The sequence below is a fragment of the Frigoribacterium sp. RIT-PI-h genome (assembly GCF_001297205.1).
Taxonomy (GTDB): domain Bacteria; phylum Actinomycetota; class Actinomycetes; order Actinomycetales; family Microbacteriaceae; genus Frigoribacterium.
In genome coordinates this window covers 1-103,639 of sequence record NZ_LHOZ01000080.1, presented here as the reverse complement: position 1 = coordinate 103,639, position 103,639 = coordinate 1, and the positions used below count along the sequence as shown (strand labels likewise).

The window sequence follows — 103,639 nt, the reverse complement described above, 5'->3', positions numbered from 1 at the left end:
ACGTGGTGCGGCCCCCTCCCCGTGGTGCTGGGTCGGGGAAGTGCCCTCATCCCGCCACGAACCAAACATGCCGCCATGCAATCGTGTGGCGGGGGGTTTCCCTCGTGGGGGGGACCGCCGCCGCCGGCCCCCCACGCCAGTAGATGGGCACAGCGCCAGGTTTTCCCCTGGTGCTGTGCCCATCCCGTGGTGCGGTGCCCGTCTCGTGGTGCTGGGTCGGGGAAGTGCCCTCATCCCGCCACGAACCAAACATGCCGCCATGCAATCGTGTGGCGGGGTGTTTACCTCGTGGCGGGGAACGCCGCCGCTGGCCCACCACGCCAGAAGATGGGCACAGCGCCAGGTTTTCCCCTGGTGCTGTGCCCATCCCGTGGTGCGGTGCCCGTCTCGTGGTGCCGTGCCCGTCTCGCGCGAAGCGCGGCGTCAGGCGTCGCGGCGGGCGCCCTCGGCGGCGTGCACCGTGAACACGGTCGGAGCCGTGTAGCCGGCCTCGGCGAAGGCGGCGACGATCGCGGACTGGACATCGGCGCGAGCCTCGGAGGGGACGAGCGCGATGGCCGACCCGCCGAAGCCGCCACCCGTCATGCGGGCCCCGACGGCCCCGGTGGCCTGGGCGGTAGCGACGGCGAGGTCGAGCTCGGGCACCGAGATCTCGAAGTCGTCGCGCATCGACACGTGCGAGGTGTCGAGCAGGTGGCCGATCGCGCGCGGGCCGTCGGTGCGCAGCGTGCGGACGGTGTCGAGCACGCGCTGGTTCTCGGTGACGACGTGGCGGACACGACGGAAGGTCTCGTCGTCGAGCAGTTCTTCGGCCCGACCGAGGTCGTCGGCGTCGAGGTCGCGCAGGGAGTCGACGCCGAGGGCGGCGGCGCCCTTCTCGCACGACGCGCGGCGCTCGACGTAACCGCCGGTGGCGTGGGCGTGCTCGACGTGGGTGTCGACGACGAGCACCTCGAGGCCGGCGGCGGCGAAGCCGAGGTCGACGACGTCGGCGTCGAGACTGCGGCAGTCGAGGAACACTCCCGAGTCGGCCTTGCCGAGCAAGGAGGCGGACTGGTCCATGATGCCCGTCGGTGCGCCGACGGCCTCGTTCTCGGCGAGTTGCCCGACCGCGGCCAGGGCCGAGCGGTTGACGTCGAGCGACCAGAGGTCGGCGAAGGCCACCGCCACCGAGCACTCGAGTGCGGCGGACGACGAGAGCCCGGCGCCGACCGGCACCTCGGACTCGACGAAGAGGTCGAAACCGGAGACGCCCGACAGGTCGATGGTCGAGAGGTCGCTGCCCGCGGCGCTGAACGCGGGCGAGTCGGCCCGGTCGGGCGCGACGGACAGAGCCCAGGCGACGCCGAAGGCGTACGCAGACCAACCCGACATCGAACTCGGGTCGAGGTCGTCGAGCGACACCTCGTGGACGCCCCCTTCGAACGACGAGGCCACGCGCAGCAGGCGGTCGTCGCGGCGACCGACCGTGACGGTGGTGCGACGGTCGATGGCGAAGGGCAGCACGAAGCCGTCGTTGTAGTCGGTGTGCTCGCCGATGAGGTTCACGCGGCCCGGGGCGGACCAGCGGCCGGCGACCTCGGTGTCGAAGACCTCGCGGAAGCCCTGGGGAGTGGTGGTGTCGGTCATGATCGCTCGATCGCCTCTCGGATTCGGTCGGCCTGCACCTCGGGAACGAGGTCGCCCACCCAGGCTCCCATCGCCGCCTCGGAGCCTGCCAGGAACTTCAACTTGCTCTCGGCCCGACGAGGCGAGGTGATCTGCAGCATCAGGCGGACGGTGTCGCGGCCGACGCCGACGGGGGCCTGGTGCCAGGCGGCGATGTAGGGCGTCGGGTCGTCGTACAGGCCGTCGACACCGCGCAGGAGGCGCCGGTACATGACCGCGAGCTCGTCGCGTTCGTCGTCGGTCAGGGCCGCGAAGTCGGGGGCGTGGCGGTGCGGCAGCAGGTGGATCTCGATCGGCCAGCGCGCGGCGAACGGCACGAAGGCCGTGAAGTGCTCGCCCGCGAGGACGACGCGCGGGCCGGAGCGTTCGCGGTCGAGCAGGTCGGCGAACAGGGTCGGGCCGTAGGTCTCGATGCTGTCGAGCAGTCGCGTGGTGCGGGGCGTGACGTAGGGGTAGGCGTAGATCTGGCCGTGCGGGTGGTGCAGGGTGACGCCGATGGCCTGGCCGCGGTTCTCGAACGGGAACACCTGCTGGATGCCGGGCAGGGCCGACAGGGCGGCCGTGCGGTCGGCCCAGGCCTCGACCACCGTGCGGGCGCGGGACTCGCTCAGGTCGGCGAACGACCCGTGGGTCTCGGGGCTGAAGCAGACGACCTCGCACCGGCCGACGCTGCGCAGGGTGCGTTCGAGGCCGATCCGGGTCAGGTCGTCGAGGCCCTCGGGAGCGTCGTCGCTCTCGAGCAGCGGCCCGAACGACGGCGAGCGGTTCTCGAAGACGGCGACGTCGTAGACGTCGGGGATCTCGGACGGGTTCGTCTCGCTGGCCGGCGCCAGCGGGTCGAGCTCGGCCGGGGGCAGGAACACGCGGTTCTGCCGTGAGGCGGCGATCGACACCCACTCGCCGGTGAGGACGTCCTGTCGCATGGTCGCCGTGTCGGGACGGGGGTCGAGCGTTCGGGCGTCGACGCGTCGCTCGGCCGTGAGCGTGGTGTCGGCGTCGTCGAAGTAGATGAGTTCGCGACCGTCGGACAGGACCGTCGCGCGTTTCGTGATGGACGACATCGCGCCTCCTTCTGCTCGGGGCACTCGCGACCACGACTTGCAGTTGCGAAAGTACGTGAAAGCATACGAAACTAGCCGGGTGAACGGCAACTCGACCCCGCCCCCGGTGCCGCAGTCCGCGCCGCTGCCGGGCGAGCGGCGTCGCGACCGCATCGCCGACCTCGTCGGGCGTCGCGGGTTCGTCCGCACGGCCGAGCTGGCGCGAGAGTTCCGGCTGTCCGAGGTGACGATCCGCACCGATCTCGAGAGCCTGGCGGCCGACGGCCTGTTGTCGCGCGTCCACGGCGGGGCGCTGTCGGTCGACCGGCCGGCCGAGCGACCGTTCGAAGAAGAGAGCTCGGTCTCGACCGAGGCCAAACGGGCCATCGGGGTCGAGGCCGCGTCGCTCGTGCGCTCGGGCGACTGCGTCGTGCTCGACGTCGGCACGACGACCACGCAGATCGCGCTGGCCCTGCTCGAACGGCACGACCTCGAGGGGGTCGTCGTCGTGACGAACGGCCTCACCATCGCGTTGGCGCTCGAGCAGGCGGTGCCGCGGTTCACCGTGATCGTGTCGGGCGGCACGTTGCGACCGCTGCAGCACTCGCTGGTCAACCCGCTGGCGACCAGCGTGTTCGCCAGCGTCACGGCCGACCTGGCGTTCATCGGCTGCACCGGCGTCCACGCGACCCACGGCGTCACGAACGTCAACCTGCCCGAGACCGACCTCAAGCGCCTCATGACCCAGACGGCCCGCCGGTCGTACATCGTGGCCGACGGCAGCAAGCTCGGCGAGGCCCACCTGGGCGTCATCGGTCCGCTCGACACCTTCGAGGGGCTCGTCACGGCGGGTGCCGACGACGACGCCGTCGCCGAGCTGCGCCGAGCCGGCCTCGCCGTCGTGACCGCAGGAGGCGCGGGCGAGGTCGACGCGCCTCCTCGCGACCCGGCCCCCTCGCGTCCCTGAGCCCGTGGTCCCTCGTCACCGAGGGGAGCACGAGATCCCGGACGCCACCGACACCCGAGAGCGAGACTGGAGCGATGACGACGAGCAACCCGACCGGAGAGCAGTACGACCTCACCCTCGAGCACGACGGGCACCACGTCACGGGTGTCGTCACGCAGGTGGCGGCGGGCATCCGCGCGTTGGCCGTCGACGGCGTCGCCCTGACCGAGACGTTCGGCGCCGACGAGGCCCCGCCCTCGGCCTGCGGCATCACGCTCGTGCCCTGGCCGAACCGCGTCGCCGGCGGCCGGTGGTCGCTCGACGGGCGCGAGCAGCAGCTCGACCTCACCGAGCCGGCCAAGGGCAACGCCAGCCACGGGCTGCTTCGCTACACGGCCTACCGGGTGGTCGAGCGCGAGTCCCATGCCGTGACGCTCGGGGCGACGGTGTTCCCGCAGCACGGGTACCCGTTCCAGCTCGACACGACCGTGCGGCACGAACTCGTCGTGGACGGCATGGTGGTCACGCACACGATCACGAACGTCGGCCCCGATCGCGCGCCGTTCGCCGTGGGGTCGCACCCGTTCTTCCGGGTGGGTGACCACGACCCGGCGACGCTGACCGTCACGCTCGCGGCGGCGACCCGGTACGAGACGGACGAGGCCAGCATCCCGGTCGGCACGTCACCCGTGGCCGGCACCGAGTTCGACCTGTCGCAGGGCCCACGCCTGGGCGACCTCGACCTCGACACGGGTTACCGCGATGTCGAGCCCGACGCCGACGGCATCCGCCCGACGCCCTTCACGGCGCCCGACGGTTCGGCGACCGAACTCTGGCAGGACCCGTCGTTCGAGTACGTGCAGGTGTTCACGCCCCGCAACTTCCCTCGTGGCGGGGTGAAGGGGCTGGCCGTCGCCGCCGAGCCGATGACGGCACCGGCCAACGCGCTGGCCTCGGGTGAGGGTCTGCGCTGGCTCGACCCGGGCGAGACCTGGACGGGCAGCTGGGGTGTGCGGTACCGGGCGGCCGGCGTCTAGCGGCCTTCGTCGAGGAGGGCAGACGAGCGCGATGTCCGGATTGCGCGAACCTGGGACCGGTCTGTTCTGGTGAGCGTAACGTCCACTGCTGTCTCCCCAGGGTCCCGTAACCCTGGCGTACCCCGTAGCGATGCCGTCGGCTTGTCCGACATCCGTCGCGAGGAGGCCGAGCGCCCCTCCCGGCCCGAACCGGAGGGGCGCTTTCTCTCGTCCTCGACAGAAAAGCCGACACGTGACGCCTTGATGGCGTAGGTTCTGCGCGTACCAGGTGGGTGGGACCCCCCTGAAATCGGGGGACAGGATTCGGGTTCAGTCTCTCGTGGCGGGGCCGCCGCATTCGGGGGCGGTGTCGGCCCCGCCCTCCCGGGGGGCGGGAAGCGGCTCTGGTGGCGCGGGGACGCGGGCTCGGGGGCCGGACGATGTCGAACATCGCAGGGACTGCGACGGATACAGGTGGGCCCCGTGGGGCTCGAACCCACGACCCGCGGATTAAAAGTCCGATGCTCTACCAACTGAGCTAGAGGCCCGTGCGTATCCAGTTTACGGGATGCCGCGGCTCTCGGTCGCCAGGCCGACTCGCGCCTCCTCGGTGGAGCCGGAGCCGGAACCGGCGTCGCGGGGTGCCGGCGGTGGTGCCGTGGGCGAACGTCCGGCCCGGTGTCGGGGGTCGCGCCTTTCGTGGGGCCGGTGCCGAGACCATTCCCCCGCCCGACCCCGTTCTCGGGGTCCGCGGTCGAAGCCTTCCAGGGCGGAGACGGCCCCGCGACGATGAACCGCGCCGCCCACGAGTCGGCCTCGGCCCTCGTCGCCCGCGTCAAGCACGACCCGAGCCCCGAGATCCTCGACCGGCTCGTCACCTTCACCGACCAGCACGGCATCGACGCGGTCGCCGAGCTGTGGGCGCGGGCCAGCCCGCACAGCCTGCCCGGTGCCCTCTGGCGCATCTACCTCGTACGGGCCGTCATCCGCCAGAATCCGGTCGAGGTCACCCAGCTCTTCGAGCGCGGGGTCCAGGTCGCCACGACGATCGACCCGGTCGTCGCCGGAGCCCCGGCGCCGGCCAGCCCGGAAGAGATCCTCGAACTCGCCGACTTGATCCTCCGTGGCGTCTTCGTCGGGGACTTCGCCATCGCGCTCGAGCGGGGTGCCGCGTTCTGCCGCCTCGCCGCTGCCGGCGCCACCTCGGTCGCCGACGACCAGGACGCCGTCGGCTCCGACCGCGCCGGTGAGCTCACCCGCCGCGCCCTGCGCTTCAGTGAGCTCGGCGTCGACCTCGTCGCCTGCGCCCACCTGTGGCGCGACGACAGCCTCGACTGACCGGCGGCTTCGTGCGGTCGAGGCCCGCGCCGGGTCGCATGCGATCGGGCGGGCTCGACACGCGCGGACCCGTGCGGCGTTCGCACGACGCGAACTCGTCGGACCGCTCGGCCCGAGGCGGGTAAAGTCTCTGTGGTCGGGCCGCAGTAACCCCGGGCTCCAAATTTAGCCGCTTCGAGCGGCCTCGCGCCGAGAGGCGTTTCTGCGGTCCGGCACCTCTTCCTCCCGAGACGAGCTCTCGGTCGAGACCCGGCGTGACGACCGACCGCCGCCCTCCTCGCGCCGCGACCTGCGCCTCCTCGTCCCGTCCGAGCCCCGCACAGCGCCCTCGCCCACGTGTGCAAATCGCGACACTTGGGCAGCGTCCGACGGCTACAGAGGAAAGTGAGCGGCGAGTCAGGGCCCGGATGTCGGGTTCGGCACGCATCCCGGCCCGCCGCCGGTCGGGTTCGGCCCGGAGCACCGACCGAGCAGCACGGCCACACACGAATGTTCGCCCAATCCGCCCGGCCCCCGGTGCCGAACCATTCACGTGAGGGCTCCAAGACCCCCCGCCGACACCCGTCCTCCCTACGTTTCGGGCGTCGGCGGGCTGGTCTCCCTGCGATGCACCGGGCCTGAACGCCACCCCAGACGGCCGCATCGCAGGGGGTCCCGCCCGCACCACGAACACCGCACCGCCAAGCACCACGAACACCGCACCACGAACACCGCACCGCCAAGCACCACGAACACCGCACGACGAACACCGCACCGCCAAGCACCACCCGCCCCACATCACGATCCGCCCCGGATCGTGACCCACGAACCGACGAACAGTGCGACCGGAGGTGAACCCTGACATGCTCGAACTCGTGACCCGAGAGACAGAGACACCCGAGAGCGGGCTCGCTCCGACGACTCCCGACGAACTGTTGCCGCGAGTAGCACAGGGTGACCAGACCGCCTTCGCCGAGCTGTACGACCAGACGGCACCCCGCGTGCTCGGCCTGGTGAAGCGGCTCCTCAAAGACCACGCCCAGTCCGAAGAGGTGACCCAAGAGGTCTTCCTCGAGATCTGGCAGAACGCCACGCGCTTCGACTCCCCCGGGGCAGCGCCGCCAGCTGGATGCTCACGATGGCGCACCGCCGGGCCGTCGACCGCATCCGCGCCTCCCAGGCCGGTCGTGACCGCGACCTGAAGATAGGCGTGCGCGACCTCGAGACCGACTTCGACTCGGTCACCGAGTCCGTCGAGAGCCGCATCGAGCACGAGCGGGTCGAGCGGGCCCTCGGACGCCTCACCGAACTGCAACGGCAGGCGGTGAAGCTCGCCTACTACGGCGGCCTCAGCCACAGCGAGGTCGCGAAACTCCTCGACGTGCCGATCGGCACCGTCAAGACCAGACTGCGCGACGGCATGATCCGTCTGCGCGACGAGATGGGGGTCGCATCGTGACCGACCACGACGAGCCCACGCGCGGCCGGCACACGGACGACGCGGGCACCACGAACGTCGACACCGACCACCTGTCCGGTGCCTACGTGCTCGACGCACTGAGCGACGACGAACGACACGCGTTCGAGGCCTTCCTCGACGACACATCAGACCAGCACGACGACACCAGGACGGAGGTGGCCGAATTGAGAGAGACCGCATTGCTGCTCGCCCACGCGGCCCGGCCCGTCACCCCGTCGGCCGGGCTCCGCGCCAGCGTGCTCGACCTCATCGCGTCGACGCCGCAGCTCGCGCCGCTCACGGCGACGGGCCCGACGGCAGACCACGACACCGCGACGACCGCAGGAGGCGCGGGTGACGGCGACCACGAACGTCGCGTCGAGCGCACCCCCGCTCCCGAGATGGAGCCGAGCGAGTCCGAGGGTGCCCGCGTCCTCACGCCGACCGGGGCCGCGCACCGTCGCTGGTTCACGCGTCCGGTCGCCGTCCTCGGTGCGGCCGCCGCGGCTGCCGCGCTCTTCTTCGGCGGTGGAGCCCTCGTCGAGGGGCTCGGACAGTCCGGCCAGCAGCAAGAGCAGCAGGCCTCCGGCATCGACGAGATCTACGCCGCGAGCGACTTCCAGCGCTCGGTGGCCGACGTCAGCACCGGGGGCAAGGCGACGCTCATCTGGTCGAACGAACTCGGTCGCTCGGCCGTCGTCGTCGACGGGATGACCTCGCTGCCCGGCGACCAGACCTACGAGCTCTGGTACATCAACGACGACGGAGCCGTGCCCGCGGGCACCTTCGACGCCTCGTCGAACGCCCCGGCCACGCACGTGCTCAAGGGCGAGATGAATGCTGGCGACACGGTCGGCATCACGGTCGAGCCCGCGGGTGGATCGTCGTCGCCGACCAGCGACCCGGTCGTCGCCATCCCCAGCGCCTGACCGGGCACGCCTGACCCGGCAGCCTGACCCGCCACCCCACGCAAGAGGCGGTCCACCACCCGGTGGACCGCCTCTTCTCGTGTGCACCTCGCGGACACGCGACGTGCAGGTGCGCCTCACCCCGAGGAGGCGCGGTGTCGGATCAGCCGAAGCGTCCCGACACGTAGTCTTCCGTGGCCTGCACGCTCGGGTTCGAGAACATCTTCGCGGTGTCGTCGTACTCGATCAGCTTGCCGGGCTTGCCGGTGCCGGCGATGTTGAAGAACGCCGTCTTGTCGCTGACGCGGCTGGCCTGCTGCATGTTGTGGGTCACGATGACGATCGTGTACTGCTGCTTGAGCTCCTCGATGAGGTCCTCGATGGCGAGCGTCGAGATCGGGTCGAGGGCCGAGCAGGGCTCGTCCATCAGCACGACGTCGGGGGAGACCGCGATGGCCCGCGCGATGCAGAGACGCTGCTGCTGACCGCCCGAGAGGCCCGAACCGGGCTTGTCGAGGCGGTCCTTGACCTCGTTCCAGAGGTTCGCGCCCTGCAGCGACGACTCGACGAGGCCGTCCTGGTCGCTCTTCGACATGCGGCGGTTGTTGAGCTTGACGCCCGCGAGCACGTTGTCGCGGATGCTCATCGTCGGGAACGGGTTGGGGCGCTGGAACACCATGCCGACCTGACGGCGGACGAGCACGGGGTCGACGCCGGGGCTGTACAGGTCGTTGCCGTCGATCAGCACCTCGCCCTCGACGTAGGCACCGGGGATGACCTCGTGCATGCGGTTGAGCGTGCGGAGGAAGGTCGACTTGCCGCAACCGGACGGGCCGATGAACGCGGTGACCGTGCGGGGCTCGATGGTGATGTTGACGTCTTCGACGGCCTTGAACTTGCCGTAGTAGACGTTGAGGTCGTTGACCTCGATGCGCTTGGACACGGTGATTCCTTCGGGGTGGGAGCCGGGCGGGAGCCGGGACGGGGTGTGGGTCGGAGCGGCCGGGTCAGCGGCCGAGCTTGGGGGCGAAGACGCGGGCGATCAGGCGGGCCAAGAGGTTGAGCGCCATCACCATGAGGATCAGGGTGAGGGCGGAGGTCCAGGCCCGGTCGATGAAGGCCGCCGCGTCGGTGCCCTGGCTGACGTACGAGCTGTAGGCGAACACCGGCAGCGACTGCATGCGGCCGTCGAAGAGGTTGTAGTTCATGCTGGCGGTGAAGCCCGCCGTGATCAGCAGCGGAGCGGTCTCACCGATGATGCGCGCGATGGCCAGCATGACGCCGGTCGTGATGCCGGCGACCGAGGTGGGGATGACCACCTTCACGATGGTCAGCCACTTCGGCACGCCGAGGGCGTAGGCGGCCTCGCGCAACTCGTTCGGCACGAGCTTCAGCATCTCCTCGGTGCTGCGCACGACGACGGGGATCATCAGCACGGCCAGTGCCACGGAGCCTGCGGCGCCCATGCGCACGCCTTCGCCGAAGAAGATGACGAAGAGGGCGTAGGCGAAGAGGCCGGCGACGATCGACGGGATGCCCGTCATGACGTCGACGAAGAACGTGATCGCGCGGGCCAGACGGCCCTGGCCGTACTCGACGAGGTAGATGGCGGTCAGCAGGCCGATCGGCACCGAGATGACCGCGGCCAGGGCCGTGATCAGCAGGGTGCCGGTGATGGCGTGCAGACCACCGCCGCCAGCTCCGACGACGTTGCGCATCGACATCGCGAAGAAGTCGGCGTCGAACCGGTTGGAGCCCGACGTCACGACCGTGAAGAGCAGGGAGACCAGCGGGACCAGCGCGATGATGAAGGCGGCACTGACGGCGGTCGTGACGACGCGGTCCTTCGCGCGGCGGATGCCCTCGATCTGCATCGCGACGACGAAGACGAGCACGGCGTAGAGCACGGTGCCGAGGATGATCGCCCCGACCCAGTTGAACGACTCGGTGACGCCGGCCGCGTTCAGCAGCGCGAAGACGACTCCCATGACGACCCAGCTGCCGAGCAGGATGACCAGCGGAGCGGCCTTGGGCAGACGGCCCGTCGTGAGGGCGTTGACGGAGGGGCTGGACCGGCGCACGCCGGCGGTGGTGGTGGCCATCAGTTCGCTCCCGAGAAGGCCTTGCGGCGGTTGATGACGTAACGGGCGATCGAGTTCACGATCAGGGTGATGACGAACAGCACGAGGCCGGTCGCGATGAGGGTGTTGATGCCGATGTCGTGCGCCTCGGGGAACCGCAGGGCGATGTTGGCCGCGATGGTCGAGGAGTTCGTCGAGGTCAGGATCGCGGGGTTGATGACGAGTGCCGGCGAGAGCACGAGGGCCACCGCCATGGTCTCGCCGAGAGCGCGACCCAGGCCCAGCATCGCGGACGAGATGACACCGGGGCGGCCGAAGGGCAGCACGGCGATCTGGATCATCTCCCAGCGGGTGGCGCCGAGGGCCAGGGCGGCCTCTTCGTGCAGCACCGGCGTCTGGAGGAAGACCTCGCGGCTCAGGGCGGTGATGATCGGCAGGATCATCACGGCGAGCACGATCGAGGCGGTCAGCAGGGTGCGACCCGTGCCCGAGACGGGGCCGGCGAAGAGCGGGAACCAGCCGAACGTGCTGACCAGCCAGTCGTAGAAGGGCTGGATCGCGGGGGCGAGCACGATGCTGCCCCAGAGGCCGAAGACGACCGACGGCACGGCGGCCAGGAGGTCGATCACGTAGCCGAGTCCCTGGGCGAGCTTGCGGGGCGCGTAGTGCGAGATGAAGAGGGCGATGCCGATCGCGACGGGGAGGGCCATCAGGAGGGCGAGGGCGGCGGCGTAGACCGTGCCGAACGCCAGCGGTCCGACGTACTCCCAGAACGATCCGGGGTAACCCGAGAGCGAGACGTCCTCGGGAGCCGCGGTGAGGGCCGGGATGCTCTGCACGATGAGGAAGAGCGCGACGGCCGCGAGGATCGCGAGGATGAGACCACCGGCGACGACCGTGCTGCCCGAGAAGATCCGGTCGGCAGGACGTCGCTTGGGCTTCGGGACGACGGCGGGGGCCGAGGTCGTGGCGGGGGCGGTCATCGGACGGGGTCCTCCGGAGGCTCGGGTGGGGTTCGGGGGTGGTGCGTGGTGCGTGGTGCGTGGTGCCTGTCAGGCCGATGGCCCGGGAACGCACGCGGTGCGTTCCCGGGCCCCCGGGGTGGTGCCGTGTTACTTGATCAGTGCGATGGCGTCGGCGACCTGACCCGAGAGGGTGCTCGAGATCGGGGCCGAGCCGGCGGCGTCGGCCGCGACCTTCTGGCCGTCTTCGCTGGTGACGTACGAGAGGTACGCCTTGACGAGCTCGCCCTTGGCGGCGTCCTCGTAGGACTCGCACGCGCTCAGGTAGCTGACCAGGACGATCGGGTAGACGCCCGCGGCGGTCGAGGTGCGGTCGAGCTCGATGGCGATGTCACCCTCGGTGCGACCCTCTTCTTCGGGCGACTCGTCGACGATGGCGGCAGCGGCCTCGGCCGAGTAGCCGACGAAGTCGTCGCCGACCTTGACCTTGGCGACACCGAGGTCACCGGCGCGCGAGGCGTCGGCGTAGCCGATGGTGCCGGTGCCGTTGGTGACGGCGTCGATCACGCCGGTGGTGCCCGAGGCACCCTCGCCGCCGAACGCGGTCGGCCAGGTGCCGTCGGCCTCTTCGGTCCAGGTGTCGGCCGCCGTGGCGTGGAGGTAGTCGGTGAAGTTCTCGGTGGTGCCCGAGTCGTCCGAGCGGTGGACGGCGGTGATTCCCGTGCTGGGCAGGTCGGCGTCGGGGTTGTCGGCCTTGATCTCGGCGGCGTCCCAGGTGGTGATCTTGCCGCTGAAGATGCCGGCGAGGGTGGCGGGCGTGAGGTTCAGCTCTTTCACGCCGTCGAGGTTGAAGACGACCGCGATGGGCGAGACGTACGCGGGCAGCTCGACGATGCCGGTGTCGGGCGTGCAGCCGGCGAAGGTGCTCGACGAGATCTCGTCGGTCTTGAACGCGCGGTCGGAACCGGCGAAGTCCGCGGCCCCCGAGATGAAGCTCTCGCGTCCACCGCCCGAGCCCTGCGGGTCGTAGTTGATGGTGACGTCGGGGTTGGCGGTCTGGAAGCCCGCGACCCAGGCTTCTTGCGCAGCCTGCTGCGACGAGGCGCCGATGCCCGAGATGGAGCCGGAGAGGTCGCTGGCCGATGCGTCGCCCGAGGGCGAGGCGCCGCCTTCGTTGCTGGCGCAGGACGCGAGGAGCATGGTTCCGACCGCGGCGATCGCGACGATGCTGCCGGTGCGCTTGAAGTTCACAGGGGGGTCCTTTTCGGGATGTGATGGCTGGGTGCTGTGGGCCAGGTGCCGACCCGTGCGAGACGCTACGGCGACGGGTTAACCACGGTCGCCTGCCCCGGTGAACGGAAGGTGAACGAGGGGGGAACATCGGCCGGGACGAGCGCGTCCCGACAGAGGTCGGCCCCCGCCCGTCGCAGGCGGGGGCCGACCCTCTCGATGCCGTGGGGAGCCGAGGAGGCGCGGGTCAGGCGGCCGGGCCGTGCGTCTCGATCGCGACGAGCGCCGTGTCGTCGACCGAGACGTGCAGCACCGTGAACTCGGCCGTGCCGAGCGACGAGGCACGGCGCAGGTCGATGCGGTCGCCCCCCTTGGTGCCCAGCGAGATCTGCCGGATGACCTCGGGCAGCACGGGGCCGTGGCTGCAGATGACGGCCGCGACCTTCTTCTTCAGTCGCTTCTTGACCACCCCGGCGACGTCGTCCGTGCCTTGCTCGAAGGCGTCCTGGCTGATCGCGTCGGTCTGTCGGACGCCGACCCGGGTCAGCTCGGACAAGGGCTCGAGCGTGGCCAGGCAGCGCGCCGCCGTGCTGCTGACGATGCGCGTCGGGGCCCAGGCCGCGATGACCGGTGCGACCGACTTCGCCTGGCGGCGGCCCTGGGGCAGAAGCGGGCGCGTGGCGTCCGAGCCGTGCCAGTCGGACGGCGACGTCGTCTTGGCGTGACGGAGGGCCACGATCGGGAAGGTGCGAGCCCTGCCCGTCGTCACCCGGTCGGCGAAGCGCTGGAGCACGTCGGCGTCGCGGGCGTAGGTCAGCATCGCCTTCGCCTTGTCGATGCCGACCCATTCGATGGCCGCGACCTCGTGGTTGGGCGTGAACGCCCCGGCCTGGGCGACGGACTCGTCGGTCACCTCGGCGGACCAGTAGTGCACGACCTTGTCGCGACCGCCGGGCAGCAGGTACTCGGCCGTGCCGAGCGGGGCGCCCAGCGTGACGCGGTAGCCGGTCTCTTCGTGGATCTCTCGAACGGCCGTCTGGGGCGTCGACTCACCCGGGTCGACCTTGCCCTTGGGCAGCGAGACGTCGCCGTGGTGGTCGCGATGGATCAGCAGCACCCGGACCTTGCCGTCGACCAGACGCCAGCAGACGGCGCCCGCGGCGACGACGGTCGTCGAGGTGACGGTCATCGCTTGGAGCGCTTCCGCTGCGTGATGGCCTTCATCTGGGCGTTCTGCAGATCGGTCAGCGGCCGGCCCTCGGCGTCACGGGCGTGGCGGGTCCAGGTGCCGTCGGCCTCGAGCCACCAGGAGGCGGTCTCGTCCGACATGGCCTGCTCGAACAGGTCGGCCACCTCGGCGAGGTGGTCGGCCTGCGTCAGGCGCACCAGGGCCTCGATGCGACGGTCGAGGTTGCGGTGCATCATGTCGGCGCTCCCGATGAAGACCTGCGGGTCACCGTCGTTGGCGAACCAGAACAGACGGCTGTGCTCGAGGTACCGCCCGAGGATCGACCGCACGCGGATGTTGTCGCTGAGCCCCGGCTCACCCGGCTTGATCGTGCAGATGCCGCGCACCCAGACGTCGACGGGCACCCCGGCCTGGCTCGCCTTGTAGAGGGCGTCGATGATCTGCTCGTCGACGATCGAGTTGATCTTGATGCGGATGCCCGCGGGGCGCCCGGCCTGGGCGTTCTCGATCTCGTTCTGGATCTGCTTGAGCAGACCGCGACGGAGGTAGCGGGGAGCCACGAGCAGTCGTTTGAACTTCTTCTCGATCGCATAGCCCGAGAGTTCGTTGAACAGGCGCGTCAGGTCTTTGCCGACCTGGTCGTCGGCGGTGAAGAGACCCATGTCTTCGTAGATGCGGCTGGTCTTCGGGTTGTAGTTGCCGGTGCCGATGTGCGTGTAGTGCTTCAGCGTGCCCTTCTCCTGGCGGATGACCAGGGCGAGCTTGCAGTGGGTCTTGAGCCCGACGAGGCCGTAGACGACGTGCACGCCGGCCTTCTCGAGCTTGCGGGCCCAGGTGATGTTGTTCTGTTCGTCGAAACGCGCCTTGACCTCGACGAGCGCGAGGACCTGCTTGCCCGCCTCGGCGGCGTCGATGAGGGCCTCGATGATCGGGCTGTCGCCGCTCGTGCGGTAGAGCGTCTGCTTGATGGCCAGCACGTTGGGGTCGGCCGCGGCCTGTTCGAGGAACGCCTGCACGCTGGTCGCGAACGACTCGTACGGGTGGTGCACGAGGATGTCCTGCCGCGCGATGCTGGCGAACATGTCGGGCTTCATGTTCGGCTCGGTCTGCTGCAGCTGGACGGCCGTGGTCGGCAGGTGCTTGGGGTACTTGAGGTCGGCCCGCGCCATCTTGGTGATCTCGAACAGGCCGGCCAGGTCGAGCGGGGCCGGCAGCTTGTAGACCTCCTGGTCGGTCACGTCGAGTTCGCGCACGAGCAGCTCGAGGGTGACCGGGTCCATGTCGTCGGTGATCTCGAGGCGGATCGGCGGACCGAACCGACGGCGCAGCAGCTCGCGCTCGAGGGCCTGGATGAGGTTCTCGGACTCGTCCTCGTCGACCTCGACGTCCTCGTTGCGGGTGACGCGGAACACGTGGTGCTCGACGACCTCCATGCCGGGGAAGAGGTCTTGCAGGTGGTTCGCGATGAGGTCCTCGAGGGGGATGAACCGCACGCGCCCGCTGTCGTTGTCGGGCAGCTGCACGAAGCGCGGCAGCATCTGCGGCACCTTGAGGCGCGCGAACTCCTGACGCATCGTCTTGGGGTTGCGGACGCGGACGGACAGGTTCAGCGACAGCCCCGAGATGTAGGGGAAGGGGTGGGCCGGGTCGACCGCGAGCGGCATGAGCACCGGGAAGATCTGCTCGGCGAAGATCTCGCGCATGCGCACCCGGTCGGCCTCTTCGAGGTCGGACCAGTTCTCGATGTGGATGCCCGCGTCGTCGAGGTCGGGCTTGACCAGGTCGAGGAACGCCCGGGCGTGACGTTCTTGCAGCTCGTGGGCCTTCTTGTTGATGTCGGCCAACACCTCGTTCGGCCCGCGCCCCACGTTGGTCGGCACGGCGAGGCCCGTCGCGATGCGGCGCTTCAGGCCGGCGACGCGCACCATGAAGAACTCGTCGAGGTTGCTCGCGAAGATCGCCAGGAAGTTCGCTCGTTCGAGCAGCGGCGTGGTCGGGTCCTCCGCGAGTTCGAGCACGCGCTGGTTGAACGCCAGCCAGCTCAGCTCGCGGTCGAGGTAGCGCTCGGCGGGCAGGGTGCCGTCCTCGAAGCTGACGATCTCGTCGAAGTCGTCGAGGAAGTCGGGGGTGACGCCGGCACCGTCGACGCGGGGTTCGCTGCTGTCCATCGCACCATCGTGCCACCCCCGACCGCCTCGGAGCGTCGTCCCGGGTAAACGCGAGATGACGTGTGGGCACCCGACGGCCGGGGGAGGAGGCGCGGGCTGGCCCGGTCGCGCCGGTTCAGTGCACGATCAGCCACGTGGCGACCGCGTCGACCCCGCTGCCGTTGCTCAACCGGTGCGGCAGGTCGCACGGGAAGGTGATCGAGTCGCCGGCCCGCATCGTGACGGTCTCGTCGGGGAAGTCGATGGTCAGCTCTCCCGAGGTGACCGTGCCGACCTCGTAGCCCTCGTGGGTGATGAGGGCGGCGACCTCGGTGGCGAGGGCTCCCGGCGGGTAGGTCGACTCGAAGAAGTCCACGCCGGAGAGATGGGCGGGCGAGAGGCGACGGAAGACCACTCCGCCGCCCAGCAGGACCGGCTGCGCCGCGCCTCCTCGGGCCAGGACGTAGCCGCCCGTGGCGGCGTCCCCGCGGTCGGACGGGGCCGTGCGGCGGGTGGCGGGCTCGGCGCGGTCGTCGAAGACGTCGGCGAGCGGCACCCCGAGCACCTGGACGATGGCGATCAGCCGGCTGACCGAGGGGCGCCGGACACCGCGCTCGATCTGCGAGACCGCGCTGGGCGAGATGTCGAGGGCCCGGGCGAGGGCGCTGAGCGAGAGACCCGCCGCGGCGCGGAGGTGGCGCAGGCGGGCACCGAGGGCGGCGGCGTCGAGATCGCCGATCGCCGGCGTGGGCGCGTCGGGGTCGTCGGGCATGACCCTCCTGGGGCGGGGACGGGTGGTCGGTCGGGCGGGCGCGGTTCCGTGAAGCAACCGCTGTCACGAACCCGTAACACGGCCGACATCAGGCCGAATCCGTGAAGCCATAGATTCACGATCGACCCGTCCCGCCGATCGTCAGACTACAACGCCGCCTGGAGGCACGCCGTGACCACAGACATCGCCCGACCCCCGGCCGACCCGGCCCCGCCCGCCGTCGGAGCCGCCGGCTCACCCGCCCCGCTGACGTCCGTCGCGGCCGCTCGGGTCGAGGGCGCCCGGGACCCCCGGCTGACGAACGACGACCTCGCTCCGCTGGGGAGACAGACCTGGTCGAGCTACAACATCTTCGCCTTCTGGATGTCGGACGTGCACTCGGTCGGCGGTTACGTGACCGCAGGCAGCCTCTTCGCCCTCGGCATCGCGAGCTGGCAGGTGCTCGTGTCGCTCGTGGTCGGCATCGTGATCGTCAACGTCTTCGCGAACCTCGTCGCCAAGCCCAGCCAGCGCACGGGCGTTCCCTACCCGGTCATCAACCGCGCCGTCTTCGGCGTGCTGGGGGCGAACGTCCCGGCGATCATCCGGGGCCTCATCGCGACGGCCTGGTACGGCGTGCAGACCTACCTGGCCGCGGAGTCGCTCAACATCGTCTTCCTCAAGTTCGTCCCGTCGACGGCCTCGTTGCTCGAGCCGTCCTTCCTGGGCCTCAGCGCCCTGGGCTGGATCTCGTACGGCATCCTCTGGTTCGCCCAGGCGGCCCTGTTCTGGCGCGGCATGGAGACCATCCGTCGGTTCATCGACTTCGCCGGTCCCGCCGTCTACGTGCTGATGATCGCCCTCGCGGTCTACCTCGTCTCGCAGGCGGGCTGGAGCGCGATCGACCTCGACCTCTCGGTGGGCGAGCCGCTGTCGTTCGCCGCGTCGCTGCCGGTCATGGCGTCGGCCGTCGCCATCGTCGTCAGCTACTTCTCGGGGCCCGTCCTGAACTTCGGCGACTTCTCGCGGTACGGCAAGAGCTTCGCGGCGGTGAAGCGGGGCAACGTCCTCGGGTTGCCGGTGAACTTCCTCTTCTTCTCGATCCTCACCGTGCTGTGCGCCTCGGCGACGGTGCCGGTGTTCGGGCGGCTCATCACCGACCCGATCGAGACCGTGGACGCCATCGGCACGCCCTTCGTGGTCCTGCTCGGCGGTCTCACCTTCGTCACCGCGACCGTCGGCATCAACATCGTCGCCAACTTCATCGCCCCGGCCTTCGACTTCTCGAACGTCGCGCCGAGGAAGATCAGCTGGCGACTCGGCGGCATGATCGCCGCCGTCGGTTCCGTGCTGCTCACCCCCTGGAACTGGTACGGCAACGCCGAGGCGATCCAGTACACGCTCGGCGTGCTGGGGGCGCTGATCGGGCCGCTGTTCGGCATGTTGATCGCCGGCTACTACCTCGTCGCCCGTCAGCGCGTCGCCGTCGAGGACATGTTCACGATGTCGCCCTCGGGTCGCTACTGGTACCGGGGCGGGTTCAACCCCAACGCCGTCTGGACCCTCGTGCTCGCGGGCACCGTCTCGGTCGCGTCGGCACTCGTGCCCGGCTGGGTCGTGGACGCCGGTGGCCCCTCGCTCACCTGGATCGGCAACTACAGCTGGTTCGTCGGCTGCGGCCTCGGTCTCGTGCTGTTCTGGGCCCTCGAGAAGCGTCGGCCCCGCATGCCCCGACTCGACGCCGACGACCCCACGGTCGACGACGGGACCGTCGCGAGTCCGGCCGAGGGGCGGGTCGCATGAGGCTCCGTCTGATCAACCCCAACACCACACAGGCCATGACCGCCGCGATCGGCCGCACCGCGGCCGCCGTCGTCGGGCCGGGCACCCGCGTCGAGGCGCTCGGTCCGTCGATGGGTCCCGTGTCGATCGAGAGCCATTACGAGGAGGCGCTGGCGGTACCCGGTGTCCTCGAGCTTGTCCGCGACGGAGAACGCGACGGCGTCGACGCCCACGTGGTCGCCTGCTTCGGCGACCCGGGGTTGGACGCCGCCCGCGAGCTGGCGACCGGTCCGGTGCTGGGCATCGCCGAGGCCGGCATGCACGCGGCCTCGATGGTCGGGCGCGGCTTCGGCATCGTGACCACGCTCGGGCGCACCGTCGGGCGGTCCCGCGAACTGGTGCAGCGGTACGGCTTCGCCGACCGGTGCGTCGAGGTCCGGGCGTGCGAGGTGTCGGTGCTGGGACTCGACGACCCCTCGTCGGGCGCGCGCGCCCTGATCGTCGACGAGTGTCACGAGGTGCTGGCGTCGGGGGCCGACGCGGTCCTGCTCGGCTGTGCCGGGATGACCGACCTCTGTCGGTCGATCTCGGACGAGATCGGCGCTCCCGTCGTCGACGGGGTCGCCGCCGCGACGGTCTTCGCCGAGTCGCTCGTGCGTCTGGGGCTCGTCACCGGCAAGCGCGGCGAGTACGCGCGGCCGCCGCTCAAGGAGATCACCGGCCTGCTGTCACCGTTCGCGCTGGGCGGTGCGCCCGCCCTGCTCTGAGGTGCACTCGGCCGACCGCCGCCGCATCCCGCGCACGACGAAGCCCCCGCCGGTTCGGCGGGGGCTTCGTCGTGCTCGTGCTGTCGTGCCTACTTCTCTTCGTTCTTCAAGGCGAGGCCCAGGGCGAAGAAAGTCGGCGCCCAGTGGCCGATGAAGATGCCCCAGCGGTCGGACTGCGCCTTGTCGGACGAGTCCTTCCCCTGCGAGGCGATCCAGGCCACGAGGGCGATGACGATGGAGGCGAAACCTCCCCAGTAGGCGTGCTTGCTCTGGAGGCCGAGGTCGGAAAGGAACTTGACGGGGTTCATGGTGTTCTCCTGACGATGGGATGCGTGCCGTACGCGGTGCCTCAATCCACTCCACGGTGCTGTGAGCGCGATGGCAGATCCGCTCGGCCCCCTGGAGTGGGCCCCGCCGAGCCGTTCGTGTACCCCGGTTGTACCCCTCGGGTCAGGTGAGCGGCGTGGCGACGCTCGAGGTGAACGTGGCGCCGTCGGCGGTCACGTCGCTGATCAGGCCGCCCACCCGCACCGGCACCGGTGCGAGCGAGCCGTAGACGCCGCTGTTGCCCGCGGCGTCGACCCCCTGGGCGGTGAAGGAGGCCGAGCCCGGTGTCGTCGTGCTGACCGTCCAGCCGCCGTCCTGCCAGTCGCCGACGGTGAACTGCGGCGCGGACTCGAGGGTCCACTTCTGGCCGGACAGCGTGTACCGGCCCGACTCCGTGTCGTACAGGCCGAAGCTGCAGCCCTCCGGACGCAGGTCGGTCGAGGCGATGCAGCCCGCGACCCAGGCGTCGACGGCCGCGGTCGCCGCCGTGGTGCCCGCCGGGGTGAGGGGGGTGGTGAGCGGGGTCGGCGGGGCGGCGACGTCGGGACCCTCGACCGCGGCCGTGGCGGCGGTGGCGGAGTACGACTCGTTCTCGGCGGCGAGGGCGACCTCGTAGCTGCCGGGGAAGGCCTTGAGGCTCACCGAGCCGTCGGCCCCCCGTGTGACGGGCGTGCCGTCGACGGCGATCTCGGCCGACGCCGGGCCGGCGACCTGCACCGAGACCGTGCCGAGGTCGACCGGCTGGAGCGCCCAGCGGTCGAAGAACAGCAGATCGCGCCCGTCGCGCACGAGCGTGAAGTCCTGCGCGTGGGTCGACCCGTCGGCGCGGTGCACGACGGCCTCGACCTGCGCGTCGTCTCCGTCGGTCGAGACGGCGCCCAGCTGGAATCCGTCGACCTGGTCGTCGGCTGCGGCGTAGGCGTCGTCGGTCAGCAGGACGTCGCCCTCGGCGACCTCAGTGCCGTCGAGGGCCAGGGCACGTTCGACCTCTCCGGCCTGGACCGCGCCCAGGTAGTCGCGGACGGTCGCCTCGGGCCGGTGGGAGGCGCTCATCGTCGCGAACGTCACGGCACCCGCCACGACCAGCACGAGCAGCAGGGCTGCTCCACCGATGAGGCCGATCAGCAGTCGCCGACGCCGCGCGGCCTGCTCGGGCGTCCTCGGTGCCGGGGGCGTCGGAGCCTGCGCGTACGCGAACTGCTGGGTCGGCTGGCCGTAGGCATCCTGCCCGGGCGCCTCCTGCGGGTGCCCGGAGGCACCGTAGGGTTGCTCGTACGCACCCTGCGGCTGCCCGTACGCACCGTGAGATGGGTCGTACGCACCCTGCGGCTGCCCGTTCGCACCGTACGGTTGCTCGTTCGCACCCTGCGGCTGTCCGTGGTCGCCCGGTTGCGGTGCCGAACCGTAGAGCTGGTGCCCGTAGCCGGACGGCTGCTGCGCCTGCCCCTCGGGCTGTTGCCCGTACGGCAGGCCCTGGTACGGGAACGCGGCCGGCGGTTCGTGCCCCTGGGTCTGCTGCCCCTCGTGCTGCTGCCCCCCGTGCTGCTGCCCCTCGGGCGGCGGCCCGTCGTGCCCCCGGTCGTCGCCGCTCGGTCTGGTCTGATCGGTCATGATGCCCCCTCGATCGCTGTCATCCGACCCGCAGCATATCGGTGGCCCGGATCGGCGCGCACCCCCCGATCGAGAACGGGGCGTCCAGGGGCAGCGGTCAGCGCGTGAGCGTGTACTGGACGTCGACCGCGTGGTCCGTGAACCCGCGAGCCGCGTAGAGCCGGAGGGCAGCGGTGTTGTCCCCTTCGACGTACAGTGCCGCGGTGCCGGCCCCGCGCTCGGTGAGGCGGGCGAACCCGGCGTCGACCACCGCGCCGCCGCGCCCTTCGCCCTGGTGGTCGGGCGCGACGCCGACCGCGTAGAACTCTCCGGGCTGACCTTCGTCGAGCTTCAGCCAGCAGAAGGCGAGCAGCTCGTCGCCGCGCCAGAGCAGGACGAAGTCGCCGGCGTCGAACCACGGCTCGGCCTTCCGGGCGTCGAGGTCGGCCGGGACGAGCGAGCCCTGCGCGGGGTGGTCGGCGAACGCCCGGGCGGTGAGGTCGAGCCAGGCCCGGTCGTCGACGCCCGGGCGGAACGGGGCGACCCGGTCGCCGTCACGCAGGCGGGGGGCGCGGGGCTCGTCGGGGACGTCGGCCCGCTGTTGCAGCCGGCGACGCGTCTCGGCGCGGCCGAAGCGCGCCGCGAGCACGCGCGAGCCCGGGTGGTCGCCGTGGGCCCAGAGCAGCAGCGGACCCTCGGTCTCGTCGACGAGTCGCTGCAGCAGCTCGGCACCGCGCCCTTGTCGGCGGTCGTCGGGGTGCACGACAAGTTCGGCCTCACCGTCGCGCAGCCCCGCCGCGGCGTGCTGATCACCGATCACGGTCGCCGCGCCCGACCGGACGTCGACCAGCGTCTGGTCGGAGAACGGCGGGCTGCCGTCGGCCTCGGTGGCCGCGCGGGCGAGCGTGGGCACGAAGGAGGCGCGGGTCGCGTCGTCCGCGCCCGTCACCACGCCACCGTGCTCACGTGACGACCGCCTGGGCGTCGTCGTCGTAGACGTTGAACCGGTAGCCCACGTTGCGCACGGTGCCGATCAGCGACTCGAGGTCGCCGAGCTTGGCCCGGAGGCGCCGCACGTGCACGTCGACCGTGCGCGTGCCGCCGAAGTAGTCGTAGCCCCAGACTTCGCTGAGCAGCTGCTCGCGCGTGAAGACGCGGGACGGATGCGTGGCGAAGAAGCGCAGCAGCTCGAACTCCTTGAAGGTGAGGTCGAGGGGGCGGCCGTGCCCCTTGGCCGAGGAGCTGGCCTCGTCGATGACGACACCCGAGGCGTGGATCTTCGAGCCGTTCTGCGACTGCGCGAGACGACCCGTGACCAGGCGGATGCGGGCGTCGATCTCGGCGGGACCGGCGGTCTCGAGGATGACGTCGTCGACGCCCCACTCGCTGTTGACGGCCGTCAGCCCGCCCTCGGTGAGCACCAGGACGAGCGGCACCGTGACGCCGGTGGTGCGCAGGATCTTGCACAGCGACTTGGCGCTCGCGAGGTCGGCGCGGGCGTCGACGAAGATCAGGTCGCTCGAGGGCGCGTTCACCAGTTGCGCGGGTTCGGCCGGGATCTGCCGGGTACGGTGGCTGAGAAGAGCGAGCGACGGCAGGACGTCGGGGCCGCCCGCGGAGGTCAGTACCAAGAGCTGCGCCACACGACCTCCAGTGAATGTACTGTCGAGCAGTCTAAAACATGAGACCCCGCCACTCCGACCATCCGATGCTAGGGCAGGTCGGCAGAACGGCGGACACGAACGAGGGACGAACGGTGCAGGCAGGCGAACGAGACGTCGACGCGACGACGGCACGGCTCAAGCCGATCACGGTCGTCCCGGTCTGGGCCGCGACGCTCGTCGTGGCCGTGCTGATCGGCCTGCGGTCGCCCGCCTCCGAGTACTGGGACCACGTCGTCCTCGCCCTCGGCGGGGCCATCGTGCTCACCTTCGTGCTGCAGCTCGCCACGAGCCAGAAGGACGGCCTGGTCTCGCGCACGATGCTCAGCACCTGCGGCAGCCTGGTGATCCTGGCCGTCGTGACGGGCGTCTTCGCCCTCGTGTGACCACCGGCCCCTCGGCTCGTCTGAACGGTCGCCCCGAAGGACTGGGCACGTCGGTGGTCGCCGGGTAGGCTCGACGACATGGATTCCCTGCTCGCACTCGAGGTGTTCTACATCGGGCTCCTCGGCCTCGCCACCCTCGCCATCGGCTTCGTCTCGGTCGTCGTCCTGCTGAAGTTGTTCAAGGGTCAGCGCTGACCGCTCCATGATCGACATCCCCACCGACCTGCCGTCCGAGCTCGTCCCCCTCTCGTGGTTGATCGGCGTCTGGCAGGGCACCGGCGTCGTCGACTACAAGATCGGCGAGGGCGACCCCGACTCCGAGCCGGGCACCGAACGTCGCACCCACGAGTTCGGCCAGCGCATCAGCTTCAGCCACGACGGCCTGCCGTTCCTCAACTACAGCTCGTTCACCTGGCTGCTCGACGACGAGCACACGCCTCTGACGAGCGAGACCGGTTACTGGCGCCTCGAACGTCCGGCCGAGCCGGGTGACCGCGGCCCGGGCATGCTGCCCGGTGTCGGCGTCCAACCGTTCACCTCGGCCCGCGCGGTCGAGATCCTGCGCACGCCCGACGACGGCTTCGGCCTCGAGGTGCAGGTCGCCCACCCGACCGGCGTCAACGAGCTCTACCTCGGCCGGGTCAAGGGCCCGCGCATCGACCTCGCCACCGATGCCGTCGTCCGGTCGAGCAACGCGAAAGAGTACTCGGCGGCCACCCGCATGTACGGCCTCGTCGAGGGCAAGCTCTTCTGGGCGTGGGACATCGCGGCCCTCGGCCAAGAGCTGCGTTCGCACGCATCCGGGCAGCTGGCGCGCGTTGACTGACGCCGGCGACCCGACCCTCGAGACCACGGGCTCCGTGGTCTCGCCGTTCTCGTCGCGCGACGGTTTCGTCGACGACGGTTCGGGCGTCGCGGCGCACTACGGCAACCCGCTCGGCGAACAGCGCCTGCTCGCCCGGGGGGCGGCGGTCGTCGACCTGTCCGACCGCGGCGTGCTGACCGTGACGGGGCCCGACCGGCTGAGCTGGCTCAACTCGCTGACGAGCCAGGCCCTCGTCGGTCTCGCGCCGGGAGTCTCGACCGAGACCCTGTTGCTCGACGCCAACGGTCGCCTCGAGCACGCCGCCCGCGTCCTCGACGACGGTGAGACCACCTGGCTGCTCGTCGACCGCTCCGAGGTCGAGCCCCTCGGCACATGGCTCGACCGGATGCGCTTCATGCTGCGCGTCGAGGTCGCCGACCGCACGGGTGACGTCGCGACCATCGGCTCGATGCACGATCTGCTCGGTGGTGGCGACGGCGCCGACCCCCTCGTCCCGGTCATGACGTCGCACGACACGGCGCTCGTCTGGGTCGACCCCTGGCACGAGGTGACCGCCGGCGGCCACAGCTACGCCGACTCCGACCGTCACCCGGGCCACGACTGGACCTACCGCGAGAGCCTCGTCCGACCCCCCGCCCTCGGCGCCCGCGCGGCCCCCCCGGCCGGGGGGCGCGCGGTGGCGGGCACCCCCGCCCGGGGGGCCCTGCGCATCGAGGCCGGGCGCCCCCGCCTCTCGACCGAGGTCGACGAGCGCACCATCCCGCACGAGCTCGACTGGATGCGCAGCGCCGTGCACCTCACCAAGGGCTGCTACCGCGGTCAAGAGACCGTCGCCAAGGTGCACAACATCGGCCACCCGCCGCGGCGGCTCGTCATGCTCCACCTGGACGGCAGCGACGGCGTGCTGCCCGAGCGCGGTGCCGAGGTCGTGCTGGCCCCGGTCGCGGGCAGCGCCCCCGACGAGGCCGACACCGCAGGAGGCGCGGTGCCCGTCCCCGAGGCGACCGCACCCAGGTCGGTCGGTCACGTCACGAGCGTCGCCCTGCACCACGAGCTCGGCCCGGTCGCCCTCGCGCTCGTGAAGCGCGGCACCGACGAGTCCGCCCCGCTGGCCGTCGTCGTCGACGGCCTGGTGATCGCGGCCGCGCAAGAGATCGTCGTGCCCGCCTCGGCCGGTGCCGCCGCGGGTGTTCCCCGGTTGCCGCGCCTCGGCGCCGTCCGCCGCTGACGGCCCGGTGAGGCAGTGCACCCGGGCCCGGTCGTGACCGGGCCGACGCGCGGCGGCGGGCTGCGACGCGGCTGGCACCGCGCCTCCTCGTCCTTCGACGTGCGCGACGCGACGGCGCGCACGATCGCGTCCGGTCCGGCGATCGTACAGATCGTGCTCGCCGTGGCCGGGGCCTACGCCATCACGCACTACGGGCTCGGGCACGCGATCCCCCTGCTGGCCGTCACGATCACGATCTCGTCCCTCGGCCTGGCCCGCGACGCCCGCCCGCGACGGGTGCTCGAGAACGCCGTCGGCGTGCTGATCGGCATCGCGCTCAGCGAGGTGCTGCTCATGGTGGTGGGCAAGGGGCTGTGGCAGATCGCCCTCGTGCTGTTCGTGACGCTGCTGGTCGCGCGGTTCTTCTCGTCGAGCAGCGCCTTCGCCGCGGCTGCCGCGACCCAGTCCATGCTCGTCATGCTGCTGCCCGACCCCGACGGCGGGGCGTTCGTGCGCAGCATCGACGGCGCCGTCGGGGGAGCGGTGGCGTTGCTCGTCACGGCGATCGTGCCCCGTGACCCGGTCGGCCTGGCCCGTCACGACGCCCGGCGCCTGTTCGACGAGGTCGACCGGGCCTTCGCGGCGCTGGTCGGCGCCCTCCGCACCGACGACGCCCCACGGGCCGACGACGCCCTCGAGCGCCTGCGGTCCACGCAGCCGGTGCTCGACGACTGGTCGTCCACCCTCGAGTCCGCCGAGTCGATCGCCCGGCTGTCGCCGTTCCTGCGGTCTCGGCTGCCCGACCTGCGGCAGCAGGCGACGGTGCGGCGCTACGTCGACCTCGCCGTGCGCAACCTGCGGGTGGTCGCCCGGCGGCTCGACACGCAGCTCGGCGACGGTGTCGACCGGTCGGCTCTGGCCGACCTGCTCGAGTCGACCTCGCGTGCGGTCGCCGTGCTCGGCCGGTCGGTGCACGACGTCGAGCAGCGGCCCGTCGCCCGTGAGGCCCTGTCGGCCGTCGCCCGTCGACTCGACCCGACGGTCGTGCTGCCCGGCGCGCCCGTGACCGAGGCGATGATCGTGCTGATGCTGCGCCCGCTGCTCGTCGACCTCCTGATGGCCACCGGACTGGACCACGACGAGGCCCGCGCCCGACTGGCCCGCGTCTGAGCAGACCCGTCCAGGGTCAGTCGCGGGGGGCGACCGCGGCCCAGGGCAGCGAGAGCTCGCCGAGCCGCCACCGTGACCGCCCGCCCTGCACCGGCCAGCCCGCGCCTCGCAGCCCCTGCACCGTCGCGAGCCACCGCTGGACCGGCCCGTAGACCGAGAGCGGGGCCGCCACCGCCCACTGCCGGTCGAGGTCGACGAGCAGGTCGTGCACCCGCTCGCCCGGGACGTTGCGGTGGATCAACGCCTTGGGCAGCCGTTCGGCCACGATCGAGGGGAGCTCGAGCCCGGCGAGCCGCAGCGAGATCGTGAAGGTCGTGGGCCCCGCGGGCGTCACGTCGACCCAGCTCGCCACGCGCCCCACCTCGTTGCAGGTGCCCTCGACGAGGACGCCACCCGGCTGCAGCCGTGCCGTCATGAGCGCCCAGGAGTCGGCGACCTGCGACTCGTCGTACTGTCGCAGCACGTTGAACGCCCGGATCACCGCCGGTCGTCGGTCGCCGTCGAGCGGCACCTCGAAGCCGCCTCGTCGGAAGCTCACACCGGGCCGCGCCGACAGGCTGGCCAGTCGGACGCGCTCGGGCTCGATCTCGATGCCCACGACCTCGACGTCGTCGCGCACCTCCAGGAGGCGCTGGTGCAGTTCGAGGGGAGTCGTCGCGCTCGCCCCGTACCCCAGGTCGACGACCAGCGGGTCGTCCGCCCGTCGGAACGACGGGTGCGCGGCGATCCAGCGATCGACGCGCCGGAGGCGGTTGGTGCCGGTCGTGCCGCGGGTGACGGAACCGATGGGCATGCGCCAAGTCTGCCATCGGGCCGTCGCGATACGCTGGCGGCATGACTTCGACCCTCATCCTCCTGCGTCACGGCAACAGCGAATGGAACGCGAAGAACCTCTTCACCGGATGGGTCGACGTGCGGCTCACCGAGCAGGGCCGCCGAGAGGCCAAGCGTGCCGGCGAGCTGCTGCGCGAGGCCGACCTGCTGCCCGACATCCTCTACACGTCGCGCCTGACCCGGGCGATCCAGACCGCCGACATCGCCCTCGAAGAGGCCGACCGCCTCTGGATCGACGTCAAGCGCTCGTGGCGCCTCAACGAGCGTCACTACGGTGCGCTCCAGGGCAAGGACAAAGCGCAGACGCTCGAGCAGTACGGCCCCGAGCAGTTCCAGACCTGGCGTCGCTCGTTCGACGTGCCGCCGCCCCCGCTCGACGACGACAGCGAGTTCTCGCAGGCGCACGACAAGCGTTACGCCGAACTCGGCATCGACGCCCCGCGCACCGAGTCGCTCGCGCTCGTCATCGAGCGCATGCTGCCCTACTGGCACAGCGACATCACCGAGAGCCTGGCCGCCGGTGACGTCACCCTCGTCGTCGCACACGGCAACTCGCTGCGTGCGCTGGTCAAGCACCTCGACGGCATCAGCGACGACGAGATCGCCGAGCTGAACATCCCCACGGGCATCCCGCTCGTCTACGAGCTCGACGACGACTTCGTGCCGACCGGCCCGGCCCGCTACCTCGACCCCGAGGCCGCCGCCGCCGGTGCCGCCGCGGTCGCGAACCAGGGCAAGAAATAGCGCCTCCTGAAGTCCCCGCGCCCCGCGCCCCGTCCTCGGGGGCGTGGGGCGCTTCGGCGTCCGGCACCCCCGGCACGACAGGGTTCGGGGCGGCGGTCAGACGAACCGGGCGCTGATCTGCATGACCAGGTCGTCCATGTCGACGGGCGCGCTCGTGTCGACGCGGACGACCGGCCACAGCCCGAGGGGCTCGGCACCGGCCACCCGGGCCGGCCAGGCGGCGCGGGCCGATTCGACCGTGCCGTGCGCCGGGTGCCGGCCGCCCGCGGCGAGCCGGTCGACCACGCGCTGCAGGGCCACCTCGGGGTCGACGTCGCACCACACCTCGACGGTGCGCGGCGAGCCGGCACGCTCGACACCGGCCCGGGCGAACTCGAGGTCGCGCTCCCGGTGCCAGAACGCGTCGACCACCACGCCCGCCTCGACCTCGCCCGCCATCGCCCAGACGGTGTCCATCGCGATGCCGCCGAGGGCCTCGGGGGCGATCATCGGCCCGGCCAGGTCGACCAGCGCCTCCTTGACGGGGTCCTTCGCGAGCAACGGGCACCCGAGCACCCCCGCGAGCGTGGCCGAGAGGGTGGTCTTGCCCGATCCGGGCAGACCGTTGACGAGGATCGCGACTGAAGCCATGCTCCCATCCTCGCGGACGGCGGAGGCCCCGACCGAACGCAGGAGGCGCGGTGCCCGTCGAACGGACACCGCGCCTCCTGCAGGTCGCCGTCGATCAGACCTCGGGTGCGACCCAGTCGCCGGTGGCGAGGTACTGGACCTTCTTGGCGATCGACACCGCGTGGTCGGCGAAGCGCTCGTGGTAGCGCGACGCGAGGGTGGAGTCGACCGTGTCGACGGCCGCGCCCTTCCAGGTCTCGCCGAGCACCTTGTCGAAGACGCTGAGGTGCAGCTCGTCGATGCGGTCGTCGTCGTTGCGGATCTCTTCGGCCAGGCGGACGTCCTCGGTCGTGAGCAGCTCGGTGAGCTTGTTCGCGATGGCGACGTCGAGCTCGCCCAGCTCTTTGAAGGTCGGGCGCAGCGACTTCGGCACGACCTTCTCGGGGAACCGGTAGCGGGCGAGCTGGGCGATGTGCTCGGCCATGTCGCCCATGCGCTCGAGCGAGGCGCTGATGCGGAGCGCACTGACCACGATGCGCAGGTCGCGGGCGACCGGGTTCTGACGGGCCAGGATGTCGATGGCCAACTCGGCGAGGGCGATGGCGCGCTCGTCGATCTTGTCGTCGTCGGCGATGACCTGCTCGGCCAACGAGACGTTCGACTCGTTGAAGGCCGTGGTCGCGTTCGCGATCGAGACGGCGACGAGGCCGGCGATCTCGACGAGACGCTCCTGCACCTCCAGGAGTTCCTGCTGGAATACCTCGCGCATGTCGTGTTCGACCCTCTCGTCGTGGGGGCTCGGTGGCCCTGGGAGCACGGTGGCTGTGAGCGACGTGCGGGACGCACGCTCGGCTCGTGACGTGGGGGCAGAGTCGCCCGCACAGTCCCGACGATGCTCTCCGGTGAAGGTTAACGACCGGTGATCACCGCCTGAACTCTGACCAAAGTACAGCGGATGGGACGACCTCCCGTTCATCCACCCACCGGGGGGTCACTACTGTGAACGACATGGAATCCGCCTGGCTGGTGCCGTTGTCGCTGGCCTTCGGGGTCGTCGTCGGCGCCGCGATCGTGGTGGTCGTCGTCTCGGCCCACCGACGGGCCGTGCGTGCCGCGGCGCTCGTCGACGTCGCCCTGCCCGACGGCATCGACGCCGTGCTCGACGCGCTCGAGTCGGCCGGCCTCGTGGTCGATCCCTCGGGGAACGTGCTCAAGGCCTCGGCCGCGGCGCGCCAGCTCGGCCTGGTCTCGGCCCAGCAGCACCTCGTGCACCCCGAACTCGAGACGATCGTCGACGCGGTGCGTCGGCACGGCGACCCCGTGGTCGAAGAACTCACCCTGCCGCGCCTGCCCGGCAGCGAGGCCACCATCGCCGTGCACGTGCGGGCCGCGGCGCTCGGCGGACGATTCGTGCTGGTGCTCGCCGAGGACCGCACCGAGGGGCGTCGGCTCGACGACATGCGTCGTGACTTCGTCGCCAACATCAGCCACGAACTCAAGACGCCCATCGGCGCCGTCGGCCTGCTCGCCGAGGCGCTCGAGTCCGCGTCGGCCGACCCCGAGCAGGTGCGCCACTTCGCCGCCCGTCTGACCCGTGAGGCCGGTCGGCTCGGTCGCCTTACCCAGGACATCATCGAGTTGTCGCGTCTGCAGGCGACCGACGCGCTCGAGACCAGCGACTCGGTCGACGTCCGCACCGTGGTCGACACCGCCGTCGACCGCAACCGCGTGGGTGCCGAGGCGCGGGGCATCGACCTCGTCGTCCGGGGCGGCAAGCACGCGCACGTGATCGGCGACCAGGCCATGCTCGTCACGGCCGTCGACAACCTCGTCGCGAACGCCATCAACTACTCGCCCGACGGGTCGCGGGTCGGCATCGGGGCCACCCTCGACACGGGCGGGGTGGTCGAGATCTCCGTGACCGACCAGGGCTACGGCATCCCCGACGACGAGCTCGACCGGGTCTTCGAGCGGTTCTACCGGGTCGACCCGGCCCGGTCTCGACGGACCGGCGGCACGGGCCTCGGGCTCGCCATCGTCAAGCACGTGGTGCAGAACCACGGTGGCGACGTGCGCGTCTGGTCGCAGGTCGGCAAGGGGTCGACCTTCACCCTGCGCCTGCCGGCCGCGGACGTCGACCCCGACACCCGATCGATCCCGACCACGGCCGCCTCGGCACCAGAGCCCCAGGAGACACGATGACCATGGAGACCCGATGACCCACATCTTGATCGTCGAGGACGAAGAGTCCCTCAGCGAGCCGCTCGCCTACATCCTGCAGCGCGAGGGCTACCAGGTGAGCGTGGCCGAGGACGGCCCGGCCGCCGTCACCGCCTTCGACAAGACCGGTGCCGACCTCGTGCTGCTCGACCTCATGCTCCCGGGCATCCCGGGCACCGAGGTCTGCCGCGTGATCCGCACCAAGTCCCAGGTGCCGATCGTCATGCTCACCGCGAAGGACAGCGAGGTCGACATCGTGGTCGGTCTCGAGCTCGGTGCCGACGACTACGTCACCAAGCCGTATTCGACCCGAGAGCTGCTCGCCCGCATCCGAGCCGTGCTGCGCCGCCGCGTCGACCCCGACGACCTGTCCGACTCGATGCTCGAGGCGGGAGACATCCGCATGGACGTCGAGCGGCACGTGGTGACGGTCCGCGGCGACGACGTCGCCATGCCCCTCAAGGAGTTCGAGCTGCTCGAGCTGCTCATGCGCAACGCCGGCCGCGTGCTCACGCGCGGTCAGCTGATCGACCGGGTCTGGGGGTCGGACTACTTCGGCGACACGAAGACCCTCGACGTGCACATCAAGCGCATCCGCTCGAAGATCGAGGCCGTGCCGTCCGAGCCGAAGGCGCTCGTCACGGTGCGCGGCCTCGGTTACCGCATCGAGGCCTGACCCGAGGGCACGGGCCGAGGGCCCACCCGACCGCGTCGAGAGCCCAGGAGGCGCGGTGTGCGTCAGACGCGAGAGGCCCGGCACCGCACACGGCGGGCCGGGCCTCTCGGCTGACGGGGGAGGGACGCTACGGCGTCGGCGACGAGGACGGTGCCTGCTCGGTCGCCTCGGGCAGCGGCGTCGACGACGGCGTGGCCTCGGTGGACGGCGTGGGCGAGGGCAGCAGGGTGGCGTACTCGCCCAGCGCGCCGGTGAGCACGGGGACGACGAACGACTTGCCGGTCTCGGTGCCGTACTGGACGAAGATCGTCACGAGGGCGCCCGGGTCGGAGTCGAGGGACTCCATGAGGAACTGGTCTTGGCCGGGCTCGGTGCCGAGCGAGACCTGCGACGAGCCGTCGACCTCGACGGTCTGCGTCTTCTTGCCCGAGGTCGTGGGGTACTCGAACGAGACCTCGGCGGCCTCGTCGCTCGTGTTGAGCACGACCATGCTGAGGCTGGCGGTGCCGCCGTCACCCTCGCTCGCGGTGAGGGCGATCGCGTTGCGCACCTGGATGTCGCCGACGTTCACGCTCGTGCCGTCGCTCGCGTCGTACTGCTTGGTGGTGGCCTGCGGGCTGATGAAGTTGCACCCGGCGGCGGTCAGGACGACCGCGGCGCCGACGGCGGCGGCCGAGACGAGCCGCGTCGTCAAGCCGCGCGACTTCAGGGTTGGGGCTCGCACAGGTGTCCTCCAGGATCAGCGTCACGACAAACGTACGTCGTCCAGCTTATCCGCGCCCGCAGGGGTCGGTTCCTTAGGGCAGCCTTACCAACGACTGCTTATGGTATCCTGGGTGTCGCAGAATGGAGCCTGATTCATGCAATTCGAGGTCGGCGAGACCGTTGTATACCCGCATCACGGGGCAGCGACAATCTCAGAAGTCAAGAAGCGGATCATCAAGGGCGAAGAGAAGCTGTACCTCAAGCTTCGCGTCACCCAGGGTGATCTGACCATCGAAGTACCCGCAGACAACGTCGACTTGGTCGGCGTGCGAGACGTCATCGGCAAAGAAGGGCTGGACCGCGTCTTCGACGTGCTCCGCGCCCCCTTCACCGAAGAGCCGACCAACTGGTCGCGCCGCTACAAGGCGAACCTGGAGAAGCTGGCCAGCGGTGACGTCATCAAGGTGTCCGAGGTCGTCCGCGACCTCTGGCGTCGCGATCAGGACCGCGGCCTCTCGGCCGGCGAGAAGCGCATGCTCGCCAAGGCTCGTCAGATCCTGATCAGCGAGCTCGCGCTCGCCGAGAAGACCGACGAAGAGAAGGCGTCGAGCGTCCTCGACGAGGTCCTTGCGTCCTAGCACTCCCGACGACCGCTCGGTCGACGACGGTGGGGTCCACACCCCGTCCGGCGCCGGTCGGGCGGTCGTCGTCGTTGCGGCCGGCAGCGGTACGCGCCTCGCCCTCGGAAGGCCGAAGGCCTTCGTCGAAGTGGCCGGGCGCAGCATCCTCGAACGTTCGCTCGACGCGGTCTTCGCGTCGGTCGTGCCGACACAGGTCGTCGTCGTCGTCCCCGAGGCGCTCGTCGACGAGTCCCGCGCCCTCGTCGACGCCGTCGCCGGCCCGGCCCGCGGCTACGCCTCCGTCGTCGCGGGCGGCGTCACGCGTCAGCAGTCCGTCGCGGCCGGCCTGACGGCCCTGGGGCCCGACGTCGAGATCGTGCTGGTGCACGACTGCGCCCGGCCGTTCACGCCCACCGCCCAGTTCGACCTGGTCGCCACGACCGTCGAGGCGACCGGCGACGGCGTCGTGCCGGGCCTGCCGGTCACCGACACGATCAAACGCGTCGACGGGGACGCCGCCTTCGTCGTCGACACCGTCGACCGCAGCGAACTCGTGGCCATGCAGACGCCGCAGGGTTTCCCCCGTGCCGCCCTCGACCGCGCCTACGCGACGGCGTCCGGCGAGCACACCGACGACGCGGCGCTCTTCGCCGCCGCCGGCCACCGCGTCCGCATCGTGGCGGGCGACCCCCTGGCCCTCAAGATCACCACCCCCTGGGGCTTGCGCCCGGCCCCGACGCTCGCCGCCGCGGGCGCGGCGCCCGGGCCGGGGCGCGAGACGCCCGGTCGACCGGGCCCGCGCCTCCTGACCGGGGTCGGCACAGACGTCCACGCGTTCGACGCGACCCAGCCGATGCACCTCGGGCTGCTGCACTTCCCGGGCGAGGCGGGCCTCGCGGGCCCCCGCGACGGCGACGCGGTCGCCCCCGCGGTCGTCGACGCCCTGCTCACGGCGGCGGGTCGCGGCGACATCGGGTCGAGTTTCGGCACCGACGCCCCCCGCTTCGCCGGGGCGTCCGGCGACGTCTTCCTCTCGGCGACCCTCGAGCTGCTCGCGGCGGCGGGGGCCGCACCGGTCAACGTCGCCGTACAGGTGATCGGCAACCGCCCCCGGCTGTCGTCCCGACGCGTCGAGATGCAAGTCGGGCTGACCCGCGTGGTCGGTGCCCCGGTCAGCGTGTCGGCCACGACGACCGACGGGCTCGGCTTCACCGGCCGAGGCGAGGGCGTGGCCGTGATCGCGACGGCACTCGTCACGCGCGACGGGTCGTCCGCGGGCGACGCGGCCGGAGCCGCGTCAAATAGGCTGATCACGTGACCATCAGGCTCTACGACTCCCGTCAGCAGGCGCTCGTCGACTTCGTCCCGCTCGTGCCCGGCCAGGTCGGGCTGTACGTCTGCGGACCCACCGTGCAGTCGTCGCCCCACATCGGACACCTCCGCTCGGCCCTGGTCTACGACCTCTGGCGCCGCTGGTTCACCTACCGCGGCCTCGACGTCACCCTCGTGCGCAACGTCACCGACATCGACGACAAGATCCTCGCGCTGGCCGCCGACACGACCGAAGAGGGGTGGGCGCGCGCCTACCGCACCGAGCTCGAGTTCCCCGCGGGCTACCAGGCGCTCGGCATCCTGCCGCCGCCCTACGAGCCCCGGGCGACCGCCAGCGTCAGCGAGATGCAGCAGATCATCACGACGCTGCTCGACAAGGGGCACGCGTACGTGGCCCCCGACGGCTCGGGCGACGTCTACTTCGACACCGCCAGCTGGCCGACCTACGGTGCCCTGACCAACCAGTCGATCGACGACATGGCACCCGCGGCCGACGCCGACCCGCGGGGCAAGCGCGACCCCCGCGACTTCGCGCTGTGGAAGGGCCACAAGTCCGACGAGCCCCAGTCCGCCTCGTGGGCCTCGCCCTGGGGCGAAGGGCGACCCGGCTGGCACATCGAGTGCTCGGCGATGTCCGCTCGCTACCTCGGCGAGGCGTTCGACATCCACGGCGGTGGGCTCGACCTGCGGTTCCCGCACCACGAGAACGAGCTGGCGCAGTCGACCGCGGCCGGCATGGGCTTCGCCTCGCACTGGATGCACAACGGCCTCGTCGCCGTCGAGGGCCAGAAGATGTCGAAGTCCCTCGGCAACTCCATCTTCGCCGCCGACTTCCTGGCGCAGGCCCGGCCCGTCGTCGTGCGCTACTTCTTCAGCGCCGCGCACTACCGGTCGACCATCGACTACCACGAGGGCGCGTTGCTCGAGGCCGAGGCCGCGCTCGACCGCGTCGAGACGTTCCTCGAGCGGGCGCAGCGCCGCCTCGCCGACACGCGCTTCGCCGGGGTCGGAGCCCGCGTCGTGCCCGACGAATTCGGCGAGGCGATGGACGACGACCTCAACGTGCCCCAGGCCGTGGCCGTGCTGCACGACACGGTACGGGCCGGCAACGTGGCCCTCGACGACGGCGACCTCGACGCCGCCGCGCGCGCCTGGCAGCACGTGGCCGCCAGGGTGCCCGTGCTCGGCAGCGATCCGACGGCGCCCGAGTGGCGGGCCGGGGACGAGGGCGACGCGCACCGCGCGCCCGGCACGCTCGTCGACGTACTCTTGGCCGCACGCCAGCAAGCCCGGGCCGATCGCGACTTCTCGCGGGCCGACGAGATCAGAGGCGTCCTGACGGGCGCCGGCATCACCATCGAAGACACCCCCAGCGGGTCGCATTGGAGCCTCGAACAGTGAAGAACACCAGCGGAGCACGCAAGGGCCGTCCCGGCAGCAGGGCCGTGCGTCAGGGCAGCAAGGGCAAGCAGGTCGGCAGCGGCGGGCAGGGGCGCCAGGCGCTCGAGGGCAAGAAGCCCACTCCCGCGGCCGAGGACCGCCCGTACCACCCCGCGGGCAAGGCCAAGGCGGCGCGCGAGCGGCTCGAGGCGGCGCGCGGTCGTGGCGGAGCCGGTCCCCGCGCCGGCTCGCCGATCGCCGGGCGCGGCGGGGCCGACGCCCCCCGACGCCGGCCGAAGGCGGCCGACGACCCCGAGATGGTGACCGGGCGCAACTCGGTCGTCGAGGCCCTCCGGACGCGCATCCCGGCCACGACCCTCTACATCGCCGCCCGCATCGAGATGGACGAGCGCACCAAGGAGATCCTGCAGCTCGCCACCCGTCGCGGACTGCCGATCCTCGAGGTCATGCGCCCCGAGCTCGACCGCATCACCGGGCACGACTCCGTGCACCAGGGCGTCGCGCTCAAGGTGCCGCCGTACGAGTACGCGCACCCGGTCGACATGCTCGAGGCCGCGGTCAAGCGTCAGCAGAAGCCGCTCTTCGTCGCGCTCGACGGGATCACCGACCCGCGCAACCTCGGGGCGATCATCCGGTCGGTGGCCGCGTTCGGCGGGCAGGGCGTCATCGTCCCGCGGCGTCGCTCGGTGGGCCTGACGGCGTCGGCCTGGAAGACCTCGGCCGGTGCGGCCGCGCGCATCCCGGTCGCGATGGCGTCGAACCTGACGCAGACCCTCAAGTCGTTCAAAGAGCAGGGCGTGTTCGTCGTGGGCCTCGACGGTGACGGCGACGTCATGCTGCCCGGTCTCGAGCTCGCCGACCGCCCGATCGTGGTCGTCGTCGGCAGCGAGGGCAAGGGTCTGTCGCGCATCGTCGCCGAGACCTGCGACGCGATCGTGTCGGTGCCCATCACGGGCGCCGTCGAGTCGCTGAACGCCGGCATCGCGGCCTCGGTCACGCTGTACGAGATCTCGAAGCTGCGCGCCGAGCGCAAGAAGAAGTAGGCACGGGCACCCGCGAGACACGGGGCCTCGAGGAGGCGCGGGTCGGCTGGGTGCCGACCCGCGCCTCCTGCGTCCTCAGACCTTGCTGCGCCAGTCCTCGTCGGCGTCGGCCTCGTCGGCCTCGAGCTGGGCGGCCTCGGGCAGCGTGATGGACTCGGTCGCCGGCTCGATCACCATCTGCTCGTCGCGACGGTGCCGCAGCACGTCGTTGATGTACGAGGTGAGTGCCTCAGCGATCGGCACGTCGCGGTTCTCGGCCTGCGATTGGTACCAGCGGTGCTCGAGCAGCTGGTGGAACACCTCGGCCGGTTCGAGCCGCCCGCGCAGGTCACGGGGGATCGACCGCACGACGGGCTCGAAGACGCGCGAGGCCCACTCGTGGGCGATCATCTCTTCGTCCGAGTCCGACTGGTCGGTGCGCATCCGGTAGGCGTCGAGGTCGTTCAGCAGGCGACGGGCCTGGTTCTCTTCCACGTCGAGGCCGGTGAGTCGCAGCAGGCGGCGGGAGTGGTGCCCCGCGTCGACGACCTTGGGCTGGATCTTGACCTGGCTGCCGCCCTCGGCCGTCTTGATCGCCAGTTCTTCGATGTCGAAGCCGAGGTCGTTCAGGCGCTCCACGCGGTCGTTGATGCGCCAGCGCTCCGAGCTGTCGAAGGTCTCGGCGCCGGTCAGCTCGGTCCAGAGGCTGCGGTACGCGGCGACGATGCCGTTGCTGACGTCGACCGGGTCGAGGTTGTCGTCGAGGCGACCACCGGCCTCGAGGTCGAGCAGCTCGCCGGCGATGTTGACGCGGGCGACCTCGAGGTCGTTCTCGCGCTGACCGTTCGAGAGGCCGCCCGGGTAGAGCTTTCCGGTCTCGGCGTCGACGAGGTACGCGGCGAACGCGCCGGCGTCACGCCGGAACAGCGTGTTCGACAGCGACACGTCGCCCCAGTAGAAGCCGATGATGTGCAGCCGGACGAGCAGCAACGCCAGTGCGTCGACGAGGCGACGGGCCGTGTCGGGGCGCAGCGTCTGCGAGTACAGCGCCCGGTAGGGCAGCGAGAACTTGAGGTGCCGGGTGACCAGCACGGGGTTCAGCGGGCTGCCGTCGGCGTCCTGACGGTTGGTGATGACGGCGAGCGGATCGACGCACGGGATGTCCATGCGCTGGAGCGTGCGCAGCATCTCGTACTCGCCACGGGCCATCTCGCCCGACGTCTCTTTGATGGCGATGACGAAGCCGCTGAGGTGCGCGAACCGGACGAGGTGCCGCGAGATGCCCTTGGGCAGGGTCGCGATGGCCTCGTCGGGCCACTCGTCGAGCGGCAGGGACCAGGGCAGGTCGAGCAGTGCCGGGTCGGCGGTGGCCGAGGTGATGTTCAGGGAGTCGGGCATGAGGGCCTCTCGTGCGGGGGAGCGCCGCCTGAGGCGAGGCGGCGGGGGAGGTCAGGAGGCGCGGGGCCGGAACGCGGGACGGCCCGCCGGGTCGATCGGAGGAGTGCTCCGAGCGGACTCGACGGGCCGACCCGACGGGGTGCTACGCGCTGACGACGGCCTTGTCGCCGAGGCGCTCGCCGCTCTCGGTGTCGAAGACGTGCACGTGGTGCGCCTGCGGGGTGACGTAGATCGTCTCGCCCAGCTTGGGGTGGTTGCGACCGTCGACGCGGACGACGACGTCGACGCGGTTGCCGTCGACCTCGGTGTGACCGTAGAGGTAGCCGTCGGCGCCGAGCTCTTCGACGACGTCGACGGTGACCGCGAGGCCTTCGCCGGTCGTGTTGACCACGACGTCCTCGGGGCGGACGCCCACGGTGACGCTCTTGCCGTTGGCCTGGCCGACGGTGTCGCGGTCGACCGCGGTGACGGCGGTGCCGAACTGGATGCCACCGTCGACGACGTCGGCGGGCAGCAGGTTCATGGCGGGCGAGCCGATGAAGCCGGCGACGAAGACGTTCTGCGGCTTCTCGTACAGGTCGCGAGGTGTACCGACCTGCTGCAGGACGCCGTCCTTCAGCACGGCGATGCGGTCACCCATGGTGAGGGCCTCGGTCTGGTCGTGCGTGACGTAGACCGTGGTGACGCCCAGGCGGCGCTGCAGCGACGCGATCTGGGTGCGGGTCTGCACGCGGAGCTTGGCGTCGAGGTTCGACAGCGGCTCGTCCATGAGGAAGACCTGGGGCTGACGCACGATCGCGCGGCCCATGGCGACGCGCTGGCGCTGACCACCCGAGAGGGCCTTGGGCTTGCGCGAGAGGTAGGGCTCGAGGTCGAGCAGCTTGGCGGCCTCGAGGACGCGGGTGGCGCGCTCTTCCTTGCCGACGCCGGCGATCTTGAGGGCGAAGCCCATGTTCTCGGCGACCGTCATGTGCGGGTACAGCGCGTAGTTCTGGAAGACCATCGCGATGTCGCGGTCCTTCGGCGGGACGTCGGTGACGTTGCGGTCGCCGATGTAGATGTCACCCGAGTTGACCTCTTCGAGGCCCGCGAGCATGCGCAGGGTGGTCGACTTGCCGCAGCCGGAGGGGCCGACGAGCACGAGGAACTCGCCGTCGGCGACCTCGAGGTCGATGCCGTCGACCGCGGCGCGCGTGGAGCCGGGGTAGAGACGAGTTGCCTTGCTGAACGTGACTGACGCCATGATCTTCTCCTTCACCGGCAGGTACGTGCCGGACGATCCGTTGTGAATGGACGGTGATCAACCTCAGAGGTCTGCGGTGACCACCACCGATCAGCATGCCATGAAAATCTCTCGGTTCGCCACGAGCGCACCTCACCTCCACCCCCGCCTCGCCCCCGCCTGCGGACTTCTGCCAGGCTCGCCTCGTACCATGTTTCGTGGCCACGACTCGTGGCGACCGTCCCCACCACCCGCTCGACGCGACCATGCGAGGCCGTCGCGCACCGGAGCCCCATGACTGACCTGAATCCCGACGACTCGTCGTTGACCAAGAACCAGCGGCGCGCGGCGGCTCGCCAGAAGGCCCAGCTCGCCCGCCAGAAGCAGAAGCGTCGCCAACGCGCCGGCAAGTGGGCGCTGCAGGGCGGCCTCGCCCTCGTCGTGATCGCCATCGTCGTGGGCGTCGTGCTGGTCATCACGAACAGCATCCGTCCGGCCGGTCCCGGGCCCGCCAACATGGCGAGCGACGGCATCAAGATCGGTCAGGGCTTCGAGGCCGTGCAGACCGGCGCCCTGGGCCCCGACGACGAACCCACGGCGTCGGCCACCACGGCGTCCAGCGACACGGTCGACATCGTCGTCTACCTCGACTACCTCTGCCCCATCTGCGGCGAGTTCGAGCAGGCCAACAACGACTACATCAGCGGGCTCGTCGAGTCGGGTGCGGCGACGGTCGAGTACCACCCGGTCGCCATCCTCACGAACCAGTCACTCGGCACGAAGTACAGCAACCGGGCGGCCAACGCGGCGGCCTGCGTGGCGAACTACTCGCCGAACTCGTTCTTCGACTTCAACACCGCCATGTTCGAGCAGCAACCCGAAGAGGGCACCCGCGGTCTCGACGACTCGCAACTCGCCGACATCGCGACCGGCGTCGACGGGGTGACGAAGGCGAGCGACATCACGAGGTGCATCGACGACGACGAGTTCGGCTCCTGGGTGACGGCGTCGACGCAGCGCGCCATCGACGGGCCCCTGCCGAACAGCGACCTCGACGCCCTGACGGGCACCCCGACGGTCCTGGTCAACGGTCAGAAGTACGACGGCAGCCGGCCGTTCACGGTGCAGGAGTTCCGCAGCTTCGTCGTCACCGCCGCCGGCAACAGCTACACCGAGTCGGGCACGGCCAGCCCGTCTCCGACCCCGGCCGAGTCGGCCCCGGCCGAGACGCCCGCCGGCTAGGTCGTCATGCGGGGGTGCGGACGCACCCCCGTGCGGTCCCGTGCGGCCACGGGCAGGCCGTGCAGCACCACGTCGCGCACCCCGCCCGCGTCGAGGGTCAGCGTGAGGTAGGTGGCGTGCGGCTGGCGTCGGCGGTCCGTGGGCGACCCCGGGTTCAGCAGGCGCAGGCCCGCAGGCGTCGTCGTGTCCCACGGGATGTGGCTGTGCCCGAACAGCAGCAGGTCGGTCTCGGGGAAGAGGCGGTCCATGCGTTTCTCGCGCGCCTCCTTGGCTCCCGTCTCGTGCACGACGGCGAGGCGCACGCCCTCGATCGTCGTGCGGGCGACCTCGGGCAGGCGGGCGCGCAGCCCGTCGCCGTCGTTGTTGCCCCAGACCCCGATCAGGAGGCGCGCGCGGGCCTCGAACTCGTCGAGCAGTGGCTCGCCGGTCCAGTCGCCCGCGTGCACGACGACGTCGGCCCGGTCGACCGCGGTCCACACGACCCCCGGCACGGCCTTGGCCTTCTGCGGGACGTGGGTGTCGGACACGACGAGGACGGAGGTCGGCATGCCCTCCACGCTAGGCGCGCGTCGAGCCGCGGGGGCACCGATCCGGCCCGATGTTCTCGTGACGGGGTTGGCTGTCCTAGTCGGGCCGATCACCCCCGACGCTTCCGCAAGCCCTCGGGCATCCGGCCCCCGGGCCGTGCCCCGTCCGGCACCCCTCTCGACCCCCGCACCACCAGAAACGAGGACGACACCGTGGGACTCTTCCGCAGCCAAGAAGCCGAGGTGGCCCGTGAGGACGCCGCCGTCCGGCACTCCCTCTGGGCCGACGCGTTCGGCACCCTCGCGACGCGCGCCGTACAGATCATCGCCGTCCTGATCGTCACGATCGGCGTCATCTACGTCTTCCTCAGCCTGAGCCTGGTCACCCTGCCGGTGCTGCTCGCGCTGATCTTCGCGTCGGCCATGCTGCCGGTCGTCGCCTTCCTCCGCCGTCACAAGGTGCCCTCGGTGCTCGCGACCCTGATCTGCCTGTTCGCCGTCCTGATCATCCTCGGCCTCGTCGCCTGGCTGATCGTCTGGGCCGTCGAGAACCAGGCCAGCTCGCTCGCCGACTCCGCCACCTCGGGCTTCAACAAGCTGCAGGACTGGATCACGACCCTGCCGTTCTCGATCAGCGACCAGCAGATCGACGACGTCCGCAACGCGGCCGTCGACTTCGTGACGAGCTCGCAGTTCGGCTCGGGCGCACTCGCCGGGGCTTCGGCCGTCGGCAGCTTCGCGACCGGCCTCGTCCTGATGATCGTCGTCCTGTTCTTCTTCCTCAAGGACGGCCCGGCCATCTGGGAGTTCCTGCTCCGCCCGTTCAAGGGTGAGAACTATGCCCGCGCCCGCCGCATCGGCGACAAGACGGTCACGACGCTCGGTGGCTACGTCCGGGGCACTGCGACGGTCGCCGCGGTCGACGCCATCGGCATCGGCGTCGGCCTCTGGATCGTCGGGGTGCCGCTGGCCCTCCCGCTCGCGGTCATCGTCTTCCTGACGGCGTTCATCCCGCTCGTCGGCGCCACGGCCGCGGGCATCCTCGCGGCACTCGTCGCCCTCGTCGCGCTCGGCCCGGTCCAGGCGCTGATCGTCGTGGGCATCGTCGTGGTCGTCAACCAGCTCGAGGGCAACTTCCTGCAGCCGGTGCTGATGGGCCGCACGCTGCAGCTGCACGGCCTGGTCATCCTCGTCGCCCTGACCGCCGGCACCATCCTCGGCGGCGTCGTCGGCGCCGTCATCGCCGTGCCGCTCATGGCCGTCGCCTGGGGCATCACCCAGGTCTGGAACGGCGAGCACCAACCGGCCGAGATGTTCCGGCAGAAACGGCCCGAAGAGGTCCGCTGACCCGGAAGACCCTGAAGGAGGCGCGGTGCGAGGAGGACTCGCACCGCGCCTCCTGCGTTCCCCCCCCCCGCGACCGCGTCGCGGAGCTCGAGAAAGATTTCTGCAGCAACTGCAGCGAAATGGTTGCGAATCGTCAACGAAAGCGTATGGTTGACGTTCTGCAACCAACGGACCCGGCCAACGGCGGTCAGTCCCTCACCATCTCGAACCACCGGAGCGCACCTTGTCGCAGACCACGACCGCCGCGGGCACGAAGCCCGCGGAACCCCACGAACCGGGCGAAGCGCCCGGCATGAGCCACCGCGAAGTCCTCACGGCCCTGTCGGGCCTGCTGATGGGCATGCTCGTGGCGATCCTCTCGTCGACCGTCGTGTCGACCTCGCTGCCGCGCATCGTCAGCGACCTGAACGGCAGCCAGACCTCGTACACCTGGGTCATCACCGCGACCCTGCTGGCGACCACCGTGAGCACCCCGCTGTGGGGCAAGTTCTCGGACCTCACGAACCGCAAGGTGCTTCTGCAGGTCGCGCTCGTCCTGTTCGTGCTCGCCTCGGTCGCGGCCGGCTTCTCGCAGAACACCGCGACCCTGATCACCTTCCGCGTCTTCCAGGGCCTCGGCGCCGGCGGACTCACCGCCCTGGTGCAGGTCGTCATGAGCGACATCATCAGCCCGCGCGAGCGCGGCCGGTACATGGGCTACCTCGGCGCCGTGATGAGCGTCGGCACCATCGGCGGCCCGCTGCTCGGTGGCGTGCTCACCGACAGCATCGGCTGGCGCTGGAACTTCTTCGTCGGCGTGCCCGTCGGCGTCGCGGCCCTGATCGTCATCCAGCGCACCCTGCACCTGCCCCCGAAGCCCAAGAAGACCGTCGTCGTCGACTACTGGGGCGCGGGCCTGATCGCCGGCGGCGTCTCGCTGCTGCTCGTCTGGGTGTCGCTCGGCGGCAAGCAGTTCGAGTGGGCCTCGACCACCAGCTGGCTGATGGGCGTCGGTGCGGCCGTGCTGCTCGCCCTCGCCGTCGTCGTGGAGTTCCGCTCGAAAGAGCCGATCATCCCCCTCACGCTCTTCAAGAACCGCACCTTCACCTTCGCGGTCGTCGCCTCGCTCAGCGTCGGCGTCGCGATGTTCGGCACCAGCGTCTTCCTCGGGCAGTACATGCAGCTGGCCCGCGGTCAGTCGCCGACCATGGCGGGCATCCTGACCCTGCCGATGGTGCTCGGCCTGCTCATCTCGTCGATGGTCGCCGGTGCGCTCATCTCGAAGTACGGCAAGTGGAAGCCCTACATGATCGTCGGCTCGGTGCTGCTCGCCGCCGGCCTGTTCCTCATGTCGACCATCGAGTACGACACGAACTTCGCGATCGTCTCCGTCTTCATGGCGATGATGGGGCTCGGCATCGGCATGGTGATGCAGAACCTCGTGCTCGTCGTGCAGAACTCGGTCGACGTCAGCGTCGTGGGTGCGGCCTCGTCGAGCGTCGCGTTCTTCCGCAGCCTGGGCGGCACCATCGGCGTCTCGGTCATGGGCGCCGTGCTCGGCACCAAGGTCTCGGGCTACATCGGCGACGGCCTGGCCGACGCCGGGGTCGACCCGAGTGCGCTCGGAAGCGGCGGCTCGACGAGCATCCCCGACCTCAGCACCGTACCCGGCCCGATCCGCACCATCATCGAGTCGGCCTATGGGCAGGGCGTCGCCGACGTCTTCCTCATCGCGGCCCCTCTGGCGATCATCACCATCGTGTTCGTCTGCCTCTTGCCGAACGTCGAGCTCGGCACCAAGACCGGCCTCCAGCGCGCGGCGGCGAAGACGGACGGCCCGACCGACGGCCCGACGTCGGCTGGCCCCTCCGAGGCGGACGACGGAGGCGCGGCTCCGGTCGACGCGAACGCCGCGTCCCCGGCCGCCAAGGGAGTCGCGGCCACGGCCGGCCTGGCCCCCGCCGTGTCGAGCGCCCCGGCGACGGCCTCCACGCCCGCCACGGCGTCCGCCCCGACCTCGGGCCTCTCCGGTTCGCCCGCACCGGTCTCGCCCGTCGACGGAGGGGACGGCGTCGCCGAGGCGCAGCGCCGTCACCACAGCCACACGACGACCGCCACCGGTACCATCGACACGATCATCGCGACGGGCGCCGCCGAGGTGGCGGGTCACCCGGTGCCCGCCGACGAACTGGCCGAGAGCCCGGTGTTCTCGTCCCTGGTCGAGGAGAAAGATGTCGCAGCCGACCGTTGACGGCCAGCCCGAGGGCGCGGTGCTCGACGCGGCGCGCCCCTCGGGGGGCGACGCTGCCGACCAGGCCGCACCGCGCCTCCTCGGGGCCGAGAGAGCTGACCAGGCCGCACCGCGCCTCCCGGGTCCGGACGACGACGGGCGTGAGGGCCTCATGGCCGGCGTGGTCGACGAGATCGGCTCGATGATGGTCGAGGCCAAGCGCACGATCGCGGCCGCGGCGTCGCGCTTCGACCCGGACGTGCCCCCCACGGCCTTCTACGTGCTGCGGTACGTGATGAAGCACCAGCCGTGCAGCGCCGGCGACATCGTCAAGGCGATGGCGATGGACAAGAGCGCGGTCAGCAGGCAGGTCACCCTGCTGCGCGAGGCCGGGTTCGTCGACGTGGTGCCCGACGCGGCCGACGGTCGCGTGATGACCCTGCGCAGCACCGAGCGCGCCGAGAGCCGCATGCTCGAGGTGCGGCACGAGAACCGTGCCGTGTTCCGCAACCACGTCGAGGGCTGGTCCGACGACGAGCTCGCCGAGTTCGCCGGGTGGCTGCGCCGCTTCAACACCCCCGCCGGGTAGAGCGCGGATCCGTCTGACGCCGGCGGCTCCGCACCGACGAAGGCCCCCTCCCGTGACGGGAGGGGGCCTTCGTGCGTGCAGGCAGGTGCTAGATCGTCGCGGTGTCGATCACGAAGCGGTAGCGGACCTTGCTGGCGACGACGCGCTCGTAGGCCTCGTCGACCTCGTCGGCGCCGATCGTCTCGATCTCGGCACCGATGTGGTGCTCGGCGCAGAAGTCCAGCATCTCTTGCGTCTCGGGGATGCCGCCGATGTTCGAGCCGGCGAGGCTGCGACGGCCGCCGATCAGCGACCCGGCGCGGAACGACTGGGGGTTCTCGGGCAGGCCGACGAACACCATCGTGCCGTTGAGGCGCAGGGTGCGGGCGTAGGCGTCGATGTCCATGTCGGCCGAGATCGTGTTGATGATCAGGTCGAACGAGTTCTTCAGCTTTCCGAAGGTCTCGGGGTCGCTCGAGGCGTAGTAGTGGTCGGCGCCGAGCTTGAGGCCGTCTTCCTGCTTGGACAGCGTCTGGCTGATCACGGTGACCTCGGCACCCATGGCGTGCGCGATCTTGACGGCCATGTGGCCGAGCCCGCCCATGCCGACGACGGCGACCTTCTTGCCGGGGCCGGCACCCCAGTGCTTCAGCGGCGAGTAGGTGGTGATGCCGGCGCAGAGCAGCGGCGCGGCCTCGTCGAGCGCGATGCCCTCGGGGATCGACAGGACGTAGTTCTCGTCGGCGACGATCTGCTTGGCGTAGCCGCCGTAGGTGGGCTCGCCCGAGTACTGGCGGCCGTTGTAGGTCGCGACGTTGCCCTTGACGCAGAACTGCTGCTCGCCCGCGAGGCAGTTCTCGCACTCACGGCAGCTGTCGACGAAGCAGCCGATGCCGACACGGTCGCCGACCTTGTGCTTGGTGACGTCGGAGCCGACCTCGGTGACGATGCCGGCGATCTCGTGGCCGGGCACCATGGGGAAGATGGCCTTGCCCCACTCTTCACGGGCCTGGTGGATGTCGCTGTGGCAGATGCCGGCGAACGCGATGTCGATCTGGACGTCGTTCGGGCCGACGTCGCGCAGCTCGACGGTGGAGTGCTCGAAGGGTGCGCCGGCGGACGGCGTGAGCAGGACGGGGACGGTGGTGGGCATGAGATGACCTCTCTGCGAGTGGTGGTGCGGTGGTGGTGCGCGCCCCGAGGGCGCGACGGACTCCGACGACGTTGTGGGATGCAACCCAGCCTAGGCCGGGCCGCCGACGACCGTTCCCAGAGAAGCGACCGACGCCGGGAGGCGCGCGTCACCGACCGCAGGCGGCGCGGCCCAGCCGAGCCGCGCGGCCCGCCACACGAGCGCGGCGGCCCCGACGAGGGGGCTCTCGTCGCCCAGACCCGCGCGGACGACGCGGACGCGACGGGCGTACTCGTTGACCGGCGCCTCCTGGACCGTGGCCCGGACCAGGTCGAGGTAGTCGTCGCTGACGCGCGAGAACCCGCCGCCGATCGCGACGACGTCGAGGTCGAGCAGCGTGGTGACCGACGAGACCGCCTCGCCCACGGCATTGGCCGAGCGGCGGACGGCCGCGACGGCGATCTCGTCGCCCGCGACGTAGCCGGCCGCCAGGTCTTCGCCGCGCTCGCCCTGCCAGCCCTGCTCGCGGGCCCAAGCGACGACGTTCGGACCCGAGGCGATGACCTCGAGGGTGGCCGACCAGGCGTTCTCGCCCGCGGGGCGGTCGGCGATCTGGATCTGGCCGATGTGGCCGGCGTTGCCCGTGCCGCCCGAGAGCAGGCGGCCGTTGACGATGAGGCCGCCGCCGACGCCGGTCGAGACGGTGATGGCCAGGGCGTTGTCGGCACCCTGCGTGGCACCGACCCAGTGCTCGGCGAGGGCGAGACTGACGCCGTCGAGTCGCAGGGTCACGGGCGCGGCGTCGGGCAGGGTGGAGGCCGCGAGGGCCGCGACCTGCTCGCGCAGCGGATAGCCCCGCCAGGCGTGCAGGTTGATCGGTGACACGGTGCCGTGCACGAGGTCGACCGGCCCGGCGCTGCCGATGCCCGCCCCGACGAGGGCGTCCCCGTCGGGCAGGGCGTCGAGGGCGTGCGCGACGACCGCGCGGACCGCCTCGGCGAGTTCGTCCGACGTCGACCCGGCACCGGTGGGGCGTCGGTCACGACTGCCGTCGAGCAGGGTTCCGTCGGAGGCGACCAGCGCCGCCTCCACCTTCGTTCCGCCCACGTCGACGGCCAGTGCGTAATCGGTCACGTCGGCCAGCGTAGCGGGGGAGTGCGACCCGACCGCGTGCCGGAATAAGGTGGCTGCCGGCACGCTGACGAAAGGCACCCCCCATGGACACCACCGACGGTCGGGTCGCCGTTCTCGGCGACGCCCTCATCGACGAGCTCCGCACCGACGACGGCTCGACCGACCACGTCGGCGGGGCCGGCCTCAACGTCGCCGTGGGGCTCAGCCGCCTCGGCGTCCCCACGACGCTGCTCGCCTCGATCGGCGACGACGCCGACGGCGAGTCGATCCGGGCCTTCCTCGCCGAGCACGGCGTCGACCTCGTCGCGACGATCAACTCCCTCGGCACCGGCCGGGCGGTCTCGCTGCGAGTCGACGGCGAGCCGACCTACGTCTTCACCGACGCCGCCGTCGCCCGCGGTCTCGACTTCTCGCCCGAGCAGCTCGCCGTGCTCGACGCCGCCCCCGTGGTCGCCGTCAGCTCGTACCCGTTCGACGACGCCGCCCTCACCGAGCGGTTGCTGCGGGTGGTCGGCACCGACCCCGTGCGGCTGGTGGTCGACCCGAACCCGCGGCCGGGGTTCCTGCCCGGTGGGGCGGCCCAGATCGCCGACTTCGCCGCCGGCTTCGAACGGGTCGCGGCCTCGACCCTGCTCGTCAAGATCGGCGACGACGACGCCGAGCTCGTCGCCGGGCGCTCGCTCGACGACTGGCAGGAGACACTCCTCGCGTCGGGCACCGGGGGAGTGCTCGCGACCCGCGGCTCGGCCGGGGCGAGCCTGGTGCTGGCCCCGTCGGCGGACGGGACGGACGGCACCGCCCTCACGCGGGGCATCTCGTCGGCCGAGGGCGAGGTCGTCGACACGATGGGTGCGGGCGACGCGACCTTCGCGTCGATCGTCGCCTCGCTGCTCGCCGCGCGGCGCGAACCCGGCTCGGTCGACTGGTCGGCCGCCCTCGAGCGGGCCATGGACGTGGCCGCGGCGACGGTCAGGGCTCCGGGGGCGTTGCTGCGGCTGCCCCGCTGACGCCTGCGTGGTCTGCCGACCCGCGCCTCCTGCGCTCTGTCGGCGGAGGCTCAGCCGAGCGACTCGGCGACCGCCCGCGCCTTGCCCGAGAGGTACCAGTGCGACCGTGCTCCGGTCTCGACCGGCTGCATGCCGACGACGACCTTGCCGCGTGAGTGCTGCTCGGCGAGGTCCTCGAACGCCTGGGCGATGTAGTCGAACGGGTAGAAGCCCGAGACGAGAACGCGCAGCTTGTTCTCGGCGATGAGCTTCGCCAGGGCCGACAGGATCATCGCGGGCTCGGTGTCGTCGCGTTCGGCACCGATGAAGCGGATCTCGCGCTCGAGGCGGTCCTCGCTCGAGCTGAACCGCGCCGGCAGCACGCCGAGGTCGGCACTGAGCGCCGGGTTGTCCCCGCCGAAGTTGTCGATGAACGCCGTCACGTGGCGATCGGTGCCCGCGGCCTTGTCGATGCGCTCGCGTAGGCCCTCGCCGTAGTCGACGGGCACGACGCCGATCGAGCGCAGGTAGTCGTGGTTGCCCGGGCTGCAGGTGCCGATCACCTTCGCGCCGAGCTGCAGGGCGAGCTGGCACTCGATGTGGCCCACGCCACCCGCCGCGGCCGTGATCACGACGACGTCGTCCGGCCCGAGGTGCAGGCTGCGGACGGTGTCGTACGCGGTGGCTCCCGCGAGGTAGAGGCCGCCGGCGACCTCCCACGGGACGTGCTGCGGCTTCGGCACCACCGCGCTGGCCGGCACGGCGATGTAGGTGGCGTGCGCGCCACCGCCGACCGCGTGGCCGATCACCTCGGCACCGACCGAGAAGTTGCGCACCGCGGCGCCGCGCTTCTTCACGATGCCCGCGAAGCACGAGCCCTCGCGGGCCGGGAAGTCGAGGGGCAGCCGGTCGACGAAGTCTCCCCGCCGGATGAAGTTCTCGATGTGGTTGAGGCCCGCGCAGATCACCTCGACGACGACCTCGTCGTCGGCCGGTGTCGGCAGCGGCTGCTCGACGAAGTGCAGTTGGTCGACGTCTCCGTACCCGTCGAACTCGATCGCCTTGCCCGGTCGTGCCATGACGTGCCTCCACTGCTGTCGTCGCGGCGGCGCCTGTGCCGTCGCGAGGGTGAGTGAAGTGTGCGCCCTCCACGCCGTCGTCGTCCGGCGGGCTCACTTCGAGTTGTCTGGAAGCGCCGTGCCGGGCTGGCGGTGACGTCGTGGCGGCGTCGCCGGTCAGGAGGCGCGGGTCGGCCTCGCCGTCAGAGCTGGTCGGTCGGCACCGAGAACGTGTCGCAGGCCGTCGCGCCCTGGTTTCGGCCGGTCTCGAACCACCTCTGGCGCTGCTCGGCCGAGCCGTGCGTCCAGGTGTCGGGATCGACCTGGCCGCCGCTGGCGGACTGGATGCGGTCGTCGCCCACCGCGGCCGCCGCGTCGAGTGCGTCGGCGACCTGCTGGTCCGTCACGGGCTCGAGGAACGTGGTGCCGTTGGCGTCCTGCACGGTGGAGGCCGCGCCGACCCACGCGCCGGCGTAGCAGTCGGCCTGCACCTCGAGCCGGATGGTGTCGGAGCCCGGCCCCGTGCCGCTGCGGTCGGCGCGGTCGAAGGCGCCGGTCAGCTGCTGGACGTGGTGACCCCACTCGTGGCCGACGACGTACATCTGGGCGAGGGGGCCGCCGCTGGCGCCGAACTGCGACCGGAGCTGCTCGAAGAAGTCGGTGTCGACGAAGAGTGCTTCGTCGGGCGGGCAGTAGAACGGGCCGGTGGCACTCGTCGCCCCGCCGCAGCCGGTGTCGGTCGAGCCGCTGAAGAGGAAGAAGTCCGGGGTGCGGTAGTCGGTTATTCCGAGGGTCGGGGCCTCGGCGGCCCAGTACGCGTCGAGCGAGTCGGCCGCACCGACCATGCGGCAGTCGACGCTGTCGTTGGCCTGCGCGCCGGTGGTGCACTCGGACGACAGGTCGCCCTCGCTGACCGGCTGGGCGCCCCCGCCGGCCATGCCGCCGCCGAGCAGCCCCGACACGTCGACGCCGGTGGCCTGGCTGATGAGGAAGACGGCGATCAGGCCGACGATGCCGATGCCGCCGCCGGCGACACCCACCGTGCGACCACGACCGCGTCGCTTGACCTTGCTGCCGTCGAGGCGCGCGTCGTCGTTGAAGGACATGTCGCCGACGGTAGCGCAGGGCGGGGGTCAGTGCCCTTCGGCGGCTTCTTTCGCCTCGCGCTCTTTGCGGAGGACCTCGCGGCCGGCGTTGCGCTCTTTCACGCGCAGCTCTTCTTCGCGCACGTCGGCGTGGATGCCGCGTTCGGTGCGCAGCCAGTCGGGCATCTCGTCGAGCAGGGCGTGGATCTCGTCGGTGGTCATGACGTCGTCGACGCCGGCCCGGGCGAGGCCCGAGGTCGAGATGCCGGGCTTCTGGGCGACGACGGGCCGCGGGTGGGGGCCGGGGCGGCGCAGCTCGGACAGCCGCTCGGGCGGGTTCGTGCTGAGCTCGGCGAAGGCCTCGCGCGTGACGGGGGCGGCCTGGAACTCGGCGGGCGTGGCCGGCAGGTACACCCCGAGCTTCTTGGCGGCCGTGAAGGGCTTGAGGGGCTGCGGCTGCTTGCCGGACGGCGCGTCGGAGGTCATCTGCCCAGGGGACCGGGCCGATACCCTCGACCCATGACGACCGAGCCGACCCGCGCCCCGTTCCGCATCGGGGTCGTGCCCGGCGTGACCCTGTCGAAGTGGTCGAGGCTCTGGGAGGAACGCCGCCCCGAGACCCCGCTGGCCTTCGTGCCGCTCGCCGACGCGGACGCGGTGCCCGCCCTCGACGACGCCCGGGGCGACGACCGGGTCGACATGGTCCTGGCCCGCCTGCCGATCGAGGTCGAGGGATTGTCGGTCATCCGCCTCTACGACGAGCGGGCCGTCGTCGTCGTGCCGAAGGACCACGCCGTCGCCGCGGCCGGCTCCGAGGACGAGGTCGAGGCCGCCGCGTTCGCCGGCGAGCACCGGCACGACCTCGATCCGTCCCTCTCGCTCGCCGACGCCGTGGCCGTCGTCGCGACCGGGGCCGGCGTCGCCGTCATGCCGCAGTCCCTCGCCCGGCTGCACGCCCGCAGAGAGGTGACCTACCGCTACGTCGCCGACCTGCCGCCGACCACGATCGCGCTGGTCTGGCCCGAGGGCGAGCTCACCGACGACCTCGACGACTTCATCGGCGTCGTGCGGGGCCGCACGGCCCGCAGCTCGCGATCGAGGAGGCGCGACGAACCCGAGCAGACCGCCACGGCCCGCAAGGGGTCGGCTCCCGACCCGCGCGGAGCGAAGCCGAAGCGCACCCCGCCGAAGGGCCGGGGTCCGCAGCGAGGCACGGGCCGCAGCCGACCCCGCCGAGGGCGCTGACCCCTCTCGCGCCGACCCCTCCGGCGCCGACCGGTCTGGCAAGCTGAGCGGATGTCGAAGGAGACCCGCATGTCGGAGAAGATCTGTCTGCTCACCGGTGCCGGCCGCACGAACTCGATCGCGAACGGCATCGCTCACGAGCTCGCCGCCGACGGATGGGACCTCGCCCTGACCACCTGGGACGGTTACGACGCCGCCATGCCCTGGGGTCTCAAGGCCGTCGACGCGGGCTCGCTCGTCGGCGAGCTCGAGGCCGCGGGTGCGCGCGTGGCCGTCTACCCGGCGGATCTGGCGGACCCGGGGACTCCCGCGCGCCTCCTCGGGGCGGTGAACGACGACCTGGGGCCGGTGACGGCACTCGTGCTGTCGCACTCGCACAGCGTCGACTCGTCGATCCTCGACACGACGCTCGAGAGCTGGGACGCGCACTACGCGGTCAACGTGCGGGCGGCGTGGCTCGCGATCAAGGCGTTCGCCGAGCAGTTGCCCCCGGTCGACCGGCTCGACGACGGGGCGCGCATCGTCGCCCTCACCAGCGACCACGTCGTGCACAACCTGCCCTACGGGTCGAGCAAGGGCGCCCTCGACCGTCTCGTCGTCGCGGCGGCGCGTGAGCTCGGGCACCTGGGCGTCTCGTCGAACGTGCTGAACCCCGGCCCGATCGACACCGGCTGGATGGACGACGAGATCCGCGCCAGCGGCACCGAGCGTCAACCGACCGGGCGCCTCGGCACGCCCGTCGACATCGGACGGGTCGTGCGCTTCCTGCTGTCGCCCGAGGGGCGCTGGATCTCGGGCCAGCTGCTCAAGGCCGACGGCGGCTACTCGGTCTGAGCGGTCCGGGCCGCCGCCCGACCGGAGATCGCCCCACCCTGTACCCCGCGACGCTGGGTGGCGGGTCGGCGCGAGCGGGGTACCGTCCACGCCACCACCGCGCGGCACCGGACGCCGACGGACGGACCGACACACCAAGGAGGCGCGATGTCGTTCAGCAAGGGAGACCACGTCACCTGGAACACCCCCCAGGGCGAGACCCACGGCACGGTCGTGGAGAAGCGCGTCAAGGAGTTCCAGCTCGACGGGCAGAAGTTCAAGGCCTCGGACGACGAGCCGTACTTCGTCGTCGAGAGCGACAAGAGCGGGGCGAAGGCCGCCCACAAGGGCTCGTCGTTGAGTCCGAAGAAGAAGTAGCAGCAGCACTCCACCCACCACCGCCCCACCCCCACGAGGAGAACACCATGGCCGACCTGAACGACGTGCGCTGGAACGACGAAGCCCGCGACAAGATCCTGACCGACGCCGACAACGTGCTGCGCGACGCCGTCCGCGACGCGGCCGCCGCCCACTCGGGCGAGTCGTGGGAGGAGTCCTTCAAGGCGATCAACGACGCCGTCAAGGACCGCTTCATCGACTACGAGCCGGGCCCGGACGTCCGCAAGTACGCCGAGGCGATCGAGCGCGGCGACTTCAGCTGACCCGCGCCTCCTGGCCGGCGTCGACCCGTCGCACCCGTGAGCTGAGCGCCACGGCCACCGCGACGGCGACCACGAGGCCGGCCAGGGCGGCGAGCGTCGCCGGGGTGCCGACGAGTTCGGTGAGCGGTCCGACGAGGACCTCGCCGACGGGCACGCCGGCCAACGAGGCCAGCGTCAGGCACGAGAAGACGCGACCCAGGTAGGCCCCCGGCACCTGACGCTGCACGACCACGTCGAGCGGCACCGTGAAGACCTCGAGCCCGACGCTGGCGGCGAAGAGGCCGAGGCTGATCCAGAAGAACCAGTGCAACGGGTCGAACACGACCGGGTCGGTGCCGTAGGCGAACGACAGCAACACGAGCGGCAGGGCGAGCGCCGCCGCTCCGAGGCAGGCCGCCCAGAGGCGGAGCCGTCCGCGTAGCGCACCGGCCCAGTACGCCCCGACGATCAGGCCGAGGGTCTGCAGGGCCCCCGCGAACCCCCAGAGCAGGCGACCGAACGACTGGTCGGCCACGAGTGGGCCCACCACCTGCACCCCGCCGGCGAAGGCGAACTGGAACGTGAAGGCCAATGCCGCGGCGGCGACCAGCCAGCGCGTGCGCCAGACGAAGCCGAGACCGCTGCCGAGGTCCTCGAGCACCGACGTCCCCCCGGAGGCGCGGGCACCGTCCCGAGGCAGCCCCACGAAGACGACCGCCGCGGCCACGAAGACGACCGCCCCGACGGCCAGGGCCGCGCCCGACCCGGCGGTCGCGACCACGGCGCCGCCCACCGCCGTCCCGATCACCAATCCGACGTTCATGCCGACGCGGCTGAGCACCGTCGCGTCCCGGAGGCGTTCGTCGGGCACGGTCTCGCGCAGCAGGGCGCTCGTCGCGGGGCCGAAGAAGGCGGCCGCTGCACCGTTCACCGCGCCGACCGCCGCGAGGGTGGGCAACGTCTCGGTCTGCGTCAGCATGAGGGCGGCCGCCACGACGAGCGACGCCGCCGACAGCCACGACGAGGCGATCGCGACGGTGCGCTTCGAGAAGCGGTCCGCGAGGGCCCCGCCGACCAGCACGAGGGCGATGTTGGGCACCGAGCGGGCGACGACCACGAGCCCGAGGTCGACGGCGTCGGCCCCCAGGTCGATGGCCGCGAAGACGATGGCCAGGGGCGCGAAGCCGCTGCCCACCCACGAGAACAGGCGCCCGACCCAGAGGGCCCGGAAGGCAGGCGTTCTCAGCAGCGACCACGGCACCGCTGAACTCTATGCCGACGCACCGTGTGCGGACGCCTCGTCCCGAGGCGTCGTCATCCGCGTGGGCGCCGCCCTAGGCGGCCCCGAGGGACGCCCCCGCCCCCGGGCCCGCCACGACCCGCGCCGACGTCGCCGACGTCCCGCCGGTCGGCGTGGTGCGCGAACCCGGTCGGTACCGCAAGGGCATCGCCAAGCGCGAGGCCATCCTCGACGCCGCCCTGCCGGTGTTCGGCAAGGTCGGGTTCCACGGCGCCACCCTGCGCGAGATCGCGCGTCGGTGCGGCGTCTCGCACCAGTCGCTCATGCACTACTTCCCGACGAAGGACGAGCTGCTGATGGCCGTGCTGCGTCGGCGCGACGAACGACTGCGACGCCACTTCGACGACGACGGGGGCATGAGGGTCGACGAGCTCGTCGCGCTCGCCGAGTACAACGTCGACGTGCCCGTCGTCATCTCGCTGTTCATCACGGCGTCGGCCGAGGCCACCTCACCCGACCACCCGGCGCACCACTACTACGCCGACTACTACGAGCGCATCGTCTCGTCGACGTCGGCCTACCTCGGGCTCGCCCAAGCCCGCGGGTGGTTGCGCGACGGCTACACGGCCGAGTCGGCCGCCCGCGTCGTGCTCGCCGTCCAGGACGGGCTGCAGCTGCAGTGGTTGTACGAGCGCGACGCCGTGGACGTCCCCGCCCTGATGCGCCTCGTGATCGGGAGCGTCCTCACGGTGCCGACGAGCGAACTCGACGCCGCCGTGCGCGAGGCGGCCGGGCGCGCGGGCTGACCCGCGCCTCCTCGGCGGACGCGCGACGGCCGACGGCCGACGCCGGCTACTTCGCGCTGATGCGCTGGAACTTGCGGATGCACAGCGGCACGAAGACCACGAGCATCACGGCGATGCCGAGCAGGACGGTGGCGTAGGGGTGCTGCATCGTCCAGATCTCGGGCACCGGGGTGGCGCCCAGGTTGCCGAACGAGGTGCGGGCCGCCTGGACGAGCGACGACACCGGGTTCCACTCGGCGAAGACCCGCAGCACGGTCGGCAGGGTGTCGCTCGGCACGAACGCGTTCGAGACGAACGTCAACGGGAACAGGATCATGAAGGACGCGTTGTTGATCGTCTCGGGCGTCTTGACGCTCATGCCGAGCAGGGCCATCACCCAGCTGAACGAGTAGCTGAACAACAGCAGCAGGGCGACTCCGCCGACGAACGAGGCCGGTGACGCGTTCACCCGCCAGCCGACCGCGAGGCCGGTGAGCATCATGATGACCATCGAGATCGTGTTGAGCGCGAGGTCGCTGTTCGTGCGACCGATCAGCACGGCCGACGGGCTCATCGGTAGGGTGCGGAACCGGTCGATGATGCCCTCCTTCAGGTCTTGGGCCATCGCGGCACCCGAGAAGGTCGAGCCGAAGACCACGGTCTGCGCGAAGATGCCCGCCATCAGGAACTGCGTGTAGTCGGTGCCCTGGACGGCGATGGCGCCGCCGTAGACCTGGCTGAAGAGCAGGACGAACATGATCGGCTGCAACACGGCGAAGATGAGCATGTCGGGGGAGCGCTTGACCTTGATCAGGTTGCGCTTGGTGACGGTCCAGCCGTCCGAGGCCCACGTGCCGACGCCCGTGTCGGTCGACGGGACGAGCGTCTGCGCGAGGGCGGAGGTGGTTCCGGTGGTGGTCATGCCCGTGCCTCTCTCTTCTTCGCACCGCGCCGACCGCGACCCCGACCGCCGGTCGGGTCGTCGTCGGGGGAGTCGTGGTCGTCTGCCGCGTCGTCGTCTGCCGCGCGGTGGCCGGTGAGCTGCAGGAAGACGTCGTCGAGGGTGGGGCGTCGCATGCCGGCGTCGTGCAGCTCGATGCCGGCCGCACCGAGGTCGGCGAGCGTCCGTTGCAGGGCGGTCGGGCCGTCGGTGACCGCGACCTCGAGTTGACGGCCGTCCGCCCCGACGGCCGGTTCGGAGTCGCCGTGGCGCCGGAGCACCTCGACCGCCTGGTCGGCCCGCGCCTCGTCGACGAGGGCGACGACGAGCCGGTGCCCGCCGACCTGGGCCTTGAGCTGGTCGGCCGTGCCCTCGGCGATGACGGCCCCGCCGTCGATGACCGAGATGTCGTCGGCCAACCGGTCGGCCTCCTCGAGGTACTGGGTGGTCAGCAGCACCGTCGTGCCCCCGTCGACGAGTCCGGTGATGATGTCCCACAGCGCGAGGCGGCTGCGCGGGTCGAGGCCCGTCGTCGGCTCGTCGAGGAACAGCACGCGGGGGTTCGTCACGAGCGCCCCGGCGAGGTCGATGCGTCGTCGCATGCCACCCGAGAAGCCCTTGACCGGGCGGTCGCCCGCGGCGGCCAGGTCGAAGACGTCGATCAGCTCGCGGGCGCGGTCCCGACTGACGCGGCTGCCCAGGTGGTACAGCCGCCCGATCATGTCGAGGTTCTCGAAGCCGGTGAGGTTCTCGTCGACCGCGGCGTACTGCCCCGAGACGCCGATCGAGCGGCGCACGGCCTGGGCGTCGGCGACGACGTCGAGCCCGGCGATCGTGGCCGTGCCGGAGTCCGGCCGTTCGAGTGTGGTGAGCATCTTGACGCCCGTGGTCTTGCCTGCGCCGTTCGGCCCGAGAAGCGCCTTGACGGTGCCCTCGGGCACGATCAGGTCGAGCCCGGTCAGGGCGTGGACCGGTCCGGACTTGGACCGGTAGGTCTTCGTGAGGCCGCGGGCCTCGATCATCGCCATGGGTGCTCCCGGTGCGTGGGGCCCGTCCATCCGCAGACGGGTCGGTCTTGGCGGCCGCTGTGCACCGCCTGAACGCGCCCAAGGTAGCGCTCTCCGGCCCCCGCCGCCAGTGCCGATCGTCCCCCTGTGGAGAAGGAGGCGCGGCGCACGTTACGGTCTCGTGTCAAACCTTGCCAGGTGGCAAGTTCCGCCCTACATTCATCCCATGACCACCATCGACGAGACGGCGGGGCCGTCCACCGCTGAACAGCTCCTGCCCGTCGGCATCGGCGACGACGCCGTCGCCCTCGCCCGCCGCTGGGCGCACGAGGCGTCCGGCGCCCCGAGCACCGGCTCGGCCCATCTGCTGGCCCAGGTCCTGAAGGACGAGTCCGGCCTCGCCTTCACGATCGGCTTCGTCGACCGGGTCGTCCGTCCCGAAGACCTCGGCGTCGCCGCCCGCAACCTCTCGACCCTGGCGAAGCAGGCACCGGCCTTCCTGCCGTGGCACATGCGCTCCGCCGTGCGCCTCGGCGGCGTCATGGCGCCCGTGCTGCCGGGCGTGGTCGTGCCGATCGCCCGTCGCGTCCTGCGCGGCATGGTCGGCCACCTCATCGCCGACGCCCGCCCCGCCAAGCTCGGTGCGGCCATCGCGAACATCAAGAAAGACAGGACGCGGCTGAACCTCAACCTGCTCGGCGAGGCCGTCCTGGGCGACGCCGAGGCCGAGCACCGCCTCGCCGGCACCCGGGCGCTGCTCGCCCGCGACGACGTCGACTACGTGTCCATCAAGGTGTCGTCCATCGTCAGCCAGCTCTCGATGTGGGCCTTCGACGAGACCGTCGAGCGCGTCGTCGAGAAGCTCACCCCGCTGTACGAGCTGGCCGCCCGGTCGCCCAAGCCGAAGTTCATCAACCTCGACATGGAGGAGTACCGCGACCTCGACCTGACGATCGCCGTCTTCACGCGCCTCCTCGACCAGCCGCAGCTGAAGGGCCTCGAGGCCGGCATCGTCCTGCAGACCTACCTGCCCGACGCCCTCGGCGCCCTGCAGCACCTCACCACGTGGGCGACCGAGCGGGTCGACACCGGCGGGGCCGCGATCAAGGTGCGCATCGTCAAGGGCGCGAACCCCCCGATGGAGACCGTCGACGCCCCCGTGCACGAGTGGCCGCTCGCGACCTACGGCACCAAGCAGGACAGCGACACGAACTACAAGCGCGTGCTCACCTGGGCCTTCACGCCCGAGCGCACCCGTGCCGTCCGGGTCGGTGTGGCCGGCCACAACCTGTTCGACATCGCCTTCGCCCACCTGTTGGCCGAGGCCCGTGGCGTGAGCGACCGGGTCGAGTTCGAGATGCTGCTCGGCATGGCCGAAGGGCAGGCCGAACTGGTCAAGGCCGACGTCGGCGGTCTGCTGCTCTACACGCCCGTCGTCCACCCCCGCGAGTTCGACGTCGCCATCAGCTACCTGATCCGCCGTCTCGAAGAGAACGCCTCGAGCGAGAACTTCATGTCCGCCGTCTTCGAACTCGCCTCGAACGAGGCCATGTTCGAGCGCGAGAAGGGGCGGTTCCTCGCCTCGCTCGCCGAGGTCGACGGTGACACCCCGGCACCGCACCGCGTGCAGAGCCGCCTCGACGCGGCCCAGGCGCTCCAGCCCCGAGAGGCCGGCAGCGGCTTCGACAACGAGCCCGACACCGACCCCGCCCTGGCCGACAACCGTGTCTGGGGTCGCGAGATCGCCGCGCGCTCCGCCGACTCGCGCCTGGGCATCGAGCTGATCGAGTCCGCCCGGGTGACCGACGGGGCCACGCTCGACGCGATGGTCGCCGACGCGGTCGCGGCGTCCGCCGACTGGGCCGCCCGGGGAGGCGCGGGTCGGGCCGCGATCCTGCGCGAGGCCGCGGCGACGCTGTCGGCCCGCCGAGCCGACCTGATGGAGGTCGCGGCGAGCGAGACCGGCAAGACCGTCGCCGAGGGCGACGTCGAGGTCAGCGAGGCGATCGACTTCGCGAACTGGTACGCCCACCTCGCCGAAGAACTCGACCGGGTCGACGGCGCGACGTTCGTCCCCGAGCGACTCACCCTCGTCACGCCGCCCTGGAACTTCCCGCTGGCGATCCCGGCCGGCTCGACCCTCGCGGCGCTCGCCGCGGGCAGCAGCGTCGTGATCAAGCCGGCCGGTCAGGCCAAGCGCAGCGGGGCCGTGATGGTGCAGGCCCTCTGGGACGCCGGCGTGCCCCGCGAGGTGCTCAAGCTGGTCGACGTCGACGAGGGCGAGCTCGGTCGTCACCTGGTGTCGCACCCGTCGGTCGACCGCGTCATCCTCACCGGCGCCTTCGAGACGGCCGCGCTGTTCACCAGCTGGCGCACCGACCTGCCCCTGCTCGCCGAGACCAGCGGCAAGAACGCCATCATCGTCACCCCGAGTGCCGACCTCGACCTGGCAGCGTCCGACGTCATCAAGTCGGCGTTCGGTCACGCGGGCCAGAAGTGCTCGGCGGCGAGCCTGGTGATCCTGGTCGGCTCGGTCGCCACCTCGGAGCGCTTCCGTCGCCAGCTCGTCGACGCCGCGTCGACGATGCGCGTCGGACTGCCCTCCGACCCCACGACGCAGATGGGCCCGATCGTCGAGCCGGCGCACGGCAAGCTCGAACGGGCGCTCACCACGCTCGGCGCGGGGGAGACCTGGCTGGTCGAGCCGAAGCAGCTCGACGACACCGGACGCCTCTGGTCGCCCGGCGTGCGCGCCGGCGTCGCCGCGGGCAGCGAGTTCCACCTCACCGAGTACTTCGGCCCGGTGCTCGGCATCATGACCGCGAAGACCCTCGACGAGGCGATCGAGTTGCAGAACGCGACCGACTACGGCCTGACCGCCGGCCTGCACACCCTCGACCCCGCCGAACTGTCGACCTGGCTCGACCGCGTCGAGGCGGGCAACCTCTACGTCAACCGCGGCATCACCGGGGCGATCGTGCGGCGCCAGCCGTTCGGCGGCTGGAAGAAGTCCTCGGTCGGTGCCGGTGCCAAGGCCGGTGGGCCGAACTACCTCGTGCACCTCGGCTCGTGGCAGCCGACGACGCTGACCGAACCGCAGGCGGCGCGCCCGGGTCGCGCGGCCCTGGCCGCCCTCGAGGCCGCGTCGCCGCTGCTCGGTGCGCCGGGTGCGTCGGCTCCCGACGCCCTGCGGGCCGCCGCCGCGAGCGACGCGCCCTTCTGGACCACCGAGTTCGGCGTCGCCCGTGACGTCAGCGCTCTCGGCCTCGAGCGCGACCTGCTGCGCTACCGCCCGTTGCCCGTCACGATCCGCGCCGCCGACGGGGCGGCACCGGCCGACCTGGTCCGCGTGCTGCTCGCCGGCCTGCGCTCGGGTGCGCCGCTCACGGTGTCGTCGTCGGTCGAGCTGCCCGACGCCCTCGTCCGGGCGCTCGGCCTCGCGGCCTCCCACGTCGTCCACGAGGACGACGCGGCGTGGCACGCCCGGGTGCGTGCGGGTCGCCTGACGACCGAGCGCGTGCGGTTGGTGACGGACGCGGGTGACGTGACCGGCGCCTCCTCGGCGCTGGCGGACGCCCTGGGCGGCGACCCGTCGGTGGCCGTCTTCGCGGCTGCCGTCACGCCGACCGGGCGCCTCGAGCTGCTGCCGTTCCTGCGCGAGCAGGCCGTCGCCATCACGGCGCACCGCTTCGGCAACCCCGACGCCTGGAGCGCCGCCGTCATCTGACCGCCCACCTGACACGACATGCCGCTCACGTTCGAACGTGAGCGGCATGTCGTGTCATCTCGTGGGCCGAGCCGGGACCGGGCCGGGTCGGCAGGTCAGCCGGCGACGACCTCGACCTTGGTCCAGCCGGGCTCGCGGCGGTCGAAGGCCTCGTAGGCCTCGATGGCCGAACCGATGCCCTCGTGCTCGGTGATGAACGCCGTCGGGTCGAACTGGCCCGAGGCGACGAGGTCGATCAGCGGCGGGGTCACCGAGTGGTGGTCGCAGTTGCCCATCCGGATGGTGAGGTTCTTGAGCATCGCCTCGCCGAACGGGAACGACGTGACGGTCGGTGAGTAGACGCCGATGACGCCGATGCGGCCGTACTTGGCGACGACCTCGACGGCCCAGCGCAGGGCCTGGGTCGGCGCGTTGCCGGGAACCCACTGGTCGCCCTGAGGGTTCGCGTCGGGTGCGACCTGCTCGACCTCGGCGGCGAACTCGGCGGCCGTGTCGGCGTCGGGGGCGGCCGGGCCGTGGCTCGCGTGCTGGGCGTCGACGCCGACCGCGTCGATGACGGCGTCCACACCGGCGCCTCCGGTGAGGCGCTTGATGGTCTCGACCGGGTCCTCCTCGTCGAAGTTCACGATCTCGGCGTTCTGGGCAAGGGCCTGCGCGAGGCGGGTCTCCTCGCGGTCGACGACGATCACGCGGCTCGCACCCTGCTTGAAGGCCGAGGCGATCGCGAACTGGCCGACCACGCCGGCACCGAACACGGCCACCACGTCGCCGCGGGTGACCCCGGCGAGTTGGGCACCGAACCAGCCGGTGGGGAAGATGTCGCTCAGCAGGATCGCCTGCTCGTCGCTGACCGTGTCGGGCAGACGGTGCATCGTGTTCTGCGCGAAGGGCACGCGCACCTGTTCGGCCTGCAGACCGTTCACCGGGCCGGTCGAGGCCGGACCGCCGAAGAAGCAGGTGCCGGCGTCGGGGCCGTTGGGGTTCGCCACGTCGCATTGAGCGGTCTGGCCCTGGCGGCAGTAGCGGCACGTGCCACACGACACCGTCGAGTTGATGACGACCCGGTCACCGGCGCTGAAGCCGCGGACGTCGTCGCCGACCGCGGTCACGACGCCCACCGCTTCGTGACCTAGGATCGTGCCCTCGGCCATCGGCGCCATCGTGCCGCGCACGAAGTGCAGGTCGGTGCCGCAGATCGCGCTGCGGGTGATGCGGACGACCGCATCGGTCGGGTCGACGATCGTGGGGTCGGCGACCTCGTCGAGTCGGATGTCGCCGATGCCGTGCCAGACGACTGCCTTCATGGTGGTCCTTCCGTCGATTCGGGGTGCCGGCTGCTCGCCGGGCCGTGCCCGGCCTCCGTCGGCCGTGCCGGCCGCTGCCGTCCCCCGGGTGACGGTAGGCCGGGTCCGCGTGGCGGGACGTGCGGCCTCGCCCAGAGAACGGGGGACGCAGCCCGGCCCCGGGTCCCGGTCCGGGCACGGACTCGCCGAGATGTCACGACGTGCCGCTCGCGTTCGAAGGTGAGCGGCACGTCGTGACACCTCGACGGAGATGGCAGGGCTGGCGGGGCCGGCCTCAGACGGCGGGCTGGCCGGCGGCGTACCAGGCGGCGAGCCGGCGCAGGCCCTCGTCGACGCTCACCTCGGGCGTCCACCGGAGGTCGTGCTGCGTGCGCCGCTGGTCGAACCAGTGCGCGGCGGACAGCTGCGCGGCGAGGAACCTCGTCATGGGTGGTTCGTCGGCGCCCGGTCGCACGGCCCAGACGCGCTCGACGAGTGACCCCGCGGCGCGGGCGACTCCGGCCGGCACCCGCAGGCGAGGGGCGGGCACCCCGGCGGCCGCGCAGATCCCGGCCATCAGGTCGGCGACGGTGCGGGGCTCGCCGTTGGTGATCACGTACGACTCGCCGCTGACCTCGTCCACGCGCTCGAGGGCCGCGGCGATGCCGGACGCCGCGTTGTCGACGTAGATGGAGTCGATCAGGGCGGCGCCGTGGTCGAGCAGCGGCAGGCGCCCGGAGCGGGCCCGGTCGACGATGCGCTCGACGAGCTGGGTGTCGCCCGGGCCCCAGACGAGGTGCGGACGGACGGCCACGACACGCAAGTCGGCGTCCGCCGCCCCGAGGGCGACGCGCTCGGCCGCGGCCTTGGTGCGGGCGTAGTCGCCGCGGGCATGGCCGGGCGAGGCGGGCAGCGCGTCGGCGCCGGCGATCGGCGATCCGGCGCGCGCCGCGGACGGCGGCGAGGCGAAGACCAGCCGCGACACCGAGGAGGCGCGCATCGCCTCGACGAGGGAGCGCGTGCCCCCGACGTTGACGGCCTCGAACTCGGCGGCGTCACCCGCGAGCGACACCTTCGCCGCGAGGTGGACGACCGCGTCCTGGTCGCGGACGGCGGCGGCGGCGGCCCGCGTGTTCGTCATCGATCCGAGCACGTCGCGGGCACCGGGCACGCCCGAGGCCCGGCGCTGGAAGGTGGTGACCTCGTGCCCGGCGTCGGCGACGGCCCGGGCGACGGCTCCGCCGAGCAGGCCGCTCGCCCCGGTGACCAGCACCCTCACGGACGGCGCATCCGACCGCCGGACAGCACCGAGGTCGCCCACGCGGCGAGGCCCGTGCGGTCGATCTTGCTGTTGTGTCGCACGTCGGTCGGCAGCCGCGGCACGACGAGCACCGCGGCCACGGGCCGACCCGACGCCGACCCGACGGCCGAGCGGACCGAAGCCGCCAGGGCCGCGGACGCCAGCCCCGGACGACGAGCCGGGGGGACGGTCTCGGCCACGACGACGACCTGCTGTGTGCCGGCCGGGCCGACGCCGACGACAGCGGCGCGGGCGATGCCGGCCCGCGCCTCCACGGCCTGTTCGGACGCCACCGGCGTCAGGACGCCGGTGGCCGTCGTGATCACGTGGGGCAGGCGGCCCTCGACCCAGAGTCGACCCTGCGCGTCGAGGTGCCCGACGTCACCGGTGCGGTGCCAGCGGGTCTCGGCGGTCGAGCCCAGGCGGCTGATGCGGTGCGTCAGCCAGAGACGGTCGTAGTGGTCCTCGACGTGCGGTGCCGAGACGACGATCTCGCCGGTCACGCCGGCGTCGTCGGTGAACGCCGAGGAGGCGCGGCCCGCGTCGTCGAGCGGAGCGATCCGCACCGTCGTGGTCGCGCCGGGCAGCCCGACGCAGACACCACCCGCGTCGGGCGCGCCCGCGGCGACGGCGGCCTCACGGTCGGCCGCCGCGGAGCGCACGCCCTCGAGCGTGACGTCGGTCATCAGCAGGCCCTCGGTCATGCCGTAGGGCGTGTGGGGCGTCGCGTTCGGCATCAGGTCGCCGGCCGCGGCCAGCAACGTCTCGGAGACGGGCGCACCCGCCGACAGGAACGTCTCGACGCCGGCCAGGGCGCGGTGGTCGGCGGCGTCGCGCTCGTCCGACGTCGCGACGACGCTGGGGAGCGCGGCGGGGGAGAGGAGCCCCCCGGTGGCGGCCACGGCCCCCGTGGCCGCCGCGACCGCCCGGGCGGTCAGGGTGCGCGGCTTCGTGACGTCCATGTCGGGGGTGACGCTCGTCGCCCCGAGGGCGGGGCCGAGCAGGGCGAACGGGGCGAAGCCGGCCACCAGGCCGGGGCCCGGACCGACGCCGTACTGCGCGGCCAGGGCGTCGCGCCGGGCGGTCAGCTGGCCGTGCCGGTAGACGACGCCCTTCGCGGGGCCGGTCGAGCCCGAGGTGAACAGGATCGCGGCCTCGGCGTCGGCCGTGGGGGCGGCGGGCAGCTCGGCGAGAACGCTGCGGGCGCGGCGGCCGAGGGAGGCGATCTCGGGCAGCGACGCCTCGACGCCGAGTGCCCGGGCGGTGACCGGCGACAACGTCGTCGTCGAGATCTTGCGGCCCGGCCAGCCGAGGGCGGTCGCGGCCGTGAGCCCCGGGAGCTGGCCGATGACGTGGTCGGGCCAGGCGCCCCGGACGGCGCGGGTCAGGCCGCGCACGCCGAGACCGGCGTCGGCCACGACCACGACGGCGCCGAGGCGGACGCGGGCGTAGAGCACGGCGGTCAGGTCGGCACCGGGCTGCACGAGCAACGAGACGCGGTCGCCGGGGCGCGCACCGTGCCGGCGCCGACCGAGGGCGATTTCGTGGGCGCGACGGGCGAGCGGGCTCCAGCTGACCGAGCGGGGGCCGTCGGCACCCGCGGGGGCCATCTCGACGAGCGCGGTGGCCGGGCTGTCGGCCAGGGAGTCGAGGTACGACCAGAGCGGGCGGTCCTGCGGGGAGGCGACCCGCGCCTCCTCGGCTCTTGCGTCTTCGGCTGCGGCGGCTCCGGCCGGGGCGGCGACCGCGGCCGCGCCGTCGGGCAGTCGATCGCCCAGCCAGGTGAGCACGGCCCCGGCGTAGTCGACGTCCTCGGCGACGAGGTGGCCCGCACCCTCGAAGCGGTGCACGTCGGCGTGCGGCAGGCGGTCGACCAGGTCGTCGAGGTACCGGTCGGAGAAGATCGGGTCGCGCGGGCCCCAGAGCATCAGGGCCGGCACGGTGAGGTCGCGCAGACCCTCGGCGATGCGGTCGAGCTCGGGGCTGCTGACGTGCTCGGCGTCGACCGGGATGTCGGCCACGAAGCCGCCGATGCCGCCGCGGCGGTCGGCCTGGCGGTACGGAGCCCGGAAGCCGGCCTTCACCTCGGCCGAGAGCGGCGGGGGGGGGGGGCCGAGGGGCACGGCGGGGAAGCCCGTCGGGCCGGCGGTCGCCCGGCCCAGCACGCCACGGGCCAGGGTGAGGCGCAGGGGTGCGGGGATCTTCTCGCCCTCGGGCTGGTGGATCGCGGTGTTGAGCAGCATGAGCCCGGCGAGCTGGTCGGCGTGGTCGACCGCCCAGCCCGTCGAGACGACGCCGCCCCAGTCGTGGCCGAGGGTGACGACGGGACCGGTGACCTCGAGGGCGTCCGTCAGGTCGCCCAGGTCGGAGACGCGGCGGGCCAGCGTCTGCGGCGAGCCCGTGCGCTCGGAGAAGCCCATGTCGAGCTGGTCGACGGCGACGACCCGCCAGGCGGGTCCGCCGGCGGAGGCCGTCTCGACCGTGCGGGCGACGAGGCGGCGCCACAGGTAGGACCAGGTGGGGTTGCCGTGGACGCAGAGGATGGTGCCGACCGGTTCGGCACCGGCGGCGGCCAGCGCCTCGGCGTTGTCGAGGACGTGCCACGTGCGGGAGGCGCGGTGTGCGCCGAGCCCGTACGGCACGTCGACGAGACGCGACCACGACGGTTCGAGCCCGTCGAGACCCGCGGGGGGACGGGACGCCGGCGCCGCGGCGGCGGCGGACCGCGGGAGCCGACTCACCAGGCGAGTTCCATCATCGCGGTGTTGATGCCCGAGCCGACGCCCATCAGCAGCACCCGGTCGCCCTTGCTGAGGGTCTTGCTCTCTTCGACCAGGGTGATCGGGATCGACGCCGGGCCGACGTTGCCGAGGGTCGGGTAGGTGAGCGGGACGAGCTTCTTGTCGATGCCGGCGGCCTTGACGAAGGCGCCGGTGTGCACGTCGCTGACCTGATGCATGATGTAGCGGTCCATGCGCTGCCAGTTCCAGTCGCGCTTGGCCTCTTTCCAGGCCGAGACGACGAGTTCCATGCCGCGCTTGAGCAGGGCCTTGGCGTCGGTGAACATGCCGTCGACGCTGCCGACGCACAGGTCGTAGTTCTCGGTGGCGGCGCGGGTGACGCCGCCGACGATGCGGTGGCCCTCGGGGTGCAGGTCGGCGCGGCCGATGACGGCGGCGGCGGCCCCCGAGCCGAGGGTGAGGCTGGCGAACTCGCTCATGAAGTCGTCGCGGCCGTAGCCCTTGGTGAGCAGACGGTCGATCGTGTTGACCTGGACGTCGTCGGCGTCCTCGCCGTCGATGATGACGGCGTAGTCGATCTGGCCGGCGTCGATCAGCTGGGCGGCGAGGGTCATGCCGTTGACGAAGCCGAGGCAGGCGTTGGCGATGTCGAAGTTCGTCGCCGACGAGGGCAAGCCGAGACCGTGGTGCAGGCGGACCGCGACCGAGGGCTCGAGGTGGGGGCGCGTGACCGACGTGTTGATCAGCAGGCCGACCTGGTCGGGGCGGATGCCGGCCTCGGCCATCGCACGCTTGCCCGCGTCGATCGCCGCCGAGTCGAAGCTCTGCTCGGTGCTCCAGTTGCGACGCTCGTAGACGCCGGCGACGCGCTGCAGCAGACCCGTCGGCAGCTTGAGGCGTTTGAGCACGGGGGCGAGCTTCTCGTCGATGCTCTCGGAGGTGGTGACCCGGTCGGCCATGGTGCTGGTGACCGACAGCAACGCGACGTTGCTGTGCCGGGTCGTAGCGTTTCCGTTCAACGGAACTCCCTGTCGAGTTGTGGCGGGGTGGGGCTGCACGCGCGCGCGGGGTCGCGAGCGGAGCCGAACGTCGTGGGCACCGGTTCGGTGCATCCGTCAGTTTACGGCGACGGACGCTGGGTGGTTGCCAGGTTGACGGGGCACGTCCATGCCCTGAACGGCATGTGACCGGGGGTTCCGGAGTCAGGCCTCGGGGTCGCGGGGCAGTCGGACGACGCGGCGCCGGTCGTCACGCGTCCACCAGACGAGGTCGGCCACGGCCCAGGTGACGGCACCCAGACCGGCGGCCACGACGATCACGGTGACGACGGTGACGTGGCCCCCGCCGACCGTCAGGGCGGCGACGATGCTCGCGATCACGACGAGGGCGCAGAACGTCGTGACGAGGGGCAGGGCGATGCCGCCGCGTTTGGTGAGCAGCCAGTTCGGCACGTCGGGGTCGACGTGGACGTCTCGTCGTCGCACGGTGCCTCCTCGGCGGATCGGGGTCCCGGCGATCGTAGCCCGCGCACCTTGTACCCTCGGGTGCATGAGCGACCTGCGGCGACCCTGGTTCACCCTGACGAAGACGGGCGCCGTGGTGCCCGCCGTGTTCGAGGTGCTGATCGGCCTGTTCGGCCTCGTCGTGCAGGTGCTCAACATCGCCTCGGGGGTGCCGGTCCAGGCGCTGACCGTCATCATCCTGGTCGTGGCCGTGCTGCTGATCGCGCAGGGCGTCGCCGACCTCGTCTGGTGGAGCAAGGACGGCCGTCGGGCGAGGGCGCGGCAGGTCTGACCGCAGCGCGGGGACCGTCCCGGCCACCCGCTCAGACGGTCGCCTCCGGGCGGGGCCGCCGCAGTCGGTGCGTCGCGAGCAGCACGACGACCACCACGCCCACCCCGATGGCGGTGTCGGCCGTCCTGGCCGCCACGAGGGCGCCCACGTCGACGGGTGCGCCGCCGAGTGCCCGCATGCCGAGCGCCATGGGCGTGATGAACACGAGCGCCAGTCCGTAGTTGCGGACGATGAGCAGCTCGGTCGCGAACTGCAGCACGCCGAAGGCGACGATCAGGGCCGCGACCCCGGGCTGCCAGGCCAGCAGCAGGGCCGCGAGGCCGACCCCGACGAGGGTGCCGAGGAGGCGGTGGCCGGCCCGCACGAGCTGGCCCGCCGTCGCGGTCCCCACCACGGGCACCACGGCCGACACCATCGCCCAGTACGGGCTCTGCACGCCGAGACCCAGGCTGATCAGCCCGGCGACGATCGAGGCCACCAGGCAGACCGAGGCGTGGGCGACCGCCCGTCGGCCGTCCAGGGGGCGGGGGCCGCGCCTCCATCGGCGTCCGTCGGCGGTGGCGAGCGCGCGGCGACCGGCGGGCCGCAGCACGCCCGCGACCGACGCGAGGAGGGCGAGGGCGAGACTCGCCGGGGCGACGGCCGCGGCCACCGCGACGGTCGACGTGCTCGCGGGCACGAACGCCGAGACGCCGAGGCCGAAGACGAAGAAGAGCGGGCCGGGCGGGCTCCAGCGGCGCAGGTCGGAGACGGCGGACGTGACGCCGGCGACGAGACCGATCGTGACGACCAGCACCCAGACCGGGGCCGACGAGGCGGCCAGTGCGGGGCCCAGCACCACGCGGGCGACGAGGGCGGGCCCGGCCTCGAGCTGCATCTCGAGCCGCTGGAAACGGGGCAGTCCTCGGCCGAACGCCGAGGCGAAGGCCCCGAAGACCGCGTAGGGCGTCCACTCGACGTGACCGATCAGCGCCAGCACGACCATCGGCGCGAGCACGGACGCGGCGACGCGGGCGGCCGGGCGGTGTGCGCCGTCGTGCGGGCCGAAGCGGACCAGGTCGCGGGGGTGCGGCAGCAGGCGGTGGGTGGGGGTCGTGGTCGTGATGGGGCGGTCCTCTGGTCGACGCGGCGTGGGCGCTCGTCGTCGAACTGCTTCACGGGTGAATGATCTGTCGTCTACTTTACTCGTGAACCATCGGTAGGCTCAAGCGCATGACCGATCCCGGGCCCCGCGACGTGATCGACGACGTCCACGACCGGTGGCGCGAACTCCGACCCGACCTCGACGTCTCGGCCATCCCCGTGATCGGCCGCGTCAACCGGCTCGCCCGCATCGTGCAGCGGCGCAGCGACGACCTGCTCGCCGAGTTCGGCCTGGGGCGGACGGACTTCGACCTGCTCGCGGCCCTCATCCGACGCGACGCCCCGATGAGCCCGACGCGACTGGCCGACGAGACGCTCCTGTCGCCGCCGGCCGTCACGAAACGCCTCAAGGGCCTGCTCGGGGCAGGCCTCGTCGACCGTACGGCGAACCCCGCCGACCACCGCGGCTACTTCGTCGCGCCGACCGCAGCCGGGCGCCGCCTGATCGACCGCGTGCTCGAGGTGCAGCTCGCCGACGAGCGGGCGATGCTCGCCGCCCTGCCCGAGGAGGCGCGCGCGGCCGTCGCGGACGGCCTGCGTCACCTGCTCGTCGCCCTCGAGGGCTGACTCGTGACGTCCGCTCGGGACGACAGGAAGAAGAGAGCCGGCCACGGGACTTGAACCCGTAACCTTCCGATTACAAGTCGGATGCGCTACCAATTGCGCCAGGCCGGCGAGACTCGCCCATCTTACCCAGCCCGCGCCTCCCCACTCGGCGTCGAGGATGCGGTCGGTGCAGGATTGGCGCTCCGAGGCCGAGAAGTGGTGAAGTAGACGGAGCGCACCGCGCCTGCCGGACGCACCGACCTGAGGAGCCCCCTTTGTCCACGATCTTGACCGCGCTCGGTTCGCTCGCCCTGCTCTTCGTCAGCTTCGCCCTGTTCGCCTACTCGTTCGGCTCGGGCGAGCCCAACGCCTTCGTCTTCTTCGGGGGCATCGTGCTGATGACCGGGTCGTTCTGGCTGCCCATCACGGTGATCGGCAACAGCCACAAGACCTGGTGACCGGGTCGGTGCCCGCAGGGGCATCGACCGACTACGGCGTGCTGACGAACTGCTCGGGGTCGAGCAGCTTGCGCGGCTTGGCGTCGTCGCCGTCACGACCGCCGACGTAGAGCCAACCCAGCAGCTGTTCTCCGTCGCGCAGGCCGTGCGCCGTCGCCACCTCGGGGGCCCGGGTCAGGACACCGGTACGCCAGAACACGCCCCACCCCTCGTCGTCGAGCACGAGCGACAGCAGGTGTGCCACACCCGAGGCGACCGACTCTTGCTCCCAGTAGGGGACCTTGCGGCTCTCGCGAGGCGACACGACCACCGCGACGATCAAGGGCGCCCGCAGCGCCTTCTGCGTCAGCTTGTCGCGGGCGTGGCCCTCGGCCCCACCCGCGTCGGCCAGCGATCGGCCCACGACGAGACGGTCGTCGCCGCGGAACTCGATCAACCGCCACGGGCGCAACTCGGAGTGGTCCGCCACCGTCGCCGCCGACCGCACGGCGTCGAGCAGCTGCTCGTGCGTCGGCGCGACGTCGGTGACCTTCGACCGGGACCGTCGACGCCGGGCGGCGTCGGCGACGGCGCTCACTACTCGGCGGCCTTGAAGTCGAGCGAGATGCTGTTCATGCAGTACCGGTCGCCGGTCGGCGTGCCGAAGCCGTCGGGGAACACGTGGCCCAGGTGCGAGCCGCAGTTCGCACACCGGACCTCGGTGCGGGTCATGCCGAGCGAGTTGTCCTCGATCAGCTGCACCGCTTCCGCGTCCACCGACTCGTAGAAGCTCGGCCAGCCACAACCGCTGTCGAACTTGGTGCCGCTCTTGAACAGCTCGGCGCCGCACGCCGCACAGGCGTAGACGCCGGCACGGCTCTCGTCGAGCAGCTCACCGGTCCAGGGGCGCTCGGTGGCGGCCTCCCGCAGGACGGAGTACTGCTCGGCGTCGAGCTCTTCGCGCCACTGCTCGTCGGTCTTCTCGATCTTGTACGCCACGATGATCTCCTCGCTAGTCGGGACTCCTCATTCAACACGGTCGACCGGTGCACGATTCCCCGGCCCCCACCGGGCTGCCAGACTCCTGGTCGTGAGCACCTCCGACCGCTTCCTGGCCGCGGCCCTCGCCTTCGACCGCGAGGGGTCGCCGTCGCAGGCCGAGCTCGCGCGGGGCATCGCGGGCGATCCGGCGGCGCTCACCGTCGTCGACCGGGCCGAGGAGGCGCGGCGCCAGCCCGTCCTCGTCCTGGCGGTCTGCCGGTGGCTGGGTGCGCCGCACGGGTCCTGGTCGGTGCTGAGGCCCTGGCTGCTCGCCCGCTCCGACGACGTCGTAGCCGAACTCGGTCGGAGACTCACCCAGACCAACGACGTGCGCCGCTGCGCCCCGCTGTCGATCGCGCTGGCCCGCGTACCCGGCCCGATCGCCCTGATCGAGGTCGGCGCCTCGGCCGGCCTCTGCCTCGGTGTCGACCGCTACGGCTACCGCTCGGGCGACCGGACCTGGGGTGACGCGTCGAGCACGGTGCAGCTCGGGATCGACGTCGTCGTCGAGGGCCCGACCCGGTCCCGGGCGGAGCTGCCGACGGGACGGCTGCCCGAGGTCGTCTGGCGGGCGGGGATCGACCTCGACCCGGTCGACGTCCGTGACCCCGAGCAGGTGGCCTGGCTCGAGACGCTGCTGCCGCCCGAGCGCGGTGACCGGCGGGACCTGCTGGGGCGGGCCGTCGCGCTCGCCCGCACCGCGCCTCCTCGGCTCGTCGCGGCGGACGCCGTCGACGGTCTCGCCGCACTCGTGGACGAGGCCCCGTCGGGCGCCACGCCGGTCGTGGTCTCGACGGGCACGCTCGTCTACCTGCCGGGTCGGCGGCGCCAGGCCTTCGTCGACGGGGTCGGCCGGTTGGGTGCGCGGTGGATCTCGTACGAGCGCCGCGACCTGCTGACGGACGTGGTCGCCGAGGTGCCGCCGGGGGTGTCTCCCGACGACGCGTTCGCGGCCCTCGCCCTCGACGGCCGGGTGCTGGGCGTGGGGGACGCCCCCGGCACGCGGCTGCGCCTCACGGCCTGACCGTGAGCCGGCCCGCGGCACCGGGTGACCGACGGCGCCTCGGTCGGGTGGGTGCGTTGTCGGACCACGCCCCCGGCCTCCGCGATCGCTCGGGGTGCCGCCCGTAGGATGACCCGGAACCCAGGGGAGGGCCGCCACGATGGACGAGAACGCGACAGGTGACGACGTGCGCTCGAGCGTGCTGTCCGAACGCGACCGCGCCGTCCTCGACTTCGAGCAGCGTGCCCCTGCCTCGGCCGGTGCGCGAGAGGCCGCGATCCGTCGCGAGTTCGGCCTCGGGGTCGTCCGTTACCAGCAGATGCTCAACTCGCTCATAGACCGACCCGCTGCACTGGCCTACGCACCCATGCTCGTCGGCCGCCTGCAACGCCTGCGAGTCGCCCGCCGCGACGCCCGATCGACTCGTTCGTTCGGTCCGACCCGCTGACCCACGAGAGACCACGCATGCCGAAATTCGACCGAGACCGGTTCGACGACGTCCCCGCCGACCTCGACCGCGTCGGGGCCCATAGGGCCGAGAAGCGTCCCGGCAGCGGCTGGATCGGCTTCGCCTGGGCGGCCCTCGCCGTCGGCGTGCTCGTCGGTGCCGGGGTCGTCTACCTCGGGGTCGCGAACAACAGCTTCCAGTTCGTCAACCCGTCGTCGTCGAGCACAGCCGAGGCCCAGGCGCCCGACACCGAGACGGCGACCCCGACGGCCACGCCGACGGTGGCCCCGCTGACGGACCCCTCGCAGGTCGACCCCTCGGTCACCACCATCACCGTCCTGAACGGCACGGCCACCGCCGGGCTCGCCGGTTCGGCCTCCGAGCGGCTCGAGACCGCCGGCTGGGGCGTCGGCACCCAGGGCAACGCCAGCGAGCGCGTCGCGACGTCCACCGTCTACTACTCGGCGGCCGACGACGAGGCCGCGGCGCTCGGACTCGCCCAGCAGCTCGGCATCACCGACGTCGAGGCGAGCGACGCCTTCCCGGGTGCCGCCGTCACGATCGTCCTCGGGGCCGACTACAGCGCCTGACGACGCCGCCCTGGCGGTCTCGATCCGAGGAGGCGCGGGCCCCGTCGGGCCCTCACCTCGCCTCCCGTGTTACGTCCACGTTTAATAACCGGTGAAATCCTCGTTTTCTGCGGGTGTTTCTCGGATGAGGTGCCCTTTTCCGCTTTTCGCGTGATTAGCATCTGGAATTGGTCGCCCCCCACGGCTCGCCGACCTGGTGTTCTGCACGAGTGACGCTGTCCCGTCCGGGCTCGCAGATGACTGCGTCGACGACCCGGCTCTGCAGCACCGCACGCGCCGTACCACCACAGCAAGGAGAGCGACACCATGGCAAACGGGACCGTGAAATGGTTCAACGCGGAGAAGGGCTACGGCTTCATCACCGTCGAGGGAGACGGCCAGGACGTCTTCGTGCACTACTCGGCGATCGACATGAGCGGGTACAAGGTCCTCGAAGAGGGTCAGGCCGTCGTGTTCGAGGTCGGCACGGGTGACAAGGGGCCGCAGGCGGAGTCCGTCCGGCTCGCCTGAGGCCCGTCGGTGCGCGTCGACGCACCCACCCCCTCGCCGCACGCCGTCACGGTCCACCGTGGCGGCGTGCTCGTGTGTCCGGGCCCCGCCACGTCACTTGCACTCTCATCGGGCGAGTGCCAGAATCGTTGCTGGCACTCGCGACACGTGAGTGCCAATGCTTCTGCTTCATGACGTCCGGGAGGGACGAAAAACACACATGGCTAAGATCATTGCTTTTGACGAAGAGGCCCGTCGTGGCCTCGAGCGTGGCCTGAACATCCTGGCCGACGCGGTGAAGGTCACGCTCGGCCCGCGTGGTCGCAACGTCGTGCTCGAGAAGAAGTGGGGCGCCCCCACCATCACGAACGACGGCGTCTCCATCGCCAAAGAGATCGAGCTCGACGACCCCTTCGAGAAGATCGGTGCCGAGCTCGTCAAAGAGGTCGCGAAGAAGACCGACGACGTCGCCGGTGACGGCACGACCACCGCGACGGTGCTGGCCCAGGCCCTCGTCCGCGAAGGTCTGCGCAACGTCGCGGCCGGTGCCGACCCCATCTCGCTGAAGCGCGGCATCGAGAAGGCCGCCCAGGCCGTCTCCGACCAGCTGCTCGCCGACGCGAAGGACATCGAGACCAAAGAGCAGATCGCTGCCACGGCCTCGATCTCCGCTGCCGACCCCACCATCGGTGCACTCATCGCCGAAGCGATCGACAAGGTCGGCAAAGAGGGCGTCGTCACCGTCGAAGAGAGCAACACCTTCGGCACCGAGCTCGAGCTCACCGAGGGCATGCGCTTCGACAAGGGCTACCTGTCGCAGTACTTCGTCACCGACCCCGAGCGCCAGGAAGCCGTCTTCGAAGACGCCTACGTGCTCATCGTCAACTCGAAGATCTCGAACATCAAAGACCTGCTGCCGATCGTCGACAAGGTCATCCAGTCGGGCAAGCAGCTGCTCATCATCGCCGAGGACGTCGACGGCGAGGCCCTGGCCACGCTCGTCGTGAACAAGATCCGCGGCATCTTCAAGTCGGTCGCCGTCAAGGCCCCCGGCTTCGGCGACCGTCGCAAGGCGCAGCTGCAGGACATCGCGATCCTCACCGGTGGTCAGGTCATCGCCGAAGAGGTCGGCCTCAAGCTCGAGAACGCGACGCTCGACCTGCTCGGTCGTGCCCGCAAGGTCATCATCACCAAGGACGAGACGACCATCGTCGAGGGTGCCGGTGACGACGAGCAGATCGCCGGCCGCGTCCGTCAGATCCGCAGCGAGATCGAGGCGACCGACAGCGACTACGACCGCGAGAAGCTCCAGGAGCGTCTCGCGAAGCTCGCCGGCGGCGTCGCCGTCATCAAGGCGGGTGCCGCGACCGAGGTCGAGCTGAAAGAGCGCAAGCACCGCATCGAGGACGCCGTGCGCAACGCGAAGGCCGCCGTCGAAGAGGGCATCGTCGCCGGTGGTGGCGTCGCCCTCATCCAGGCCGGCAAGACCGCTCTGGCGAACCTGCAGCTCGAGGGCGACGAGGCGACGGGTGCGAACATCGTCCGCGTCGCGATCGACGCTCCCCTGAAGCAGATCGCCTTCAACGCCGGCATGGAGCCCGGCGTCGTGGCCGACAAGGTCCGCGGGCTCGACATCGGCTGGGGCCTCAACGCCGCGACCGGCGAGTACGTCGACATGCTGGCCGCCGGCATCATCGACCCCGCCAAGGTCACGCGTTCGGCTCTGCAGAACGCCGCGTCGATCGCCGGTCTGTTCCTCACGACCGAGGCCGTCGTCGCCGACAAGCCCGAGAAGAACCCGGCTCCGGCCGGCGACCCCTCGGGTGGCATGGACTTCTAGTCCGCAGCCGCGCGGCTCACACCGCGCACACGCTCAAGGGCGGTTCCCCTCCGGGGGAGCCGCCCTTCGGCGTTGCCGGGGGGAAGAGCGTGCCCCTCGGCTCGGGCGGCTCCGGACGACGCCACGAAGTAGACACGACGCGACGCCAGGATGTGGTCACGACGCCACGGGAAGACGTGGTGCAGTGTCCACTTCCCGGCGCTGTGGGACGGGTGCGGGGCACGTGGTGCAGGCCGCAGGGTTCGGCGGTGGGGCCGGGGCCGGGGCCGGTCGGGCTAAGCGGTCGCGGCGGCGGCGGGCTCGGCCGCGGTGACCGCGTCGGCGGGCATGAGCGGCAGGGCGACGCGGAACGTGGCTCCACCCCCGGGGGTGTCGTCGACGTCCACCGAGCCGCCGTGGGCCGCGACGATGCCCGACACGATGGCCAGACCGAGGCCGCTGCCGCCCGTGTCGCGGGTGCGCGACGAGTCGGCACGCCAGAAGCGCTGGAAGATCTTCTCGCGGATCTGCGGCGGGATGCCCTCGCCGTGGTCGACGATGGCGACGGTGGCGACACCGCGCCCGGGGTCGGACTGCACCACGAGCTCGATCGGGCTGTCCGGCTCGGTGAACCGCATGGCGTTGCCCATCAGGTTGGTGATCACCTGGCGGATCTTGTTCTCCTCGCCGTGCACGATGGCCGGGGCCTCGAACCGCTGCACCTCGTCCTGGAGCTGGGCGGCGGTGGCCGTGTCGCCGTTGCGGACGGCCCGAGCCCTCAGGCTGCGGAGGCGGGCGAGGGTCGCGCCCGCGAACGAGATCGCACCCGTCGCGCCGGCCGAGGCATCCGTGGGCGAGGTGCCCGCGGCGGCGGTGCTCGCAGCTGGCGGCGCGGTCTCGGGAGAGCGTCCGTCGGCCGACGTCTCGTCGCCGTCGGTCGGAGCCTGCGCCGAGGCGAGGACGGGCTCGAGCACGATCACGTCGATGTCTCGATCGGGGTTCGACGCCATCGTGTCGAGGGCCGAGTCGCGCGCCAGCTGCACGAGGTCGACGGGACCGAGCTCGAGCGGCTTGGACTCGTCGAGACGGGCGAGGGCGAGGAGGTCCTGCACCAGCACGCCCATGCGGATGGCTTCTTTCTCGATGCGGTCCATGGCCTGAGCGACGTCCTCGGGCTTGGTGAGCGCGCCCATGCGGTACAGCTCGGCGTAACCGCGGAGGGAGACGAGCGGAGTCCGGAGTTCGTGGCTCGCGTCGCCGACGAAGCGGCGCATCTGGTCGATCGTCCTGGCCCGGTCGTCGAAAGCGCTGTCGATGCGGTTGAGCATCGTGTTGAGGGACCGGTTCAGTCGTCCCACCTCGGTGTTCGGCGTCGTCGAGTCGAGTCGTTGGGTGAAGTCGCCGTCGGCGAAGCGGGCCGCGGTGGCCTCGACGTCGCGCAGCGGCGCGAAGGTCGACGTGACGAGCAGGCGGGGGAGCGCGGCGCCGAGCACGACGACCGAGAGGCCGAACCCCAGGAAGATGCCGCCGAAGCGCCCGATGGGGGCGTTGGTGCCTGCCAGGTTGGGGCCGGCCACGATGACGGCCGGCACGGTCGTCACGCCGCCCTGGGCGTCGGTCGAACGCAGGTTGGCCGCGTGGGCGAAGAGGCGCCACTCGTTGTCACGGGTCGCGTTGTACCGGTTGAAGGCCTCGTCGAGGGGAGCGCCGGCGACGCCGACGCCGGAGAGGTCGGGCGCGTCGGTGGCACTCGACAGCTGTGAGCGGGTGTCGCAGATCAGGTCGCCCTCGTCGTCGAGGATCGCCACGTAGCTGCTGGTCAGACCGGCGAAGTTCACGGTGCACGACCGGGAGTCCGCCTGGTCGAAGGAGGCGCTGGTGAAGTTCGTCGCCGAGTTCCGCAGGGACGTGTCGACCTGCCCCATCAGGTAGGTGCTGAGGACGGTCATCGTGCCGAGGCCGGCGACGACGAGGCCGAGGGTGACCAGGGTCACCGTGATGCCGGTGATCTTGGTGCGGATGGAGATCTCGTTCCACCACTGCGAGAGGCGAGCGTGCATGAGGTCAGACGTTATCGGAGCCGGCTGGGCACACCCCGCTCGTCACCGCACGCGCGACGAAGCCCGACCGCTCGGGGCGGTCGGGCTTCGACGGGTGGACGGGCCGGAGGCGGTCCGTCAGGCCTTGGAGGCCTTCAGCATGTAGCCGAAGCCGCGCTTGGTCTGGATGATCGGCTCGGTCGAGAACTGGTCGAGCTTGCGACGCAGGTACGAGATGTAGCTCTCGACGATGCCGGCGTCGCCGTTGAAGTCGTACTCCCACACGTGGTCGAGGATCTGGGCCTTCGACAGCACCCGGTTCGGGTTGAGCATGAGGTAGCGCAGCAGCTTGAACTCGGTGGGGCTGAGCTCGATGGCCGTCTCGCCGATGGTGACCTCGTGGGTGTCCTGGTCCATCGTGAGCTCGCCGGCGCGGATGATCGCGTCCTCGTCCTCGTTCATCGTGCGCCGGAGGATCGCCTTGATGCGCGCGACGATCTCGTCGAGGCTAAAGGGCTTGGTGACGTAGTCGTCGCCGCCGACCGTGAGGCCCGTGATCTTGTCCTCGGTATCGTCCTTCGCCGTGAGGAAGAGGATGGGCGACGTGTAGCCCGACGAGCGGAGGCGCTTGGTCACCCCGAACCCGTTCATGTCGGGCAGCATCACGTCGAGGATGATCAGGTCGGGTTCTTCTTCGAGGACCGCCGAGATCGCCTGCGCACCGTTGCCGACCGCACGGACGGCGAAGCCCGCGAAACGCAGGCTGGTGGTCAACAGGTCGCGGATGTTCGGTTCGTCGTCGACGATCAGGATCTTGGGGCCGTCACTCATGCGCCCCAGTATCTGCGCGCCTCCTCGGTGTTTCCTGTGAGCCGGAGGCACGTCACCCGCACGTGGACGGAGCGGCAGCCCTCAGGCGGCCGTGACGGCAGGACGCTCAGGCGTCGGGGCCGGACCACTCGACGTTGGGCACCAGGGCGACGCGCGTGGTGAGCTCGAGCAGCTCGTCGGGCACGGCCAGGGTGAAGTCCACGCCCTCACGCCGCTCGAGCACCGCCGTGTAGCCCGAGGCCCGGGTGATCTGCCACCCTGGGAACTCCTCGACGGAGGCGGCGACGACCTGGGCCTCGGAGGCGTCGTCGGTCGCACCGATCGCGCTGAGGCCGGCGAACAGGTGGTCCTTGACGGGCGACCCGGCGAGCAGGTCGCTGCGTTCGATGACCTCGGGGTCGGGGCTCCAGGTCACGATGCTGAGGGTCGCCCCCGCGTGGAGTCCGCCCTGCACCTCGTAGGTGCGGGCGACCGACACGACGACCGACGGGTCCCACTCGGCGAACCGGGCGACCTGGCCGCGGAATTCCATGGCGTCGTGGTCCAGGGAGGCGACCAGGGGTCCGAACGTCGCGAACGGGGCCTGGTCGGCCGCGAACACCCGGCGCAGGCTGTCGCGCCAGAGCTCGTCGTCGCCCAGGGGCAGGTCGGCGCCCTGCTCGTCGGTCACGCGGCGACCACCGGTGAGTCGAGGATCGTGTAGCTGTAGCCCTGCTCGGCCAGGAAGCGCTGGCGGTTCTGCGCGAAGTCCTGGTCGACCGTGTCGCGGCTGACGAGCGTGTAGAACGAGGCCGGCAGGCCCGACTTCTTCGGCCGCAGCAGGCGACCGAGTCGCTGCGCCTCTTCTTGCCGGGACCCGTACGAGCCGCTGACCTGGATCGCCACGGTCGCCTCGGGCAGGTCGACCGAGAAGTTCGCGACCTTCGAGACGACGAGCACCTTGAGGTCGCCGTCGCGGAACTGCTGGTAGAGCCGTTCGCGCTCGTCGACGGGCGTGCTGCCGGTGAGCGTCGGGGCGTCGAGCACCTCGGCGAGCTCGTCGAGCTGGTCGAGGTACTGGCCGATGACGAGGATCTGCTCGCCGTCGTGCCGCGCCACGAGGTGCTTGACCGCGTCGAGCTTGGCCGGGGCCGTCGCGGCCAGCCGGTAGCGCTCGTCGTCGGGGGACGCCGCGTACTCGAGCCGCGCCTCCTGGGGCAGGTCGACCCGCACCTCGTAGCACGATGCCGGCGAGATGAAGCCCTGCGCCTCGATCTCTTTCCAGGGGGCGTCGAAGCGCTTGGGGCCGATCAGGCTGAAGACGTCGCTCTCGCGACCGTCCTCGCGCACGAGCGTCGCGGTGAGGCCGAGGCGACGGCGGGCCTGCAACTCGGCGGTCAGCTTGAAGACCGGCGCGGGCAGCAGGTGCACCTCGTCGTAGACCACGAGACCCCAGTCGAGGGCGTCCAGCAGAGACAGGTGCGTGTACTTGCCCCCGCGGCGGGCCGTGAGGATCTGGTAGGTGGCGATGGTGACCGGCTTGACCTCTTTCACCGAGCCGGAGTACTCGCCGATCTCGTCCTCGGTCAGCGACGTGCGCTTGAGCAACTCGTCGCGCCACTGCCGTGCCGAGACGGTGTTGGTGACGAGGATCAGCGTGGTCGTCCCGGCGGCCGCCATGGCCCCCGCGCCCACGAGGGTCTTGCCGGCACCGCAGGGCAGCACGACGACGCCCGAGCCGCCCTCGAAGAAGTTGTCGATCGCCTTCTGCTGGTAGTCGCGCAGGTGCCAGTCGCTCTCGTCGAGGTCGATGGCGTGCGGGGTGCCGGGCGTGTAGCCGGCATGGTCCTCGGCGGGCCAGCCGAGCTTGACGAGCTGCTGCTTGACCTCGCCGCGGGCCCAGGGCAGGAGCTCCCACAAGTCGTCGGCCCGTTTGACGCCGAGCAACTCGCCGACCTTCTTGGCCCGGGTCACCTCGCTCAACACGGAGCTGTCGGTGCCGCGCAGCAGCAACTGGTCGCCGTCGCGCTCGATGACGATGCGGCCGTAGCGCGCGACGGTCTCGGCGATGTCGACGCTGACGCTCTGCGGCACCGGGAACTTGCTGTACTTCTCGAGCGTGCCGAGCATGTCGTCGGCGCTGTGCCCGGCCGCCCGTGCGTTCCACAACCCCAGCCGGGTGATGCGGTAGGTGTGCACGTGCTCGGGGGCGCGCTCGAGTTCGGCGAAGACGCTGAGGTCGTGCCGCGCGTCCTCCGCCTGCTCGTGGGCGACCTCGAGCAGGACGGTGCGATCGCTCTGCACGATCAGGGGTCCGGTCATGAGGGACGAGTCTAGGCGCGCCTCCTGCCGCCTCTCACAGCCGGGCGGGGGCCGCCCGTGGACGAGGAGGCGCGGGTCGGCCGGCGAGGGCCGCCCGCCTCAGTCGCGACTCGCCACCGCCACCACGTTCTTGAGCGGCAGCGTGCGCTCGACGTCCGATTTCTTGTCGCGTCCGCGGACGCGTCCGCCGCCTATGCCGGTGGGCTCCATGTCGAGCGTGGTGGTGCTGCCGTCGGGCATCGCGACCGTCACGGTGACCGTCAGCCGACCCTTGACGGCGGCGTCGAGCTGGCGGGCGATCCAGGCGCGGTCGGTCGACTCGTCACCTGAGCCGGCGTCGGTGTGCAGGCGCTGGACGAGTTCGCGCAGCGGGTCGCGCGTCTCGACCGGGACCGGCCGCCGGGGTCGACGGCGGGACGGCGGGACGACCTCGGCGCCGCCCTCGTCGACCACGACGACGGGATAGCGCTCGTCGCTCAGCGACCAGAAGACGGTGTCGCGCTCGAACCGGCTCGCCACGGTCGTCGCGTCGACCCGCGTCAGGGCGAGTGGTGAGAGCGACTGGTCGACCTCGAGCGTGTCGAGGCTCGCGCGGTCGTCGGCGACCACGAGGGACAGCGCGTCGCCCGGCACGCCCTCGGGCGCGCTGCCCGGCGCGATCGCCCGCACGCGGTAACGCCCGTGCCGTTCGGCACTCTGCTGGATCAGGTAGTCGAGGGGCTGGGGGATGCCCGTCGACGAGATGCCGCCGAGGAACTCGCGCAGCGTCTCGGCCGTCTCGCCCTCGCTCAGGGCACGTTGCAGTCCGCCCTCGGTGATGCGGTAGGTGGCCGCCAGGCCCGCGCTCTCGACCACCGCGATGACGCGCAGCCGGGAGTCGATGGCCGGCGACAGGGGCCCGGGTGACACGACGCTGAGGTCGTGCTGCAGGTAGACCTGCTCGACCGCGTCCGGCAGCAGGGCGGCCACCCGGGTGCGGGCGGCGGCGGGACCCTCGCGGAACAGGGCGACGGCCGCCGAGGTGGGCGTGTCGTCCGAGGTCAGGCCCAGCACCTCGGCGCTGCGCGAGAAGGCGGCGATGCGATCGGTGATCCAGCTGCCCCCGGCCGGGTAGGACCAGTCGGAGAACTCGCGCAGCGGCAGCCCCCACGAGGTGTCGACGCGTTGCTCGAGCACCGTGAGGATCTCGGCCGGCAGCGAGCCCAGCCAGGCCCGCGTCAGCGTCTGCCACCGGTCGGGCCAGGAGGCGCGGAGCCAGTCGGTCGCGTCGGGGGCCACGACCCAGCCGTCCGGGCTCGGTGCGGCCAGGCCGGCCCGCACGGCGATGGCGAGCACGGTCGCGACGTCGTCGACGTCGACGCGGGCGGCCTCGGCGAGCCGCCTCGTCTCGGGCAGCGCCAGGCCGCCCTTCGCGAGTTCTCGGGCCGGTGACTGCTCGAGGGCTCGGAGGATCTCGGCCACCTCGATGACCACGGCGTAGAGCCGCTCGGCCGAGCGCGCGTCGGCGTCGTCGCGAGCCTGGTCGAGGACGGTCTCGAGCACCACCGGGGGTCGCGCGGGGGTCAGGACGTCGAGGGCCAGGGCGGGGTCGTCGTCGAGGCGCTCGGCCACGGCGTCGAGGGTCGCGACGGAGTCGCCGCGGCGGACGACGAGGAACGCCTCGTCGACGCGGTCGAGCGCGGCGGACACCGTCTCGCGGTCGACCTCGAAGGCGGCGTCGATGCGGTCGTGGACCGCGTCGACGTCGCCCGGCACCCGGAGGACCTGCAGCACGATCAGCGCGACGCGGTCGAGGTGGGCCAGCGCGTCCCGCACGCTGGCCGGCTCGAGGAGGACGTCCGCCAGGTCGAAGGCGTCGTGGACGCTCGACGCACGGACCTGCCGCCGCGCGAGGCGCCGCAACAGGTCGTCGTCGCCGATGGCGCGCAGGACGCCCGCGAGGTCGAGTGCACTAGCCATGGTCGAGGCCTCCAGCCGTCGTGCAGCCCGGGTCTGCGGTTACCGTCTGGTGCCCCGTGAGTCGCGGCTGCGACGCACGGCGCTCGCCACCACGAATGCGAGGAGCATCGCGAAGGCGATCGGGAGCCCGATGAGGGGCAGGATCGTGAGAGCGGGCCAGACGCCCGCGGTGAAGTCGGTGACACCCGTCGCCACGCCCACGAACCTCGTGAAGAACGCGAGGACCGAGACGACGACGATGGCGAGGATCATGAAGAGGAGGACGCGCTCTGTACGATTGACGTCAGAGGGCGCACTCGGTTCGATCTTCTTGGCCACGGGTCAACGATAGTGCGGTGCGGCCCTACCCGGCGATCTAAGCTGGGGCGACCCACCCCCAGGGTCACCCGTCTTCACGAGAGGTCCAGTCATGCCCACCGGCAAGGTCAAGTTCTACGACGACGAGAAGGGCTTCGGCTTCATCAGCAGCGATGACGGCCAAGAGGTCTTCCTCCACGCGTCGGCCCTGCCCGCCGGCACCGTGGGTGTCAAGGCGGGAACCCGCCTCGAGTACGGCATCGCCGACGGCAAGCGCGGCGCGCAGGCCCTGTCGGTCCGCGTGCTCGAAGCCGCCCCGAGCCTCGCCAAGATGAACCGTCGCTCCGCCGACGACATGGCCGTCATCGTCGAAGACCTGGTCAAGGTGCTCGACAAGGCCGGCGGCGACCTGCGCCACGGCCGCTACCCGCAGAACGGCGCCCGCATCGCCGTGCTGCTGCGCACCGTCGCGGACTCGTTCGATGCCTGAGGCCGCCCCGCGCACCCCCTGGTCCGAGCTCGCCCGTCGCGCCCTGACCGAGATCACGCCCGACGAGACCATCGGCGCCGAGGCCGACCCGGTCGACGACGAGCCCGGCGTCACCTCGGTGCGCTTCGCCACCCTCCTCCCCGGGTACCCGGGCTGGCACTGGACGGTCAGCGTCGCCCACCTCGACGGTGAAGAGCCCTCGGTGCTCGAGGCCGAGCTGATGCCCGGCGACGGTGCCCTCCTCGCCCCGGACTGGGTGCCGTGGGCCGACCGTCTCGCCGAGATGAAGGCCCAGGAGGCGCACGACGGCGACGAGGACGACGACGAGTCCGAAGACGACGACGAGGACTCCGAGGACGACTCGGACGACGAGGACGAGGACGACTCCGACGACGAGCACGGGTCGATCGTGCACGGCGGTGACGTGGACGGCGTCGACATCGACGACCTCGTCGAGGATCCAGACGACTCCGACGCTGACGGCGACTCCGACGACGACTCCGGTCCGGCGGACGCCCCCGTCGTCCCCGCCGCGCACCCCGAGGCCGACCTCGACGACGAGTCGCACGACGACGACTGGGACGGCGAGGACGAGGACCCGTTGAGCAGGCGACGGAAGTAGTCCCACGAACGCGACCCGCGCCTCCTGCGTCCGGGTCGGATCACGACGAAGGCCCCGACACGATCGTGTCGGGGCCTTCGTCGTGCGGGCGATCGGTCAGAGGGCGTCGACGACGAACTCGATCGACCGGATCAGCTGGCGGACGTCGTCGGGCTCGATGGCCGTGAAGGTCGCGACGCGCAGCTGGTTGCGGCCGAGCTTGCGGTAGGGCTCGGTGTCGACGATGCCGTTGGCGCGGAGCACCTTCGCGATGGCGGCTGCGTCGATCGACTCGGCGAAGTCGATGGTCGCGACGACCTGCGAGCGGTGCGAGGGGTCGACGACGAACGGGGTCGCGTACTCGGAGGCGGTGGCCCAGTCGTACAGCGCCGACGACGACTCGCGCGTCCGGGCGTCGGCCCAGGCGAGGCCGCCGTTCTCGAGCATCCAGCGGGTCTGGTCCTCGAGCAGCAGCAGCGTCGTCAGGGCGGGCGTGTTGAGCGTCTGGTCAAGCCGCGAGTTGTCGACGGCGTTCTTGAGGCTGAGGAACTCGGGGACGTACCGGCCGCTGGCGGCGATCCGCTCGACGCGCTCGATCGCCGCGGGGGAGAAGAGCGCGAACCAGAGGCCGCCGTCGCTCGCGAAGTTCTTCTGCGGGGCGAAGTAGTAGACGTCGGCCTGCGAGGCGTCGAAGTCGATGCCGCCCGCCGCGCTCGTCGCGTCGACGACGGTGAGGGCGCCGGGGTCGCCGGCGACCCGGGTGACCGGTGCCATGACGCCGGTCGAGGTCTCGTTGTGCGGCCAGGCGTAGACGTCGACGCCCTCGAGCACCTCGACCTCGGCCAACGACCCGCCCTCGGCCGTGATCACGTGGGGGGCCTCGAGCCAGGGGGCCGCGTTCGCCTTGGCGAACTTCGAACCGAACTCGCCGAACGCGAGGTTCTCGGCGCGCTTCTCGACGAGGCCGAACGCCGCGGCGTCCCAGAAGGCGGTCGAGCCGCCGTTGCCCAGCACGACCTCGTAGCCGTCGGGCAGGCGGAAGAGCTCGCCCAGTTCGGCGCGGACGCGGCCGACGAGGTCCTTCACAGGGGCCTGGCGGTGCGAGGTGCCGAGGATCGTCGCCCCGGCGGTGACGAGGTGCTCGAGCTGGGCGGCCCGCACCTTCGAGGGGCCGCAGCCGAAGCGGCCGTCGGTGGGCAAGAGGTCAGTGGGAATCCGGATGTCCGCCATGCGCTCGATCCTACTGACGCGGCGCGGGGCCCAGCGTGCAGCCGGTAGGCTGACGGGGTAGTCCACGTGTTCCACCGGGAGGCCCCTGTTGACCGATCTCGTCGACACCACAGAGATGTACCTGCGCACGATCCTCGACCTCGAAGAAGAGAACATCGTGCCTCTTCGTGCGCGCATCTCCGAGCGTCTCGGCCACTCCGGTCCGACCGTGTCGCAGACCATCGCCCGCATGGAACGCGACGGTCTCGTCGTCGTCTCCGGCGATCGTCACCTCGAGCTCACGCACGACGGGCGAGCCAAGGCGACGCACGTCATGCGCAAGCACCGCCTCGCCGAGCGCCTGCTCGCCGACGTCATCGGCCTCGACTGGGCCTACGTCCACGACGAGGCCTGCCGGTGGGAGCACGTCATGAGCGAACAGGTCGAACGTCGCCTGCTCGACATGCTCGACCACCCGACCGAGTCGCCCTACGGCAACCCGATCCCCGGGCTCGACGAGCTCGGCGACTCTCCTGCGGGGCGCTTCCTCGACGGCGTGGTCAACCTCGTGGCCGTGCTCGCCGAGCACCCCGAGGGCGTCACGCGTCCGATCCGTCGTCTGGCCGAACCCGTCCAGTTCGAGCCCGAGCTGCTGCAGCAACTGCAGGGCGCGGGCGTGCTGCCCGGCGGCATCGCGACCCTCCGCTCGGCGGGGTCGTACGTGTTCGTCAAGGTCGAAGGTCACGACGAAGGGCTCGAACTGCCGACCGAGGTCGCGCAGCACATCTACGTGGGGCTCTGACCCGCCCGACGAGTTCTGGCCGCCCGACGGGTCGCGCGGGATTCTTGCGTTCGTGCGCCGCGCCTCCTCCGATCTGCACCGGATCACGCAGTCGTTTACCGATTCGTTACAAATATCCCTCTCGAGGATGATTCCCCAGGGTCCGCTCGGCTACAGTCGCTGAGTCCCCAGGTCACTGAACCGGCCGCCGGACCCGTGGCAGGACGTCTCTCACGCCCGTCTCCTGCCGTGTGTCGTCTCGATGCGAACGAACGGACGGGGCAGCTTCCCGAAAGCTGTCGAGATGCAGGAGACCCACCCTCTTGACCCTCCCCGGCTCAGACCACACCCCCGACGTGCGCCCGAACCGCACCGTCGCCACCCGTACACCGGCCGACCTGCCGACCCGCTCGTCGTTGCGCCGTGCCCAGGCTGCCGCCGCGCCCGCGACTCGCACGGGCAGGCCCTCGGTCAAGCGAAGCGTCGTCTCGGTGACCGTGATGACGCTCACCGCCGGCCTGATCGGCACGATGGCCCTGCCGGCCTTCGCGTCGAACCCCGCCGCCGCGAACGACCCGAGCGTCGGCGCGGCGTCGACGAGCGTCTCGACCAGCCACGCCCAGAGCGTCGCGGTCGCCGACGACGTCGCCCTGGCCGACGCCACCCGCGACGGCTACACGGCGACGTCGCAGGCCGACCTCAACGCGGCGGCCCTGGCCACCCAGCGCGAGGCCGAGCGTGCCGCCCTGGCCGCGAGCTACGCCAGCTACACCGGACCGACGGCTGCCGAGAACGTGGCCGCCTCGGCGAGCGGCACCGTGGCGACGCCCGGCGCCTTCAGCCTCAGTGCGGTGTACGACACGGCCCTGCAGTACGTGGGCACCCCCTACGTCTTCGGCGGAGCGACCCCGGCCGGCTTCGACTGCTCGGGCTTCGTCATGTACGTCTACTCGCAGTACGGCATCTCGCTGCCGCACTCGGTCACGCGCCAGGGCGCGATGGGCACGCCGATCTCGGCGGCCGAGGCGCAGCCCGGAGACGTCATCATCTTCAACGACGGGTCGCACGACGGGTTCTACGCCGGCAACGGCATGATCCTGGACGCGCCCAAGCCCGGTGGGTCGGTCAGCGTGCGCCCGCTGTGGACCTCCGCGGTGCACTACGTGCGCTACGGGGCGTAGGCGACCCGCGCCTCCTGCGCCTGAACACCCTGTGAAGAGCCGCCCTGCCCCTTGGCAGAGCGGCTCTTCGGGGCTTAGCCTGGCGATCTCGGAGTTCCGCTGAGACCAGGAGCGTCAGATGCCTCGTTCGACCGCCACCCGCACCATGGGTGCGCTGTCGCACGAGCACATACGACACCCCGCCATGTGACAGAGCACCGTCCCCGTGACGGTGCTTTTTTCGTATCGGCGGGCCTGCTGGGCCTGCGCCACCCCGAGAGATCGAATCCCTGGAAGCCGTCCAGGGTGCTTCGAAAGGGAAAGCATGCGCACTCTCGTCCTGAACGCCGGTTACGAGCCCCTCGCCGTGGTGTCCGACCGGCGGGCCCTCGTCCTCGTCATGAGCCGGAAGGCTACGGTCGTCGCCGCTGATGCGGAGCACCCCGTGCTCGGGGCGGTGACGTCGTGGGATCGCCCGTCGGTGATCGTGCTGACGCGGTACGTGCGCATCCCGCACACGCGGCAGATCCCCGTCTCGAGGCGGGGTGTCATGCGGCGTGACTCGCACCGCTGCGCCTACTGCGGGCGGTCGGCGACGACGATCGACCACGTGCAGCCGCGGTCACGAGGTGGGGCGGACAGCTGGGAGAACCTCGTCGCGTGCTGCCTCAAGTGCAACAACCTCAAGAGCGACCGCACCCCGCACGAGATGGGCTGGGAGCTGCTCTTCACGCCGAAGCCGCCGCACGGGGTCGGCTGGGTCGTGCGCGGCATGGAGCGGACGCAGGCGGACTGGGACGAGTACCTCGCCGCCGCGTGAGCCCGGGCGGCCTGCCTGCCTGCCTGCTTGCCGATGAACCCGGTTTCGAACGATGCACCCGGTTGCTTCCGGGTTCATCGTTCGAAACCGGTTCATCGTGCGCCGGACGGCAGGAGGCGCGGCTTCGGTAGACTCGGACGGTCAGCCTCTGTAGCTCAATGGAAGAGCAGTTCCGTCCTAAGGAAAGGGTTGGGGGTTCGAGTCCCTCCAGGGGCACCTGACGTCGCTTCGCGACGATGCCCCTTGGAGGGACTCGAACCCCTGCGGCCCCGCGCTTCGCGCGCCCGTCCAGGGGCACTCCTCGCTGGCGCTCGTCGCGCCCCTTCCGGGCCACGAACCCCCGCGGCCCGACAGCGCTGGCGCGCCGTCCCCTCCAGGGGCACCTGACGTCGCTTCGCGACGATGCCCTTTGGAGGGACTCGAACCCCTGAGGCCCCGCGCTCCGCGCGCCCGTCTAAGGGCACTCCTCGCTGGCTCTCGTCGCGCGCTTCCTCACGCCGGGAGTTCGGGGAGGGCCAGGAGGGCGATGCCGAGCGCGGCCGCCACTGCTCCCAACACCGTGATCGCCACGCCCGGCAGGGGGCTGCCGCCGTCTCGCTGTCGGACGATCAGGACTCCGCCGACGATGCCGACGAGCCCCAGGGCGAGGAGGGTGATCGAGAACACCATGAGGGTCCTTCCGGTTGGTGGGAACAGCCCTGATCTCGGCAAGGCGGGGTGAGCTGGTGTGTCGCACCCACGCTCCAACCGTAGCTACGGCAACTTCTTCGGCTCCTGATTGTTGTGCGGGCCGGGCTGCCACTCGCCGGTCCGCTCGTAGAGGCGAATCGTCTTGTAGTGACTGATGAGCGCCGAGAGCACCGCCGCGCGGATCACGAAGTACGCGATCGCCAGCGTCACCAGGGCAGAGATGAAGTAGGGGATGAGTAGTTCCATGACCTGAGCATGGTGTCGACATCACGTCACCGCGAGCCCCCAATCGAGTTCCCGGGTGCAGGAGCAGTGCTATCTGGAGGTCTTCACCGCCGAAGGGCCAGAGTGGGCTCATGCCGACCGCCGCAGAGACCGCCCGCACGACCCGCTACGACCGGCAGATCGGCCGCCGCGACCTCACGGAGTGGCGGGCGAGGCCGGGCCGCCGGCTCGCCCCGCGACACAAGACCGTCGCCCAGAAGGTCGGCGCCCGCCGCGCCCTCGTCGCGACCCTCGCCGTCGGGGGCGGCATCGCGATCGCCGCGACGGCCGGTGCCGCCTACATCTACGACGGGGTCACAGGTCGCGACGGCATCGAGAGCCTCGACCGTCCGGCGCTCGAGCGAGCGAAGAAGCTCCGCTCGCCGGCGACGAACGGCGCGGCCGCCGCCATCGCCCACGTCTTCGGACCCGTCGTCCTGCCCGCCGTCACCGTCGGAGCCGCCGCGGCCTTCGGCTTCCGGGACCGCCACCCCAGCCCCGTCGCCCTCGTCGTGGCGGCCGGAGCGGGGTCGCTCGCGATGACCGTCGTCGGCAAGAAGCTGATCAAACGCAACCGGCCCGATCGGCACGAGGCCATCCCGCCGTACGAGAAGTCCCCGTCGTTCCCCTCGGGTCACACGCTGAACACGACGACGGTCCTCGGCGTGCTCGCCTACCTCCTGGCGCTGCGGCAGGAGAAGCAGGCGCCGCAGGTCGCCCTCGGGGGGGCCGCGGCCGGGGCGGCCGGCGTCGTGGGGTTGGCCCGCGTGCCGCGCGGGGCCCCCTGGTTCACCGCCGTGGCCGTCGGCTGGGGCAGCGGCCTCGGCCGGCTCCCGCGGAGCGCCGCGCGCCACCGCCGCTACCTCAGCACCCAGGACGACGACGACGTCCACGAGTGACGGCCGTGCGGTCGACGCGACCCTCGAGGCGGGCGGGCGCCGCGCCTCCTCGTCCCGGGCCTCGGCCGGTGGCGCCGGGCGGCCCGCGCGGCGGGCAAGGGGACGGGGTGGCCGTCGGGGGCGACGAAGGTGAAGGGGCGGCCGGAGGGGCCGGCGACCGGGGGGGTGGCGATCTCGACATCGGCGGCGACCAGGGCGTCGTGGATGGCCTGCGCGTCGGGGGCGAGCAGCCAGAGGCCGACGCCGCGACCGAGTGGGGCCGCGTCGAGGTCGACGCCGGGCAGCGGGCCGCGCACGGCGAAGGCGATCGGCGGCGTGGCGAAGACGACGGCGTGCGGCGGACCGTCCTGCCGCGTGAGGCCGAGGTGCTCTTCGTAGAACGCGGCCGAGCGCTCGACGTCGCGGACCTGGAGGGAGATGAAGTCGGGACCGGTGGCGGTCATGGGGCGCCTGCTCTTATGTGAAGGGTAAGTGTCAGTTAGCTGACATAGACGAACCTATGTCAGACTACTGACATGAGTCAAGTCGGATCGGCGATCGACCTCGAGACCTCGGTGGGCTATCTGCTGAAAGAGGCGTCGAGCGCTCTACGCGCCGCCATGGAGGCCGAGTTGCGTCCGCTCGGCATGACCATCACGCACTACTCGTGCCTCGAGCTGCTGGCCCAGCGGCCCGGGTCGTCGAACTCCGAGCTCGCCCGCGGCGCCTTCGTCACGCGGCAGTCGATGAACGTGCTGCTGCAGTCGCTCGAGCGCGACGGGTTCGTGCGGCGGGCCGACCGTGCCCCGTCGGGGCGGGCGTTGCCGACCGAGCTGACGGCGGCCGGGCGGCGTCAGCTGACGGTCGCGAGTGCCGCCGTCCGCGGGGTCGAGGATAGGATGACGGCCGGGCTCACACCCGCCGCGCGTCGTCAGGTGGCCGAGGCACTGCGGGGGTTCGTGTCGGCGCTGCGCTGACTCAGGTCGCGAGCGTGCGTCCGAGCGACACCGTGCCCGGGTCGTCCGCGTAGTGGCCGTAAGCCGGGATCGGCCGGTACCCCGCCGACTCGTAGAGGCGGATCGCGGTGTCGTGGGCCACGTTGGTCTCGATGACCATCTCGGTGACACCCGCGTCCGACGCGGACCCTTCGAGCCAGGTCAGCACGGCGCGCGACAGTCCCCGCCCGCGCCGGTCGGGCCGCACGTACATCCGCTTCAATTCGGCGCGGCCGTCGGGCAGCAGGCGCCAGGCTCCGAGGGCCACGGGGTGGCCCGCCTCGTAGGCGACGGCGAACGTGCCCCTCGGCAGCTCGAACTCGGAGCGGTCGATCGGGCTGTCGTCGCGCCCGCCGTAGATCTCGACGTACAACTCTTGCAGCCCCTCGACGAGCTGCTGCACGTCGGGGTGGTCGTACGGGCGGGGTTCGATGCTCGTCGCGGGCGCCGGGGTGGTCACCGGACCATCTTGGCCGATCGCCGGACGTCGGGCTTGGTCGGGCTCGGTCGGGCTCGGATCGGTCCGGTGCGGCTCGGTGCGTCAGCCCGCGTCGCGCCCGGACACCCGGTCGAGACCGGACGAGGAGGCGCGGCGCGCGTCCCCGAGGTCGCACCCGAGGGCGACGAGCACGCGGGCGACCAGCTCGACCGTCCACTCGGGGGTGACGAGCTCAGGGCTCGACCACCAGGTGTGAAGCCCGCCGAGGAGGCTGCCGCCGACCAGGGACAGTGCCAGGTCGACGTCCAGCTCGGTGAACGAGCCCGCGGCCTGCCCGGCCTGGACGAGCGCCCGCGCCTGCGGCACGAGCGCCGCCTCGGCGTCGAGCAGGCGCAGCCCGTTGCGCGCGACGACCACGGCCACGGCCGGGTCGCTCTGCGCCAGCCCGAGCACCACGTGCATCGCGATCGCCGCCGTCGTCACGGGGGAGTCGTCCGCGTGCCCGAGTGCCGACATCCGCTCGATCTGCTCGTTCAGCACGCTCTGCACGGCTTCGTCGAACAGCTCGTCCTTGCCGGCGAAGTGGTTGTAGAACGTGCCGAGGCCGACGTCTGCCAGCTTCGTGATCTCGGCGACGGGGACGGCGGCGTAGTCGGCCCGCCGGAGCAGGACGACGCCGGCCTCCACCAGTTTGCGACGCGTCTCGCGGGGGCGGCGGGACGCCTCGTGGGCTCGCCCCGCGCCTCCTCGTCGTCCGGTTTCACAGGGGCCTCTCACGTGTCTAGCGGGATGTCTCGATACATTCTGTCATGACTGACGAATTCGTCAGGTCTGACGATTCCATCCCAGGAGGCACCATGCCCGACGTGACCATCAGCGCCGCCCGCCCTGACCAGCTCGATTCCGCCGCGGCCGTGCTCGCCGAGGGGTTCCGCGACGATCCCGTCATGCTCGGGTTCGTCCCGCGCGGGCCGCGGCGCCACGCACGGCTGGTCGACCTCTTCGCGGCGATGATGCGGTCGATCCCGGCGGGCCGTCGTGCGGTCGACGTGGCCGTCGTCGACGGCGACGGGGGCGTCGTGGGCGCGGCCGTCTGGGAGGCGCCGCGCGCTCGAGCGTCGTCGCCGCTGCGCCTGCCGGTGTCGTGGGCGGAGCTCGGGCAGCTGCCCAGGTACCTGCGCGCGCTCGGGCTCGGCGGGCTCGTGCCGGCGGCCCGTCACCAGGCGACGCTGGCGGCACCCCGCCCACGGCTGCCGCACTGGTACCTCGGCGAGATCGCGGTCGGCGACGCGGCCCGAGGGCTCGGCGTCGGCACCTCGCTGATCGAGCACCGCCTCGCGACCGTCGACGAGCGCGGTGAGGCCGCCTACCTCGAGTCGTCGACCGAGCGGAACCGGGCGCTCTACCGGCGCATGGGCTTCGTCGAGCTGGGGCCGATCCGTGGGCTGCCGGGTGCGACACCCGCCGCGATGTGGCGCCCGGCGACGCGGACGACCTGAGTCGCGCGGACGAGCCGTCCAGACGGGGCATGTATCTTCATGTCGAGAGACTTCTGCGCGGTAGCGTAGGGGCAGCACCACCGAGCACACGCATGCCCGACCACGAGGGAGCACCTGCCGCATGGCGAAGATCATCTACACGCTGACCGACGAGGCGCCGATGCTGGCGACCTACTCGTTCCTGCCCATCATCCAGGCCTACGCCAAGACCGCGGGGGTCGACGTCGAGACCCGCGACATCTCGCTGGCGGCCCGCATCATCAGCCAGTTCCCCGAGCGCCTCACCGACGAGCAGCGCCAGGGCGACGCCCTGGCCGAGCTGGGAGCCCTGGCGAAGACGCCCGAGGCCAACATCATCAAGCTGCCGAACATCTCGGCCTCGATGCCGCAGCTCAAGGCCGCGGTGAAAGAACTGCAGTCGCAGGGCTACGACCTCCCCGACTACCCCGACTCGCCGTCGACCGACGCCGAGCGCGACGTCAAGGCCCGCTACGACAAGGTCAAGGGCAGCGCGGTCAACCCCGTGCTGCGCGAGGGCAACAGTGACCGCCGCGCCCCCCTGTCGGTCAAGAACTACGCCCGCAAGCACCCGCACCGCATGGGCGCCTGGACGGCCGACTCGAAGACGAACGTCGCGACCATGGGCGTCGACGACTTCCGCTCGAACGAGAAGACCGTCGTCATCCCGGCCGACGACACCCTGCGAATCGAGTTCGTCGGCACCGACGGCGAGACCCGCGTGCTGCGCGAGTCGATCCCCGTGCTGGCCGGCGAGGTCGTCGACGGCACCGTGCTGCACGTCGCCGCGCTGCACGAGTTCCTCGCGGCACAGATCGCCCGGGCCGAGGCGGACGGCGTCCTGTTCTCGGTGCACCTCAAGGCCACGATGATGAAGATCAGTGACCCGATCCTCTTCGGCCACGTGATCCGCGCGTTCTTCCCGCGCGTGTTCGAGCAGTACGGTGCCGACCTGAAGGCCGCCGGGCTCGACCCGGCCAACGGCCTCAACGGCATCCTGCAGGGCCTCGCGGCGCTGCCGAACGGCGACGAGATCAAGGCCGCCTTCGACCAGGGGATCGCCGACGGACCCGACCTGGCCATGGTCGACTCCGACAAGGGCGTCACCAACCTGCACGTGCCGAGCGACGTCATCGTCGACGCGTCGATGCCCGCCATGATCCGCACCTCGGGTCACATGTGGGGCCCCGACGGCGGCGAGCACGACACCCTGGCGGTCATCCCCGACTCGAGCTACGCCGGCATCTACCAGGCCGTGCTCGACGACTGCCGCGCGACCGGCGCCTTCGACCCCGCCACCATGGGCTCGGTCCCGAACGTCGGCCTCATGGCGCAGGCCGCCGAAGAGTACGGCTCGCACGACAAGACCTTCGAGGTGCCCGGCGACGGGACCGTCCGCGTCGTGAACCAGGCCGGCGAGACGCTGATCGAGCACGAGGTCGCCACGGGCGACATCTGGCGTGCCTGCCAGACGAAGGACGTCCCGATCCGCGACTGGGTCAAGCTCGCGGTCACCCGTGCGCGCGCGAGCCAGACGCCCGCCGTGTTCTGGCTCGACGAGACCCGTGCCCACGACGCCACCCTGATCGGGCTGGTGCGCACCTACCTCGCCGAGCACGACACCGAGGGCCTGCAGATCGAGATCATGTCGCCCGTCGACGCGATGGCGTTCTCGCTCGAGCGCATCCGCCGAGGCGACGACACCATCTCGGTCACCGGCAACGTGCTGCGCGACTACCTGACCGACCTGTTCCCCATCATGGAGCTCGGCACCTCGGCCAAGATGCTCTCGGTCGTACCGCTGATCAACGGCGGCGGACTGTTCGAGACCGGTGCCGGCGGTTCCGCCCCGAAGCACGTCTCGCAGCTCGTCGAGCAGGACTACCTGCGGTGGGACAGCCTGGGCGAGTTCCTCGCCCTCGCCGTCAGCTTCGAGCACCTCGCGACGTCGACCGGCAACGCCCGGGCGCAGATCCTGGCCGACACGCTCGACCGCGCCACCGGCACGTTCCTCGACGAGAACAAGTCGCCCGGCCGCAAGCTCGGCTCGATCGACAACCGCGGCAGCCACTTCTACCTGGCCAAGTACTGGGCCGCCGAGCTCGCCGCCCAGACCGGCGACGCCGAACTGGCCGCCGCGTTCGCCGGTCTGGCCGCCACCCTCGGTGGGGCCGAAGAGGCGATCGTCGCCGAGCTGATCGAGCCCCAGGGCACGGCCGTCGACATCGGGGGCTACTACCACCCCGACGCCGCCAAGACCGAGGCCGTGATGCGCCCGTCGCACACGTTGAACGAGGCACTCGCGACGCTGTAGGTCGCGGGGCGCAGGTCGCTCGAGAACAGGAGGCGCGGTGCCGGCTGGCACCGCGCCTCCTGTCGTCCGTCGGGTCGGGCGCTCGTCGGGTCGGTCGCCGAGTGGTCCCGAATCGTCCTTGAGGGGGCGCGCGAAAGACGATTCGGGACCACTCGACCGGCGGGCAGGCGTCAGGGGTGCAGGGCGTTGCGGGCGGTGGCGCGGACGGCGTCGGTGACGGCGTCGAGGAGGGGCGAGGCGAGGGTCCAGCGCTGCCAGAAGAGGGGCACGTCGACGGGGTCGGCGACGGCCAGCTCGACCAGGCGCCCGGCGTCGAGTTCGGGGCCGGCCTGGGCCTCGGGGAGCATGCCCCCGCCGAGGCCGAGCACGACGGCCCGGGCGAAGTCGGCCGACGCGGGCACGTGGTGCCGGGGCGCGAGCGGCTCACGGCCCGTGAGGCGACGCACGAAGTCGTGCTGCAGGTCGTCCGTGCGGTCGAAGACCACCATCGGGGCGCGGTCGAGCCCCGCGCGGTCGGTCCTCCCGTGGTCGAGCTTCCCGTCGTCGGGCCGCCCGTGGGCGAGCGGCCCGCGCGCGGGCGTCCTCGGGTCGTCCGGCCCGCCGCCCAGCCACCGCTCGACGAACCCGGGGCTCGCGACGGCGCGGTACCGCATGACGCCGAGCGACTCCGAACTGCAGCCCTGCACGGGCTCCCGGGTCGCGGTGACCGCGGCGAGCACGTCTCCCGACCGCAGCAGCTCGGCCGTGTGCTGCTGATCGGCCCGGCGCAGGTCGAACACCACCGGCCCAGTCGGCGGGACGACGGCCAACGCGTCGAGGAACCAGGTCGCCGTCGAGTCGGCGTTGACGGCGATCGGCAGGGTCGTGGGCACGGGGTCGCCCGACGCGCCGTCGCCGCCGTCGTCGCCGTCCAGCCGGCCACCGCCGAGCCGCGCGAGCGCGTCCGAGGTGAGCAGGTCGACCTGGCGGGCGTGGCGGAGCAGCACGTCGCCAGCATCGGTCGTGGTGACCGGCGTCGTCCGACGGAGCAACCCCTGCCCCGCCGCACGCTCGAGCTGCTTGATGCGCTGCGACACGGCGGACTGCGTCACGTGCAGGCGTCGCGCGGCCGCCTCGAAGGTGCCCTCGTCGACGATGGTGCGCAGGGTGTCCAGCTGGTCGAGTGCGAAGCGAGCCATGAGCAGATCTTATGCAGCATCACGAACATGAGTTGGTGCGATGCCCCGGGGCGGCCCTAGCGTGGCGGCATGACCTTCGCGACCGTGCTTCCCGCCGTCCTGTTCGGCTTCGGCACGAGCCTCGCCCTGCTCGTCGCGATCGGTGCCCAGAACGCCTACGTGCTGCGCGTCGGGCTGCAGGCCGTGACCCGCGTCGTCGTGCCGGTCGTCGTGGTCTGCGCCGTGAGCGACGCCGTGCTGATCAGCGCCGGGGTGGCCGGGGTCGGAGCGCTCGTCGAGGCGGCACCGCAGGCGGGGGTCGTCGTCCAGCTCGTCGGGGCCGGGGTCCCGCTGGGGCACGGCGCCTTCGCCGCCAAGCGGGCGATCCGGCCGGGCGGCGCGCTGACGGGCGACGTCGCGCCGGGGCCGGCTCGCGTCGGCGTCCCCGTAGGAGGCGCGGTGCCGGCCGGCGGCACCCCGCCCGTCGCGCAGGGTCCCCGCCCCTCGGCCGCGCGCGCCGTCACGCCCGCCCGGGTCGTCCCGGCCGTCCTCGGCGCCCTCGCCTTCCCCTGGCTGACCCCCCACACCTACCTCGCCACGATCGTCTTCCTCGGCTCGGTCGCGAACCGCCAGCCGCCCGGACGGCGCGGTGGTTCGCGACCGGGGCGATCGCGGGCAGTCTCGTGTGGGTCTCGGCGCTGGGATTCGGCGCGCGCCTCCTGCGTCCCCTGTTCGCGACGCCGGTCGCCTGGCGGGTGCTCGCCGCGGTCCTCGCCGTCGTCATGGTCGCCCTCGGGCTGCGGCTGCTGTTCGGGCTCTGACGGTGCCCGGTCGGTCGGCCCGGTTCGATGTCGAGCCGGCTCGACGTCAGACCGGACGCTCGGCGATGGCTCGCTGCCAGCGGACGAGCATCACCCGTGCGTAGTGCACGGCCGACACGTAGTGGAACACCAGCCCGACCAGGAAGACCAGGTACCCGACGCCGATCACGGCCGTCGACTCGGGGCCGCCGAGTGCGACGCCGAGCAGCAGCACCGCCAGGCCGCCGAAGCACAGGCCCGCGCGCAGCCGGCCGGCCCACCAGACCGGCAGGGCCGGGTCGCCGCGGAAGGCCAGCGCCGCTCCGACCGCGAGCAGCACGTCGGGCACCATCAGCAGCACGGCCTCCTGCCAGCCGAAGACGTCGGCCGTCGCGAACGCCACGGCCACCACGACGACGGTCAGCCGGTCGGCCACGGGGTCGAGCCACGACCCGAGCACCGAGACGGAGTCGGTGCGCCGGGCCACGAACCCGTCGAGCCAGTCGGTCGCGAACACGACCGCGATCACGACGAGGGCCGGCCACCAGAGCTCCGCGATCAGCAGCCCGGCGAAGACCGGCAACAGCAGGAGGCGCGCAGCCGTGATCGCGTTGGGCACGGTCCGCCAGTCGTCCACCTCGAAGAGGCGGTGGCGCAGGGCGCCGAGCCGACGGGACGACAGGTGCTCCGCGACGAACTCGCCCGAGGCGGACGCACCCGCGACGACGGGATCGGCCACGGCGTGCCCGGCCGCGTGGACGGCCGTCGCGACGGGCCCGCGGCCGTCGACCCGCGCCTCCTCGTCTGCGTCGTCGTCGAAGGTCTCAGCGTCGTCGCGGGCCTCCGCGTCGTCGGCGGCGACCGTCTCGTCGACGGTGCCGTCCACGTCGTCGGCGGCTGCCGCGCGACGCCGGCGCACGAGCCGCACGACGAACACGATCGCGACGATCACCGCGGCCCCGATCAGCGCCCACGACGAGAACTGCCCGAGGTATTCCTGTGCCGCCTCGAGCGAGGACCGCAGCAGGAACCCGATGCCGACGTAGACGGCGGCCCAGGTCAGCGCCCCGCCGAACGACGCGGGCAGGAACGACCGGTAGGGCACCTTCGCGCCCCCGGCCGCGGCCGGCGTGAGGGTGCGGACCACGGGCACGAGGCGGGTGAGGAAGACCGCGGCCGCCCCTCGCCGCTCGAGGACGGCGACGGCGCGGTCCCAGCTGTCGACGCCGATCCGGCGGATGATGCGTGTGTCCCGGAACCCCGTGCCGAAGCGGCGGCCGAGCAGGTAGCCGACGTGGTCGCCGAGCGATCCGCCGATCGCGACCGAGACGAAGAACGCGACCGCCGTCCAGGGGTCGTCGAAGGTCGCGGCGAGCAGCAGCACGATCGTCTCGCCCGGCACGAAGACGCCGAGGCCCAGCCCGGACTCGGTGAAGGCGAACAGGGCGCCCAACGCCCAGACGAGCGGGGTCGGCAAAGACGAGCCCATGTCGGTGATCCACCCGATGAGGTCCATCCCGCCAGGCTAGGGGAGGGGGGCTGAGGGGTACGTCGCGCCGGGTGGGCCGGGTCGAGATGTCACGACGTGCCGCTCATGTACGGACGTGAGCGGTACGTCGCGACCTCTCGCTGCGGCGGTAGGGTCGCCGCATGGTCAGCTTCGCGGACAAGCCCGTGCTCGACGTGACGGTCGAACAGTGGCGCGAGTACCTCGAGGGCGACCCCGACGTGGGTGGGGTGCGACTGACGCTCCGGAAGGTGCGGTCGACGAAGCCCGGCATGACCTGGTCCGAGGCGCTCGACGTCGCCCTCTACCACGGCTGGATCGCCGGCCAGACCAGTCGGCCCGACGACGACTTCACGCTCCCCGCGTTCCAACCGCGGCGGAAGAACAGCCCGTGGTCCCAGGTGAACCGCGAGCACGTCGCCCGCCTGGTCGCCGAGGGGCTCATGACCCCGGCGGGGCAGGCCGAGGTCGACCGGGCGAAGGCCGACGGGCGCTGGGACGCCGCCTACCGGCAGAAGGACGCCGCGCCTCCGGACGACCTGCAGGCGGCGCTCGACGCCGACCCGGCGGCGGCCGCCCACTTCGCGTCGCTGACGAAGACCGAGCGGTTCCGCGTGTACTTCCGGCTGGCCGCGCTCAAGCGGCCCGAGACCCGTGCGGCCCGCATCCGCGACGTGGTCGCCGCGGCCGCCCGCGGCGAGCAGCACTACCGCTGAGCCGGCACGGGCCGCGCGCTGGCTCGGGCCGGGTGCTCCGGGGGCCTACGCCTCCACGAAGTGGACACTGCGCCACGACTAGACGTGGTGCGGTGTCCACTTCCTGGCGGGGTGGAGGGTGGGGCATGGCGGGGCGGCGCGGTGGGAAGTGCGAAGCGCAGGAGGCGCGGGTCGCGTCAGCGGCGCGAGCGCTGCTTCCATAAGCGGCCGGCCAGCCGCGCCAGACCGACCAGCGCGAGCGACAGCACGGCGAGTGCGACGAGCAGCACCACCATGTAGACCGCCACGGGGCCGTAGCCGCCCAGCGCCTCCGGGTCGTAGAAGGGGTACGGGAAGAACGACGTGACGGCGCCGCGGACGAGCGAGTACACGCTGTACGCCACGGGCACGACGAACCCGAGGGGGGCGGCCGACCACGGCGGGCGACGGCCGGCGGGCAGCACGAGCCAGTCGACGAGCACCGCGACGGGCATCACCATGTGCACGACGACGTTGACCCAGGGCAGCACGCCGCCGGCCACGTCGGTCAGCAGGACGTTGAAGACGAGGCCGACGAACACCATGTTGACGACCGAGATGAGCCGCACGGTGTCCCACGCACGGCTGCCGGGGCGACGGCGGAAGGTGCGGACTCCGCCGACGACGAAGACCACGACGGCGAACAGGTTGCTGAGGTTCGTGAAGAACGAGAAGAAGTTGACGATGCTGTAGTCGTTCTCGATCGAGTCCGCGAACTGGGCGGCGACGGCGACGAAGCCGAGCGCCGCGAAGGCGAACCGGTAGGGAGCCATGAGCTGAGCGCGCGTCATGTCCTCACCCTAGTGAGGCGGGCCGTCGTGGTGGCGCGGGCGGGTGGCCGGCCGGCCGGCGCCCGCGGGACCGGCGTGCCCGCCCCCGCGGGACGGGCGTCGGCACGCCCAGGACGGGCGCGTTCGGGCGAGACGGGCGAGTCCACCCGCCCGGGTCGCCCGAACACGCCCGCCGTCAGGGTCGGCCCCGGGTCAGGCCTGCTCGATCTTCTCGATCAGGGTCGCCTTGGGGTACCGCGACACGTTCGTGATGCCCTTGGTCCGGGCGAGGGCGCGCAGCGCGACGAGCGTCTGCGCGTGCAGGTCGACGTGGGCGTCGTGGCCGTCGGGCAGCTGCACGGTGGTCTCGTCGACCTCGGGCAGGGGCGGGGTGTAGATCGAGCGCGGCTCGGCCGGGGTGGCGGACGACGGCGTCGACGACGCCCCCTTCGAGGCCTGGCCCGCGCCCTTCGCCGTCTTCTTCGCGTCCTTGAGTCCGGCGGCGGCGTCGTCGAGCGCGTTCTCGAGCGGCTTCACCGACGGACGCGCCTTCTTCGCGAGCTTCTTCGCCCGTCGCTTGGCCTCGGCGACGGCGGCTCGGGCGTCGGTGACGGCGTCCTCGGCCTTGTCGTAGGCCTTGGCAGCGGATTTCTTGAGCTTCTTCTGGTCGGCCATGATGGGCGATCCCCTTCGGTCGGACGTGTCGGGCGTGTGGCCCCACGCTGGCACGACGGCCTGGGACGTCGTCCAGCCGTGGCGCCTCGGCGGCTAACGTGTCGCCATGACCGACCCGACCCCGGCTCCCGTGATCGCCCTGCTGCGCGACCTCGTCGCCATCGACTCGACGAGCGGCACGCGCGGCGAGGCGGCCGTCCTCCGCCGCGTCGCCCTCGAGTTCGAGGGTGTCGAGGAGGCGCGTGTCGCCTTCGCCCCCGGGGTCGACGGTGAGCCCACGGCCCTCCTGGTCTCGCCGACGAGCGTCGCCGCCGACAGGCCGCTGCTCGTCTTCGCGTCGCACGCCGACGTCGTCCCCGTGACCGACGCCTCGGCGTGGTCCCACGACCCCTTTGCCTCGACCGTCGTCGGTGACCGCCTGCACGGACGGGGCACGTCCGACATGAAGTCCGGTCTCGCGGCCTCGGTCGTCGCCGTGCGCGACCTCCTGCGGCAGGGCGCACCCGTCGCGCTCGCCGTCTCCACGGGTGAGGAGGTCGGTTGCCTCGGTGCCCCCGCGGTCGTCGACCTGCTCGCCGGTCACCGGGTCGGAGCCGTCGTGATCCCCGAGTCGACCGACGGGCGGGTCGTGCTCGGCCACCGCGGCGCGCTCTGGTTGACCGTGCGCACCTCGGGCGTCGCCGCGCACGGCAGCACGCCCGAGCGGGGTCACAACGCGATCCTCGACCTCGTGGCGGTGCTCGGGCGCCTGGACGACCTGCCGCTCTCGGCGCACGACGACCTCGGGCGCGAGACGGTCAACGTGGGCGTCGTCTCGGGTGGCAGCGTGCCGAACATCGTGCCGGACGTCTGCGAGGCGCGCATCGACCTGCGGGTCGTCCGTGACGACGTCGCCGAGCTCGTCGCCTGGTGGCGGGACCAGCCCGAGGTGACCGACGTCCGCGTCGACCTCGACCTGGCCGCCGTGTGGACCCCGCGCGACCATCCCTGGCTGGCCGGGCTCGACGCCCCGGTCTCGGAGGCGCCCGCCTCGTACTTCACGGACGCCTCGGTGCTCGTGCGATCGCTCGACGACGGGGTGCCCGTCGTGGTCTGGGGCCCGGGCGACCCGACCGTCGTGCACGCGGTGGACGAGTCCGTGTCGGTCGACGCGGTGCTGAAGGCCGTCGAGCAGTTCGGTCGCGTCGGCGAACGGTGGGCTGCCGAGCACTGACCGACGGCCGGCAGCCGACAGTCGAGGCAGGGCGGGCCCGGCGCTCCCGTGGGTCAGGCGGGCACGGGTAGGGCACGGGTCAGGCGGGCACGGAAGCCGTCGACCGCGTGCTCTGCCGTCGGACCAGTCGGGGCGCGAACGAGACGCGCGCGCCTCCTCGTCCGCCGTCGTCGGACCCGCGCAGCGAGAGCAGTCGCAGCGCCTCGCCGGCCATGCGGTCGGTGGGCTGGGCGAGGGTCGTCAGGGCCGGGGTCACGTACGAGGCGAAGACGATGTCGTCGAAGCCCGTGACCTGCAGCTCGTCGGGCACCGACACCCCGAGTTCGCGGGCCGCCCGCAGCACGCCCATGGCGATGAGGTCGTCCGCGCAGACGATGGCGTCCGGGCGGTCGTCGGAGGTGAGCAGTCGGCGGGCCGCCGCGTCGCCGCTGTCGACCGAGTAGTCGCCGAGCACGACCCCGTCGCGCACCTCGCGGATGCCGAGCTCGGCCGACCAGTGTCGGAAGCCCCGGAGCCGCAGGGTCGTCGACGAGTTCGTCAGCTCGGAGGTGACGAACGCGGCCGAGCGGGCACCGGTCTCGGCCAGGTGCGTCAGGACGAGCTTCATCGCCTCGGCGTCGTCGAGGCCGATCCAGTCGGTGCCCGGGACGTCGACCCGGCGGTCGAGCTGCACCAACGGCACGGCCCGGGCGGACGCGGCGACGGCGGCCGCGCTCTCGGTGTCGTGCACGGGGCTGACCACGATGCCGTCGACGTGCCGTTCGATGAGCGACCGCAGGTGCTCGGCCTCGACGGCGGGGTCCTGCCGGGAGTCGCAGAGGAACAGCTGCTTGCCCTCGCCGTGCAGCGCGCTCTCGAGGCTGTCGACCAGGGTCGTGAAGAACGGGTTGAGGATGCTCGGGACGACCATGCCGACCGTGTCGGTGCGGCGGGTGCGCAGGGCGCGGGCGATGCCGTTGCCCGAGTAGCCCAGCTCGTCGGCCGCCTGTCGCACGCGGACCTCGACCTCGCGGCCGACGGGTCGGGAGGCCGACATGACGCGCGAGACCGTCGCGGGGGAGACGCCCGCCCGGCGGGCGACGTCCGAGATGGTGACGGCGTTCATGGGCTCCTCAGGGCGTGGCCGCCGGGGGCGACGGGTGATGCCGTCATCGTATCGTCCCCTCACGGGAAACCGATTGCCCGCCCCGGATCTCTTTTACACGTCGGAAACACAAAGGTGTTGACACTCGAAACACGAAGGCGTCACTCTTGACGCAGTTCCCGACGGAAATCGATTGCCCATCGATCCCGACCCCACCGAGATCGCCCCCTCGCCAGTCCCGCATGCTCCACCTCGTCCTCCCCAGGAAGGCTCCTCATGCCCACGACCCGTACCGTCCTCGCCGCATTCGCCGTGGGCGCCATCGCCATCGGCACCCTCGCCGGCTGCGACTCGTCCTCGACCACCGCCTCCGGCTCCGCGTCCGGCGGCCACGCCGCCACGCGCGGCCCCCCCGCCCCGCCCCCCCCCCCGCCAGCCCCGCATGCCCCCCCCCACCCGCCGGTACGCGGCCCAGTCGCTTCCGATCTCCGGCTGAGGCAGTTCAATGTTCAGCGAACCCTCGCGGTAATGCTTGTCCCACACTCGGCCCGGCTCATGGGTCAGTGCCCAGAGCGCGCCCC

Annotated in this window: 100 protein-coding genes, 3 tRNA genes and 3 pseudogenes; 51 read left to right on the top strand and 55 right to left on the bottom strand. The window is 71.7% G+C overall.

Going from position 1 to position 103,639, the window contains the following annotated elements; all coding sequences use genetic code 11:
* Positions 1–423: 423 nt before the first annotated feature.
* Together galK and galT are read right to left on the bottom strand one after the other, a co-directional pair.
* Positions 424–1,629, bottom strand: a complete 1,206-nt coding sequence (gene galK / locus AEQ27_RS12105) for a galactokinase (RefSeq protein WP_054146885.1) — start codon at positions 1,627–1,629, stop codon at positions 424–426.
* A complete protein-coding gene (gene galT / locus AEQ27_RS12100) occupies positions 1,626–2,729 on the bottom strand; it encodes a galactose-1-phosphate uridylyltransferase (RefSeq protein WP_054146884.1) in 1,104 nt (367 codons plus the stop codon). The genes galK and galT overlap by 4 nt, the downstream gene beginning before the upstream one ends.
* A gap of 79 nt (positions 2,730–2,808) precedes the next feature.
* Between galT and AEQ27_RS12095 the strand changes: the two genes are divergently transcribed.
* A complete protein-coding gene (locus AEQ27_RS12095) occupies positions 2,809–3,675 on the top strand; it encodes a DeoR/GlpR family DNA-binding transcription regulator (RefSeq protein ID WP_235451074.1) in 867 nt (288 codons plus the stop codon).
* 74 nt (positions 3,676–3,749) lie between these two features.
* The gene (locus AEQ27_RS12090) at positions 3,750–4,691 is read left to right on the top strand and encodes an aldose 1-epimerase family protein (RefSeq protein ID WP_054146883.1); all 942 of its coding nucleotides are present in this window, start codon (positions 3,750–3,752) and stop codon (positions 4,689–4,691) included.
* A 454-nt stretch (positions 4,692–5,145) separates the two neighbouring features.
* On the opposite strand, the gene AEQ27_RS12085 is transcribed toward AEQ27_RS12090, so the two are convergent.
* Positions 5,146–5,218: transfer RNA gene (locus AEQ27_RS12085), tRNA-Lys, on the bottom strand.
* A gap of 160 nt (positions 5,219–5,378) precedes the next feature.
* Between AEQ27_RS12085 and AEQ27_RS12080 the strand changes: the two genes are divergently transcribed.
* The 3 genes and pseudogenes from AEQ27_RS12080 (at position 5,379) to AEQ27_RS12070 (ending at position 8,375) form a co-directional block, all read left to right on the top strand.
* Entirely contained in the window at positions 5,379–6,008 is a 630-nt protein-coding gene (locus AEQ27_RS12080; protein ID WP_054146882.1) for a hypothetical protein, read from the top strand.
* Positions 6,009–6,850: 842 nt separating this feature from the next.
* A pseudogene (locus AEQ27_RS12075) lies at positions 6,851–7,446 on the top strand (sigma-70 family RNA polymerase sigma factor).
* Entirely contained in the window at positions 7,443–8,375 is a 933-nt protein-coding gene (locus AEQ27_RS12070; RefSeq protein WP_054146881.1) for an anti-sigma factor domain-containing protein, read from the top strand. The pseudogene AEQ27_RS12075 and the gene AEQ27_RS12070 overlap by 4 nt, the downstream one beginning before the upstream one ends.
* A gap of 142 nt (positions 8,376–8,517) precedes the next feature.
* On the opposite strand, the gene pstB is transcribed toward AEQ27_RS12070, so the two are convergent.
* From pstB to AEQ27_RS12035, 7 genes are all read right to left on the bottom strand, one after another.
* Entirely contained in the window at positions 8,518–9,297 is a 780-nt protein-coding gene (pstB, locus tag AEQ27_RS12065; RefSeq protein WP_054146880.1) for a phosphate ABC transporter ATP-binding protein PstB, read from the bottom strand.
* Positions 9,298–9,361: 64 nt separating this feature from the next.
* A complete protein-coding gene (pstA, locus tag AEQ27_RS12060) occupies positions 9,362–10,456 on the bottom strand; it encodes a phosphate ABC transporter permease PstA (protein WP_054146879.1) in 1,095 nt (364 codons plus the stop codon).
* The gene (gene pstC / locus AEQ27_RS12055) at positions 10,456–11,418 is read right to left on the bottom strand and encodes a phosphate ABC transporter permease subunit PstC (RefSeq protein ID WP_054146878.1); all 963 of its coding nucleotides are present in this window, start codon (positions 11,416–11,418) and stop codon (positions 10,456–10,458) included. The genes pstA and pstC overlap by 1 nt, the downstream gene beginning before the upstream one ends.
* Before the next feature lie 129 nt (positions 11,419–11,547).
* Positions 11,548–12,648, bottom strand: a complete 1,101-nt coding sequence (locus AEQ27_RS12050) for a phosphate ABC transporter substrate-binding protein PstS (RefSeq protein WP_369813643.1) — start codon at positions 12,646–12,648, stop codon at positions 11,548–11,550.
* 226 nt (positions 12,649–12,874) lie between these two features.
* Entirely contained in the window at positions 12,875–13,816 is a 942-nt protein-coding gene (locus AEQ27_RS12045; protein WP_054146877.1) for an NUDIX hydrolase, read from the bottom strand.
* Positions 13,813–15,984, bottom strand: coding sequence for an RNA degradosome polyphosphate kinase (locus tag AEQ27_RS12040; protein ID WP_054146876.1), 2,172 nt, complete (start codon positions 15,982–15,984; stop codon positions 13,813–13,815). The genes AEQ27_RS12045 and AEQ27_RS12040 overlap by 4 nt, the downstream gene beginning before the upstream one ends.
* A gap of 115 nt (positions 15,985–16,099) precedes the next feature.
* Positions 16,100–16,735, bottom strand: coding sequence for a helix-turn-helix domain-containing protein (locus AEQ27_RS12035; RefSeq protein ID WP_054146875.1), 636 nt, complete (start codon positions 16,733–16,735; stop codon positions 16,100–16,102).
* A gap of 171 nt (positions 16,736–16,906) precedes the next feature.
* Between AEQ27_RS12035 and AEQ27_RS12030 the strand changes: the two genes are divergently transcribed.
* Together AEQ27_RS12030 and AEQ27_RS12025 are read left to right on the top strand one after the other, a co-directional pair.
* A complete protein-coding gene (locus tag AEQ27_RS12030) occupies positions 16,907–18,517 on the top strand; it encodes an NCS1 family nucleobase:cation symporter-1 (RefSeq protein ID WP_054146874.1) in 1,611 nt (536 codons plus the stop codon).
* A complete protein-coding gene (locus tag AEQ27_RS12025) occupies positions 18,514–19,263 on the top strand; it encodes an aspartate/glutamate racemase family protein (RefSeq protein WP_054146873.1) in 750 nt (249 codons plus the stop codon). Before AEQ27_RS12030 ends, AEQ27_RS12025 begins: the two co-directional genes overlap by 4 nt.
* A gap of 89 nt (positions 19,264–19,352) precedes the next feature.
* Here the strand turns inward: AEQ27_RS12025 and AEQ27_RS12020 are convergent, their stop codons facing one another.
* From AEQ27_RS12020 to AEQ27_RS12005, 4 genes are all read right to left on the bottom strand, one after another.
* Entirely contained in the window at positions 19,353–19,571 is a 219-nt protein-coding gene (locus AEQ27_RS12020) for a hypothetical protein (RefSeq protein ID WP_054146872.1), read from the bottom strand.
* Positions 19,572–19,713: 142 nt separating this feature from the next.
* A complete protein-coding gene (locus AEQ27_RS12015) occupies positions 19,714–21,201 on the bottom strand; it encodes a proline-rich domain-containing protein (protein ID WP_054146871.1) in 1,488 nt (495 codons plus the stop codon).
* 97 nt (positions 21,202–21,298) lie between these two features.
* Positions 21,299–22,129 carry a mycothiol synthase gene (mshD, locus tag AEQ27_RS12010; protein ID WP_161805537.1) on the bottom strand — a complete coding sequence of 277 codons (831 nt, stop codon included), beginning with the start codon at positions 22,127–22,129 and terminating at the stop codon, positions 21,299–21,301.
* A gap of 13 nt (positions 22,130–22,142) precedes the next feature.
* Positions 22,143–22,823 (bottom strand): winged helix-turn-helix domain-containing protein, encoded by a 681-nt coding sequence (locus AEQ27_RS12005; RefSeq protein ID WP_054146869.1) that lies wholly within the window; start codon positions 22,821–22,823, stop codon positions 22,143–22,145.
* Between the two features lie 113 nt (positions 22,824–22,936).
* Here AEQ27_RS12005 and AEQ27_RS12000 point away from each other — a divergent pair, with 113 nt between their 5' ends.
* The 4 genes from AEQ27_RS12000 (at position 22,937) to AEQ27_RS11985 (ending at position 26,430) form a co-directional block, all read left to right on the top strand.
* The gene (locus AEQ27_RS12000) at positions 22,937–23,227 is read left to right on the top strand and encodes a hypothetical protein (protein ID WP_054146868.1); all 291 of its coding nucleotides are present in this window, start codon (positions 22,937–22,939) and stop codon (positions 23,225–23,227) included.
* A gap of 202 nt (positions 23,228–23,429) precedes the next feature.
* Positions 23,430–24,053, top strand: a complete 624-nt coding sequence (locus AEQ27_RS11995) for an FABP family protein (RefSeq protein WP_054146867.1) — start codon at positions 23,430–23,432, stop codon at positions 24,051–24,053.
* The gene (locus AEQ27_RS11990) at positions 24,046–25,281 is read left to right on the top strand and encodes a folate-binding protein YgfZ (RefSeq protein ID WP_082383477.1); all 1,236 of its coding nucleotides are present in this window, start codon (positions 24,046–24,048) and stop codon (positions 25,279–25,281) included. Before AEQ27_RS11995 ends, AEQ27_RS11990 begins: the two co-directional genes overlap by 8 nt.
* A gap of 33 nt (positions 25,282–25,314) precedes the next feature.
* Positions 25,315–26,430: an aromatic acid exporter family protein gene (locus tag AEQ27_RS11985; protein ID WP_161805536.1), complete on the top strand. Its 1,116-nt coding sequence runs from the start codon at positions 25,315–25,317 to the stop codon at positions 26,428–26,430.
* Positions 26,431–26,446: 16 nt separating this feature from the next.
* Here AEQ27_RS11985 and AEQ27_RS11980 read toward each other — a convergent pair whose 3' ends face one another.
* Positions 26,447–27,223: a methylase gene (locus tag AEQ27_RS11980; protein ID WP_054146864.1), complete on the bottom strand. Its 777-nt coding sequence runs from the start codon at positions 27,221–27,223 to the stop codon at positions 26,447–26,449.
* A 41-nt stretch (positions 27,224–27,264) separates the two neighbouring features.
* On the opposite strand from AEQ27_RS11980, the gene AEQ27_RS11975 reads away from it, so the two are divergent.
* Complete coding sequence (locus AEQ27_RS11975; RefSeq protein ID WP_043597224.1) at positions 27,265–28,008, top strand: phosphoglyceromutase; 744 nt, start codon at positions 27,265–27,267, stop codon at positions 28,006–28,008.
* A 96-nt stretch (positions 28,009–28,104) separates the two neighbouring features.
* Here AEQ27_RS11975 and AEQ27_RS11970 read toward each other — a convergent pair whose 3' ends face one another.
* Positions 28,105–28,638 (bottom strand): AAA family ATPase, encoded by a 534-nt coding sequence (locus tag AEQ27_RS11970; RefSeq protein ID WP_054146863.1) that lies wholly within the window; start codon positions 28,636–28,638, stop codon positions 28,105–28,107.
* Between the two features lie 94 nt (positions 28,639–28,732).
* Complete coding sequence (gene phoU, locus AEQ27_RS11965) at positions 28,733–29,386, bottom strand: phosphate signaling complex protein PhoU (RefSeq protein WP_054146862.1); 654 nt, start codon at positions 29,384–29,386, stop codon at positions 28,733–28,735.
* Positions 29,387–29,625: 239 nt separating this feature from the next.
* Here phoU and AEQ27_RS11960 point away from each other — a divergent pair, with 239 nt between their 5' ends.
* Positions 29,626–30,819, top strand: coding sequence for a cell wall metabolism sensor histidine kinase WalK (locus AEQ27_RS11960; RefSeq protein WP_054146889.1), 1,194 nt, complete (start codon positions 29,626–29,628; stop codon positions 30,817–30,819).
* Between the two features lie 13 nt (positions 30,820–30,832).
* Positions 30,833–31,513, top strand: a complete 681-nt coding sequence (locus AEQ27_RS11955; protein WP_043597216.1) for a response regulator transcription factor — start codon at positions 30,833–30,835, stop codon at positions 31,511–31,513.
* 127 nt (positions 31,514–31,640) lie between these two features.
* On the opposite strand, the gene AEQ27_RS11950 is transcribed toward AEQ27_RS11955, so the two are convergent.
* The gene (locus AEQ27_RS11950; protein ID WP_054146861.1) at positions 31,641–32,207 is read right to left on the bottom strand and encodes a hypothetical protein; all 567 of its coding nucleotides are present in this window, start codon (positions 32,205–32,207) and stop codon (positions 31,641–31,643) included.
* A 166-nt stretch (positions 32,208–32,373) separates the two neighbouring features.
* On the opposite strand from AEQ27_RS11950, the gene AEQ27_RS11945 reads away from it, so the two are divergent.
* From AEQ27_RS11945 to rlmB, 4 genes are read left to right on the top strand one after another with little or no spacing between them, the layout of a single operon-like run.
* Positions 32,374–32,856 (top strand): CarD family transcriptional regulator, encoded by a 483-nt coding sequence (locus tag AEQ27_RS11945; protein ID WP_043597211.1) that lies wholly within the window; start codon positions 32,374–32,376, stop codon positions 32,854–32,856.
* The gene (gene ispD / locus AEQ27_RS11940) at positions 32,846–34,156 is read left to right on the top strand and encodes a 2-C-methyl-D-erythritol 4-phosphate cytidylyltransferase (RefSeq protein WP_054146860.1); all 1,311 of its coding nucleotides are present in this window, start codon (positions 32,846–32,848) and stop codon (positions 34,154–34,156) included. The genes AEQ27_RS11945 and ispD overlap by 11 nt, the downstream gene beginning before the upstream one ends.
* Positions 34,153–35,571, top strand: coding sequence for a cysteine--tRNA ligase (gene cysS, locus AEQ27_RS11935; RefSeq protein ID WP_054146859.1), 1,419 nt, complete (start codon positions 34,153–34,155; stop codon positions 35,569–35,571). Before ispD ends, cysS begins: the two co-directional genes overlap by 4 nt.
* On the top strand, positions 35,568–36,614 hold the full coding sequence (gene rlmB / locus AEQ27_RS11930) for a 23S rRNA (guanosine(2251)-2'-O)-methyltransferase RlmB (RefSeq protein ID WP_054146858.1): 1,047 nt from the start codon (positions 35,568–35,570) through the stop codon (positions 36,612–36,614). Before cysS ends, rlmB begins: the two co-directional genes overlap by 4 nt.
* Before the next feature lie 75 nt (positions 36,615–36,689).
* Here rlmB and AEQ27_RS11925 read toward each other — a convergent pair whose 3' ends face one another.
* Together AEQ27_RS11925 and AEQ27_RS11920 are read right to left on the bottom strand one after the other, a co-directional pair.
* Positions 36,690–37,991, bottom strand: a complete 1,302-nt coding sequence (locus AEQ27_RS11925; RefSeq protein ID WP_054146857.1) for a DUF4032 domain-containing protein — start codon at positions 37,989–37,991, stop codon at positions 36,690–36,692.
* A gap of 142 nt (positions 37,992–38,133) precedes the next feature.
* Positions 38,134–39,234 carry an ABC transporter ATP-binding protein gene (locus AEQ27_RS11920; protein WP_043597318.1) on the bottom strand — a complete coding sequence of 367 codons (1,101 nt, stop codon included), beginning with the start codon at positions 39,232–39,234 and terminating at the stop codon, positions 38,134–38,136.
* A 273-nt stretch (positions 39,235–39,507) separates the two neighbouring features.
* On the opposite strand from AEQ27_RS11920, the gene AEQ27_RS11915 reads away from it, so the two are divergent.
* The gene (locus AEQ27_RS11915) at positions 39,508–40,455 is read left to right on the top strand and encodes a thioredoxin domain-containing protein (RefSeq protein WP_054146856.1); all 948 of its coding nucleotides are present in this window, start codon (positions 39,508–39,510) and stop codon (positions 40,453–40,455) included.
* Here AEQ27_RS11915 and AEQ27_RS11910 read toward each other — a convergent pair.
* Entirely contained in the window at positions 40,452–41,003 is a 552-nt protein-coding gene (locus tag AEQ27_RS11910) for a metallophosphoesterase (protein WP_054146888.1), read from the bottom strand. The two genes, AEQ27_RS11915 and AEQ27_RS11910, sit on opposite strands and share 4 nt — an antisense overlap.
* A gap of 192 nt (positions 41,004–41,195) precedes the next feature.
* Here AEQ27_RS11910 and AEQ27_RS11905 point away from each other — a divergent pair, with 192 nt between their 5' ends.
* The 3 genes from AEQ27_RS11905 to AEQ27_RS11895 all read left to right on the top strand — a co-directional run bounded on the left by AEQ27_RS11905 (position 41,196) and on the right by AEQ27_RS11895 (position 45,127).
* A complete protein-coding gene (locus tag AEQ27_RS11905; RefSeq protein WP_054146855.1) occupies positions 41,196–42,329 on the top strand; it encodes an AI-2E family transporter in 1,134 nt (377 codons plus the stop codon).
* A gap of 292 nt (positions 42,330–42,621) precedes the next feature.
* Positions 42,622–44,559: an MDR family MFS transporter gene (locus AEQ27_RS11900; protein ID WP_082383480.1), complete on the top strand. Its 1,938-nt coding sequence runs from the start codon at positions 42,622–42,624 to the stop codon at positions 44,557–44,559.
* Positions 44,540–45,127, top strand: coding sequence for a MarR family winged helix-turn-helix transcriptional regulator (locus AEQ27_RS11895; RefSeq protein WP_054146854.1), 588 nt, complete (start codon positions 44,540–44,542; stop codon positions 45,125–45,127). The genes AEQ27_RS11900 and AEQ27_RS11895 overlap by 20 nt, the downstream gene beginning before the upstream one ends.
* An 88-nt stretch (positions 45,128–45,215) precedes the next feature.
* On the opposite strand, the gene AEQ27_RS11890 is transcribed toward AEQ27_RS11895, so the two are convergent.
* Positions 45,216–46,259 (bottom strand): NAD(P)-dependent alcohol dehydrogenase, encoded by a 1,044-nt coding sequence (locus AEQ27_RS11890; protein ID WP_054146853.1) that lies wholly within the window; start codon positions 46,257–46,259, stop codon positions 45,216–45,218.
* A 90-nt stretch (positions 46,260–46,349) separates the two neighbouring features.
* Positions 46,350–47,372, bottom strand: coding sequence for an ROK family protein (locus AEQ27_RS11885; RefSeq protein ID WP_082383476.1), 1,023 nt, complete (start codon positions 47,370–47,372; stop codon positions 46,350–46,352).
* Positions 47,373–47,455: 83 nt separating this feature from the next.
* On the opposite strand from AEQ27_RS11885, the gene AEQ27_RS11880 reads away from it, so the two are divergent.
* Positions 47,456–48,379: a carbohydrate kinase family protein gene (locus AEQ27_RS11880; protein ID WP_054146852.1), complete on the top strand. Its 924-nt coding sequence runs from the start codon at positions 47,456–47,458 to the stop codon at positions 48,377–48,379.
* 50 nt (positions 48,380–48,429) lie between these two features.
* Here the strand turns inward: AEQ27_RS11880 and AEQ27_RS11875 are convergent, their stop codons facing one another.
* The 3 genes from AEQ27_RS11875 to AEQ27_RS11865 form a co-directional block, all read right to left on the bottom strand.
* Positions 48,430–49,437 carry an NADP-dependent oxidoreductase gene (locus AEQ27_RS11875; protein WP_054146851.1) on the bottom strand — a complete coding sequence of 336 codons (1,008 nt, stop codon included), beginning with the start codon at positions 49,435–49,437 and terminating at the stop codon, positions 48,430–48,432.
* 182 nt (positions 49,438–49,619) lie between these two features.
* Positions 49,620–50,522 (bottom strand): neutral zinc metallopeptidase, encoded by a 903-nt coding sequence (locus AEQ27_RS11870; protein ID WP_054146850.1) that lies wholly within the window; start codon positions 50,520–50,522, stop codon positions 49,620–49,622.
* A 27-nt stretch (positions 50,523–50,549) separates the two neighbouring features.
* Positions 50,550–50,987: a DUF5997 family protein gene (locus AEQ27_RS11865; protein WP_054146849.1), complete on the bottom strand. Its 438-nt coding sequence runs from the start codon at positions 50,985–50,987 to the stop codon at positions 50,550–50,552.
* 33 nt (positions 50,988–51,020) lie between these two features.
* Between AEQ27_RS11865 and AEQ27_RS11860 the strand changes: the two genes are divergently transcribed.
* The 4 genes from AEQ27_RS11860 (at position 51,021) to AEQ27_RS11845 (ending at position 53,221) form a co-directional block, all read left to right on the top strand.
* Positions 51,021–51,746, top strand: a complete 726-nt coding sequence (locus AEQ27_RS11860) for a LysR substrate-binding domain-containing protein (RefSeq protein ID WP_054146848.1) — start codon at positions 51,021–51,023, stop codon at positions 51,744–51,746.
* A 51-nt stretch (positions 51,747–51,797) separates the two neighbouring features.
* The gene (locus AEQ27_RS11855; protein ID WP_054146847.1) at positions 51,798–52,580 is read left to right on the top strand and encodes an SDR family oxidoreductase; all 783 of its coding nucleotides are present in this window, start codon (positions 51,798–51,800) and stop codon (positions 52,578–52,580) included.
* Between the two features lie 147 nt (positions 52,581–52,727).
* Positions 52,728–52,937 (top strand): DUF2945 domain-containing protein, encoded by a 210-nt coding sequence (locus tag AEQ27_RS11850; RefSeq protein WP_054146846.1) that lies wholly within the window; start codon positions 52,728–52,730, stop codon positions 52,935–52,937.
* A 47-nt stretch (positions 52,938–52,984) separates the two neighbouring features.
* On the top strand, positions 52,985–53,221 hold the full coding sequence (locus tag AEQ27_RS11845; RefSeq protein WP_043597179.1) for a hypothetical protein: 237 nt from the start codon (positions 52,985–52,987) through the stop codon (positions 53,219–53,221).
* On the opposite strand, the gene AEQ27_RS11840 is transcribed toward AEQ27_RS11845, so the two are convergent.
* Positions 53,214–54,461, bottom strand: coding sequence for an MFS transporter (locus AEQ27_RS11840; RefSeq protein WP_054146845.1), 1,248 nt, complete (start codon positions 54,459–54,461; stop codon positions 53,214–53,216). The genes AEQ27_RS11845 and AEQ27_RS11840 overlap by 8 nt on opposite strands.
* Before the next feature lie 152 nt (positions 54,462–54,613).
* On the opposite strand from AEQ27_RS11840, the gene AEQ27_RS11835 reads away from it, so the two are divergent.
* Positions 54,614–55,246 (top strand): TetR/AcrR family transcriptional regulator, encoded by a 633-nt coding sequence (locus AEQ27_RS11835; protein ID WP_054146844.1) that lies wholly within the window; start codon positions 54,614–54,616, stop codon positions 55,244–55,246.
* 46 nt (positions 55,247–55,292) lie between these two features.
* Here AEQ27_RS11835 and AEQ27_RS11830 read toward each other — a convergent pair whose 3' ends face one another.
* Both AEQ27_RS11830 and AEQ27_RS11825 read right to left on the bottom strand, forming a co-directional pair.
* Entirely contained in the window at positions 55,293–56,147 is an 855-nt protein-coding gene (locus AEQ27_RS11830) for an ABC transporter permease (protein WP_054146843.1), read from the bottom strand.
* The gene (locus AEQ27_RS11825) at positions 56,144–57,193 is read right to left on the bottom strand and encodes an ATP-binding cassette domain-containing protein (protein WP_054146842.1); all 1,050 of its coding nucleotides are present in this window, start codon (positions 57,191–57,193) and stop codon (positions 56,144–56,146) included. The genes AEQ27_RS11830 and AEQ27_RS11825 overlap by 4 nt, the downstream gene beginning before the upstream one ends.
* Positions 57,194–57,398: 205 nt before the next feature.
* Between AEQ27_RS11825 and AEQ27_RS11820 the strand changes: the two genes are divergently transcribed.
* Complete coding sequence (locus AEQ27_RS11820; protein ID WP_054146841.1) at positions 57,399–60,899, top strand: bifunctional proline dehydrogenase/L-glutamate gamma-semialdehyde dehydrogenase; 3,501 nt, start codon at positions 57,399–57,401, stop codon at positions 60,897–60,899.
* Positions 60,900–60,994: 95 nt separating this feature from the next.
* On the opposite strand, the gene AEQ27_RS11815 is transcribed toward AEQ27_RS11820, so the two are convergent.
* From AEQ27_RS11815 to AEQ27_RS11795, 5 genes are all read right to left on the bottom strand, one after another.
* A complete protein-coding gene (locus tag AEQ27_RS11815; protein WP_054146840.1) occupies positions 60,995–62,203 on the bottom strand; it encodes an alcohol dehydrogenase catalytic domain-containing protein in 1,209 nt (402 codons plus the stop codon).
* 274 nt (positions 62,204–62,477) lie between these two features.
* A complete protein-coding gene (locus tag AEQ27_RS11810; protein ID WP_054146887.1) occupies positions 62,478–63,461 on the bottom strand; it encodes an NAD(P)-dependent oxidoreductase in 984 nt (327 codons plus the stop codon).
* Positions 63,458–66,223, bottom strand: coding sequence for an alpha/beta fold hydrolase (locus AEQ27_RS11805; protein WP_054146839.1), 2,766 nt, complete (start codon positions 66,221–66,223; stop codon positions 63,458–63,460). Before AEQ27_RS11805 ends, AEQ27_RS11810 begins: the two co-directional genes overlap by 4 nt.
* Positions 66,220–67,242: a 3-oxoacyl-ACP synthase III gene (locus AEQ27_RS11800; RefSeq protein ID WP_054146838.1), complete on the bottom strand. Its 1,023-nt coding sequence runs from the start codon at positions 67,240–67,242 to the stop codon at positions 66,220–66,222. Before AEQ27_RS11800 ends, AEQ27_RS11805 begins: the two co-directional genes overlap by 4 nt.
* 183 nt (positions 67,243–67,425) lie before the next feature.
* Positions 67,426–67,707, bottom strand: coding sequence for a hypothetical protein (locus tag AEQ27_RS11795; RefSeq protein WP_054146837.1), 282 nt, complete (start codon positions 67,705–67,707; stop codon positions 67,426–67,428).
* 64 nt (positions 67,708–67,771) lie between these two features.
* Between AEQ27_RS11795 and AEQ27_RS11790 the strand changes: the two genes are divergently transcribed.
* Complete coding sequence (locus AEQ27_RS11790) at positions 67,772–68,017, top strand: hypothetical protein (protein WP_054146836.1); 246 nt, start codon at positions 67,772–67,774, stop codon at positions 68,015–68,017.
* A gap of 31 nt (positions 68,018–68,048) precedes the next feature.
* On the opposite strand, the gene AEQ27_RS11785 is transcribed toward AEQ27_RS11790, so the two are convergent.
* Complete coding sequence (locus tag AEQ27_RS11785) at positions 68,049–69,014, bottom strand: FUSC family protein (RefSeq protein ID WP_152970338.1); 966 nt, start codon at positions 69,012–69,014, stop codon at positions 68,049–68,051.
* A 215-nt stretch (positions 69,015–69,229) separates the two neighbouring features.
* Between AEQ27_RS11785 and AEQ27_RS11780 the strand changes: the two genes are divergently transcribed.
* Positions 69,230–69,727, top strand: coding sequence for a MarR family winged helix-turn-helix transcriptional regulator (locus AEQ27_RS11780; protein WP_054146834.1), 498 nt, complete (start codon positions 69,230–69,232; stop codon positions 69,725–69,727).
* A 35-nt stretch (positions 69,728–69,762) separates the two neighbouring features.
* Here the strand turns inward: AEQ27_RS11780 and AEQ27_RS11775 are convergent.
* Positions 69,763–69,835, bottom strand: a tRNA-Thr gene (locus AEQ27_RS11775).
* 146 nt (positions 69,836–69,981) lie between these two features.
* Here AEQ27_RS11775 and AEQ27_RS11770 point away from each other — a divergent pair.
* Positions 69,982–70,164 carry a hypothetical protein gene (locus tag AEQ27_RS11770; RefSeq protein ID WP_054146833.1) on the top strand — a complete coding sequence of 61 codons (183 nt, stop codon included), beginning with the start codon at positions 69,982–69,984 and terminating at the stop codon, positions 70,162–70,164.
* A 31-nt stretch (positions 70,165–70,195) separates the two neighbouring features.
* On the opposite strand, the gene AEQ27_RS11765 is transcribed toward AEQ27_RS11770, so the two are convergent.
* Together AEQ27_RS11765 and msrB are read right to left on the bottom strand one after the other, a co-directional pair.
* Entirely contained in the window at positions 70,196–70,741 is a 546-nt protein-coding gene (locus AEQ27_RS11765; RefSeq protein WP_043593534.1) for a nitroreductase family protein, read from the bottom strand.
* Entirely contained in the window at positions 70,741–71,142 is a 402-nt protein-coding gene (gene msrB, locus AEQ27_RS11760; RefSeq protein ID WP_054146832.1) for a peptide-methionine (R)-S-oxide reductase MsrB, read from the bottom strand. The genes AEQ27_RS11765 and msrB overlap by 1 nt, the downstream gene beginning before the upstream one ends.
* 91 nt (positions 71,143–71,233) lie before the next feature.
* Between msrB and AEQ27_RS11755 the strand changes: the two genes are divergently transcribed.
* The 5 genes from AEQ27_RS11755 to groL all read left to right on the top strand — a co-directional run bounded on the left by AEQ27_RS11755 (position 71,234) and on the right by groL (position 75,554).
* Positions 71,234–72,208: a DUF2332 domain-containing protein gene (locus AEQ27_RS11755; protein ID WP_054146831.1), complete on the top strand. Its 975-nt coding sequence runs from the start codon at positions 71,234–71,236 to the stop codon at positions 72,206–72,208.
* Between the two features lie 139 nt (positions 72,209–72,347).
* The gene (locus tag AEQ27_RS11750; protein ID WP_054146830.1) at positions 72,348–72,635 is read left to right on the top strand and encodes a DUF3263 domain-containing protein; all 288 of its coding nucleotides are present in this window, start codon (positions 72,348–72,350) and stop codon (positions 72,633–72,635) included.
* Positions 72,636–72,652: 17 nt separating this feature from the next.
* A complete protein-coding gene (locus AEQ27_RS11745; RefSeq protein WP_054146829.1) occupies positions 72,653–73,225 on the top strand; it encodes a LytR C-terminal domain-containing protein in 573 nt (190 codons plus the stop codon).
* A 306-nt stretch (positions 73,226–73,531) separates the two neighbouring features.
* Complete coding sequence (locus AEQ27_RS11740; protein ID WP_054146828.1) at positions 73,532–73,735, top strand: cold-shock protein; 204 nt, start codon at positions 73,532–73,534, stop codon at positions 73,733–73,735.
* 199 nt (positions 73,736–73,934) lie between these two features.
* A complete protein-coding gene (groL, locus tag AEQ27_RS11735) occupies positions 73,935–75,554 on the top strand; it encodes a chaperonin GroEL (RefSeq protein ID WP_043593524.1) in 1,620 nt (539 codons plus the stop codon).
* 275 nt (positions 75,555–75,829) lie between these two features.
* On the opposite strand, the gene AEQ27_RS11730 is transcribed toward groL, so the two are convergent.
* The 6 genes from AEQ27_RS11730 to AEQ27_RS11705 form a co-directional block, all read right to left on the bottom strand.
* A complete protein-coding gene (locus tag AEQ27_RS11730) occupies positions 75,830–77,593 on the bottom strand; it encodes a cell wall metabolism sensor histidine kinase WalK (RefSeq protein WP_054146827.1) in 1,764 nt (587 codons plus the stop codon).
* Positions 77,594–77,710: 117 nt separating this feature from the next.
* On the bottom strand, positions 77,711–78,403 hold the full coding sequence (locus AEQ27_RS11725) for a response regulator transcription factor (protein WP_054146826.1): 693 nt from the start codon (positions 78,401–78,403) through the stop codon (positions 77,711–77,713).
* 106 nt (positions 78,404–78,509) lie between these two features.
* Entirely contained in the window at positions 78,510–79,073 is a 564-nt protein-coding gene (locus tag AEQ27_RS11720; protein WP_054146825.1) for a hypothetical protein, read from the bottom strand.
* Positions 79,070–80,704 (bottom strand): DNA repair helicase XPB, encoded by a 1,635-nt coding sequence (locus AEQ27_RS11715; RefSeq protein ID WP_054146824.1) that lies wholly within the window; start codon positions 80,702–80,704, stop codon positions 79,070–79,072. The genes AEQ27_RS11720 and AEQ27_RS11715 overlap by 4 nt, the downstream gene beginning before the upstream one ends.
* Positions 80,705–80,803: 99 nt before the next feature.
* The gene (locus tag AEQ27_RS11710) at positions 80,804–82,663 is read right to left on the bottom strand and encodes a helicase-associated domain-containing protein (RefSeq protein ID WP_054146823.1); all 1,860 of its coding nucleotides are present in this window, start codon (positions 82,661–82,663) and stop codon (positions 80,804–80,806) included.
* Positions 82,664–82,702: 39 nt separating this feature from the next.
* Positions 82,703–82,981 carry a hypothetical protein gene (locus tag AEQ27_RS11705; RefSeq protein WP_054146822.1) on the bottom strand — a complete coding sequence of 93 codons (279 nt, stop codon included), beginning with the start codon at positions 82,979–82,981 and terminating at the stop codon, positions 82,703–82,705.
* A gap of 91 nt (positions 82,982–83,072) precedes the next feature.
* Here AEQ27_RS11705 and AEQ27_RS11700 point away from each other — a divergent pair, with 91 nt between their 5' ends.
* Both AEQ27_RS11700 and AEQ27_RS11695 read left to right on the top strand, forming a co-directional pair.
* Positions 83,073–83,450, top strand: a complete 378-nt coding sequence (locus AEQ27_RS11700) for a cold-shock protein (RefSeq protein WP_043593516.1) — start codon at positions 83,073–83,075, stop codon at positions 83,448–83,450.
* Entirely contained in the window at positions 83,443–84,072 is a 630-nt protein-coding gene (locus tag AEQ27_RS11695) for a DUF3027 domain-containing protein (RefSeq protein WP_054146821.1), read from the top strand. Before AEQ27_RS11700 ends, AEQ27_RS11695 begins: the two co-directional genes overlap by 8 nt.
* A gap of 96 nt (positions 84,073–84,168) precedes the next feature.
* Here the strand turns inward: AEQ27_RS11695 and serC are convergent, their stop codons facing one another.
* A complete protein-coding gene (gene serC, locus AEQ27_RS11690; RefSeq protein WP_054146820.1) occupies positions 84,169–85,281 on the bottom strand; it encodes a phosphoserine transaminase in 1,113 nt (370 codons plus the stop codon).
* Between the two features lie 88 nt (positions 85,282–85,369).
* Here serC and AEQ27_RS11685 point away from each other — a divergent pair, with 88 nt between their 5' ends.
* From AEQ27_RS11685 to AEQ27_RS11670, 4 genes are all read left to right on the top strand, one after another.
* Positions 85,370–86,062, top strand: coding sequence for a metal-dependent transcriptional regulator (locus AEQ27_RS11685; protein WP_043593511.1), 693 nt, complete (start codon positions 85,370–85,372; stop codon positions 86,060–86,062).
* 335 nt (positions 86,063–86,397) lie between these two features.
* Positions 86,398–87,222, top strand: a complete 825-nt coding sequence (locus AEQ27_RS18105; protein ID WP_200908365.1) for a C40 family peptidase — start codon at positions 86,398–86,400, stop codon at positions 87,220–87,222.
* Positions 87,223–87,526: 304 nt separating this feature from the next.
* The gene (locus tag AEQ27_RS11675; RefSeq protein ID WP_054146818.1) at positions 87,527–88,021 is read left to right on the top strand and encodes an HNH endonuclease; all 495 of its coding nucleotides are present in this window, start codon (positions 87,527–87,529) and stop codon (positions 88,019–88,021) included.
* A 144-nt stretch (positions 88,022–88,165) separates the two neighbouring features.
* A tRNA-Arg gene (locus AEQ27_RS11670) sits at positions 88,166–88,237 on the top strand.
* Between the two features lie 276 nt (positions 88,238–88,513).
* Here AEQ27_RS11670 and AEQ27_RS17850 read toward each other — a convergent pair.
* Entirely contained in the window at positions 88,514–88,690 is a 177-nt protein-coding gene (locus AEQ27_RS17850) for a hypothetical protein (RefSeq protein WP_161805535.1), read from the bottom strand.
* Positions 88,691–88,774: 84 nt separating this feature from the next.
* Complete coding sequence (locus tag AEQ27_RS11665; protein ID WP_054146817.1) at positions 88,775–88,957, bottom strand: hypothetical protein; 183 nt, start codon at positions 88,955–88,957, stop codon at positions 88,775–88,777.
* A 110-nt stretch (positions 88,958–89,067) separates the two neighbouring features.
* On the opposite strand from AEQ27_RS11665, the gene AEQ27_RS11660 reads away from it, so the two are divergent.
* Positions 89,068–89,874, top strand: coding sequence for a phosphatase PAP2 family protein (locus tag AEQ27_RS11660; protein WP_054146816.1), 807 nt, complete (start codon positions 89,068–89,070; stop codon positions 89,872–89,874).
* Between the two features lie 95 nt (positions 89,875–89,969).
* On the opposite strand, the pseudogene AEQ27_RS11655 reads toward AEQ27_RS11660, so the two are convergent.
* Positions 89,970–90,317, bottom strand: a pseudogene (locus AEQ27_RS11655) (VOC family protein); the annotation flags it as partial.
* A 72-nt stretch (positions 90,318–90,389) separates the two neighbouring features.
* Here AEQ27_RS11655 and AEQ27_RS11650 point away from each other — a divergent pair.
* Positions 90,390–90,830, top strand: a complete 441-nt coding sequence (locus AEQ27_RS11650; protein ID WP_054146815.1) for a MarR family winged helix-turn-helix transcriptional regulator — start codon at positions 90,390–90,392, stop codon at positions 90,828–90,830.
* A gap of 1 nt (position 90,831) precedes the next feature.
* Here AEQ27_RS11650 and AEQ27_RS11645 read toward each other — a convergent pair whose 3' ends face one another.
* A complete protein-coding gene (locus AEQ27_RS11645) occupies positions 90,832–91,308 on the bottom strand; it encodes a GNAT family N-acetyltransferase (protein ID WP_200908364.1) in 477 nt (158 codons plus the stop codon).
* An 81-nt stretch (positions 91,309–91,389) separates the two neighbouring features.
* A complete protein-coding gene (locus AEQ27_RS11640) occupies positions 91,390–92,064 on the bottom strand; it encodes a TetR/AcrR family transcriptional regulator (RefSeq protein WP_082383473.1) in 675 nt (224 codons plus the stop codon).
* 80 nt (positions 92,065–92,144) lie between these two features.
* On the opposite strand from AEQ27_RS11640, the gene AEQ27_RS11635 reads away from it, so the two are divergent.
* Together AEQ27_RS11635 and AEQ27_RS11630 are read left to right on the top strand one after the other, a co-directional pair.
* Positions 92,145–92,786 (top strand): N-acetyltransferase, encoded by a 642-nt coding sequence (locus AEQ27_RS11635; RefSeq protein ID WP_054146813.1) that lies wholly within the window; start codon positions 92,145–92,147, stop codon positions 92,784–92,786.
* 121 nt (positions 92,787–92,907) lie between these two features.
* A complete protein-coding gene (locus tag AEQ27_RS11630) occupies positions 92,908–95,118 on the top strand; it encodes an NADP-dependent isocitrate dehydrogenase (protein WP_054146812.1) in 2,211 nt (736 codons plus the stop codon).
* Between the two features lie 170 nt (positions 95,119–95,288).
* On the opposite strand, the gene AEQ27_RS11625 is transcribed toward AEQ27_RS11630, so the two are convergent.
* The gene (locus AEQ27_RS11625) at positions 95,289–96,296 is read right to left on the bottom strand and encodes a LysR family transcriptional regulator ArgP (RefSeq protein WP_054146811.1); all 1,008 of its coding nucleotides are present in this window, start codon (positions 96,294–96,296) and stop codon (positions 95,289–95,291) included.
* 69 nt (positions 96,297–96,365) lie between these two features.
* On the opposite strand from AEQ27_RS11625, the pseudogene AEQ27_RS11620 reads away from it, so the two are divergent.
* Together AEQ27_RS11620 and AEQ27_RS18780 are read left to right on the top strand one after the other, a co-directional pair.
* A pseudogene (locus AEQ27_RS11620) lies at positions 96,366–96,845 on the top strand (LysE family transporter); the annotation flags it as partial.
* A gap of 113 nt (positions 96,846–96,958) precedes the next feature.
* Positions 96,959–97,096, top strand: a complete 138-nt coding sequence (locus tag AEQ27_RS18780) for a hypothetical protein (protein WP_369813639.1) — start codon at positions 96,959–96,961, stop codon at positions 97,094–97,096.
* Between the two features lie 46 nt (positions 97,097–97,142).
* Here the strand turns inward: AEQ27_RS18780 and AEQ27_RS17365 are convergent, their stop codons facing one another.
* Positions 97,143–98,591 (bottom strand): CDP-alcohol phosphatidyltransferase family protein, encoded by a 1,449-nt coding sequence (locus tag AEQ27_RS17365; protein WP_152970337.1) that lies wholly within the window; start codon positions 98,589–98,591, stop codon positions 97,143–97,145.
* Positions 98,592–98,725: 134 nt separating this feature from the next.
* Between AEQ27_RS17365 and AEQ27_RS11610 the strand changes: the two genes are divergently transcribed.
* The gene (locus tag AEQ27_RS11610; RefSeq protein ID WP_054146810.1) at positions 98,726–99,298 is read left to right on the top strand and encodes a YdeI family protein; all 573 of its coding nucleotides are present in this window, start codon (positions 98,726–98,728) and stop codon (positions 99,296–99,298) included.
* 176 nt (positions 99,299–99,474) lie between these two features.
* On the opposite strand, the gene AEQ27_RS11605 is transcribed toward AEQ27_RS11610, so the two are convergent.
* Both AEQ27_RS11605 and AEQ27_RS11600 read right to left on the bottom strand, forming a co-directional pair.
* Positions 99,475–100,107, bottom strand: coding sequence for a Pr6Pr family membrane protein (locus AEQ27_RS11605; protein WP_054146809.1), 633 nt, complete (start codon positions 100,105–100,107; stop codon positions 99,475–99,477).
* Positions 100,108–100,299: 192 nt separating this feature from the next.
* Positions 100,300–100,761 (bottom strand): Rho termination factor N-terminal domain-containing protein, encoded by a 462-nt coding sequence (locus AEQ27_RS11600; RefSeq protein WP_054146808.1) that lies wholly within the window; start codon positions 100,759–100,761, stop codon positions 100,300–100,302.
* Between the two features lie 106 nt (positions 100,762–100,867).
* Between AEQ27_RS11600 and AEQ27_RS11595 the strand changes: the two genes are divergently transcribed.
* Positions 100,868–101,974 (top strand): M20 family metallopeptidase, encoded by a 1,107-nt coding sequence (locus tag AEQ27_RS11595; RefSeq protein ID WP_054146807.1) that lies wholly within the window; start codon positions 100,868–100,870, stop codon positions 101,972–101,974.
* A gap of 79 nt (positions 101,975–102,053) precedes the next feature.
* Here the strand turns inward: AEQ27_RS11595 and AEQ27_RS11590 are convergent, their stop codons facing one another.
* Positions 102,054–103,079 (bottom strand): LacI family DNA-binding transcriptional regulator, encoded by a 1,026-nt coding sequence (locus AEQ27_RS11590; protein WP_054146806.1) that lies wholly within the window; start codon positions 103,077–103,079, stop codon positions 102,054–102,056.
* Positions 103,080–103,639 lie beyond the last annotated feature (560 nt).

What these genes read in the sequence shown, in the direction of transcription:
- AEQ27_RS17850 (WP_161805535.1), bottom strand. Translation starts at nt 88,690, where the DNA reads ATGGTGTTCTCGATCACCCTCCTCGCCCTGGGGCTCGTCGGCATCGTC.
- AEQ27_RS11665 (WP_054146817.1), bottom strand. Translation starts at nt 88,957, where the DNA reads ATGGAACTACTCATCCCCTACTTCATCTCTGCCCTGGTGACGCTGGCG.
- AEQ27_RS11920 (WP_043597318.1), bottom strand. Translation starts at nt 39,234, where the DNA reads ATGGCGTCAGTCACGTTCAGCAAGGCAACTCGTCTCTACCCCGGCTCC.
- AEQ27_RS11790 (WP_054146836.1), top strand. Translation starts at nt 67,772, where the DNA reads ATGAGCGACCTGCGGCGACCCTGGTTCACCCTGACGAAGACGGGCGCC.
- phoU (WP_054146862.1), bottom strand. Translation starts at nt 29,386, where the DNA reads ATGCGCGAGGTATTCCAGCAGGAACTCCTGGAGGTGCAGGAGCGTCTC.
- AEQ27_RS11700 (WP_043593516.1), top strand. Translation starts at nt 83,073, where the DNA reads ATGCCCACCGGCAAGGTCAAGTTCTACGACGACGAGAAGGGCTTCGGC.
- AEQ27_RS11595 (WP_054146807.1), top strand. Translation starts at nt 100,868, where the DNA reads ATGACCGACCCGACCCCGGCTCCCGTGATCGCCCTGCTGCGCGACCTC.
- AEQ27_RS11725 (WP_054146826.1), bottom strand. Translation starts at nt 78,403, where the DNA reads ATGAGTGACGGCCCCAAGATCCTGATCGTCGACGACGAACCGAACATC.
- AEQ27_RS11660 (WP_054146816.1), top strand. Translation starts at nt 89,068, where the DNA reads ATGCCGACCGCCGCAGAGACCGCCCGCACGACCCGCTACGACCGGCAG.
- AEQ27_RS11850 (WP_054146846.1), top strand. Translation starts at nt 52,728, where the DNA reads ATGTCGTTCAGCAAGGGAGACCACGTCACCTGGAACACCCCCCAGGGC.
- AEQ27_RS11860 (WP_054146848.1), top strand. Translation starts at nt 51,021, where the DNA reads ATGACGACCGAGCCGACCCGCGCCCCGTTCCGCATCGGGGTCGTGCCC.
- AEQ27_RS11955 (WP_043597216.1), top strand. Translation starts at nt 30,833, where the DNA reads ATGACCCACATCTTGATCGTCGAGGACGAAGAGTCCCTCAGCGAGCCG.
- AEQ27_RS12015 (WP_054146871.1), bottom strand. Translation starts at nt 21,201, where the DNA reads ATGACCGATCAGACCAGACCGAGCGGCGACGACCGGGGGCACGACGGG.
- AEQ27_RS11960 (WP_054146889.1), top strand. Translation starts at nt 29,626, where the DNA reads ATGGAATCCGCCTGGCTGGTGCCGTTGTCGCTGGCCTTCGGGGTCGTC.
- AEQ27_RS11600 (WP_054146808.1), bottom strand. Translation starts at nt 100,761, where the DNA reads ATGGCCGACCAGAAGAAGCTCAAGAAATCCGCTGCCAAGGCCTACGAC.
- galT (WP_054146884.1), bottom strand. Translation starts at nt 2,729, where the DNA reads ATGTCGTCCATCACGAAACGCGCGACGGTCCTGTCCGACGGTCGCGAA.
- AEQ27_RS11980 (WP_054146864.1), bottom strand. Translation starts at nt 27,223, where the DNA reads ATGCCCATCGGTTCCGTCACCCGCGGCACGACCGGCACCAACCGCCTC.
- AEQ27_RS11880 (WP_054146852.1), top strand. Translation starts at nt 47,456, where the DNA reads ATGGACACCACCGACGGTCGGGTCGCCGTTCTCGGCGACGCCCTCATC.
- AEQ27_RS12040 (WP_054146876.1), bottom strand. Translation starts at nt 15,984, where the DNA reads ATGGACAGCAGCGAACCCCGCGTCGACGGTGCCGGCGTCACCCCCGAC.
- AEQ27_RS11740 (WP_054146828.1), top strand. Translation starts at nt 73,532, where the DNA reads ATGGCAAACGGGACCGTGAAATGGTTCAACGCGGAGAAGGGCTACGGC.
- AEQ27_RS11625 (WP_054146811.1), bottom strand. Translation starts at nt 96,296, where the DNA reads ATGGCTCGCTTCGCACTCGACCAGCTGGACACCCTGCGCACCATCGTC.
- AEQ27_RS11975 (WP_043597224.1), top strand. Translation starts at nt 27,265, where the DNA reads ATGACTTCGACCCTCATCCTCCTGCGTCACGGCAACAGCGAATGGAAC.
- AEQ27_RS11750 (WP_054146830.1), top strand. Translation starts at nt 72,348, where the DNA reads ATGGACGAGAACGCGACAGGTGACGACGTGCGCTCGAGCGTGCTGTCC.
- AEQ27_RS11970 (WP_054146863.1), bottom strand. Translation starts at nt 28,638, where the DNA reads ATGGCTTCAGTCGCGATCCTCGTCAACGGTCTGCCCGGATCGGGCAAG.
- AEQ27_RS11870 (WP_054146850.1), bottom strand. Translation starts at nt 50,522, where the DNA reads ATGTCCTTCAACGACGACGCGCGCCTCGACGGCAGCAAGGTCAAGCGA.
- AEQ27_RS12045 (WP_054146877.1), bottom strand. Translation starts at nt 13,816, where the DNA reads ATGACCGTCACCTCGACGACCGTCGTCGCCGCGGGCGCCGTCTGCTGG.
- AEQ27_RS11715 (WP_054146824.1), bottom strand. Translation starts at nt 80,704, where the DNA reads ATGACCGGACCCCTGATCGTGCAGAGCGATCGCACCGTCCTGCTCGAG.
- AEQ27_RS11605 (WP_054146809.1), bottom strand. Translation starts at nt 100,107, where the DNA reads ATGACGCGCGCTCAGCTCATGGCTCCCTACCGGTTCGCCTTCGCGGCG.
- AEQ27_RS11630 (WP_054146812.1), top strand. Translation starts at nt 92,908, where the DNA reads ATGGCGAAGATCATCTACACGCTGACCGACGAGGCGCCGATGCTGGCG.
- AEQ27_RS11945 (WP_043597211.1), top strand. Translation starts at nt 32,374, where the DNA reads ATGCAATTCGAGGTCGGCGAGACCGTTGTATACCCGCATCACGGGGCA.
- AEQ27_RS12035 (WP_054146875.1), bottom strand. Translation starts at nt 16,735, where the DNA reads ATGCCCGACGACCCCGACGCGCCCACGCCGGCGATCGGCGATCTCGAC.
- AEQ27_RS11590 (WP_054146806.1), bottom strand. Translation starts at nt 103,079, where the DNA reads ATGAACGCCGTCACCATCTCGGACGTCGCCCGCCGGGCGGGCGTCTCC.
- pstA (WP_054146879.1), bottom strand. Translation starts at nt 10,456, where the DNA reads ATGGCCACCACCACCGCCGGCGTGCGCCGGTCCAGCCCCTCCGTCAAC.
- AEQ27_RS11890 (WP_054146853.1), bottom strand. Translation starts at nt 46,259, where the DNA reads ATGCCCACCACCGTCCCCGTCCTGCTCACGCCGTCCGCCGGCGCACCC.
- AEQ27_RS11830 (WP_054146843.1), bottom strand. Translation starts at nt 56,147, where the DNA reads ATGACCACCACCGGAACCACCTCCGCCCTCGCGCAGACGCTCGTCCCG.
- AEQ27_RS12020 (WP_054146872.1), bottom strand. Translation starts at nt 19,571, where the DNA reads ATGAACCCCGTCAAGTTCCTTTCCGACCTCGGCCTCCAGAGCAAGCAC.
- AEQ27_RS11995 (WP_054146867.1), top strand. Translation starts at nt 23,430, where the DNA reads ATGATCGACATCCCCACCGACCTGCCGTCCGAGCTCGTCCCCCTCTCG.
- AEQ27_RS11650 (WP_054146815.1), top strand. Translation starts at nt 90,390, where the DNA reads ATGAGTCAAGTCGGATCGGCGATCGACCTCGAGACCTCGGTGGGCTAT.
- AEQ27_RS11695 (WP_054146821.1), top strand. Translation starts at nt 83,443, where the DNA reads ATGCCTGAGGCCGCCCCGCGCACCCCCTGGTCCGAGCTCGCCCGTCGC.
- AEQ27_RS11915 (WP_054146856.1), top strand. Translation starts at nt 39,508, where the DNA reads ATGACTGACCTGAATCCCGACGACTCGTCGTTGACCAAGAACCAGCGG.
- AEQ27_RS11730 (WP_054146827.1), bottom strand. Translation starts at nt 77,593, where the DNA reads ATGCACGCTCGCCTCTCGCAGTGGTGGAACGAGATCTCCATCCGCACC.
- AEQ27_RS11865 (WP_054146849.1), bottom strand. Translation starts at nt 50,987, where the DNA reads ATGACCTCCGACGCGCCGTCCGGCAAGCAGCCGCAGCCCCTCAAGCCC.
- AEQ27_RS11635 (WP_054146813.1), top strand. Translation starts at nt 92,145, where the DNA reads ATGCCCGACGTGACCATCAGCGCCGCCCGCCCTGACCAGCTCGATTCC.
- AEQ27_RS17365 (WP_152970337.1), bottom strand. Translation starts at nt 98,591, where the DNA reads ATGGACCTCATCGGGTGGATCACCGACATGGGCTCGTCTTTGCCGACC.
- AEQ27_RS11675 (WP_054146818.1), top strand. Translation starts at nt 87,527, where the DNA reads ATGCGCACTCTCGTCCTGAACGCCGGTTACGAGCCCCTCGCCGTGGTG.
- AEQ27_RS12025 (WP_054146873.1), top strand. Translation starts at nt 18,514, where the DNA reads ATGAGGCTCCGTCTGATCAACCCCAACACCACACAGGCCATGACCGCC.
- galK (WP_054146885.1), bottom strand. Translation starts at nt 1,629, where the DNA reads ATGACCGACACCACCACTCCCCAGGGCTTCCGCGAGGTCTTCGACACC.
- AEQ27_RS11780 (WP_054146834.1), top strand. Translation starts at nt 69,230, where the DNA reads ATGACCGATCCCGGGCCCCGCGACGTGATCGACGACGTCCACGACCGG.
- AEQ27_RS11895 (WP_054146854.1), top strand. Translation starts at nt 44,540, where the DNA reads ATGTCGCAGCCGACCGTTGACGGCCAGCCCGAGGGCGCGGTGCTCGAC.
- AEQ27_RS11875 (WP_054146851.1), bottom strand. Translation starts at nt 49,437, where the DNA reads ATGGCACGACCGGGCAAGGCGATCGAGTTCGACGGGTACGGAGACGTC.
- AEQ27_RS11745 (WP_054146829.1), top strand. Translation starts at nt 72,653, where the DNA reads ATGCCGAAATTCGACCGAGACCGGTTCGACGACGTCCCCGCCGACCTC.
- serC (WP_054146820.1), bottom strand. Translation starts at nt 85,281, where the DNA reads ATGGCGGACATCCGGATTCCCACTGACCTCTTGCCCACCGACGGCCGC.
- AEQ27_RS11900 (WP_082383480.1), top strand. Translation starts at nt 42,622, where the DNA reads ATGAGCCACCGCGAAGTCCTCACGGCCCTGTCGGGCCTGCTGATGGGC.
- AEQ27_RS11820 (WP_054146841.1), top strand. Translation starts at nt 57,399, where the DNA reads ATGACCACCATCGACGAGACGGCGGGGCCGTCCACCGCTGAACAGCTC.
- AEQ27_RS11815 (WP_054146840.1), bottom strand. Translation starts at nt 62,203, where the DNA reads ATGAAGGCAGTCGTCTGGCACGGCATCGGCGACATCCGACTCGACGAG.
- AEQ27_RS11845 (WP_043597179.1), top strand. Translation starts at nt 52,985, where the DNA reads ATGGCCGACCTGAACGACGTGCGCTGGAACGACGAAGCCCGCGACAAG.
- AEQ27_RS11825 (WP_054146842.1), bottom strand. Translation starts at nt 57,193, where the DNA reads ATGGCGATGATCGAGGCCCGCGGCCTCACGAAGACCTACCGGTCCAAG.
- AEQ27_RS11855 (WP_054146847.1), top strand. Translation starts at nt 51,798, where the DNA reads ATGTCGAAGGAGACCCGCATGTCGGAGAAGATCTGTCTGCTCACCGGT.
- AEQ27_RS11925 (WP_054146857.1), bottom strand. Translation starts at nt 37,991, where the DNA reads ATGCCCGACTCCCTGAACATCACCTCGGCCACCGCCGACCCGGCACTG.
- AEQ27_RS11710 (WP_054146823.1), bottom strand. Translation starts at nt 82,663, where the DNA reads ATGGCTAGTGCACTCGACCTCGCGGGCGTCCTGCGCGCCATCGGCGAC.
- AEQ27_RS11910 (WP_054146888.1), bottom strand. Translation starts at nt 41,003, where the DNA reads ATGCCGACCTCCGTCCTCGTCGTGTCCGACACCCACGTCCCGCAGAAG.
- AEQ27_RS11610 (WP_054146810.1), top strand. Translation starts at nt 98,726, where the DNA reads ATGGTCAGCTTCGCGGACAAGCCCGTGCTCGACGTGACGGTCGAACAG.
- groL (WP_043593524.1), top strand. Translation starts at nt 73,935, where the DNA reads ATGGCTAAGATCATTGCTTTTGACGAAGAGGCCCGTCGTGGCCTCGAG.
- AEQ27_RS12090 (WP_054146883.1), top strand. Translation starts at nt 3,750, where the DNA reads ATGACGACGAGCAACCCGACCGGAGAGCAGTACGACCTCACCCTCGAG.
- pstC (WP_054146878.1), bottom strand. Translation starts at nt 11,418, where the DNA reads ATGACCGCCCCCGCCACGACCTCGGCCCCCGCCGTCGTCCCGAAGCCC.